This is a genomic window from Streptomyces sp. NPDC005955, from assembly GCF_042871255.1.
Lineage (GTDB): Bacteria > Actinomycetota > Actinomycetes > Streptomycetales > Streptomycetaceae > Streptomyces.
The window spans coordinates 1-115,343 of the sequence record NZ_JBIAIF010000015.1; the positions used below are offsets into that span (position 1 = coordinate 1).

Sequence of the window (115,343 nt, forward strand, 5' to 3'; positions counted from 1 at the left end):
ACCACCCGACACCACCACATCCCACAAACCCTCCGGCGACACCACCCCACCAGGAAAACGACAAGCCATCCCCACAATCACCACAGGATCATCGGAGTCGGATGTCCGTGACGTCCTTTCGCCGGACCGCACGGGAATCCCGTCGGTGGAATCCTCCGGCGGGGAACCCTCCTGGAGCGTGGCCAGGAAAGCGCTGAGGGCCAGGGGGGTCGGATGGTCGAACACCGCTGTCGACGGGACGTCCAGGCCGGTCGCCTCGGACAGCCGCTCCCGCAGTTCGGCCAGCATCAACGAATCGAAACCCACGTCCCTGAGCGCCGCCCCGCCGTCGAACTCTCCGCCGCCCAGCACCTCGCGGACCACCGAGAAGACGGTCTCCTCGGCGGAGGCCCCCGAGCGGGGCGCGGGCCCGGACCCCGGATCGTCGGCCGCTCCGGTGCCGGTCTCGGGCCACCAGTACGACTCCCGCTGGAAGGCGTACGTGGGCAGCTCGACGACCGTGGGCCGGGTGCCGGCGAACGCGGGGCTCCAGTCGACCGGCACGCCCCGCACGTACAACTGCCCGAGGGCCGCCGCGAAGTCCGGCTCGGACGGCGCACCGTCCGGGGTGCTCCAGGATCCCGTTTCCGGCGTACGCAGTCCGAGCCGTCCCGTGGCGTCCAGCCACAGGGCGTCGGCGGCGGCGGGGCCGGCGAACCCGGCGTACCGGGGCGTCGCTTCGCCGGTGGCGACGAGGCGCGCGCCCTCCTCCGGGGTCAGCAGGCCCCGCAGGACCGCTGCGGCAACGGTGCCAGGTCCCGCCGGGGCGCTGACCGCGTCCGGCCGGACCCCGTAGGCCTGCCAGAGCGCCGCGAGCGCGAGCGTGACGGCGAACACGCACGCCGCGGAGGTCTCCGACCCGGGAGCTTCGGCGCCAGCGGCGCGCAGTGCAGCGGTCGCGGACCGCAGGCCGTAGGGCGCGAACACCTCGTCGTGCGCGGCGAGGGCCGCCTCGAACGCGGCCGAGCGGGACAGCAGCGCCCGCCCGGCGTCAAGGCACCCGTCGGCCGTACCCGGGAACACGAGGGTCAGCGGCTCCCTCGGCTCCCTCACGCTGCCGGTGGTGACCGCGCCCGTCGTCGTGCCGTGCGCGAGGGCGTCGAGAGCCGCGACGAAGTCCTCACGGTCCGCCGCTACGACGACTGCGCGTCGAGCGAAGGCGGTTCGCGTGGTGGCCAGCGAGTAGCCGATGTCCTCGGTCCGGCAGTCGGGGTCCGCCCGCACCTGGTCCCGCAGCTTGACGGCCTGGTCCCGCAGGGCCTGGGCGTCGCGTCCCGAGAGCACCCACGGCAGGGGCACCGGGCGGCGCAGGACGGCGTCGTCGGCCGGTCGCACCGGCGCGGTCGACCCACCGGACGGGTCGGGCGCCGCCGACAGGACCACATGGCAGTTGGTGCCTCCCATGCTGAAGGAGGAGACCCCGGCCACCCGCTCGGTGCCCTCGGGCGCGGGCCACGCCTCGGCCCGCGTCTGTACGCGCAGGCCGAGCGCGTCGAGGTCGATCGCGGGGTTGGCCGACTCGAAGTTGAGGCTCGCGGGGACGACGCCGTGGGCCAGGGCCAGGGTGACCTTGAGCAGGCCGGCGATGCCCGCCGCCGCCTCCAGATGGCCGATGTTGGTCTTGACCGAACCCACCCGGAGGGGATCACTGCCGCTGCGTCGCCCGCCGAACACCGCGCCGAGGGCGTCCGCCTCGATCGGGTCGCCCACCTTCGTACCGGTGCCGTGGAGTTCGACGTACTGCACGTCCGCGGGGGCGACCCGGGCCTGGCGGTGGGCCGCGAGCAGGGCGGTGGCCTGCGCCCGGGCGCTGGGCACGGTCAGTCCCGCTCCGCCGCCGCCGTGGTTGACGGCGCTGCCCCTGATCACGGCGTGGATGCGGTCGCCGTCGGCCAGGGCCCGGGCCAGCGGCTTGAGCACGACGAGACCGGCGCCCTCGCCCCGGACGAACCCGTTGGCGCGCGCGTCGAAGGCACGGCTGCTGCCGTCCGGGGACAGCCCGCCGAACGCCTCCGCCAGTTCCGCGCCGTCCTCGGTGATGTTCAGCTGCACCCCGCCGGCCAGGGCCAGGGACGTCTCCTCGCCCCGCAGACTGGCGCAGGCCAGGTGCACGGCCACCAGCGACGAAGCCTGGCCGGCGTCGACGGTGAGGCTCGGACCGTGCAGATCGAGGGCGTACGAGACGCGGTTGGCGATGACGCTGCGGTGGGTCCCCGCCATGGCGTGGTGCGAGAGCGGCGCGGCTCCTTCGCGTCGGACGACACCGGCGTAGTCGCCCGCCGAGACACCGAGGAAGACGCCGGTGTCGCCACCGCGCAGTGCGGCGGGGAGCAGCCCCGTCGACTCCAGGGCCTCCCAGCTCAGTTCCAGCGCCAGCCGCTGCTGCGGGTCCATGGCGTTCGCCTCGCGCGGTGAAATGCCGAAGAAGGCGGCGTCGAACCGGTCCCGGTCGGGCAGCGTCCCCTCGTACCTGCCGGTCTCGGGCGAGCGGTTGATGGCCGAGCGGCCGTCGTGCAGCAGGTGCCAGTAGTCGCCCGGCGCGGGGGCATCGGGGAAGCGGCACGCCAGGCCGATGATCGCGATCGGCTCGTCCTGCGCCGTCTCCCGCTCCGCCATGCCGTCCGCCACGTGTGCAGCCACTGTCGGTTCCCTGCCCCTTCTCATCCCACTGGTTCTGCCGGTCCTTCTGGTTCCGTGTCCTACGGGTGCCGGCGGCGGCTCACCACGTCACCCGCAACGAGCTCAGGCCCCGGGTGATCAGTCCGTCCTTCCACACGACGGCGGGCGCCGCGGGCGCGTCCTCGGCCAGCCGTAGCGCGGGAAAGAACTCGAACAGTTCGAGGAGCGCCGTCCGCACCTGGAGCCGTGCCAGGGGTGCTCCGAGACAGCGGTGTATTCCGTGTCCGAAGGTGAGGTGGGCCGCCGACCTGTCGTCCCGCAGGACTTCCGGTTCGGCGAATGCCTTGTCGTCGCGATTTCCGTGCAGCAAGGAGACGACCACCGCCTCGCCCGCCCGTACACGGATATCACCGAGTTGGACGTCTTCAAGCGCCACCCGCGGGAAACTGATCGCCGTAGACGGGGTGACCCGGAGCAATTCTTCGACCAGTGCGTCCGCCCGTGCACCGTCCTTGACGAATTCCCGGGGAATCTCCTCCTGGAGCACGGCGAGTGCGGCGAGGCCGATCTGCCCGACCGTCGTCTCGTAGCCGGCGGTGAGCAGCGCGAGGCCGAGGCTCACGAGTTCGGCTTTGGAGAGGGCGTCGCCGTCGTGGGCCCGGATGAGGTCGGTGAGGAGGTCGTCGTCGTCCCGCAGTCGCTTGCGGTCGATCAGGGTGGACATGTAGTCGACCAGTTGGAGCCGCTGCCGGCCCTTCTCCAGATCGCTGCTGGCGGTGATGTCGAAGAGCACCTCCACCCAGGAGTCGAAGATCCCCCGGTCCTCGGCGGGCACCCCGAGCAGGGTGCCCAACACGGCCACCGGCAGTGGTTCGGCGAAGGAGGAGACCAGGTCGGCGGGGCTGTCGCGGCGGCTCATGCCGGTCAGCAGATCGGCTGCCGTCCGCTGCACCAGCGGGGCCATGCCGGTCATCTTGCCCGTGGTGAAGGCGGCCGCGACGATCCTGCGCAGCCGGGCGTGGTCGGTGCCGTCCAGGCTCATCATCGAGGTGGGGGACGGCGCCGCCGAGTTCAGCCGTGGGGCGCCCGGTGCCACTGCGGCGGCCCTGCTGAACCGCCGGTCGGACAGCACCCGGCGGCCCAGGGCGTAATCGCTCACCAACCACATCTCGTCACCGGGCGGCGTGCGTATGCGCTTTACCGGAACGGTGTTGGCACCGGTCATGAATTCCGGTAACGGACCCAGGTGATGTGGACGCAGTACGGCGGACAATCCTGACACCTCGCCTCTTCCTCTGAAACCAGCTCGGCGACCAACTCGCTCGTTCCGTACGATATTTGGTGGCCCCGGTCCGGACGTCAGCGTAGCCGCGCACACGAGATGTGACCACGAACGCTCGGAAAGCCCGATCGAGTACGACGAATACGAGAGGTGGCCCATGGATATCGCGACCAAGCAGGGCACATTCAGCACCGGCCTGCCCCATCTCGCCTTCGGTTCCGGAAAACCGCTGGTCTGCCTGTCCGGATTCACGATGACGCACACGGTGCCGACGCCGGGTGCGCAGCGGCGCCGAGCGGCCCGGTTGGTGGCGCCGTTCGTCGCCGCCGGGTACGAGGTCTTCTGGACCAACCGGCGCCCCGGCATGCCGGTCGGCACGACGATGGGCGAGGTGGCCGCCGAACACGCCGAGGCGCTGCGCGACCGCTTCCCCGGTCCCGTGCCCGTACTCGGCCACGGGACCGGTGGCTCGATCGCCCTGCAACTGGCGGTCGACCACCCCGACGTGGTCGACCGGCTGGTCCTGGCCGGCGCCGCGTACGCCCTGGGGCCGGTCGGCAGGCGTTTCCACCGGGATCTGATCGCGGCGGCCGAGCAGGGCCGCTCCGGCATGCATCGAGCGGCCCCCGCCCTCACCCGCAGTCCGGCGCTGCAACGCCTGCTGATGGTGCCGCTGTGGCTGGCGGGACGTCTGAATCCGCCGCCGCGTGACACCTCGGACATGAGGGCGACCCTGCTGGCCGAGGACGGCTTCGACGTCCGGGACCGGCTGGCCGAGGTGCGTGCGCCCGCCCTCGTGGTGTGCGGTGGCCGCGACCACTTGTGGCCGCAGGAGATGTTCGACGAGACCGCGGCGGGGATGGCGGGCGCCCGGCTGGTGCGGTACCCCCGCCGCGGTCACAACCTCCTGGGGACCCCGGAGTTCGCCCGCGACGTCCGCGCGTTCCTCGACGCGCCCTGAGCGCGGGGACCGCCTCCGGGTCGTAGGCGCGGGCCCGTGCGCACGACCCGGACCCGGGCCGGGACCCGACCGCGCGGCGCGGTCGGGTCCCGGCGCCGCTTCCCGGGTCCCGCCCGGCTCGCGGGCGACGGTCGGGGCAGCCGGTTCAGCCCGCCTCGGTCGAGGTGTCGGCCGTCCGTTCCGACAGCCGGTCCGCGAGGAACTCCCATGCGCCCGCGCACTCCCGGGCGAGGCGGGCCACCACCTCCTGGCGGTGGGGCGGCACCGCCTCCACGATGCGGGCCCAGCCGTCCGCGTCGACCGAGCAGACCCGCAGTGCGCGCAGCAGGATCTTGCCGGCCATGGTGAGCCGCAGCGAGGGGTCCTTGCTGAGGCTCACCAACAGGACGTCGCTGGCGGGGCCGTCGGGGCGGAAGGAGCGGCGGGCCATGGTCCCCGAAGGGCTCTCCCGCACCACGGCCTGCCGTTGTTGCGGCGTGACCAGCGGCTCACCCCGGTTGAGCCGGGCCCGGACATCGCTGGCGGTGGCCGCCGAGATCCCCGCGAGCCTGGCTATCTCGCGCAACGAGGCCTCCGGGTTGGCCCTCATCAGCTCCCCCGCGCGCAGCCGTCCCTCGGCTCCGTTGCGGGGGCGCACCCGTCCGTCCCGGCCGATGCTGGCGTTCGGCTGCTCATTTTGCGCAGTCGAACGCTGTCGTACGGCTCCCACCGTGTTCGCGGCCAGCCCCACGACTTCGGCGATCCTGCGGTCGGACCACTGGGGGTGCGAGGCGATGATCCGGGCCGCGGCGGACTTGCGGTCGGCGAGCGAAAGCGGCAGCCCGTGTTCGCTGTTGAGCTGGACGGCGAGGACGAAGGCGTCCGCCTCCGCGCCGTCGAAGTAGCGGACCATGATGTGGTCGTCGCCGCGCAGGAGCGCGGCGCGCAGTCGGTGCGCACCGTCGATGACCCGCATCGTGGGACGGTGCACCACGATGGGCGGGAGTGGTGTGTGCAGCGCCGCCAGCAGGTGGACGTGCTCCGCGTCCTCCCCACCGGTGCGCGGACCTCCCGACGTCTGTAGGGCTTCGAGGGGCACGCACTCGGCGGCCGGGCGCGGTGCGCCCCCGGCCGCCGAGGCCGTGCCCCTGCCGCCGGCCCGTCCCTGGACATCAACATCGGACACCTCCGTTGTCCGAACAGCATGGGCTCTCAACCTACCGATCATTGATCAATCACCTCGGGTGCGTGGTTGGGGGGCCGGAGGGCGATCGTGCGTCGGTGGACATGGGCAGCCTGGTGGGGCCGCTGCTGCTGTGACGGGGGCTTCCGGTGTGGCTCAGCGACACGTCAGGCCGAGCAGATGGAGGCGATAAGTCGACAGAACGGCCATGGCGCAGCGGCCTACCCGGGCACGACGAAGGCACACCACTTCACCTTCGTTTCGGCGTCATTACGCCGCGATAATTTCCCATAGCGGAAGAAGGCGAAGGTTATCGTCGTGACGGTTGAAATGAGATCGCAGTCCGCACGTCCTTCGCATACACACATCGCCCCCCGTTGCACAACATCCCCGTCCATCGGATTCCTTGCTCACCCCTCAGTTACGAAAGATCGCGGCACTGTGCAAATTTGATCGCTTTCGGTCGATGCCTGTCAAGACGAAGCAGGAGAAGGGCCCGTACGCGACATTCGACAGGACACGTGCCGACTGATGGTTTGAACCGGCACGGACGCTCGGAAGCCTGATACCGCACAGGTGGCACGGCGGCGACGGAGGTGCGAACCGGACGCATCGTCCGGATGGTCCGAGACGGAGAAACATACGGTCATCACGTACGGAGGGTGGCATTCCGATCCCGGCGGCGCACCTCGGCGATCAGATCCGGCCAGTTGAACTCGGCGCCGCCGTGGGACCGGTGGAGGCGACGCAGCAAACGCCGGCGCGCCAGCCGGAATGCCATTGCGCACACGACCAGCGTAATTCCGGGCACGACCGCCATGAAAGACAGCCCGAAAACGTAACCGGGGTGCGGTCTGTACGCGCCGAGGACGGCGCATCGGGCAATGTCTTCGATATCGTCGCGGCTGAGCAGTTCATAAGGTGCTCGTTCACCCATCGAGCGAGCATCCCAACCCGCGGGAAATCGGGCAAGGATTCTTCGAGGGCCTTTGGGCGGGAGGGTTCTCCGCGAGCCACGGAGACCAGTGACCGAAAAGTAAACATCCGATTTTCCGGCCGGTCCGGGGTCGCTCTGTCGACTTCACCCGGCCATCCGCACGCACCATCCGCACTCAGATGGTCTCAACATCGGGATGGTGGGTGTATCTTCTGTGGTGAGCGGAGACGCTTGACCAGCTGACTGGACGGCGCGCACGACGGCGGCGTGGGAGCGGAAGGAGCGGCGGATGGTCCGGTTGACCCGAGCCCAACAACAGGAGCGCACCCGCGCCGCCGTCCTGACCGCGGCGAAGGCCGAGTTCACCGAGCGCGGCTACACGGCGGCGAAGGTGGACAGCATCGCCGAGCGGGCCGAACTGACGCGTGGCGCGGTGTACTCGAACTTCCCGGGCAAACGCGCCCTCTACCTGGCCGTGCTGATCGACATGTTCGAGCGCGCCGCCCCGGAGCACGGCGCCGCCGGCAGGATCGCCGCGGGCAGGATCAGCGCCTCGGCGGCGCCCGCCCGGACCTCCAGCGCCGACGCCCTGGGGGCCTTCGCCCGGATCTGGCTCGAAAGGCTGCCGCTGTCCGAACACAGCCCCGCCACCGGCCGGGTGCACCCGGGCTCCCTGACCGAGGTGCTCGACGACGAACCGATCCGTGCCGCGTTCGGCCAAGTGACCCGCATGGAGGCGCTGTTGCTGGCGCTCGCGCTGGAGTCACTGGAATCGCGCGCCGGCACCGACACCCCGCCCGCACGACAGGTCAGACGGGCCCAGCTGGTCCTGCGGCTGCTGGACGGTCCCGGCACCTCGACGGATCCGGCCCTCGGCTTCGGCGACCCGTTCGACATCGCCCTGGCCTGCGCACACCTCGGCGGGCTCGCCCTCGCCGACACCTGGAACCCTCCGTACCTGCCCTACGTCCCGCCCGCGCGGGCCTGCCGCGACCCGTGGGACCCGCCGCGCGAGCTGCCGGACCTGCTCAGCCGGAGCCTGGTCGGATTCACCGGGGACGGCCTGATCACGGTCCTCGGAACCCACCGTCTCGAAGCCGCGGAAGAGGCCGTCCGCAGCGCGCGGGCCGGTGATCTGATCACCGTGGCCGTCACCACCTCCGACCCCGCAGAGATCGGACGCCTCGTCCGGCTGAGGATCGGCGAGTTCGCCCGCTGTCTGTGGCGCGCGTTCGCCCCCGACAGCCGGCCGCGCCTGCGCCTCGTCCTCGACGACCGCGGTCTGCTGGCCTCGGCCGTCGGCGTGCCGAACGCCGACGACACCACCGAGTACGCGGTCCGCGTACGGCACGACACGATCGTCACCCGAGCCCAAGGGCCGGGGGCCGCGCATGCCGCGGCCACCCTCGACCTCACCACCGCAGACGTTTCCCACACCACACCCAATGGGGCCGCGCCATGACCCAACCCGTTTCGTCTCACGCCACCAGCACCGACCTGCTGGTGCTCCACACCCTTCGCTGCATCGGCTTCTCGGGGCTGTCCGCAGTGGCCGGGGCGACCGGACTGCCCGAGTCAGACGTCGAATCGGGACTGATCGACCTCGCCGTCGCCGGACTCGTCACGCGTACCCCGGGCAGCTTCGGCGGCTGGGGCCTCACGGACGCGGGCCGCGCCGCGGACGCCGAGCGGATCGCCGACGAGGTGGCGAGGGCCGGTGTGCGCCCCGCCCTGACCGCGGCCTTCGACCGGTTCCTCGTCCTCAACCCCGAACTCCTCGACCTCTGCACCGCATGGCAGACCCGCACGACCGACGGCGCCATGACGATGAACGACCACAGCGACTCCTCCTACGACGCCCGTGTCCTCGACCGGTTCACGGAGTTCCACCAGCGTGCCGAGCCCCTGTGCGCGGAGCTGTCCGCGGCCCTGCTCCGGTTCCAGCGCTACCCCGTCCGGCTCTCCGACGCACTCGTCCGCGCGAGGTCCGGCGCCCTGGAGTACGTGACGGACAGCACCGCCTCCTACCACACCGTGTGGTTCCAGCTACACGAGGACCTGCTGGCCACGCTCGGCATCCCCCGCCACTGAGCCCACCGGGCCGCCACCCGCGGCAGCCCCCTCCCCCCACGGCCGACGCAACTGAGGCGACGCAGAGATGACCACGCGATGACCTGGATCCACCCGCTCTCGGCAGAGGTCGAGGAAACGGCGGACGACCTCGGCGGCAAGGCGCACGGGCTGATCGTGCTCCGACGTTTGGGGCTGCCCGTGCCACCGGGGTTCGTCATCAGCACCGAGGCATGCCGTGCCTACCTCCGCACCGGGCGACTACCCCACGGCCTCACCGCTGAACTCACCGCTGCGGTAGCCGAGTTGGAAGCGGCCACGCACCGCGAGCTCGGCGGCTCACAGCGTCCGCTGGCGGTGTCGGTCCGCTCCGGCGGCAAGGTGTCGATGCCCGGCATGATGAGCACCGTCCTCAACCTCGGGCTCACCTCCCGGGCAACGGCCGCGCTGGCCGAGGAGAGGGGCGAGCCGCGGTTCGCGCTGGACTCGCGGCTGCGGTTCCTCACCAGCTTCGCGTCCCAGGTCGTCGGCGTGGGCCAGGAGAGCCTGGCGGGCGTGGACCGGGCGATCGCCGGGCGCCACGACGACCCCAGCGCCTTCGAAACGGCGATCCGTCATGTCGAGCGACTCATCCTCGAACACAGCGGCGAACCCGTTCCCGAGGACGCGGCCCGACAGTTGGAGCTCGCCGTCGCCGCGGTGTTCTCCTCGTGGGACACCCCGCGCGCCAAGACCTACCGCGCCCTGCACGACATCCCCGGCGACCTCGGCACGGCCGTGACCGTCCAGGCGATGGTGTTCGGCAACCGCGACGGGCGCAGCGGAACGGGTGTCGCCTTCAGCCGCGACCCCAACACCGGTGAGCACGTCCCGTTCGGCGAGGTCCTGTTCGGCCGTCAGGGGGAGGACGTCGTCTCCGGCAGCTCGCTGACCGGCCCCCTGCACGAGCTGGCCGACCGGGAACCCGCCGTGTGGAGCGGCCTGTTGAGCGCCCTCGAACAGTTGGAGGAGCACTACCGCGACGCGTGCTACGTCGAGTTCACCTTCGAGGCGGGCGAGCTCTGGATCCTCCAGGTACGTCCCGGGCGGTTCGTCGGGCGTGCCGCGGTACGGGTCGCGGTCGACCTCGCCGGGGCGGGGACGATCCGGCGCGACGAGGCGCTGCTGCGGGTCTCGCCGCAGCACCTCGCCCAGGTGCGGACGCCGCGGATCGCGGCGATCGACCCCCGGGACGTCTTCACCCGGGGGCTCGGCGCCTCTCCCGGAGTCGCCGTCGGTCGGGTGGCGACCACCGCCGACAGCGCGGCGCGGCTGGCGGCGGGCGGCCCGGTCGTCCTGCTGCGACCGGAGACCTCCCCGCTCGACATGCACGGCCTGGCCGCCGCGACCGGGGTCGTCACCGCACGCGGCGGGCCGACCAGCCATGCGGCCGTGGTGGCCCGGGCGATGGGGAAACCCGCCGTCGTGGGGGCCACGGGCCTCTCCGTCGACGCCGTCGACGGCTGCGTCCGGGCGGGCGGGCGCACCCTGCCCGAGGGCACGCTCATCGCTGTCGACGGAACGGGCGGCGAGGTCGTCGTGGGTGAGCCCCGTATCGTCGCCGCCTCGACCGACCCCCATCTGCACCGGCTGCTCGCTTGGGCGGACGACGTCGCGGGCGGTGCCGACGGCGACCGTGACGAGCGGGAACGCCTGGCCGCGGCGCAGGCCGTCCTGCGTGCTGCCGACCAGGAGACGCCCCGCTGACCCCGCGGGGCTCCTGGTGGGGGGCGGTGTCCCGGTGGGGCGCCGGCCCGCTCCAGCGCTGTGGGGGCAGGCGGTTCGCGTGACGGCAGTGCGGGCGCACACGGCGAAGGGGCGGGAACGGGATAGGGGGGAGCCCCGGCGCGTCACGTACGACGCGCCGGGGCTCCCTCCGGTCCTGGCCCGCCTCCTGGCGGCGGGTGTCAGCGCTTCCAGACGGTCGCACGCCAGGTCGTCGCGTTACCGGCGCCGTCGGTGCCGACGGAGAATCCGGTGATCACTCCGGCGTCGTTGATCGCGAACGCCGCGGCGTAGGGGCCGAGGGACGACGGCGGCAGCGGGACGACCGTACCGTCGGGCTTCCACAACAGGGCCTTGTCCAGGGCGGGGTTGCCGGCCGGCGGCCAGGCGTATCCGACGGCCGCGCCGCGGTTGTTGATCGCCAGCACCTCGCCGGCCGCTTCCGCCGGGTTGGCGAGCACGGTCCTGGTGCCGTCCGCGTTCCAGCGGGCCGTGTCGCCGTTCGGGTTGTCCTCCAACGAAGCCCCCACGGCAGTACCCGCCCGGTTGACGTCGTATCCCCGCCCGCGCCCGGCGTCACGGACGGTGCCGTCGGCCGCCCACACCAGGACCCGGTCGTACGCCGTGCTCCCGGCGCGCCGCCCGTGACCGAAGACCACGCCGTTGTCGGTGATCTGGCTGGTCCGGGCCCCGACGATCCCCGCCGGGAGGGGCAGTGCGCTCACGGCACCCGCCGCGTTCCAGCGCACGGGGTGCGCGGGGCCGTCGGTGCCGTCGCGCTTCTCGGTCCATCCGACCGCGGTGCCCGCCCTGTTGATCGACGTCGCGGTGCCGCTGTCGTCGCCGGGCAGCACGGGCAGGTCGGTCCTGCTGCCGTCGGACTGCCAGCGCAGGGGTCGGGAGCGGTTGTTCTCCACGGACGCGTCGCCGACCGCGACCCCGGCGTTGTTGACGGCCGACGCATTGCCGTTGCCGGAACCGTCGGGAAGCGCCAACCGGGTCGGGACCCCGTCCGATCTCCAGCGCACCGGGTGCGAGTTGGGCTGGGTGTCGAAGGAGAGGCCGACCACCCAGCCGCGGTCGCTGAGCGCGGTCGTGCGGCTGAACTTCTCACCGGGCAGCGGCGCCAGCCGGGAGTATCCGGGGCGGCCGGCGTTCCACCGGATCCCGAGCGGGCCGTCGGAGCCCTCCACGTAGTAGTCGCCGACGACCGTGCCGCTGCTGTTCAGCCCCTTGACGAAACTGTGGATCCCGCCCGGCGGGATCGGCAGCAGCCGTGAGGTCAGTTGCCGATCGGAGGGTTCGGCCACCGCTGCGGGCGCCGAACCCAGGAGGAGCAGGGCGGTTGCCGCGGCGGCAAGGGATGCAGGTCGGCGAACGCGGAAGCGGGCCATCCGGACACTCCTGGTCTCTTCAATGACATGAACGTGTACATGCATGGGCATTGCGTCTGTTCCCAGCCAGCAAGGAACCCGCAAACAGATCAAGTTTCCGCCTCTGATGGCCCGTTGGCAGCTCGATCTACGAAACGGCTGGATTCGTACGCCCGTTCACTTTGGCTCGTATCGTCTGCTGTCCGACACGTCCGCCCCGCCCCGCGGGCGGGCGCGGACTCCAGGTGACGGCGCCCCAGCAGCACCTTCCGGCCCCATGGCCACGGTCACGGCCGAGGGGCGGTGACCACCCCCGTCCGCCCGGGCCCGACAGGGGGCCGCGGCGGCTTCCGGCCACCCGGGTGCGGGGGGCTGCGGGGACGAGCTGACTCCGTCAGGCGGCGGTTCTGACGACGCTGAGGCTGGGCATGCCCACGTTGCGCAGTCGCAGCACGCTCCCGTTCAGTCGCATCAGGGGCTGCACGAGGAGGTCCACCACGACCAGGAAGCAGACGGTGCCGATGCCCACCGGGCCGCCGAGCAGGTAACCGCTGACCAGGAGCAGCAGTTCGGTGCTGAACTTGGCGGCCCAGAACGGCCAGCGCCAGTGCTCGGTCATGCTGATCGCAAGGAGGTCCATGGCGCGGATGCCGATGCCGCTGATGATGATGAGCGAGGACCCGTACGCGCACAGCAGGCTGCCGAGCACCATCAAGGCCGCGTCGGGAACGGGCAGTCCGGCGAGGTCCCAGGCGCGCATGACGTCGATCATGCTGCCGCAGAAGAGGAAGGTGACGAACGGCGAGAACACCGGGCGCCGGCGGTTCCAGATCGACCAGACGGCGATGCACAGGGCGGCGAACAGCGCCTGGGCGATGCCGATGGTCAGGGGCAGGTGCTCCAGCAGGCCGAGCGCGAAGACGTCGAGCGGGTCGGTGCCGAGGTCCGATCTGATGAAACACGCGGCACCGTAGGAGAAGGACACGCATCCGGCCAGGTAGGCCGCGAACTGCGCGGGCTCGAAACCGCGTGACCGCTTCGGTCCGGGGATCACCGACTTCGCCATGAACATGCCTCCGAGGGGTCGAGCAACTGGCACGGGACAGTGCTGAACCACCTGCCGGGGCGGGAAGCGCCCCGGCAGGGTCGGGCAAGTGGTCGCGCGGTGCGTGCGGAACGTGGGTCAGGCGTTGATGTCGCGACGGGCGAACGCCCGCATGCCCACGGCCAGCGCCGCCGCCGTGGCGGCGAGGAGGATGATCACGCCCAGGACGTCGAACCCCTCGCGCAGCGGGTGGGTGCCCTGCGCCCAGTAGAAGGGCGTGATGCGCTGGAGGAAGTGCACGCCGTCGATCTGCGAGGCGATCGCGTTGAGCACGTAGGTCCCCACCGCGACCGCACTGGTGGCGCCGAGGGTGAACGGCCTGCTCCCGGTGTAGGCACCGATGGAGAGTGCCAAGGCGCCGAAGAACAGGGCCAGCAGGCCGAGTTGGACGGCACCCGCGATGATGTTGCCGGCGGGTACGCCCATGTCCTGGGAGGACGCCAGCGCCGTGACCTCCAGAGCGATCAGCACGGTCAGGGCGAGCACGGCGACGGACAGCGCGCCGAAGCGCTCAAGTGCCAGGCGTCGGCGGGTGATCGGATAGGCGAGATAGAGGTCCAGCACCCCGGACTGCTCCTGGGCCGCGACGGCCCTGGTCCCGGTGGAGATGGCGAAGATGAGGAGCAGCAGCGGTCCGAGCAGGCCGAAGACCGTGCCCTCCAGGAATCCGGCGCCGCTCGACAGGTCGTCGAAGTTCATGGCGCTGGACATGCCGGAGGGGAGCGAGTCCAGCGAATCGGCCTGGTCCTTCACCTGGGCGTACGACGAGGTGTAGATGGCCGTGACCACCGCGAGGCCGATCCCCCAGAGCAGCAGCCCGCGCCGCTGGTCGCGCACCGCCTTGCCGAACACGGGGAGTTCACTGGACAACGGAGGCGCCTTCCTTGACGTATTCGTCCATGAAGAGGGATTCCAGGTCCGGCTTCTGGCAGAACAGGGCCTCGACGCGGTAGCGCGCGGCCTGCTTGACCAGGGCGTCGACGCTGCCGTCGACGGTGCAGTGCAGCGTGTGGCCGTCGGTCCGGACGGCGCCCACGTGGTCGAGGCCGGTGAAGTCCGATGCGCTGAACGACTCGGCGAAGCGGATCTCCACCTGGCTCACGGCCTGTTGCTGGAGTGCGGCGACGGTGCTGGTGGTGACCAGTCGGCCGTCCTTGATGATGGCGACCCGGTCGGCGACCTCCTGCACCTCGCTGAGGATGTGGGAGGACATGAAGACCGTCTGTCCGTTGGACTTGGCCTCGGTGACCAGGGTGAGGAACACCTGTTGCATCAGGGGGTCCAGGCCGCTGGTGGGTTCGTCGAGCACCAGGAGCGCGGGCTGGTGCATGAACGCCTGGATGATGCCGACCTTCTGTTTGTTGCCCTTGGACAGGCTCTTCACCTTCCGCGAACGGTCGAGCTCCAACCGGTCGGCGAGTTCGGTGATCCGGTTCCGGTCCACGTCGCCCTGGAGCCGGGCGAAGAAGTCGAGCAGTTCTGCGACGTTCTCGGTGCCGTCCAGGACGAGCTCACCGGGTAGGTAGCCGAGTTGTGCCCGCAACTGGGCGCCCTGGGCGGCCGGGTCGAGCCCCAGGACCCGGATGCTGCCGGACGTGGGGCGGATGAGGTCCAGGATCATCTTCATGGTCGTGGTCTTCCCGGCCCCGTTGGGGCCGAGGAATCCGAAGACCTCCCCGCGCTGCACGGTGAGGTCGAGATCCGCGACGCCGCGACCGCCGGGGTACCGCTTGGTGAGACCGGATGTCTCGATGGCGGCTAAGGTCACTTCTTTCCTCCGTTGAGAAGCCGTTGCTCCCGGTGACGGGCGAGCAGCGGCGGGAGTTCGCGTTGCATCCAGCGGTACAGGTCCGCGACGTTCTCCAGGCGCGCCCGGCGCACCGGGGTGTCCTGCGCGAGGAGTTCGCTGCCCTTCTCCAGCACCTTGAGGATGTTGGTGACAGCGGCGAGCCGTTCGAAGACCGACTCGACCCAGCCGCTGTCATTGATCCGGTAGTACGTGCGCCGGTCGCCCGGCGCCGAGACCTTCTCCACCAGTCCGGCCTGTATCAACTGCCGGGTCGACGTGGAGATCGACGCTTTGCTCGCCTGTAGGGTCTCCGCCAGTTGACCCGCCGTCTGCTCCGGCGGATCGCAGATCAGCAGCCACCCGATGACGCGACCGGAGATCCTGGGAAGTCCGGCGTCCTGTTCGAAGTACAGGGCCACGTCCTCGGCGAAGCGCACTGCCTCGTCGTGTGTGATAGCCATGACGTTCAGCGTATTCCGAACGTACTGTATCTACAACGCAAGAAGAACCGATGTCACTCGGACGGGTGAACCCGGCGTGCACGGGCCCAGGTGACCGGTGCGGTCGTACCGGCCAGGCCGGAATTGGTCTGAGCAGGTCGGAGCAGGTCGGGACGGGACGGGCTAGGGCACCACCGTGCGGGCCAGGTCCTGGGTCAGCCGGTCGAGAAGGGACTCGCGGTGCTCCTGGAGGAAGAAGTGACCGCCGCGGTACGCGTGTTCGGCGAAGCCGCCCCTGCCGTGGTGCCGCCACCCCCGCATGCCCGCCGCACTCGCCTCCTGGTCCTCGGCTCCGCAGAGCGCGGTGATCGGGCAGCGCAACGGCGGCTCGGCACGGTGGCGGTAGGTCTCCAGCATGGTGATGTCACCGCGCAGCACCGGCAGGTAGAGGGCCCGCATCTCCGGGTCCCGGCGGATCTGTTCCGGCACGGCCCGGAAGCGACGGTCCAGGGCCTCCAAGAACGCGTCGTCGGAGAGGAGTCGGGACATCCGGCCCGGCTGGGGGACCTCGGGTGCGTTGCGTGCCGAAACCGTCAGATGGGAGGCGTCCAGCCCGTGCGTACGGCGCATTTCCCGCGCGATCTCGTAGGCGATGAGCGCCCCCAGACTGTGCCCGAACAGGGCGAAGGGGCGGTCGAGGGCGGGTGCCAGGGCCTGGGCCGCCTCCCCGGCCAGGGCCAGCAGGTCGGTCCGCGGCTCCTCCCTCAGCCGCACCTCGCGCCCCGGCAGCCGCAGCAGCCACACGTCGATCCAGTCGGGCAGTCCGGCCACCCAGCCGTGGAAGACGGTGGTGCCTCCCCCGGCGTACGGCACGCACAGCAGGCGCAGCGCGGCGCCGTCGCGGGGCTCCGGGCGGAGCACCCACCTGGGGTCGACCGCCTGCCGGGCGGCCGGAGCCGGTGTCTGCATCGAGGCACTCCCCCTTCAGAAGGGTGTCAGGCGAGGTCGGCGCTGGTCTTCTCGTAGCGGTGCCAGAGGGCCGGCATCTCGACGGCGAGGTAGCGGAAGAGCTTCTCCATGTTCCGCAGCCGGGCCAGCCGCCCCGGATCGGCGCCCTCGGCTTCGAGGGCTTCGAGGCCGTCCGCCATCGTCCGGTGGAAGTTCGGCCAGCTGAGGAAGGTGTGCTGGATGACCCGGGGCCAGGTGGCGTCCTGAAGGGTGAGGTAGTAGTCACCGTCCTCTGTGCTCTCGGCCTCGGCGTCCTCACGGATGAAGAAGCCGGCCGGAACCAGTTGGTCGGACATCTTGTCCACCGCGTCCCGGGAGATGCCCAGCCCGGCACTGATCTCTGATGCGCGCTGCCGCGGCGGGTCGGAGATCAGTAGGTAGCCGATCACCTCTCCGCGGTCGGCGGCCATGCCGTCCTTCTCGTAGTAGCGGCCGATCCGGGTGACGATCTCCCGTTCGGCCTGCGGGATGGCGGATGCTGCGGTCATCGGGCGTGCCCTTCGCTAGCGGTGGATGGAGGTGGTGGTCCGTCAGTTCGCGGGCGGGGTGACGCCGACCGAGCGCAGGTGGACGGCGTGGCGTGCGGGGGTCGAGTGGTCCAGGAAGGCCGCGAGGCCACTGCCGGCTCCCCAGTCCTCACGGATCCGTCCGACGATCTCAATGGCTGCCAGGGACTGGCCGCCGAGCTCGCTGAACTCGTCGTGGGCCCCGATGCCCGGACGGCCGAGGACTTCCTCCCAGACCCGGATCACCGCGGCCACCAGGGCGTCGCCCTGTTCGGCGACGGCCGGTCCGGGCTGTGCCGGCTCCTCGGGGAAGGGGAGCGCGGAGCGGTCCGCCTTGCCGTTCGGGAGCAGGGGGATGCCCGAGAGGAAGAAGAAGCGGGTGGGCAGGGAGTGCGCGGGTACGGTCCGGGCCAGGTGCTCGCGGCACTGCGCGGGGGTCAGCAGGCGGCCGACCTCCGGCACGACGTAGGCGACGAGGACACCCTCACCGACCCGGGGGTGACGGGCCACGACGACGGCCTCACGGACGTCCGCGTGCTGTTCCAACGCGGTCTCCAGCTCCCCCGTCTCCACCCGGACGCCCCGGATCTTCACCTGGCCGTCGAGGCGGCCGAAGAACTCGATGCCGCCGTCGGGCAGGACGGCCGCGAGGTCTCCCGTGCGGTACATGGTCGCGCCGGCCGTCGTGGCGAAGGGATCGGGCAGGAACCGTTCGCTGGTCAGCTCGGGGAGACGCCAGTAGCCCTGGCCCACCCCCACGCCGCCGATGTGGAGCTCGCCGCGTTCGCCGTCGGGCACCGTGCGCCCCTGGTCGTCGAGGACGTAGGCGGTGTGACCGGGCAGGGTACGGCCCCAGGGGATCGCGTCCCGCTCCGCGTCCTCCTTGCGCACCGCGAACACCGTGCTGCAGCAGGACACCTCGGTCATGCCGGCCACGTTGTACGCGCGGATGCCGGGGCCCAGTTCGGCCAGTGCGGTCACCGTGGAGGGCGGGAAGCGGTCACCCGCCAGCACCACGGTGCGCAGCGTCGCGGGCAGTCCGCTCCCCCGCCGCCGGGCGGTGTCGGTGACCGGGCGCAGCAGCGCCGGGGCCGAGGACCAGGTGGTGACCGACTCGGCGCCCAGCAGGTCCAGCAGCGCCCCCGGGTCGGTGCGTTCGGCCGCACTCGGGATGACCACGGTGCCGCCGACGGCGAAGGTCGCGAAGAGCTCGATCACCGACAGGTCGAAGTTGAGGGAGGACACCTGGAGCACGCGGTCGGTGTGGTCCAGACCGACCGCTTCGGCCAGCGACCGCATCGTGTGCGCCACGCCGCCGTGCCGGTTCATGGCGCCCTTGGGGCGGCCGGTCGAGCCCGAGGTGTAGATGAGGTACGGAAGCCGGGCCGGGTCGGGCTCCGGGAGCGGGAGCGTCCCCTCCGGGTCGACGGCCCGGTCCGCACGCAGGCCCTCCAGTCCGGCCAGGTCGGGAACCCGGGCCGCGGCCTCGTCCACCAGGACGGTCCGGGCGCCGCTGTCCGCGAGGATGAACCGGATCCGTTCCTCGGGGTACGCGGGGTCGACGGCGACGTACGCCGCACCGGCCCGCATCACGGCGAGCACCGCGACCACCATCTCCGCGGAGGGCGCCATGGACACCCCGACCAGCTCTCCGGGGGTCACTCCCCGCCGCAGCAGCAGACGGGCCAGGGCGGCACTGCGCGCGTCGAGCTCGCGGTAGGTCGTCCCCCGGCCCGCGTGCCGGATCGCCGTGGCTCGCGGGCGCTGCTCGACCTGTGCCAGAGCCAGCCCGTGCAGGGTCCACCCGGAGTGCCGGTCCACGTCGCCGTCAGTCCTGGTATCGGGCATGAGTCGATTCCTCCTACGGCGGTGACAATTCATTGATGAGTTTCCCGCGGATCCCGACAGCGGTCGATACTAGCGAGCCGAACGCGGCCGGCACAATGGCCCTCGAAGCAAATTTCGCACGAACCTACCGACGCCGTCCGGGCGCCCCACTGCCATTCTTCCGACGTCCGTCCGAGGATTCTTCCGGATGCTTGACCGACCCGGGTCCGCACTGCTCTATCATTTCGGCACATGACCGAGACTCAGCTGGATTCCGACCGCTGGTTTCTCCGTACCGGGTGCAGGCACGACCCCCGGCTGACCGTCCTGGCCGTGCCCTGGGCGGGCAGCGGAACCGCCGCCTACCACGGCATCGCCGATCTACTGCCGCCGGACGTCGCCCTGTGGATGCTCCGGCTGCCGGGCCGTGAGGTCCGACGCTCGGAACCACTCGCCACCTCGATGAGCGAGCTGACGATACCCGCGGCAGCCGCCTGCGCCGAGGCTCTGACCAGTGACTTCGTGCTCTTCGGGCATAGTTCGGGCGCCCTTGTCGCATTCGACATCGCTCGTCGACTACGCCGGGACCACGGACGGCTGCCCGCCCTGCTCGCCGTGTCGGCGCAACCCGCACCGCACCTTCCGCCGCGCTACGCCCCCATCCACTCACTGCCCGCCGACAGCTTCCTGGACGCCCTCGACGCACGCTGCCACAGCGTCCCGCAAGCACTGCGCGAGGACGCGGAAATGAAGGAGGTCTATGTTCCGGCCATGCGGGCGGACGTGACCGTGGAGGAAACCTACGAATACGTTCCGGAACCGCCACTGGAATGCGCGCTATCAGCCTTCGGAGGGAAATCCGATACCGAATGCAGGATTTCCGATCTGGAGGCATGGCAGGTTCACACGTCAGGGAATTTCACCCTCAACGCGCTACCGGGTGACCATTTCTTCTTCCAGACCTCCCGCGAATCGGTGGTGAAACTCATCGTCGATCAGGCCGGCTGACCCGCACCCGGTGTCCCGCCGCCCGGGCGGCGGGGCACCGGAGCGGTCACCGGTCCCGAACGCTCACTGGTCGTAGTAGCCGGCCAGGGTGCGCGGCCGGGGCCGGTCCTCGTCCGCGGCGGGCGGCAGGCAACTGCGGCGCAGTGCGTCGAGCCCGGGCAGGCCGGCCATCACCTCGTCGAAGGGCAGTCCGAAGTCGACCAGGCAGGCGATCTCGTCCACACCGATCGCGGACAGCCGCTCGACCACCCCGGCGCACTTCGCCGGGGTTCCCAGGAGCGAGCGGCGGTCGTAGAAGTCCCTGGCCACGAGGCCGGCGAGTTGGTCCTGCTCGGCGTCCGACATGGCGGTCGAGGTGTCGTCGCTGCGCTTCTGGCGCAGGAACGTGGACAGGTAGCGCTGCACCGGGTCGCGCACCAGCGCCCACACCTGTTCCTCGTCCTCACCGACGTAGGTGTGCATGCCGACGGTGACCACACCCGCGGCCGGGTCGAGCCCGGCGGCGGAACGCGCCTTGCGGTAGGCGGCGGCGTTGTCCGCCAGCCGGTCCCAGCTGTCCAGCAGCGTCAGCACGCCCAGATCGCGACGGCCGGCCTCGATCCAGGTCTGCGGGTTGGACGTGTGCACCATCCAGAGCGGCAGTTCCGGCTGGTGCGGGCGGGGATACGTGCGGACCGACAGCGTGCTGCCCTCGGGCCCGTCGAAGGAGGTCGGCTCCCCGCGCCACAGGGCGCGCAGGGTGTCGACGGTGCTGAGGGTGTACTCCCGCCGGTCGGTGAAGTGTTCGGGCTGGAACACGAAGTCGCCGCGGTGCCAACCGGTGGCCAGGCACAGGCCCACCCGCCCGCCGGACAGCTGGTCGACCAGGGCCCACTCCTCGACGATGCGCACCGGATGGTGGTGCGGCACGACCACGCTGCCCGCGCGCAGTTGGATCCGTTCGGTGACGGCTGCGATGGCCGCGGCCAGCACCGAGGGGTTGGGGAAGCTCCCGCCGAACTCCTGGAAGTGGCGCTCGGGCACCCAGATCGCCCGGAATCCGCGCGGGTCGATGAAGCGGGCCACGTCGAGGATGAACCGGTACCGTTCGCGCGGTGTCCGCCGGTCGTCCGCGGCGAAGAAGTACACACTGAAGTCCATCGCTCACTCCCGGTCCAGTGAGGGCCGCAGCAGGCCCGCGATCCGCTGGAGGTTCTCCTCCAGCACGATGGTGAAGTGGTCGGCGTCCATGGCGTGAACGGTCAAGCAGGGCCCGGGTACGAGGCCGGCGAGCCCGTTGCTGGTGTCTCCGTCCGTGCGCGGGATGGCCGGCATCCCGAAGGGGTTGCCCGGGGCCGAGAAGCCCCGCTCGGCGTGGAAGACGGTGACGTCCACCGCGCCGGGCAGCGGCACCGCCTGGTAGCCGTCCAGGAGCTTGCCGTTGAGCTGGAGCACGTCCCACTTGCTGCGCATCAGCTTCAGGACGTGGTCGTGGGCCAGGGTGGCCGGCGAGTTGCCGACGACGTGCCGGGCCATCGCGTCGAACCGCTCGTCGAGGGTGAGGCCGCGCAGGTCCCCGACGACGATCTGCTCGTCGACCCGCCACAGCTGGCATGCGGAGTTTCCGATGAGCATGAGGGCCAGGTTCTCGCCGTCGCTCTCCGCCACCCCGCTCGCGTCCACGCCGTCCCAGGCGCCGGTGCCGGGCATCAACGGGTCCACCAGGTAGAGGTGGGAGACCTCCTCCCCGGCGGCCAGCAGCTGCTGCGTCATCTCGTAGGCGATGACGCCGCCGAAGGAGCAGCCGCCGATCCGGTACGGGCCGTGCGGCTTGCGCCGGCGCAGCGCGGCCAGGTAGGCGGAGCCCATCTGCTGGATGTCGTCGAACGACCGGAAGGTCAGTTCGTAGTCGACCTGTTCCAGGGCGAACACCGGGTAGTCGGGCCCCAGGTGGCGCGAGAGGTAGACGCAGTAGCTGACGTCACCGAAGAGGTGGTGGGTCCAGAAGGTGGCGGGGCGCTCGCCGCCGCCGTTCACGGAGACCAGATGGGCGCCCTCGTCCTCGTCGACGCCCTCGGCCCCGTCCGCCGTGTTGGGCTCCGGCTGCCGCTCGACCTCCGTGGTCGTGTCGGCGGCGCGGAGCCGGCCGGCCGCCGAAGGGTCACTCAACAGCCTGAGGTCTGAGGGGAGTTCACGAACGATGGGCGGTGGAACGATCAGACGGTGCCAGTCGGCCGGTTCGGTCTCGGCGGCGGTGAGGATCACGGTGCGGGCCGCGCCGGCCAGGGGTCGGGGGGCGTAGTCCGCGGCGGCTCGTGCGAGCGTGCCGCGCCAGCCGCCGGCCGCCTCCAGCCAGGGGGTCAGTCGTCCCTCCGGCACGGGCGGTTCGGCGTGTGCCCGCAGCAGCCGGGCGGCGCCGGCCGCCACCGTGGGCACGTCGGAACCGGCGGGCAGCATCCCCTCGTCCAGCCGTTCGCGGGCGCCCCACGCCTCGGCGAGGTCGAGCGCGGCCCGCCGGACCTCGTCGGCCTCGTCGCCGCTCGTGGGCCGGCCGGGCGCGGCGGGGGCGACCAGGGTCAACCGTTCGACCTCGTGTCCCTGTTCGGCGAGGGCACGGGCGGCCTCGACGGCCACCAGGGCGCCGGTCGCGTAGCCGGCCAACCGGAAGGGCCCGGAGGCCCGTTCGCGCAGGACCGCCTCGGCGCACTGCTGGCCGAGTTCGGCCATCGTGGCGGTGGTGGGCGGTCGCGTTCCGAAGCCCGGGGCCTGGACGCCCAGGACCGCTCCCGCTCCGGTCAGGCCGTCCAGGAGGTTCACCAGCCAGCTGAGTTCCCCGGTGTCGCCGTACAGGGCGAAGACGGGTGGGCCCTCGGGGTCCGTGGGCGGGGCCAGCTCGAAGACCTTGGCCGCCGGCGGAACCGCGGGCGCGGCCTGCTCCGGGGCCGGTGCCGGTGCGGTCCGGTCCGCGGTGTCGGTGCCGGGTGCGGTGGGCGGTGCGTCCCGGGCGGGCTCCCGCTCGCTCGCGTGCCCGTCCGCCGTCAGGTGGGCCGCCAGGTCGCGGACCGTGGAGTACTCGAAGATGGCGGCCATCGGGACGTCCTCGCCGAACCGGGCCTGGACGCGTTGCATGATGCGCAGGGCGGCGATGGAATCGATGCCGTACGAGGCGAAGTCCCGGGCGGGGTCGAGGCTGTCCGCGGGCATGCCGACGCCTTCGGCGATGATGGCTCCCAGTTCCTCCGCCGCTGGGGCCGGGGGGCGCGCCACCTCAGCGGCGGGGGCCGGGTCGGGGGCAGGTACGGGGGCCGGCGCCAGGACGGGAGCCGGGGCGGGGGCCGGAGCGGGGGCCGGGGCCTGGGGGGCGGGAGCCTCCGTCCGAGCGGGAGCCGACCGCACAACGGCCGTGGGTTCGACGGCCCGGACCGCTCGCGGCTGCGGCTGCGGGCGGGGTGCCAGGGCCGGTTCGGCGGCGGGCGGCAGTGCCGCACCCGTGGGCGCCGTGGTCACCGCAGCACCGGGAAGCCAGTGCCGGTGCCGGGCGAACGGATAGGTCGGCAGGTGCAGTCGGACCGGTCGGCGCCCGCCATCGTGCAGCCCCGCCCAGTCCACCTTCGCTCCCCGTGCCCAGAGGGAGCCGATGCGGCGCAGGCCCTCCTCGGCTCCCGAGGCGAGCAGCCGCGCGGGGTCGGGTCCGACGAGGGCCGCGAGGTCGGCCCCGTCGTCGGCCCGGCCGAGGACGACGGTGCCGTCCGTGCCGTCAGCGGGGACGGCCCCATCGGCCACGGCGCGCAGCGCGGCGGTCAGTTCCTCCCGAGTGGACGCCACCAGGGCGAGCCGGTACGGCAGTTCGGGGCGCCCCGTCTGGAGCGTCCTGGCCAGGTCCGCAAGCCCGGCGTCCGCGTCGACGCCCCGGAACAGGGCCCGTTCGACGTGCGCCAGCAGGGCGGCGGCGTACCGGGTCAGTTGCTCCTGGTGGAGCGCGCTCAGCACGACGAGTTGCGGTCCCGGGGCGCCGGGGCCGACCGGACGACCGCGGTACTCCTCAAGCACCACATGGGCGTTGGCGCCGCCGAAGCCGAAGGAGCTGACCCCGGCCCGGCGCGGTTGTTGACGGCCGTCCACAACGCGGCTGTCCCAGGGGCGGGCGCTGTCCACCAGGTGGAACGGGCTGCGCTCCAGTTCCAGCAGCGGGTTGGGGCGGTCCAGGTGCAGCAGTGGCGGCAGCATGCGGTGCCGCATGGCCAGGACGGTCTTGATGACGCCGGCGATGCCCGCAGCGGTCTCCAGATGACCGACGTTGGTCTTCACCGTGCCGAGTGCGCAGTGGCGCTGCGCGCCGCCCCACCCGCTGTTGCGGAACGCCTCGGTGAGACCTTGCAGTTCGATGGGGTCACCGAGGACGGTGCCGGTGCCGTGCGCCTCGACGTAGCCGATCGTGTCCGCCCCGACCCCCGCCCGCCGGAGCGCACTGCTGATCACGGCTGCCTGGGCGTTCGGCGAGGGGGCCGTGAGGGACGTGGCCCGCCCGCCGTGGTTGACGGCACTGCCCAGGATCACCGCGTGGATCTCATGGCCCTCCGCCTCCGCGCGGCTCAGTGGCATGAGGAACAGCGTGCCGACGCCCTCACCCCGGGCGTAGCCGTCGGCCCGGTGGTCGAAGCTCTTGCAGCGTCCGTCCGCGGCGAGCATCCCCGCGCTGCCGAACGCCTGGAAGCCGTTGCTGTTCAGGATGAGGTTGACGCCGCCCGCGAGGGCCGCCGAGCAGTCGCCGTCCTGGATGGCCCGGACCGCGCGGTGCACGGCCACCAGGCTGCTGGAGCAGGCGGTGTCCACCGGTTCGCTCGGGCCGTGCAGGTCGAGCAGGAAGGAGAGGCGGTTGGCCAGCATGCTGTGCTCGTTGCCGGTCGCCATCTGCCCGTCCACCGGGACACCGCTGGCCAGCAGGAGTTGCGAGTACTCCGAGGAGGCGACGCCGACGAACACGCCCGTGTCGCTGCCGGCGAGCCCGAGCGGGTCGCGCCCCGCGTCCTCCACGGCCCGCCACGCCGTCTGGAGGAAGAGCCGGTGCTGGGGGTCCATGAGCCGGGCCTCGCGGGGCGAGATCCGGAAGAACTCGGCGTCGAAGTGGTCGATGTCGCTGAGGAAGCCGCCGATCCCGTCGGGGGCGGCCTCGTCCGGACGACCGGCCGGGACGGTACCGACCAGATCACGGCCCGCGATCAGGTTGGCCCAGAACGCCTCCAGGTCGGGGCTGCCCGGGAAGGCGCCGGCCATGCCCACGATGGCCACCGGCTCGGGGCCGGTACGCGGGACGGCCGCACGGGACGGCCGTTCGCGAAGTGCCGTGGTGGGCTCGGAGACCGAGGTCGGCGCCGGGGACGCGACAACGGTCTCCGGGGCCGGGGTCCGCGCCCCGGGCACCGGGACGGGCGCGGCCGGGGCGATGAGGTCCACCAGCCCGGCGAGATCCGGTGCGGCGTACAGGGCGGTGGGGCTGACCGGCACGGCGAGGTCGGCCTCCAGACGGGCGGCCAGGGCCAACACGCTGACGGAGTCGAAGCCGTAGTCGCTGAGGTGATCGGCGAAGTCCACGTCACGGGCCGGGACCCCGAGCACCTCACCGATCGCGGAGACCACCGCGGCGCGCACCCGCTCCGGTCCGGCCGTCGCCGCTCCGGGCACGGGCACAGGCACAGGCACGGGCTCGGCCTCAGCGTCGGGAGTGACCAGGGGCCCGGCGGGCGACGGGTCGGGCACGGCCGAGCCGGCGGGCTCGGCCGCCCGGTCGGCGGTCGCGCGTGTCGGGACGGTTTCCGGAAGGGAGGGGGGAGCCGGTGTGTCGGACATCCAGTAACGCTCCTCGGCGAAGGGGTAGTGCGGCAGCGGGACGACCCGGCGGTCCTGGTCGCGGTCCAGGTCGGTCCAGTCCACCGGGGCGCCCGAGACCCAGGCGGCAGCGAGCGCCGCCGGATCGTCGGTGGGCGGGGCGGTCGGCTGCGGGGTGCGCCGCGCCCGGCCGGTCAGTACTCCGTGCTCGGCGCCACGACCGTCCAGGTGCGCGGTGAGCGCGGCCACCGCTCCGGCCGTGTCCGCAGCGACGAAGGCCAGCCGGTACGCAAGTGCGGTGCGGCCCCGTTGGAGCGTGCGGGCCACGTCGGGGAGCGGCAGGCCGGCGCCTTCGGTCGCGAGGCGGTCGCGCAGCCGCTGCACGGCGCACCGCAGTCGTTCCTCCCGGTGGGCGGAGACCACGACGACCTGTGGTCGTGCCGGGCCGCGCCCCTGCTCCGGCCGGGTGGGCGGAGCCTCCTCGACGACGACGTGCGCATTGGCGCCACCCGCGCCGAAGGCGCTCACCGCCGCGCGCCGGCGGCCACCGGCCGGCCGTGGCCAGGGGGTTTCCGCGCGAACCGGGTGGAGACCGGAGCCCTCGATGTCCGGGTGCGGCGGGTCGCAGTCCGGCGTGGGCGCGAACCGTTCGTGTCTGAGCTGGAGCAGCACCTTCGTGAGCTGCGCCATTCCGGACGCCGCCTCCAGGTGGCCGATGGCGGGCTTCACGGAGCCGACGTACAGGCCGTCTCCGGCGCCGTACAGGTCACCGAGCGCCCCGGCCTCCAGCGGGTCGGCCAAAGGGGAACCGGCGGACGCGGCCTCCACGTACTGGACGTCCCCGGGGCGCAGCCCGGACCGGTCGAGCACGTCGCTCAGCAGGCGGTGCTGCGCGGCCCGGTCCGGTGTCGCGTAGGCACCGGTGGAGGCGTTGGCGTTGATGCCGGAGGCGAGGAGCACGCCGTGCACCCGGTCTCCGTCACGGAGCGCGGCCTCAAGCGGTTTGAGGACGACCGCGCCGACGCCCTCCCCGGTGACGATTCCGTCGGCGGCAGCGCTGAAGGCCCGGCCGTGGCCGTCGGGGGAGAGCATGGTCGCCGCGGACAGGGCCAGGTGGTGGGAAGGGTGGAGCACCAGGCTCACGCCGCCGGCCACCGCGACCGCGCACTCTCCGCTCCGCAGTGACGCACAGGCGAGGTGGAGCGCGGTCAGCGAGGAGGAGCAGACGGTGTCCACCGCGATGCTGGGCCCGCCGAACCGGAAGACGTGCGAGACGCGGTTGGCCACCGACCACGCGCCGGAGGGTGGGGCTTCCCGGTGGCCGCGGCCCCAGCGTTCCAGGGACAGGTGTTGGTACGGGGCTCCGCTGGCGCCGACGAACACGCCCACGCCTGCCGTGCCGGCCTGGTCACGGAGGCCTTCGGCCGTGCTGCCGGAGTCTTCCAGCGCCTCCCAGACGCAGTGCAGGAACAGCCGTTCCTGGGGGTCCATCCGTTCCGCCTCACGGGGCGAGATCCGGAAGAGACGCGGGTCGAACAGGTCGACGCCGTCCAGGAAGCCGCCCCAGCGGTGCGGGGGCCGGCCGGGGGCGTCGTGGTGCTGGGAGGGTGTCCAACGGTCCTTCGGCACCTCGCTGATGGAGCGCCGGCCGGTGCGCAGGTTCTCCCAGAACGCGTCCAGGTGGTCGGCTCCGGGATAGCGGCCGGCCAGCCCCACGACGGCGACGGGTCGGGGCGGGTGGGTGTTCCTGACGGCCGGACCAGCGGTTCCGACGAGCTGTTGTTCGGTGGCCGTGGAAACGCGTGCGCGGAGCGCGGTGGCTGCGGCGCCGACCGCCTGAGCGTGGTCGCCGTCCTCCCGCTGCCGGTCGACGGCGGCGGGGGCGGGGGCCGGCGTCGTGCCCGCACCGTCGTGGGCGAACCGCCCCGCTGCGGCCAGCGCCTCCGCGACGGAGTCGATGGTGCCGCCGAGGAACGGCAACGGGCCGATGTCCTCGCCCAGTTCACGCTCGACCCGGTCGGCCACCTCCATGGTGATCAGCGAGTCGACGCCGTAGACCTCCAGCGGGGCGGCCGTCTCCAACTCCTGTGCGGGCAGGTGCAGGGCTTCGGCGAACGCCCCGGTCAGCCAGCGCACCGCCCGGCTCCGTGCGTCGGCCGACGGCGCGGCGACGGCCACCGCGTCCGGCGCCTGCTGCGGCACGGGCCCAGACGGCGCCGCCGGCCCGGACGGCACGGGGCGGGACGGCACGGCGGCGGTCACCGGTGCTGCGGCCCCCGTCGGCTCCTCGGTCCAGCCGTCGTGCTCGGCGATCAGGACGTGCTGACCCGACTCCGCTTCGGGCACCCCGGGCACCCCCTGGGCGCGGACGTCGCGGAAACCGGACGTGGCGAGCACCGCCCGCCAGGCGGCGAGTCGCAGCAGGGGCGCGTGCGGCAGCCGCAGTTCGCCGTCCCGGTAGGCCCACCAACCGTCCGTGAGGCCGAAGACCACGTTCACCGAGTCGAGCACCCGGGTGGCCTCGTTGAGCACCAGGACGCCGCCCGGGCGCAGCAGCCGGCGGCAGTGGGCGAGGGTCTGCCGCAGGTCGGGCGTGGCGTGCAGGACGTTGGCGGCGAGCACCACGTCCCAGCCGCCCGCCGGGAACCCCTGTGCCTGCGGATCGGTGGACACGTCCAGCGTCCGGAAGCGGACGAAGGGGTGTGCGGCGCCGAGCCGTTGCTCGGCCCGCCGCACCAGACCGGTGGCGAGGTCGGTGTAGTCGTAGCTCAGCCGGGACCCGTACGGCGCCAGGGCGTCGAGGACCGGACGGCTGGTCCCGCCGGTTCCGGCGCCGATCTCCAGGACCGACACGGAGGCGTCCGGGTCCGCGTCCAGCACGCGGCTGACCGCCGCCCGCACGGCGCCGGCACAGACGTCGTTGAAGAAGGCCGACCGCGGGTCGTCGTGGTAGAGGGGGGCGACCCGCCGGTCGGAGCCGCCCGGGAAGAGGAGTTCGAGTCCCGCTCTGCGGCCCGCGAGCACATCGGGCAGTGCCGCGGCGCAGTCGGCGATGAGTTCCAGGGCGCCGACGCTGTGCGGATGGGTTTCGGCCAGGTCAGTGCGGAGTGCGGGGGCCTCGTGGTGCAGCGCGGTCACCGTGCCGTCGGCCGTGAGGTGTCCGCCGTGCACGAGGGCCGCGTACGCGGCGGCCAGCAGGCGTCGCCGGCCGGGCAGCACCGACAGGCGCTGAGCCAGCTGCTCCTGGTCGATCCGCTCCCCCGGTCGCAGGTCCCCCGGGCCGCGCAGCGCGTCCATGATCTGCTGCCTGGCGAGTCGTTCCACCCCGTCGAAGTAGTCGCGTCCGGGGAGCGCCGCCGGCCCGGCGCCCGGGCCTTCGGCCGCGCCCGCGGCGGCCGGGCCGGCCAGCCCCGGGGCGGCGCTCGACCGGAGCCGTCGGGCCGGGCCGTCCGGTGGTGCGGCGAGGCGGATGGGCGCCAGTTGGACGACCGGTGCGGCGAGCACCCGGCGGAAGGCGTCCAGTCCCTGCTCGTCGCTGAGCGGCTCCACCCCGGAGGCACTGATCCGGGCCCGGTACTCGTCCGTGGCGACGGAGCCGCTCTCGCCCCAGAAGCCCCAGTTGAAGAGCCGCACACGGCGATGCAGGCGGGCGCTCAGATAGCGTCCGAAGGCGTCCTGGAAGGTGGAGCCGGCCGCGTAGTTGGCCTGGCCGGGGTTGGCGGTGTGCGAGATCGCGGAGGAGAACAGCGCGACGAAGTCGAGGTCCTGGTCGGCCAGCACCTGTTCCAGCACGACCGTGCCGCGCACCTTGGGGTCCAGGGCGGCGCGGAAGGTGGCCTCGTCCATCCGCTCCAACGTGCGGTCCGCCAGGACGAAGGCGGAGTGCACGACCCCGTCGATCGCACCGAAGCGTCCGCGGACCGCCTTGACGACGCGGTGCATCGCCGCGGGGTCGGTCACGTCGGCCGACTCGTAGAGCACGTCGGCGCCCGCCGCGCGCAGCCCGTCGAGGTATCCGGCGGGCAGCGCCTCGCCGGGCCGCCGGCCGACGAGCGCCAGCCGCGCCCCGTACCGCACGGCGAGATGACGGGCGATCACCGAGCCGAGCCCGCCCGCTCCGCCCAGCACGAGGTAGCAGCCGCCCCGACGCAGCGGCAGCGCGTTCTCGTCCGTGGGCGGTAGCCGTACTTCGGTCAGCCCGCACTCCAGGAGCACGCCGCCGCGCAGCGCGCGTTCGACGACCGTCCCCGCGTCGGCGGCCGTGGTGACCGTGTCCAGCAGGGCTCGGGTGGTGTCGCCGGCGGCGAGTTCGACCGGATCGAGGTCGAGCAGCCCCACCTTCAGGAAGGGCAGCTCCCGGGCGAGCGAGCGGGTCAGACCGATCAACGAGGCGGCGAACGGGTGGGCGGCGGGCACGGCCGGGTCCGGTTGCTGGACGCCGCAGGTGACCACGGTCAGTCGGGCTCCGCGCGGACGTGCGGCGGCGAAGGCCCGGGCCAGGTGGAAGAGCGCGACCGCGCCGCGTTCCTGGCTCCGTTCCAGGTGGTCCAGGTCCTCGTGGCTGTAACGGATGCGGTCGACCCCGCCGAGGAAGTACACGTCGGGGGCGGGTCCCGCCTCCGCGAGCAACCGCGGCAGGTCGGTGGCGGCGTCGAGCCGGGCGAGGTCGGCCACCAGCGCGCCCGGGAACCGCTCGGCGAGTCGGGCGGCGAGCCCGAAGTCGTCCGGGGTGGAGAGCACCAGGGCCCGCCCGCGCCCGGTGTCCGCGAGGCGTGCGGGCTCGATCGCGGACCACTGGGGTCGCAGGTAGGTGACCGGTTCCCCGGTGGCGCGGGCCCGGCCCGCGACCGTGAAGTCGTCCAGGACGAGCACGGGTCGTCCGTGCGCGTCGGCGACCACCACCTCGCAGCGGGCGGTGGTGGCGTCCGAGCGCCGCAGCCGGGCGTACGCGTAGCGGGCCGCGGCGGGCTCGCCGAGCAGGCGCACCGTCGCGACGGCCGCCGGTACGGGGGTGCGGGCGGCGAGTTCCTCGGGCAGGACGCCCTGCACCGCGTGCAGTGCGCTGTCGATCAGGCCGGCGGGGAGGGCTCCGGGGGCGGTGGGCTCCGCGGTCGGCTCCAGTTCCACCAGGGACTCACCAGCGCCGTGCAGCAGTCGACGGACCCGGCGGTAGGCGGGTCCGTAGGCGAGTCCCGCGGCGGCGGCCCGCGCGTACAGTTCCTCGCCGTCGACGGTCTCCGGGCAGCGGGCCCGCAGCGCGTCCAACGGGAGCGGTGCGGCGGGGTCGTGGTCGCCGTCGCGGATCGTGCCGGTGCTGTGCACGGTCCGGGCGCCCTCCTCGCCCGTGCTGATCTCGTACGTCGTGCCGTCATCCGTCGGACGCAGCGTGACCCGCACGTCGCTCCCGTCGGCGGCGACCTCCAGCGGTACCCGCCAGCGGACGTCCGCCAGGGCCACGGGCCGGGCGCCCCGCGCCGCGGCGGCGGCTCGGGCGAGTTCCAGTTGCAGGACCCCCGCGGCGAGCGTGCGGCCGTCCACGACGTGGTCGGAGACCAGCGGGTCGGAGGGGTCCAGCCGGACGGTGACGGTGTCGGTCTCCGGCCGGGGGGCGGTCGTACGGATCCAGTGGCGGCCGCCTGCGAACGGATAGGTGGGCAGCGGCACCCGGCGCACTCCGGGGCGGTCGACGTGCTGCCAGGGGATGTCCGCGCCGGCCGTGAACGCACGGGCCAGTTCGTCGAGTTGCCCCTCCTCCACGAGGCGGAGCAGCTTTCCGGGGTCCCCGTCGGCGGGCCCCGTCGGGTCGGCCCGGCCGGTGAGCAGGCCGGGCACGGCACGGCCGGCGAGGTGGCCGCGCAGGGCGGGGGCGATCTCCGCGACGTCCTGGACGACGAGGGCGAGCCGGGCGTCGAGCGGGTCGCGTCCCTGTTGCAGGGTGACGGCCAGCGAGTCGAGCGGGAGCGGGGCCCCGGACCGTTCCAGGTGCTCGGCCAGCCGGGCGGCCACGGTCCGCAACCGCTCCTCGTCGAGCGCGGACAACACGATCAGCTCGGGCCGGGTCGACGGGCCGGACTGCCGTACGGGCGGCCGGTACTCCTCGACGATGACGTGGGCGTTGGCCCCGCCGGCCCCGAAGGAGCTGAGTGCCGCGAGTCGGGCCCGGTCGCCGTGCTGCTCCCAGGGCCGGGCGGTGCGGGGCAGGACGAAGGGGGTCCGGGCGAGGTCGAGGGTGTGGTTCTCGTCCTCGCAGTGGAGGGTGGGCACGATGGTGCGGTGCTCCATCTGGAGCAGGATCTTGGTGAGGCCGCCGATCCCCGCCGCCGACTCCGCGTGCCCGATGTTGGACTTCACCGACCCGAGGGCGCAGAAGCCGGTCGCGTCCGTGTACTCGCCGAAGGCGCGGCGCAGCCCCGCCACCTCGATCGGGTCCCCGAGCAGGGTGCCGGTGCCGTGCGCCTCGACGTAGCCGACGTCGCGGGCGTCGACCCCGGCGGCGCGCAGCGCGTCGGCGACCACCCAGCCCTGGGCCTGCGGGCTGGGCACGGTGTACCCGTTGGTGCGACCGCCGTGGTTGACGGCCGTGCCGCGGATGACGCCACGGATCGGGTCGCCGTCCGCGACCGCGGCCGACAGCGGCTTGAGGACGACGGCGCCGACGCCCTCCCCGGGCACGAAGCCGTCCCCGCCCTCGCCGAAGGCCCGGCACCGCCCGCCGGGGGCGAGCATCCGCAGCTCGGAGAGGACCACCCATTTGCTGGGGTGGACGTTGATGCAGACGCCCCCGGCGACGGCGATCCGGCTCTCCCCGGACCGCAGGCTCTCGCAGGCCAGGTGGAGCGCGGTCAGCGAGGCGGAACAGGCGGTGTCGACGACCATGCTCGGGCCGTGCGCGTCGAGCCAGTACGAGAGGCGGTTGGCCGCCGAGAAGTCCATGGCCGGTGCGATCACCCGATGGCCCCTGCCCCACTCCTCGGCGCCCAGCAGCCCGTAGGAGGAGCCGGTGACGCCGACGAAGACGCCGATCGCGTGGCGTCCGCGGGCGTCGCGGGTGCGCTCGTGGAGCAGGCGCCGCGAGTGGCCGGCGTCTTGCAGGGCGCTGGCGGCGACCTCCAGGAAGAGCCGTTCCTTGGGGTCGCTGCGCTCCGCCTCGCGGGGTGAGACGTGGAAGTAGGCGGCGTCGAAGCGGGCGACGTCGCGCAGGAAGCCGCCGGAGTCGCCGTACGACATGCCCGGTCGGCGGGCGCCGGGGGCGTGGTAGTCGGCGTGTTCCCAGCGGTCGGGTGGTATCCGGCCGACGCAGTCGCGGCCCTCGGCCAGGGAGCGCCAGAACTCCTCCAGGTCCTCGCCCCCGGGGTAGCGGCCGGCCAGGCCGATGACGGCGATCGGCTCCTGGGAGGACCCGCGTTCGGGCCGCGCCTCGACCACCGCCGGTCCCCGTTCGGTCACGGGTGCGGGCCGGGTGGACGGCAGCAGGCGGCTCAGTTGCTCGGCGTGCGTGCGGACCAGTCGGGCGGCGAGTTCCGCCACGTTGCGGTACTCGAAGAAGAGCGTCACGGGTTGCGGGCCGAGTTCGTCCTCCAGGACGGTGGTGAGCCTCCTGATGAGGATGGAGTCCACGCCGATGGTGGAGAACTCCTGGTCACGGCCGAGCCGTCCGACCGGGAGCCGGACGGTGTCCGAGACGAGTCGCAGCAGCCATCCCTCCACCGCGACGAGCAGTTCGGGAGCCGGACCGGTCGCCTGGTCCGGGTTCGAGGTCGGCGGGGCGCTGGGCTCGACGGCAGCAACCGGATGGGTGGTGGTCAGGTCGGCGGCGGAGTCGTCGGCACCTGGGTCGGTGGACGGAACGGGGGACGGGTGCTCCGGGGTCGGGTCGACGGACCGGTCCGCCATCCGTGAGGCGATGAAGTCCGCGGCCCGGGACGGGTTCCCGTAGACGGCGAGCCATTCGGCGCCCTCACCGCGGACGGCCGCCTCCAGCGCGGCGAGCCCCTCGGTCGGCGGCATCGGGACCATCCCCTGGAGCTGCTCCAGCACGCGCCGGTCGCTCGGCTCCAGGTCCATGCCGCCGCCGCTCCACAGCGGCCAGCACACGGAGACGGTCCGACCGCTGCGCCGCCCCTCCCGCACCAGGGCCTCGCGGGCTGCGGCGAACCCGCCCAGGCCCCGGTTGGCCGCGGCGTAGTCGCTCTGGCCGGCCATGCAGAGGTAGGCGGCGGTGGAGGAGAACAACGCGAAGAAGTCCAGCGGCAGTTCGGCGGTGGCGAGGTCGAGCTGTCGGGCACCGGCGAGTTTGGGCGTGGTCACCGCTTGCACGTCGCGCGGTTCCTTGTTGACCACGTAGGTGTCGTTGTTGATCCCCGCGGAGTGCAGGATTCCGTGCAGGGCCCCGAACTCCCGCAGGGCGAACCGCACGGCGGTGGCGACGTCGGCGGGCGTGCTGACGTCCCCGCGGACGTAGTGGGCCGCTCCGCCCAGCTCACCGATCCGAGCGCAGGCGGCGCGGATCCGCTCGCCGGGCTCCGACCGTCCCATCAGGACGAACCGGGCACCGTGGCGCGCGGCCAGCAGTTCGGCGAGGCGCAGCGCGATGCCGCCCGCGCCGCCGGTGATCAGATAGCCGCCGCCCTGCCGGAAGACCGGCCGGTTCGCCTCCGGTGCCGCGGTGGGCAGCACCGTGCGAACGGTGCGGCCGCTGCGGTCGTGGCGGACCTGTGCGGCGCCCGGCCGGGCCTGAGCGAGTTCGACGAGCCCCAGTCGGAGTGCCTCCGCGGCCCCGGCCGGTCCGGCGGGCAGTTCGGGGGCGTGGACGGCTACGGCGCGGATGCGGCGGTCCTCGAAGCCGGCGATCTGGCAGAAGCCGCCCAAGGACGAGGCCACCGCTTCCCGGCCGGGGCCGGTGACCACGCAGACGAGGTCCACCGGGCCGTTCTCCCGGTCGACGACCACCGCTCGGACGGCCGCGAAGACGGGGTCGAGGGCGTGTTCCGCGGCGTCGGCCGCGGTGTCGACCAGGAAGACGGCGCGGCGCGGTGGCCGCCCCGTCCGGCGCCGGTCCGCCCAGAGCGCGGACCAGGCGGCCGTGTCGGTCGGATCGGCGAGGTGCACCGTGCCGTCGGGCCGTGCGTCGGCTGCATCGGCTGCATCGGTGGCGGCTTCGGTGGCTCCGAGGGCGACGCGGAGCGCGCCGGCCGGAGCGGCGGCGAGTGAGCGGCTGTCGGTCGCCACGACCATCAGGCCCGGCGGTTCGGACCCGACCGGCGCGGCAGCCGGCCGCTGCTGCCACTGCGGGCGGAACAGGGCGAGGCTGTGCCCGCCGGGTTGGAGCAGCGACACGGCTTCGGCGGGTGTGAGCGCGCCGGCGTCGACCCGGGCCAGGATGCTCCGGCGGAGGGAAGCGGACTCAGCGGTCATGCGTGGGATCCGTTCTCGCTCGTGGCCATCAGCCGGTCGACCTCGTCGACCGACAGCTCACCGCGTTGCAGTGCCTCCAGCACGCCCTGGAGCCGACCGTCGGCCGGGGCGTCGGCGGGAGCGCGGACCGTCTCCGGCGCCTCGGCCTGCTGGGGCGTCGACTGGGGCGCCTCCTGCGCCGGGCCGTGGGCCCAGTGCCACTCCGGTGCGAACGGGTAGGTCGGCAGGGAGACCCGCCGGGCGTCGCCCCGGGGGCCGTGGAGCAGGGACCAGGGGAGGTCGGCGCCCGACGCCCAGGCCCGGCCCCGGTCCAGCAGGTCGTCCGGGACGGAGCCCTCGGGCGGCGCGGTGCGCGGCCCGGCGGTGCCGACCGCGTACCGGCCGGGCCGCCCTGCCAGGAAGGCGGTCAGTTGCTCCCGTACGCCCTCCTGGTCGGAGGCGACCACGGCGAGCCGCCGGGCCATCGCGTCCCGGCCTTCCCCGAGCGTGAACGCCAGGTCGGAGACGGGGATCTGATGGTGCGACAGGTGGTCGAGCAACCGTCGCGCGGCTGCCCGTAGCCGGTCCTCGTCGCGGGCGGAGAGCAGCACCAGCTGCGGGCCCCCGGCCGTCGGCGCGGGGGTCTCCCGGCCGGGCGGTTCCTCCAGCAGGACGTGGGCGTTGCCGCCGCCGAAGCCCATCGAGCTGATGCCGGCCCGGCGCGGAACCTCCCGCCCTGCGGCGTCCGTCAACCGACGCCACTGCCGGGTGGTGTCGACCACGTGGAACGGGCTGCCCTCCAGTTCCAGCAGCGGGTTGGGCCGGTGGTAGTGGATGCTGGCGGGCAGCGTGCCGTGCCGCATCGCCAGCACGACCTTCACCAGCCCCGCGATGCCGGCGGCCGCCTCCAGGTGGCCCATGTTGGACTTGATGGTGCCCAGGCCGCACCAGGGGGCCGTCACCTCGCCCCGTTCCCCGGTGAGTTCCGCGAAGGCGAGCCGCAGACCGCGTACCTCGATCGGGTCGCCGACCGCGGTGCCGGTGCCGTGCGCCTCGACGTAGGTGACCGTGCGCGGGTCGACGCCCGCCCTGCGGTACACCGAGGAGACGAGGTCCGCTTGGGCGGCCGGGCTGGGCACGGTCAGGGACTGCACGTGGCCGCCGTGTCCCGTGCCCGTTCCCCGGACGACGGCGTGCACGGTGTCGCCGTCCGCGAGGGCCCGGCTCAGGGGCTTGAGCAGCACGGCGGCGACTCCCTCGCCGCGGACGAAGCCGTCGGCGGACGCGTCGAAGGTGCGGCACCGTCCGGTGGGCGAGAGCATCCCGGTCTGGCCGAGCGCCACGTACAGCGGTTCGGTGAGCACCAGGTGGACGCCGCCCGCGACGGCCTGGTCGCAGTCACCGTCGCGGATGGCGCGGACGGCCGCGTGCAGGGCGAACAGCGAACTGGAGCAGGCGGTGTCGATGGACTGGCTCGGCCCCCGCAGATCCATCAGGTACGAGACCCGGTTGGCGATGATGCAGTGGGCGAGTCCACTGCTGGAGTGCGCCTCGCGGTCCCGGCCGATCGCCGTGAGGTGGCCGTCGTAGTCGTGCGAGGTGGCGCCCACGAACACTCCGGTGCGCGTGCCCCTGAGCTCCGAGGGCCGATGGCCCGCGTCCTCCACCGCGGCCCAAGCGGCCTGGAGGAAGAGCCGCTGCTGGGGGTCCATCAGATCGGCTTCCAGCGGGGAGATCCCGAAGAAGCCCGCGTCGAACTCGCCCACGCCGTCGATGAAGGCGCCCCACTTGCTGTTGGTCCGCCCGGGGGTGCGGACCGGGTCCCCGTGGATGCGCCGCCAGTCGAACCGCTCGGCGGGCACTTCGGTGACCAGGTCGGCGCCGTCGTGCAGGTTGCGCCAGAGCGCCTCCGCGTCGGGCGAGCCGGGGAACCTGACCGAGAGCCCGACGACGACGACCGGGTCGTCGACGGCCGCCCCGTCCGCTGCGGGCAGCGGCGCCGGTCCGGGCGCGGACACGGGGGCGGGCGCGGACGCAGGGGCGGGCGCGGACGCAGGGGCCGCGGCCGCGACCGCGGTGAAGCGGGCGCAGGCCTCCGGGGCGTGCTCGCGCAGGTAGTGGGCGACGGAGTCGAGTGCGGTGCGCTCGTAGAGCAGCACCTTGGGCAGCCGCCCGAAGTCCTTCTCCAGTGTGCGGACCAGTTGGATCGCCCCGAGCGAGTCGAGACCGTAGCGGTCGAAGGTCGCGGTGGGGTCGATGTCCGTGACGGGCAGTCGCAGGAACTCGGCGAAGATCCGGCCGAGGTGGGCGATCAGGGAGTCCTGCGATCCGGCGTCCGGTGCGGGCGGCGACACGACGGCGGTGCTCCCGGTGACGGACTCGGCGGAGGGCTCCGCGGCGGCCGGTGCGCGCACCGGACCCGCGGCGACGGCGAGCAGCACGCACTGGTCCCGTTCGGCCTCGTCGAGTCCGGCCGCACCGAGCGGGCCCACTCCCGTGAACCCGGCCGCCCCGAGCGCGTCCCGCCAGCGCGGTACGTCCAGCAGCGGTGCGCCGGGCAGGCGCTCGGCGGGCTCCTCGAACGCCCACCAGCCGGGGATCATGCCGAACATCAGGGCGAGGTAGTCGAGGTTGCCGGTGACCTCGTTGAGCACCAGCAGGCCGTCGTCGGCCAGCAGGGTCCGCATCCGGTCGAGGCTCCGCGAGACCCGCCGGGTGGCGTGCACCACGTTGGCCGCGATCAGCAGATCGGCCGAGCCGGGTGCGAAGCCCTGCTCCGCGGGGTCCCGCTCCAGGTCCAGCACGTCGAAGCGGAGCGGGACGCCGTGACTGCCGAACTCCTGTTCGGCGGCGCGGAAGAAGGACGCCGAGACGTCGGTGTAGCGGTAGTCGACCAGCCGGGCGTCCGGCCCGAGCGTCGCGAGCAGCCGTAGGACCCGGTCGCTGGTCCCGCCGGTGCCCGCCCCGATCTCGACGATCCGCACCGGCCGGCGCGGGTCGGCGGCCAGCCGTGCGGCGGCGAAGCCGTGCACGGCGCGGGCGACCAGTTCGTTGTAGTGGTCGGCGATGGCGTTGCCCCGGTAGATGTCGGCGAGCACGTTCGGGTGTTCGCCCGAGAAGTACAGCTCCAGTGGGTCGACCCGGCCGGTGAGCACGTCGGGCAGGGCGGGCAGGCACGCGCCGACCAGCCGCACATGGGCCGAGAGTTCGGGGTGTCGGGCGAGCAGCAGGTCCAGCTCGTCCGCTCGGTACGGGCTCGGGTCGGCCGCCCGGCCACGGCGCAGCACGCCCTCGATCACTGCGGTCAGCCGCTCGTACGACGGATCGGCGGCCAGCGACGCGAGCGCCCCGGGGGCCAGCGGGTCACCGCCCAGGCGGCTGCGCAGGTCCGCGTCGAGCATCCGTGCGGCGGTCGTGCCGAGGCTCCGCAGGGCGGTCGCGACGCGCCGGTCGTCGTACGTGCTGTCACGCAGGTAGGTGTCGACGGCCCGTTCGGCCGCTGCGGTGGGTCCGGCTCGGCCGGTGGTACCGGCGGCCGCCGCGAACGGCTCGCCCGGCGCCGGCGCGGGGACGAAGCCGGACGCAGGTACGTCCACAGGCACGGGCACGGGCACGGTGGCGGGGGGCGGCGGGCCGGGGGGCGCGGTCGGGAGCGCGGCGGCCCGCTCGGGTCCGGGCGCCGCCAACCAGTAGCGGTCACGGGCGAACGGGTACGCGGTCGTTGCCAGCCGGGGTGCGGACGCCTCGGGGCGGGACAACCAGTCCACGGCTTCGCCCTCGGTCCACCGGCGTGCCGTCCGGGCCGCTTCGGCTGACGGGTCGGTGCCCACCAGGCGCAGCGGATCACCGGTGAGCCCGGCCGCCAGGAGCTCGTCCAAGCCGCGCAGCAGCGCCCCGCGGTCGGACGCGACGACGGCGGCGCGGGCCTTCAGCGCGAACCGACCGCGTTGCAGGGTGCCGGCGAGGGAGTCGAGCGGGTCGTCCGATGCGACCAGGAAGGCCCGCTGACGGGAGATCACCTCAAGGAGTCGCCCGGGGTCCGCGGCCGAGTACGGGAACACCAGCGGCCCGTCGAAGGACGGGGTCCGCGCCGGGCGCGGCGGGGCCTGCTCGACCACGACGTGGGCGCACGCCCCGCCGAACCCGAACGAGCTGACTCCGGCGCGGCGCGGCCGGCCGTCGGCGGGCTCCCACCGTTCGGTCGTTCCGTTGACGCGGAGCGGTCCGCCGGCGAAGTCGCAGTACGGGTTGGCGCGGGCGTACCCGGGCATGGCCGGAACGAGGCCGTGGCGTACGGTCAGCGCGGCTTTGACCAGGCCGGTCAGGCCGGCCGCCGCCTCCGTGTGACCGAGGTGGGCCTTGGCCGTGCCGATGGTGCAGAAGCCGGTGGCGGACGTGTGCCGGCCGAAGGCCGCGACGATCCCGTCGGCCTCCACGGGATCGCCCAGCTTGGTGCCGGTGCCGTGGGCCTCCAGATAGCCGATGGTGTCCGGGCTGATGCCCGCATCGGCCCAGGCGGCTTCGAGGAGCGCGCTCTGTCGTTCGGGGTTGGGCGCGGTGACGGCGCCGGAGCGTCCTTGGTGGTTGGCCGCGGTGCCCCGGATCACCGCGTGCACCGGGTCGCCGTCGCGCAGCGCGGCAGCGAGCGGTTTGAGCAGGACGGCCGCGACCGCCTCGGCGGGCACGTAGCCGTCGGCCCGTTCGTCGAAGGCGTGGCAGGTACCGCTCGGCGACAGCGCGCCGATCGCGGAGAGCTGCGTGTAGTGCCGGGGGGTGAGGATGAGGTTGGTGCCCGCGGCGAAGGCCATGGCGCACTCGCCGCGGCGCAGCGCGGCCACGGCCAGGTGCACGGCGTAGAGCGAGCCCGAGCAGGCCGTGTCGACGGTGAGGCTCGGCCCGGTGAGGTCGAAGAAGTGGGAGGGCCGGTTCGCGGACATGGACACGGCGGTCCCGATCGGCTCGTAGGGCCCGACCGGGCGGTCGCCGCGGATCATCTCCTCCTCGTAGTCCCGGAAGGAGCGGCCCACGAACACCCCGGTGTCCGAGCCGGGCAGCCGGTCGGCCGCCGCACCGTCCTCGGCGGTCTCCCACAGCACTTCGAGCAGGAGCCGGGACTGCGGGTCCGTCGCCTCCGCCTCGTCGGGCGACATCCCGAAGAGGGCGGCGTCGAAGCGGTCGGCGTCCGCGAGGAAGCCGCCGCGCGGGCAGTCCGTACGGCCGTCGCCACCGTGCGGGTCGTAGACCGAGCGGTGGTCCCAGCGGTCCGCCGGCACCTCGGTGACCAGGTCGGTGCCGCTCAGCAGCCGTTGCCACAGTTCGGCGGTGTCGCGGGCTCCGGGGAAGCGGCCGGCCATGCCGATGACGGCGATCGCCCCGTCGGCGGGCGTCTCGTCAGCGGGCGCCCCGTCAGCGCGGGCCGCGGCCGGCTCGGGCACCGGGCGGGTCAGTCGGGAGCACTCTTCGGGGAACTCGGCGCACAGGTGTGCGGCCAGTCGTGCCACGTCGGGGTGGCGGAAGAAGACGGTGGGCACCAGGGGACGGCCGAGGGCGGTCTCGATGCGGTCGTTCAGGGTCATCAGGTCGGCCGAGGCGAGACCCAGGTCGAGGAAGCCGCCGGGGTCCGGGGCGACGGGTGTGCCCAGGACTTCGCGGACGAGTTCCTGGAGGTAGCCGGTGACGGCATCGAGGACGTCGTCGCCCGATGTCATGTCGTTCGCCTCCTCGGCGCTGGCGGTGGGGGCGGCCTGCGGCCCGCCCGGGTGAGGAGCGGTGGACGGCGGCAGGCCGCTGCCGGGGCTGCCGGCGCCCCCCGCGATCCACCTCCGGCTCCGTTCGAAGCCGGTGAGCGCGAGCGGGGCGCGGCGCGGTCGGTGGCCTTCGGGTGCCTGCTCCAGCACCACGTGGCAGTTGGTGCCGCCGAAACCGAAGGAGGACACCGCGGCGCGGCGCGGCAGCCCGGGCTCCGCCTGCCACGGGCGACCGGAGGTGACGGGACGGAACGGGGTGCGTTCGAAACCGAGCCTCGGATGGGGTTCCGTGCAGTGCAGGGTGGCGGGCAGATATCCGTGCTGCACCGCGAGCACCGTCTTGACCAGCGAGGCGATGCCGCCGGCGTGCAGCAGTGCGCCGAGGTTCGACTTCACCGAGCCGACCGCGCAGTGGGGGGTGTCACTGCCCATGCTGCGGTAGACCTCCGCCGCCGCATGGATCTCGATGGGGTCGCCGAAGCGGCTGGCGGAACCGTTGACCTCCAGGTAGCCGATGGTGGACGAGCCGACCCCCGCGGCCCGCATCGCGGTGCGCAGCAGGTCGGTCTGCGCCTCGTGGCTGGGGGCGGTGAGGCCGAGGGTCCGGCCGTCGTTGTTCACGGCGGAGGCGAGGAGGGTGGCGAGCACCTGGTCGCCGTCGCGCAGGGCCGCCTCCTCGGTCTTCAGCAGCACCATGCCGAGTCCCTCGCCCGGCACGGTGCCGGTGGAGGCCCGGTCGAAGACCCGGCTGTGGCCGTCCTGCGAGAGCACGCCCGCACGGCCGAGGCCGAGGTAGACGAACGGGTCGAGCAGCAGTTCGCACCCGCCCGCGATGGCGTGGTCGCACTCGCCGGCCAGGAGGCTCTGCGCCGCCTGGTGCACGGCGACCAGGGAGGAGGAGCAGGCGGTCTCCACGGCCAGGGACGGGCCCCGGAAGTCGAAGACGTGGCTGATCTGCGTGGCCACCATGTTGGGCAAGGCGCTGACCAGGAGTTGCGCAGTGGTCGGCGGGCCGCCGATGCAGTTGCGGCGCACGTAGTCGTTGGCGCCGACTCCGAGGAAGACGCCCACGCGTTCTCCGGCGACTTCCCGGCGGGAGTAGCCCGCCCGGTCGAGGAGTTCCTGCGCCAGTTCCAGGCTGAGCCGCTGCTGCGGGTCCATCCAGGCGGCGTCCTGCTCGCTGATGCCGAAGTACTCCGCGTCGAAGCGGTCGATGCCGTCGATGAACCCGCCCCAACGGGCCGCGGCGACCACCTCCGGGGCGGCGCCCGTGAACCAGGCGGGCGACCAGCGGTCGTCGGGGGTGCGGGACACCGAGTGGATGCCGTGCACCAGGTTCTGCCAGAACTCCTCGACGGAAGGTGCTCCCGGCACGCGGACCGCCGCCGCCACGACGGCGATCCGCCCGGTGGGCGCCGCCGGCCCGCGCACGGCCGTCGACACCGCCGGGTGCGTCGCCGGGGTCCGCTGCGACCCGCTGTCGGGGCCAAAGTGCGCGACCGGGACAGGGCCTCGCCCCGGCGCGGGGACCGTACCCGACGCAGCGGCGGGTACCCGTTCCGGGACGGAGGCGGAGGCGGAGGCGGAGGCGGAGACGGGCACGGGCGGGGGCACAGACCCCGACACGGGTACGGGGTGGGGGTCGGGGGCGGGGTCCGGTGCGGCCGCCGGGACCGGGGCGGCGGCCGGAAGTTCCTCGGCCAGGTGCTCCGCCAGGGCCCGCAAGGTGCGGCGGCGGGCGACCACGGACGGCGCGATGGCCGTGCGGTACCGCTGTTCGAGCACGTCGAGCGCGCGCATCGCGGCGATCGAATCCACCCCGTAGTCGGCGAGGTCCTCCTGTGGGTCCAGGTCCTGTGCGGGCAGCTTCAGGACCTCGGCGAAGACCTCGACCAGTTCGCGGCAGAGCGCGTCGGCGCTGACGGCGGTCCGTTCGGCCCCGTCCGGCTCGTCGCCGGTGGTGGCCTCCGTCCGGTGCAGGGTGAGCCGCTGCTCCAGCCGTGCCACGTCCCCCCGGAACACGGCGAGTTGGGGCGCGCGGTGCCGGAGGGCGAACTCCAGGGCCGCCAGTCCGTCGGGGGTCTTCAGGGGTTCGAGGCCGTTGACTTCCAGCACCGTGCGTTCCACCGCGGGGTTGATGCGCATGCCGCCGTCGGCCCAGAGCGGCCAGTTGACCGACCGGCTGCGTCCGTGCCGGGCGCCCCGGGCGCGCAGTGCTTCGCGGTGGTGGGCGTAGGCGTCGAGGTAACGGTTGCCCGTGGTGTAGTCGGTGGTGCCGACGGTGCCGAGCACCGATGTGGTGGAGGAGAACAGCAGGAAGTAGTCGAGCGCGGCCCCGCTCGTGGCCTCGTCCAGCAGACGGGTGCCGAGGATCTTGGGCGCGGTGACGCGGCGGATGCCCGCGCCGTCCTTGTTGAGCAGCAGCCCGTCCTCGACCACGCCGGCCGCGTGCAACACCCCCGTCAGCTCGCCGAGTTCGGCCACGACGGCGGAGACCGTCCGGGCGAGCGCGGACCGGTCGGTGATGTCACAGCTGTAGTACCGGGCGCGGGCGCCCAGCGCGACCAGTTCGGCGACCGCGGCCTCCTGCTCCGCGCCGCCTGCGGAACGGCCGAGGAGGGCGATCGCCACCCGGGCCCGCCCCGCGAGGTGACGGGCCACCAGCCGCCCGAGGCCACCTGCGCCACCGGTGATCAGATAGGTGCCGCCGTCCCTGGCCACCGGCACGGCCGGGCCTTCGGCCGAGAGGACCCGGCGGAAGCCCAGCACCTCCCGTCCCGCGGGGGTGACCCGCACTTCGACGTCCTGCCAGGCGGCGGCCTCGGCGAGCAGGGCACGGCACTGGTCCGTCCGGCCGAGCGCCGGGTCGATCCGCACCGTCTTCAGCGCCAGCTTGGGCTGTTCCCGCCGTACCCCGCGGGCCAGGCCCCCCACGGCGGCGTGTTCGGGGTCCTCCTGGGCCCCGGCGTGGGCGTACACCACGGGCAGGGTGGTCGCACAGCACGTCAGCCAGGCGCGGGCCAGCGCGAAGGCTCCGTCACGTGTGGAGGCGCCGTCCCGGTCCAGTGGCCACAGGTACAGGACGGCGGCGGGGACCGTGCCCTCGTCGCTCAGGGTCCGTGCCAGGGCCCGGTGGTCGCCCTCGTTCGACGGGTCGAGCGTGAAGTCGTCGGGGCCCGTACGGGCGAAGGCCGCGGCGGACCGCACGGCGATCACCCGGCCGGTCAGGCGGCGCAGTGCGGCCAGGCGTTCTTCGTCGTCGTCCAGCACCAGCAGCACGCCGTCCGGCCGGGCGTCGACCGCGGCCCCGGGCGCCCACACGGGTTCGTAGAGCAGCAGGTCCGCGGGTGCCTCCACGCCCGTGTCCGGGTCCGGTGCCGCAGCCGCGGCAGGGGTGCTCGCCGGCGCTTCCTCGGTACGAGGAGCGCGGTCGGCCACCGGTATCCAGCACCGGCGTCGGTCGAACGGATAGGTGGGCAGCGAGATCCGCCGCCCGGCGGCGGCCGACCAGCCGGCGTCCGAGCCGATGACCCAGGCCGCCGCGGTCTCGGCCGGACCGCTGCCCGCGGCCGGGCCGCCGGCCCCCCGCTTGACCCGGCCGGTGAACAGTCGGGTCGGGTCCGCCCCGCCCGCTCCGTACCGGGTGAGCAGGTCGATCAGTTCGTCGGTGTCCCGGGCGAGGGCCGCGAGCCGGTGTTCCATGGCGCGCCGTCCGACGCGCAGCGTGTGGGCGACGTCCTCGAAGTCCACTTCGGGGTGTTCGGCCAGGAAGCGGCCCAACTGCTCGGCCTGGGCCCGCAGTGCCTCGGGGGTGCGGGCGGACAACGGCACGACCTGGAGGTCGGAGGGTCCGGTCCGCGACCCGTCCCCGGCGGCGGGTTCCGCGGGCCCCTCGTACTCCTCCACCACCATGTGGACGTTGGCCCCGCCGAAGCCGAAGGCGCTGATCCCGGCGCGTCGCGGCGCGGGCAGGCCGGTGCGCGGCTCGGTCACCCGCGGCCAGTCCCGCAGTTCGCGCGCGACGTAGAAGGGGCTGTCGTCGAAGGGGATCTCCTCGTTGAGCCGCTCGGTGTGCAGCGTCGGCACGATGGTCCGGTGGTGCATGGACAGCAACACCTTGGTGAGGGCGGCGATGCCGGCGGCGGCCTCCAGATGGCCGACGTTGGACTTCAGCGAGCCCACCGCGCAGAATCCGCGGCGGTCGGTGGAACGGCGGTACGCCTTGGTGAGCGAGGCGATCTCGATCTGGTCGCCCAGCGTGGTGCCCGCGCCGTGCGCCTCGATGCTGGTGATCGTCTCCGCGTCGACGTCCGCCCGCCGCAGCGCCTCCAGCACCACCCGGCCCTGCGCGTCCGGGCTCGGCACGGCGAAGCCGCTGGTGCGGCCGGAGTGTTGGACGGCCGAACCCCGGATGACCCCGTAGATGTGGTCCCCCGCAGCCTCCGCCTCGGCCAGTGGCCGCAGCAGGACGGCGCCGACCCCCTCGCCCGGCACGTAGCCGTCGGCGCCCGCACCGAAGACCCGGCAACGGCCGTCGGTCGACAGCAGGTTGTTCTCGGCGAGCCGGAGGTACTTGAACGGGTGCAGGGACAGGTTCACCCCACCGGCGAGGGCCGCCCTGCACTCACCGCGCCGGATCGCCTCGCACGCGAGGTGGATGGTGGTCAGCGAGGAGGAGCAGGCGGTGTCGAGCGAGACGCTGGGGCCGCGGAAGTCGAAGGCGTACGAGACCCGGTTGGTGATCAGCGAGAACGTGGAGGCCACGATCTGCGGGTTGTCCCGGGCGAGTTCCTCGATGGCGTGGAGCTGGTAGTCGTTCCACATCACCCCCGCGAAGACCCCGACCGCGCCGTCGGTCTGCCGGCCGAGTTCCTCCGGGGTGTAGCCGGCGTCCTCGACGGTCTGCCAGGCGGTCTCCAGGAAGAGCCGCTCGTGCGGGTCCATCAGTTCGGCCTGGCGTGGCGAGATGTTGAAGAACAGCGGGTCGAAGTCTTCGATGCCGTCGACGAATCCGCCCCACTTGCCGTGGGTCTTCCCCGGTTCACGGCGTCCGGGAGCGAACCAGGGTGCGTGGTCCCAGCGCTCGGCGGGAACCTCGGTGACGCAGTCCCGGCCGTCCCGCAGCACCCGCCAGAACTCACGGATGTCCGCCGCGCCCGGATAACGCCCGGCGAGACCGACGATGGCGATGGGTCCGCCGTCGTCCGCGGACGGCGCGGCCGGGGGTCGGGTTTCGACGGCCGGCCGGGGGTGTGAGGGGGCGGACGGCCGGGGGTGCGGCGCGGCGGCCGGGACCTCCACCACGGCCGGTTCGGCCCGTTCCTGCGGCGCCGCCGTGCCCGGGCCGCCCAGCCGGTGGCCCTGGTCCTTGAGGTGGACGGCGAGACTGCTCACGGTCGGGTACTCGAACAACAGGGTCGGATAGAGCTCGGTGCCGAGCAGTTTCTCCAGCGAGACGGCGATGGTGAGCAGGTTGACCGAGTCCAGACCGAGGTCGTAGAAGCCCCGCTCCTGGTCGACCGGTGCGTCCCCGTCGTCCAGGGCCTTGGCCACCAGGTCGCTGATCGCCTCCTCCAGACTGCGGTGCTCCTCCCTCGTCTCCTCCCCGGCCTCCTCCCCCGGCGGTTCGACCGGGGGCAGTGCGCGCGGCGCGGGCGGAGCGGACGGGGCGCCGGCCTCGCTCTCGGCCAGTCGGGTGATCAGATCGGCGGTGCGGACCCGTTTGGCGCGGAAGCCGGTGATCCGGGCGACGACGCTGCCGTCCGGGTGGCAGATGTGGAGGTCGGCGGTGACCGTCTCGGCGTCCAGCTCCCGTTGTTCCACGCGCGGGACGTACACCTGGGCCGCCGCGCCCAGCCTGCCGTACGCACGGAAGCACTCGATGTAGATCGGGATGAACGGCCGCGCGGCCTGTTCCCGTTGCCCGGGCTCGAACTGGAGGAACGGCACCAGGGTGGAGAAGTCGAGGGTGACCGGGTGGATGTGGAAGTGGTCCAGGTACTCCTGCGCGTCGGGGCCGAGCCGGACGTCGCCGAGGGAGAAGCCGTCGCCGCGGTAGACGGTCCCGTCGACCTTCATGAAGTCGCGGTGCCGGATGTCCACTTGGCGGGCGAAGGCGTACAACGTGTCCGCGTCGTAGATCTGGTCGGCGGCCGACTTCAGCCGGTCCGTGTCGACGCGTCCGGGCTGTTCGGCCTCGGACAGTCGGATCTCGGCCTGGAAGTTGGTCTCCCACGCCTCGTCCAGGACGACGCCACCGCTGGTCGGGCGGCTGCGCACGGTCACGGGGAGGACGCCCTGCGGGGACGGGGGGTCCACCGAGATCTGCAACTGCCGGTCGCGGTCGCCCGCGGCGACCACCGGCGCGATGAACAGGCAGCGGCGCAGTTCGGCGGCGGCCGGGTCCACGCCGGCGTGGCGGAGCAGCCGCAGGACCAGGTCGAGGAAGAAGACGCCCGGCAGGACGGGGGTGCCGTGCACGAGGTGGCCGCGCACGATCTCGTCCTGGGCGGTCACGCTGGTGACCAGATGGCGGCCGGCCAGGCGGTGCTGGTCGGCCTCGAAGCGGGGATCAACCACGGGCGACATCGTCAGGTCAGCTCCTCGTGGAGTTCGAGCACGGGTCTGCGGGGCACGGCCGGGGGCCGGGGGCTTGGTGGGGGTACGGAGGGGCCGGGGTCGGGTGCGGTGGGCAGCGGCAGACCGGGTTCCGGCTCCAGTGCGAGCAGCGGTCTGGCGGTTCGCCGGGGGGCCGGCGGCTCCGGGCCGTCGATCCAGTGGCGGGCGCGGCGGTAAGCGGCCGGCGGGCGGGGCGTGCGGGTGGGCCGGTACGCCGTCCGTTCCTCGGGCAGCAGTTCACGGACCAGTACGTGGGCGTTGGTGCCGCCGAAGCCGAAGGCGCTCAGCCCGGCGCGCCGGACACCGCACTCCGGTTCCCAGGGCGCGGCGGCGAGCGCGGGGTGGAAGGGCGACGTGGCGAAGGAGAAGCGGGGGTTGGGCCGGTCGCAGTGCAGGGTCGGGGGGAGGGTGCGGTGGACCAGCGAGAGGATGACCTTGTGGAGTCCGGCCATGCCGGCCGCCATCAGCAGGTGTCCGATGTTGGACTTGACGCTGCCGACCGCGCAGTGGCCGACCGCGTCCGAGGTGCGGCGGAAGGCACGGGTGAGCGCCTGGAGTTCCATCGGGTCGCCGATCATCGTGCCCGTTCCATGGGCTTCGACGTAGGTCACGGTGTCCGCGGTGACGCCGGCGGCGGCCAGGGTGTCGGCCACCAGTTGTTCCTGGGCCCGGGGGCTGGGGGTGGTCAGTCCCATCGTCCGGCCGTCGTTGTTCAGCTGGCAGGACTCGATCACGGCGTGGATGCGGTCGCCGTCGGCGAGCGCCCGGTCCAGTGGTTTCAGCAGCACGGCTCCGGCGCCCTCACCGAGGACGATGCCGTTCGCCGCGGCGTCGAAGACGTGGCAGGCGCCGTCGGGGGAGAGCGCCCCGGAGGCGCTGAGCTTCAGGAAGGGGGTCTCGTCCAGGAGCAGGTCGGCGCCGCCGACGAGCGCGGCGTCACAGTCTCCGGCGTCCAGCGCCCGCAGCGCGAGGTACAGCGCGGACAGTGCGGAGGAGCAGGCGCTGTCGACCGTCAGATGGGGCCCGCGCAGGTCGTAGACGTGGGCGGCGTGGGCGGCGATGAAGTTCTGGTTGAGGCCGGTCACCGTGTTGCGGTGCGGGACGGGCACCCGGCTGCCGTAGGTGCTGGTGCCGGAGCCCATGAAGAAGCCGATCCGTCCGCCGGCCACGTCCTCGCGGCGATGGCCGGCGTCGCGCAGGGTCTGTTCCACGGTTTCCAACGACAGCCGGATCAGCGGATCGACGTGGGCGGCGTCGGCGGGTGCGATGTCGAAGAACTCCGGGTCGAACTCCTCGATGCCGTCGAGGAATCCGCCCCACTTGCTGATGCTGCGACCGGGTGCGGGCTGCGGCGACCACAGGTGGCGGTGGTCCCAGCGGGAGCGGGGGACTTCGGTGATCCCGCTGCGCCCTTCGCGCAGCAGTTCCCAGTAGCGGTCGAGATCGGGAGCTCCGGGATAACGACCGGCGGCACCGATCACGGCCACCGGTCCGGGGGCGGGCCGCGGGTCACCGTCGCCGCGGACGACCGGGTCGGATGCCGTCGGGCGGGCCTCCGTACGGAGGGTGGCGGCGGGCCGGGCGGGCTCGACCTCCCCGTCCGGCCGGGTCCAGCGGGCCGTTCCGACGGGGTGTTCCGCCACCAGGTGCGCGGCCAGCAGCGCCACCGTCGGGTACTCCAGGACCAGGGACGGCGACAGGGGCTCGCCGATGCGTTCCTCGAGGTCGGCGACGATGCCGGCGACCAGGATGGAATCGACGCCGAGTTGGCTGAAGTCCGTGCGGTGGTCGATCTTCTCGACCGGCATCAGCAGCACGCGGGCCAGCAGTGCGGCCACGGCCCCGGCGACGGCGGTGAGCGTCGGGCGGTCGTTCTCCACAGCGTCCCCGACCTCGTCGTCGTGTCCAGGCGCGTCCTCGTGCACCCGTCCCTCCTCGTCCTCGTGAGCGGGCGACGGCGCGGGCCACACCGCCGGGTCGACCGCGGCCGCCAGGAGGTGCGAGCGGCCGGACGCCAAGGCGGCTTCCAGAAGGTCCAGGCCCTGTTCGACGGTGTGCGGAGCGAACCCCAGCTCGGAGTAGCGCGGACTGCGCACGGCGCCCATGCCGGCGCCCGTCCAACTCCCCCAGCCCACCGAGACGTGGCGGGTACGGCCGGTGGCCCGCTCCGCCACGGCGTCCAGCACCGCATTGGCCGCCGCGTAGTCGGCCAGGCCGACGGCCAGCTTCGGCAGGGCGGCCGACAGCGAGGAGAAGAGGACGATCCAGTCGGGTTCGTCCGCGCGCAACTCGTCGAGGAGTACGAGCAGTCCCTCGCCCTTCGGTCGCCAGGTGTCCCGTATCGAACCGAGTTCCTTGCGGACGAATGCGGGGGTCTTCCGCTCGACCGACCCGGCGCAGTGCAGCACGCCCGCGATCGGCCCGAGGTCGTCACGGACCCGACCGAGGAAGGCGCGCAACTCCGCCGCATCCGTCAACTCACCGCCGTGCACGGCGATGTGGACGCCCAGGCGCTCCAGGTGCAGGAGTGCGGCGACCCGCTCGTCGGGCGTGTCCGGGCTCCAGGCGGAGCGCGGGGGCAGGGGGCGCAGGCCCATCAGCGCCAGCCGCCGGGCGCCGCGTTCGGCCAGCCGCCGCGCGCTCGCGAGACCGAGTCCGCCGGTGCCCCCCGTGATCACATACGTCCGGTGCGGGTCGACCCGTAGCGGCTGCTGCCCGTGCTGAGGCAGCCGCACCCACCGGGGCGCCAGCCGCCCGCCGCCGGTGAGTCGGATCTCCGATTCTTCCGGTCCTTCCGGTCCTTCCGGTCCTTCACCCGCGCCGAGCGCCAGTTCCCCGCACACCAGGCGCACCAGTGCTTCGCCGTCGGCGAGCGGCGCGTCGCACTCGACCGTGACGGCCGACACGTCGGAGTACTCGGCGCCGATCGACCGGACGAGACCCGCCATCCGGGCTGCCGCGGGCCAGGGCGCCTCACTCGTGGCCGGCGCGAGGTGCACCAGTGCCAGCGGTCGGCCACCGGACGTGGACACCAGCGCCTGGAGCAGCCCCAGGCGTCCGAACTGTCGCGCCAGCGTGGGCGGACCGGCCAGATCCACGAGGTCCACCACGGCGTCCACCCGGGGGTGGGCGGCGCGCAGTCGTTCCCCGAGTGCGCGGCCCGCCGCACCGTCGTCCAGATCCAGTTCGTACTCGTCCTTCCCGAGCCGGGGCAGGGTCGAACGTTCCCGCACGACGATCCAGTCGGCCTCCTGCGCGCCCGGCAGTGCGGCGGTCACCGGCAGGGTGGTTTCGCGCCCGAGGAGGACGACGTTCACCTGACGGCGGTCGCGCGGCGCGGCGGGCGGGGCCGGCACGGGGCGCCATTCACGGACCAGTAGTGCGGGCTCGTGGCGGGTGGGGCCGGGGACCGCCCGCCCTGCGCGCGGGGTGGTCCCCGGAGCGGGGGCGGATGCGTCGAGCTCCGGGGGTGCGCTCTCCCCGGCGCCCGGGGGTCCGTAGCGCAGTCGGGTGTCGAACGGGTACAGCGGGAAGCGCACCCGCCGCCCGCCCCGGGGGAACAGGGCCGCCCAGTCCACCCGGTCGCCGGCCGTCCAGGTGCGCACCGCCTCGGCCAGGGCCGGGGCGAGCGGGTCGCCAGCGGGTCCGGTGTGGTCCCGTCCGGCGAGGAAGTCGCCCAGTTTCGCGCGCAGTTCGGTGATGTCGCGGCACACCACGGCCAGCCGTCCCGGCAGGGCGGTCCGCCCGGTGCGGGAGGTGTGGGCGAGGTCGGCGAGCGTCACGTCATCGTCGAACGGGAAGGCCCGCAGCCGCTCCGCGTAGGCGCGCAACCGCTCGTCGTCCGTCGCGGAGAGGGTCACCACCTGGGGCCCGGGTCCGACGACGGGAGCGGCCGGGACCTCGGGAGCCTCCTCCAGGACGGCGTGCGCGTTGGTGCCTCCGAAGCCGAACGAGCTGACGCCTGCGCGCCGGGGTTCGTCCGGATGGCGCCGTTCCCAGGGTTCCGGGTCGGCGGCCAGCCGCAGGACGCCCCCGGTCAGGTCGATGTGCGGATTCAGCTCGGTCACATGGGGGGTGCCCGGCAGGGTGCGGTGGCGCATCGCCTGGATGACCGCGATCAGCCCGGCCATGCCGGAGGCCGACTCGGCATGGCCCGTGGACGCCTTCACCGCCCCGAGGAGGCAGCCGGGCGACGGGGACGCGCCCGGACCGCCGAGGGCCGTGCGCAGTCCCTCGATCTCGATCGGGTCACCCAGCTCGGTACCGGTGCCGTGCGTCTCGACGTACGCCAGCGAGGAGCCCGGCACACCGGCGTCCCGCAGCGCGGCAGTGATCACCTCGGCCTGGGCGGACGGCCGGGGCGCGGTGAGCGAGTGGGCCCGACCACCGTGGTTGACGGCGGTGCCGCGAATCACGGCGTGCACGGCATCGCCGTCGGCGAGCGCCCGGGCCAGGGGCTTCAGCAGGACGGCCGCCACGCCTTCGGCACGGACGTAACCGTCCGCCGTCCGGTCGAAGGAGTGGCACCGGCCGGTGGCGGACAGCATCCCGGCGCCCGCCAGCGAATCGAAGTACGTCGACGTCAGCAACACATTGACCCCGCCCGCCAGTGCGAGGTCGCAGCTGCCGGAACGCAGGGCGGTCACGGCGTGGTCCAGGGCGACCAGGGAGCTGGAGCAGGCGGTGTCGACCGCCTCGCTGGGGCCGCGCAGGTCCAGTTGGTGCGAGACGCGGTTGGCGATGACGCCGTGCACGTTGCCGGGGGCCAGCTGGGCGTGGGCGGCGTCCCCGCTGCGGGTGAGCCGTTCGGTGTAGTCGCTGAGCGTCGCACCGACGTAGACGCCCGTGCGCGAGCCGGCGAGGGCGCGCGGGTCCAGGCCGGCGTCCTCGACGGCGTGCCAGCACTCTTGGAGGAAGAGCCTCTGCTGGGGGTCCATCAGGGCCGCCTCGCGCGGCGAGATGCCGAAGAAGGGCGCGTCGAAGGCGTCCACACCGGTCAGGAAGCCGCCCTGCGGACCGGAGCCGTCCGCCCAGGACCGCACCGGCCCGCCCACCCGTTCGCCCGGGTCCGCGTCCGGTGCGCGTCCGACGCAGTCGCGCCCGGCGAGCAGGTTCGCCCAGAACGCGTCGACGTCGTCGGCACCGGGGAAGCGCCCGGCCATGCCGATGACGGCGATCGGCTCCGCCCCCGCAACGGCGGGTTCCGGGGGGACGGGGACGGTGTCCGGTGCGGTGCCGGGAAGAGGGCCAGGGACGGGTACGGGGACGGGGACGGTCCGCGAAGGGTGGGACGACGCGTCCGGCCCCGGGACGACCGCCTGACCCTGATGCGTCGTCAGATGTGCCGCCAGCGCGGCGACCGTGGGGTGCTCGTACAGGGTCACCGGTGTCAGATCGCGTCCGAACAACTCGTTGAGCCGGTTGACGAGCCGGATGGTCAGGACGGAGTCCATGCCGACGTCACCGAAGCGTTCGTCCGCCCCCAGGGCGTTGCGCCCCAGTTTCAGCAGGGCGGACACCTCCGCCGTCAGCCGTTCGCGCAGTGCCTCGGCGTCGACCGCCACGGGCCCGACCGCACCGGCGCCGGGGTCCGTGCCGAGCGCCGCGGCGATCCGGTCCTGGTCGCCGTGACCCACGAGGTAGGCACCCGGATCCGCCTCCAGCAACACGTCGAGTGCGCTCAGCGCCCGGGTCGTGGTGATGGGCCTGAGTCCGGTGGTGGTCTCGGTCAGCCGTACGACGTCCGCGGGCATCCGCATGCCGCCGTCCTGCCACAGGGGCCAGGCGGCGGAGACCGTGCGCCCGTGCCGCAGGCCCTGGAGCCGCTGTTCCTCGCGCTGCTCGACGAAGGCGTCGAGGAAGCGGTTGGCGGCCGCGTAGTCGCACTGGCCGGCGTTCCCGGTCCAACCGACGAAGGAGGAGGTGAGCAGGAGGAAGTCCAGGGGGTCGGCGGCGGTCAGGCGGTCGAGGAGCAGGGTGCCGTCCACCTTCGGGGCCAGGACCGAGCGCAGTGACCGGGGGGTCTTGGCCGCCAGCGGGGCGTCGTCGACGACACCCGCCGCGTGGATGACGCCCCGGAGGCCGCCGGTCAGTTCGCGGGCGCGGACCAGGGCGGCGTCGAGGGAGCCCTCGTCACTGACGTCGGCCCGCAGGTAGTGGGCGCGCGTCCCGTGCCGCCGCAGGCCGGTGAGGAACCGTTCGGTGTCCGGGGACGGGTCCGAGCGGCCGAGCAGGACGAGGTCGGGCACCCGGTGCCGCTCGGCCAGATGGGCCGCCATCAGCCGCCCCACTCCGCCGAGCCCACCGGTGATCAGCACCCCGCCGACGGCACCGCTGCTGCGCGCCGGCGTGGCGCTCCCGGACGGCGCTGCGGGGACCTGGGCCACCGCCGCGGACCGGGGCGTCCAGCGCTGCGCCCCGAGCCGTCGGACCTGGCGGTCCGGACCGCGGGCCTCGGTCAGCAGGTCGTGCACCGGCGGGAGTTGGGGGTCGGCCACTTCGATCCGGCCGAGTCGCAGCCGCACCCCTTCCAGGGCGAGGGACCGGCCGAGTGCGTCCAGCGCCGTCACGGCGGGGTCACCGGGACGGCACACCACCGTGCAGGCGACGGGGTGTCCGTGCGCGGAGGACCAGCGGGCGAGCGCCAACGGCAGGTCGGCGGCGGCCTGCAAGGAGAGCGGCGGCGCGAGGTAGGGGCGCAGGTCCAGGACGAGGGTCGGCTCCGCGCGGGCCTCCAGGAGACCGAGGACGGCTTCCGTGTCCACGGCGTGCGCCGTCGTCACGGCCGGCCGCGCTCCGGCACCGCGGGTCGGCGGCTCACCGCCGACCGTCACCACGAACGGCCCGTCGTGCGCGGGGGGTGGCGTGCCGGGCTCCGGCGAGGCTGCGGGCACCCATGCCGCGCGGTAGAGCACCGTTTCTGACACGTCCTGCGCGCCCCGGGGTTCCCCCGCGCTCGGCAGCACCGCGGCGGTCACCCCGGCCGGGAGCCAGTGTGTGACCGGCGCGAACCGGAACGGCGGCAGGCTCACCCGTCGGCACCCCGGCTCCGTCAGTTCCTCCCAGGGCAGGTTCGCGCCGTGCGTCCACAGTCGGGCGGCCACCGCCAGGTCCCCGGCACGCAGCCGCTCCCGCAGGAAGGCGACGCCTTCCGGGCCCGAACCGAACACGTCGCCGAGCGGGGAGCGGTCCCCGATCCGCCCGTGCACCAGTCCGGCCACCTCGGCGGACCGGCCGTCCGCGATCAGTTCGAGGGTGGCGAGCAGGTGCGGCAGGTCCGTCACCGGGTACGCCAGCCGTTCGTCCCGCGGCTGCCTCCCGACCTGGAGCGTGAACGCGAGGTCGGCGATCCGGTGTCCCGGCCCCGCCGACAGCGCGGACCGCAGCCGGCCCGCGTAGTCGCGCAGGTCGGCCGCGTCCCGGCCGGACAGCACGATCAGGTGGGGTCGGCCCGCGGCGTCCCCGGCGGTCCGGGGCGTGGCCGGTGCCTCCTCCACCACGAGGTGGACGTTGACACCGCCGGCGCCGAACGAGCTCAGCCCGGCGCGCAGCGGACCGTCCGGCGCCAGCCAGGGCTCCGCGGACCGCTGGAGGCGGAACGGTGTCCGCGAGAAGTCGATGTGCGGGTTGGCCGGATCGGCGTGCAGGGTCGGGGCCAGGGTGCGGTGCCGCAGTTGCAGCAACACCTTGGTGAGCCCGGCGACGGCGGCGGCCGATTCCAGGTGGCCGATGTTGCTCTTGACGCTGCCGATCCCGCACCGGCGCCCCTGCTCCCGCGGGCCCCCGAACGCCTCGGTGAGCCCCCGCACCTCGATCGGGTCGCCGAGCGAGGTGCCCGAACCGTGGGCCTCGACGTAGCCGATGGACTCGGGCTCGACTCCGGCGGCCCGGTGCGCCTCGCGCACCAGGGCTGCCTGGGCCGCGGGGCTGGGAACCGTGAACCCGTGGGTGCGGCCGTTGGAGTTGGCGACCGCGGAGCGGATGACTCCGTGGAGGTGGTCGCCGTCGGCCAACGCCCGGTCGAGCCGTTTGAGCACGACGGCTCCCACGCCCTCCCCGAGCACGAAGCCGTCCGCCCCGGCGCCGAAGGACCGGCAACGGCCGCCGTGCGCCAACATGCCCATCTGGGCGTACTGGACGTGCCGGGCGGGATGCAGCACCAGGTTGACCCCGCCCGCCACCGCGGCGGTGACCTCGCCCCGCAGCACCGCGCCGTAGGCCAGCTCCAGGGCCGTGCCCGAAGCCGAGCAGGCGGTGTCGACGGTCAGGCTGGGACCGGTGAAGTCGAAGAGGTGGCTGACCCGGTTGGCGATCTGGTAGCCCTCCGCCCAGGGGTAGGGCGCGGCTCCGGTGAGCGCGCCCCGGGCGCTGAACAGCGCGTAGTCGTTGGCCATCGCCCCGACGTACACGGCGGTGTTGCGGCCGATCCCCTCGGGGGTGTATCCGGCGTCCTGGAGGGCCTGGTGGGCGGTCTCCAGGAAGAGCCGCTGGCGGGGGTCCATCAGTTCGGCCTCGGCGGGAGAGATCCCGAAGAAGAGGGAGTCGAACTCGTCGACGCCGTCGATCAGCGCCGCCCACCGCGAGTAGGTGCGGCCCGGGCCGCCTTCGGCGTCGTACAGCGCCTCGTGGTTCCAGCGCTCCGCGGGGATCCCGCCGACGCAGTCCCGTCCGGCGAGGAGGTTGTTCCACAGTTCGTCGACGTCGCGGGCTCCGGGGTAGCGCCCGGCCAGTCCGATGACGGCGACGGCGCCGGCGACGGCCTCAGTGTCGGTGTCGGGGTCCGCGGTGACGGAACTCCTCCGGGGGCCGGTGTCGGCACGGGTGGCGACGGCGGGTCCGGGGGGCGGTGCGGGGGGAGCGACGGGTCCTCGGGGCGGCTCGGCCCGGTCGTCGGGAGCCAGTGCGTCGGCCAGTGCTCCGAGCGTGCGGTGTTCGAACAGCACGGTGGGGGGCAGTTCGCCGTACCACTCCTCCAGGGCCACCGTGGCGTCCACGACGGCGAGCGAGGAGGGCCGCAGTTCCTCCAGCGTGGTGTCGGCGTTCAGGGAGGCCGCGGGCAGCCCGAGGGTGCGGGCCACGACCTGCACGACGCGGTCGAGTGCGGTCCGTCGACCGGTCGCCAGTTGGTCGGGGTCGCGCGGGCCGACGGCGATCGGGGCCGTCTCGTCCACGGCGGGTTGCGACCGCTCCTCGGCCAGCTCGGCCAGTGCGCGGTGCCCCGGAACCGACGCCGGCCGGGCCGCGCCCTCGGTCGCGGGCTCGGTCGCGGGTTCTTCGCTGACGGCCTCCGGGCGGAACGCGATCGCAGCGGCGACCTCGACCGGCAGCTCGTACACCACCGATCCGTCGGGCCGCTCCCGGGCCCGGTCCCCGGCCACCGAGTCCAGGAACCGCCGGGCCGGCAGATTGCGTTCGGTGGGCCGGTAGGTCACCCGCAGCACCGTGCACGCGTCGGCCACCTCCGCCGCGAGCCGGGCCAGGAAGGCGTGTTCGACGCCCCTGCCGAGCACCCGGCAGCTCATCAGGAACATCTCCAGGTCGGCGGTCGGGCCGTCGATGCGCACCACGGCGGCGCCGACCACCCCGTAGTCGCCGAACCGGTCGGTGACCTGGACCGTACGGCAGCGCACCGCGGGGTCCGCGAGCAGCGCCGACAGTTCGGGCTCCTGGTACCGGACGGGGGCCGCGTTGAACTGGTTGGTCCGCTGGGTGAGTTGGGCGACGCGGGTGAGGGTCGCCCCCTGGGCGGGGCGGACGTCGACGCACAGGCCCAGGTCCCGGATGAAGTCCGCCAGGGTGGTGAAGGCCCCGCGCAGTTCCCTGCGCCGGCCGGCCGCCTCGTAGAAGGAGGCGCGGGCCCGGTCCTCGTCGGTGACCTCGAAGCGGTCGAAGGCCCAGATGCGGTCGACGAAGCCGGGGAGGTCCGCGGGGTCGGCCGGGCAGGTGAGCGACAGCACCTGCGGGCAGGCCGCCCGTAGCTCCGCGATCTCGACGGGGTTGTCGTCGATCACCACGAACGAGTCGAGACCGAGGTCGAGTTCGCGGGCCAGATCGGCGAGGTTCGCGGACTTCGGCTCCCAGTCGACGCGGCGTGCCGTCAGGTGTTCCTCGCCGAGCGGCATGTCGTCCCGCAGGCGCAGCACCTCGGACACGTCCCGGGCCTCGTTCTTGCTGGCGAGGCAGAGCAGGACGCCTCTGGAGCGCAGTTCCAGCGCCCATTCCTGTAGTCGGCGGTGCCCCGGTTCCACCACCACCGCGTGCGGGCCGTCCTCCCCGAGGACACCGCGCCACAGCGTGTGGTCGCAGTCGAGCACCAGCACCTTGGCCGGCGGGACGAGCGCCGCGCGGACGGCCCTCGCCGTCGCGGTGGCGAGCGCCGCGTAGCCGCCGTCCTGGTACGGGATGTGGGCGATGCGCAGGCGCCGGGCGTCATGGCAGTCGGCGATCGGGCGACCACCGCCCCGCCACTGCTCGGCGTCGAGCAGGTGTGCGCCGGGCGCTGCGGCCAAGGCGTCGACCAGCCGTCCGCGCAGCGTCGCGAGCCGGGCGGCGTCCGACCCTGGAGGGTCCGGGCAGAGCAGCACCAGCAGCGGTACCGGTGAGCGGCCGCGCAGTTGGGCGGCCGCTCCGGCGAAGTCGTCCACCGTGCGCTCGGCGTCGTCGCCGAGCCAGTCGTCGAGGCGCAGCAGGACGACGTTGCAGCCGCCCGGGTTGCGGCCGCTCTCGCTGGAGGGGTCGAGCAGCTGTTGGAAGACCTGGCCGTAGTCGGCGCACACGACGTCCAGTCCGAGGCCCAGGCGTTCCGTCCAGGCCCGCACTCCGTCCACCAGCGGGTCCGTGGTGAAGGTCGCGGAGATCACCAGGCGCCCGGCGGCGGGTGGGGCAGCGGTGTCGAAGCGGTCGAGGACCGTGACCCGTCCGGGGCGGGTTCCGGTGTGGAGGCCGTCCACGACGGCGGCGGCGACCTGTTCGGTGGCGAGCACGGTGTCCGCGCCGAGGACGGAGTCGGAGAACGCCGTACGCATCCGTCCCGGCCGTACGACGGTGCAGCGCAGTCGGGGCCGTTCCGCCGCGGCGGCGCGCACCAGAGCCTCCAGGGCCAGTTTGGCGGTGACGTAGTGGGACCAGCCGGGCGGTGGGGTGTCCACCCATGCGGTGGAGACGGCGACGAGGTGGCCGGCGTTCTCCGCGAGGTCCGGCAGGAGGGCCGCGAGCGGCACCCGGGCGAGTCGGAGGGCGTCGTGCAGGTAGTCGGCGGCGCGCCCGTCCGTCTCCGGTTCCAGGGTGAGCTGGGTGACCGGCGGGAAGGCGTTGAGCACCAGGAGGTCCAGGCGTCCCTGCTCGGCGGTGATCCGTTCCCGGGCGGACCGCGCCCAGGACCCGTCGGCGGCGTCGCCGGGCAGCAGGTGCACCCGTTCGGAGAGTGCACCGAGGGCGGCACGGACCCCCGCGGCGTCGTCCGCGCTGCGACGGTGGCCCAGGTAGACGGTGTAGCCGGCCAGGGCCAGGGCCTGGGTCAGGCTCGCGCCGAGGCCGCGGCTGCCGCCGACCACCAGTGCGGTGCGGCCGGTGCCGGGGGTGCCGGTGGGCATCAGTTCGCGCAGGCGGGCGACGTCGGGTGCGGGCACCGTGCGGCGGGCCAGCACCCGTACGTCGACGCGGCCGTGTCCGGGCAGTGCGCCCGTCAGATCGATCCGGCCGTAGCGGTCGTCGGCCGCACGGACCCGGAGTCGACCGGACGTTCCGTCCACGGAGTCGTCGAAGTGCAGCGAGAGTCCGGAGACCAGCGCGTCCCGGCCGGGTACCTCCATGCCCGCCAGATAGCTCGCCCAGCCCAGCAGCATCGCGTGCCGGACCGTGATGCCGGCGGCTTCGGCGCCCGTCGTCGCCAGCAGTTCCCGCCACTGGTCGACGGCGGCCGGGCAGCCGACCTCCCGCCGTTCTCCGACGCGGGTCCGCTCGACGGGCACGTGGTCGCAGTCCGCGCGCCGGGGTCCTGCGACGTCCGCCGGGGTGTCGCGGCGGGGCCGGCCCGGCAGGGTCCGCACCGTGAGGTCCAGCACCAGACGGCTTCCGTCGGTCACCCGGACGCCGAACCCGTCCTCGGTGCGCTCGACGGTGCGCCGGTGGGTCTGCCCCGGATGGACGGGTGCGTGGAACCGGGCGGTGATGCCCGTGATGCGCCGCGGGGTCCGTCGGCCGGGCAGGGCCGCCAGCGCGTGCAGGGTGACCAGCGCACCGTGGGCGATCGGTGCGCCGAAGGACGTCCTGGCTGCGTAACCCGCATCGGTGTGCAGGGGGTTGACGTCACCGCTGGCCGCTGCGAAGCGCTGTACGTCCTGCTCGGTGACGTGGAACTCGGTCGCGGTCACTCGGGTCACCTCTCCGCCCCGACGGGTGCGGCTTCACGGATCTTCCGGACCAGTCCGGTGAGCACCTGGCCGGGGCCGACCTCGCGCAGCACGGGTTCGGGCCGCTCCAGCAGGAAGCGCACGGTCTCGGTCCACCGCACCGGTGAGGTGAGTTGCCGCCGCAGTTCGTCGGCGAGCCGGTCGTCCGTGTGCGGGCGGGCGGTGGTGTTGGCCACGACCGGGATGCGCAGCGGTGCGAGGCGGTGACGGCGCAGGGTCTCTCCGAACTCCTCCGCCGCCGCGGTCATCCGCCGCGAGTGGAAGGCGCCGCTGACCTTGAGCGGGATGACGGCTTCCGCGCGTCCCTTCAGGGACCGGCTCGCCTCCCGTACGTCTTCTGCGGGGCCGGAGATGACGATCTGGGTGGGGGCGTTGAGGTTGGCGATGTCCACCTCGGAGTCCTCCCGGAGGGCTTCGCGCAGTGCCTCTTCGGTCAGGCCGATGACGGCCGCCATCGCACCGGGCCCCGCCTTGGCCATGGCTTCGGCGCGGTACCGCACCAGTTCGAGTCCGGTGAGGAAGTCGAAGGCGCCCGCGGCGAACAGGGCCACGTACTCGCCGAGGCTGTGTCCGGCGAGGTAGTCGGGCACCTCGCCGCTCTCCCGGACCAGGTCGAGATAGCCCAGGGCCCCGACCACGTACAGCGAGCACTGGGTGTAGCGGGTGTCGGAGAGCCGGTCGGCCGGTGCGTCGAGGCTCAGCTCCTCGATCGAGTAGCCGAGCAGGGCGTCCGCCCGCCGTACCAGGTGCGGATAGCGGGGGAAGAGGTCACGTCCCATGCCCTGCCGGTGGGCGCCCTGGCCGGGGAAGAGGTGGACGAGCGTCATGACGGTCACTCCGGGGGGGGTCGGTGGGGCGCCGGTGGACGGCCGGGCGGCGCGGGGCGGCCGTGTTCAGTGCGCGGCGAGTCGGGTCAGCCGGACGCGGAGCAGTTCCGCGGCCTCCGCCATCAGCAGGTCGGCGAGCGTGTCCGGGTGACGGGCGCGCCAGTTCTCCAGCGAGGTGCCGGCGACGTACCCGTTGAGCGCTCCCATGGCGGGTCCGCAGGCGACTTGGTAGTCCACCCGTCGCTCGCTCCTGCCGGCCATCGCCAGCCGGGTGGAGTGCACGAAGTACCACTTGAAGACCAGGGCCATCCGCTGTTTGGGGTCGGCTTCGGCGCGGGCCAGTTCCTGGGGGTCCCGGGTGGCGTAGTGCGCTGCGGTCTCCTGCCAGATCTCCTCGAAGCTGCGGCGGAAGAAGCGTTCTTGGAGTTGTCGGCGGGTGGGGGCGTCGATGGCTTCGAGGGAGTCGTGGCGCCGGTAGAGCTCGTAGAGCTTGTTGGCGCGGGCGGGGAAGAGGAGCCCCTTTCCGAGCACCTGCGCCCTGGCGCCGATCTCCAGCATGTCGCCGGCCGGGACCATGGCGGTGTCCTGCACGCCGGCGGCCTGGAGGAGGTCCTTGACGTCGTCGGCGGTGCCCGCTTCCACGGTGCACTGGTTGATGCTGCCGGTCAGCACGAAGTCGGCGCCCAGCAGGAAGGCCGCGGCGGTCGCTTCCGGGGTGCCGATGCCTCCGGCCGCGCCGATGCACACCGTCCGTCCCGCCGCGGTGCGGTCCCGCATGCGGACGATCTCGGGCAACAGGGTGATGAGCTGCCGTTGGTCGGTGTGGCCGCCCGAGTCCCCCTCCACGCAGAGGTCGTCGGCCATCGGTACGTACGGTGCCAGTGCCGCTTCGTGCGCACCGATGGCCGCCGAGGCCGCGAGCGAGGAGACCAGGTGGGCGGGGGCGGGGGCGAGGAACGACCGTGCGGCTTCGGGGCGGGAGACCTTGCCCAGCACGGAGTTGGGCACGACGACGGACCCGTCGGCGGCCCGGTGCACACCGCTGAGCCGGTAGCGGACCAGGGCCGCGCTCGGTTGGAGGAAGGCGGCGGCCTCCACCCGCCGTACCCGCCGTGCGAGGAAGAGGTCGACCGCCCCCTCCTCGCGGCGCGGGTCCTCGGGGTTGGCCAGCAGGTTCATGCCGAACGGGCCGTGCGGGCCGACGGCCTCGCGGATGCGCCCGATGGCCTCGTCGATGTGTTCCGGGCGCAGACCTCCGGTGCCGAAGTAGCCGAGGAGGCCGGCCCGGCCCATCCGGCCGACGAGCGCGGCGGAGGAGATGCCCTTGTACATCGAGCCGGTGACGTATGCGAGGCGCACGCCGTGGCGACGGCGGAACTCCGCGCTGCCGAGCGCCTCGGCGGGTGGCCGGACTCCGGCCGGTGCGACCCCGTCCAGGGTGGTCATGTCTCCCGTACTCCTCGGATAGGCACGGCGGTCGTGGGGTGCGCGGTGCGCACGCACAGGGCGGCGCGGAAGTCCGCTGGGGCGTCGAGGCAGTGGCACGTCCAGAGTTCCGGCGCGGGCACGGTGGCGCTGCGGCCCAGCACCGGCCGGCCGTTGCGCCGGGAGAAGTCCAGGTCGGCGAACGGCAGGCGCAGTCCGGCGCCCACGGCCTTGGCCAGGGCCTCCTTGAGCGTCCACAGTTGGATGAACTCGGACTCCCGCTGCTCGGCGGGCAGGGCGGCCAGTCTCGTCAGTTCGTCGGGGGAGAGGCTGTTGCGCAGGAGCGCCCGCGGTCCGTCCGCGGTCCGTCGTCGTTCGATGTCCACCCCGACCCGTCGCCCCGTGGAGACGGCGACCAGACAGGTGCCTGCCGCATGGGAGAGGCTGAACTGGCGGGCGTCGCCGAAGCGACGGGCGATCCGGGGTCTGCCGTGCTGTTCCTGGGTGAAGTCCCAGCTCTGCGGTGGTACGGACGTGCCGGTGGACAAGGTGAGCCGCAGCAGCCAGTGGGCGAGGACGTACTCGTCCCGGTCGGCCTGTCGGCGGAAGCGGGCGGCGCGCCGTCGTTCCGGGTCGGACAGGACACGGAACCGGTGCCGTCCGGCCGCCTCGTCCACCGTGCCGGGGAGCCGGGCGAGGCGCAGCACCACATCGGGTTCGGGTGAGGGCAGTTCCCGGATCGACGGTCGTGGGGGGCCGTCCCGGACCCCCGTCACGAGGGCTTCGCCGCGGCCTCCTCCTGGGCGGCGTAGCTGGCGAGCAGCTCCGGGACCTCCTTGGCGATGAATCCGAAGAGGTGCTGGGTGCGGTCCAGGCGCTGCGTCCGCTCCGGGTCCTCGTCCTTGAGGGTGTGTTGGGCGTCGCGCAGGATCCGGTCGAACTCCGGGATGTTGGCGAAGACTTCGAGCACGGCGTTGGGCCAGGACTCGTTGTTCATGAAGAGGGCGTACTCGTCGGTTCCGGGGAGGTCCCTGCGGAGCACGACATGGGCGGGGACGAGTTGGTCGGCGACCCGGTCGATGGCCTCGCGCGTGGTGCCGAGGCGGGCCGTCAGTTCGGCGGTCGTCTGCTCGGTCGGGTCACAGATGATCAGCCATCCGATGACGCGTCCGCGTTCGTGCGGCATCCCGTCGTTCTGCCAGTAGTACTCGGCGACTCCGTCGACGATGATGCGCTCGGCTTCGGTGAGGCCGGGCAGCTCTGCGGTTTCGCTTGCAGCGGTCGGATCGGTAACCATGAGTATCCGCCAATCTGTCGGCCGGTCGGCCCGTATCAGCCCTGTGATTACTTCTGATCGTTAGGCACATGCTGTCTGACGGATATTGAGCAAATCTGTCAGAGATCTGTAATGGCTGACGACATACCCTCGCTGCACCCCTGTGGCCATGGCCTCCTACCGGGAAGGCTGCGTCACGTGCTGAGATGAGGCACGTGGTTTCGACAAGCCCCCCACTACCGATGAAGGAACCGCTGTGTCTCATGCCATCGGCTTCAACCTGCTCGGAGCCATGACCGCGCATCACGGGGACCGGCAGATCAGGCTCGGTCCTGCGAAACAGCAGTGCGTACTGGCCGCCCTCCTGGTCGACGCGAACCGGGTCATCCCCTTGGACTCGCTCCTCGACCGCGTGTGGCACGAGGACCTTCCGCCCACCGGAAGAGCAGTTCTGTACAGCTACGTGGCCCGCATCCGTCGGCTGTTGTCCACAGCCGGGCAGGACGGTGAGGGAACCGACATGCCCGCCATCGTCCGCTCGTCGGGCGGCTACATGGCCCGGGTCTATCCCCCGCAGGTCGATCTGCACCGCTTCCGCAGCCTCGTCGTCTCCGCCCGCAACCGCGCCTCCGACCCCGCGGCCGCCGTCGAGCGCTACCGTGCCGCACTGGCGCTCTGGCGCGGTGAACCACTGCTCGGACTCACCGGCCGCTGGGTGGAGGCGGTCCGGGAATCCCTCGCCGCCGAACGGACGGCGGCGCTGATGGAATGCCATGCCGCGGAACTGCGCGCCGGACGACACGTCACCCTGCTGCCGGAGTTGGAGGCCGTGGCCAAGGGCCGCCCGTACGACGAGGTCTCGCTGCGGAACCTGATGACGGCCCTGCACCGCAGCGGCCGCAGCGCCGAGGCCGTGGCCCGCTACGACCGCACCCGCCGACTGCTCTCCGAAGAACTCGGCATCGACCCGAGCCCCGCCACCCAGGAGCTGTACCAAGAACTGCTCCGGGCGACCGACGCGCACGGCCAGGACGGGGCCGGCGGTGCGCCGCCGCGCGAGCCGGCGATCCAGCCGCAGCCGGTCACCCGGCCCGCCCAATTGCCCCCGCTCTGCCGCGGCTTCACCGGGCGCCACCAGGAACTAAGCTTCCTTGACGCGATCTTGACGCAGTCCCCGTACGAATCCGGCCAGTCCCGAACCGTTCTCCTGGAGGGCATGGCGGGGATCGGCAAGACCGCCCTCGCCCTCCAGTGGTCGCACCGCGCCCGCGAGGGGTTCCCCGACGGACAGCTGTACCTCGACCTGCACGGCAGCGACCCGCGCCGGCCCGCACTGACCCCCGCGGCCGCCCTCCAACGCTGTCTGCGGCAACTGGGCATCCCCGTCCCGCTCGCCCAGCACGACGTGGACGAGGTCTCCGCACTGTGGCGTTCGGTCGTCGCCGACCAGCGGCTGCTCCTGGTGCTCGACGACGCCGCCTCCGCCGACCAGGTCGAACCGCTGCTGCCCGGCGGCCGCGGCTGCGCCACCCTCATCACGACCCGAAGACGGCTCGACCGTCTGACGGTCCGCCACGAGGTCCACCCGCTGACCGTCTCGCACCTGCCTCCCGACAAGGCCACCGATCTGCTCGCCGCTCTCGTCGGCCCCTCCCGCACGGACGCGGAGCCCGAGGCCGCCGAACTGCTGGCGGATGCCTGCGGCGGCCTCCCCTACGCCTTCCACGTGCTCGCCGTCCGACTGCACCGCCGCCCCCGGGAGCCGCTGTCCGCCATGGTGGCGCAACTCGACCGCACCTCCCCGCTGGACCTGCTGCGGACCGGCGCCTTCGGCTCCGCCTCGGTCCGTGCGCTGCTGGACACCTCCGTCAAGGCCCTGCCGGGCCGGGCGCGGCGCGCCTTCCCCACCCTGGGCATGCTGTCGGCCGATCCCTTCCACGCCGAGGAGTTCGCGGCGCAGGCGAAGTGCACCCCGCGGGAAGCGCAGGACATCCTCAGCGCCCTCGCCGAAGAACACCTGCTGGACGACAGCGGTTCACACGAGTACACGGCCCACTCGCTGGTCCGTTGCTACGCGCTGGAACAGGGTGGCCGGTCGAACGCGGCCGTGGCCGCCACCCCGGGCCGAGGGGCCTGACACCGCAGCACCGGCCCACCGCAGCACCGGTCCACCGCAGCGACGCGGAGGGGCCTCGGCCGACCGGCCACCCACCGTCCACCAGACCCACGCCCCCGCCGCCCAGCACGAGGCTGCGCGCCGCCCTGAGCCCGTGCGCACGCCGAACTCCCCACCGGGGCGCGCGACCCGGACAGCCGCGCCCTGTCCGGGACAGCGCCGTTCCCTTGCACCGCGCCCTCGCCGGTCCCATCCTGGCGGGCGTCGGGCGGGACCGCCCGAACGCTTCCCGGACGACCCGCCCAGGACCCTGGAGGACCTGTGAATCCGTCTGCCGGCAGGGGCCGCGCCGCCCTCTTCCTCTCCGTCGCGGGGCTCCTGCCCGCGGTGCTCGCCACGGCGCCCGGAGCGCACGCCGCGTCCCGGGCCCCCGGGACGACGTACTACGTCGACGCCTCGTCCGGCAACGACGGCAACAGCGGTACGCGGGCCACCACCCCGTGGAAGTCCCTGGCCCGGGTCAACTCCGCCGCCCTCGCCCCGGGAGACACCGTCGCCTTCCGGCGCGGACGGACCTGGACCGGGTCACTGCTGCTCACGTCCAGCGGTACGCCGACCGCACCCCTCACCGTCACCGCGTACGGAGACCGCTCCGCCGCCCTCCCGGTCGTCGGCGGTCAGGTGTCCGAGTGCGTACGCGTCACCGGGGCCCACTGGCGCATCGGTTCGCTGCGCGCCTCCGGCTGCCTCTGGGCGGGTTTCGAGATCCGCGGCAGCCACACCACCCTGACCGCGGTGCAGGCCGACGACAACGTCGCCGGGATCTCCATCGCGGACACCGCCCATCACAACACCGTGCGCGACAGCACCCTCGTCGACAACAACAAGATGAGCGTGAACACCCCGGGCGGCTGGGACGATTCGGGGGCGTTCGGCGTCCTGCTGAACGGCGACGACAACCTCGTGACCCACAATCTGATCACGGGCTCCCGGGCCGTCAGTCACGACTTCGGGCACGACGGCGCCGCGGTCGAGGTCTTCAACGGCGACCGCAACCGCGTCGAGTACAACACCGCCCGTGACAACGAGACCTTCACCGAACTCGGCAGGGGACCGGGCAGGACGGCGGACGGCAACGTCTTCGCGTTCAACGCCGTCACCTCGGTGCACCCGGCCAGTGCCTTCCTGGTGACCCGGGGAGCGGGGACCGGCGAGGGGCCGGTCAACGGCACCCGGGCGCTGAACAACTCGGTCGACCTGCCGGGGCCCCAGGCGCAGGGCTGGGTCTGCTACGCGGGCTGCTCCCCGGACGTCCTCACCCTGCGGAACAACGCCATCAGGGCGGGCGGGAAGACCGGTTACGAGGACGGGCTCGGGGCGGACGAGGACGCGGGCGTGTACGCCGGAGCACAGACGCAGTTCCTGCTCGGCCCGCGCTCGGTGCAGGCCGATCCGGCGTTCGTCTCGGCCTCCGACCTCCGGCTGACCGGGGGGAGCCCGGCGATCGGCCGCGGGGTTCCGGTCGAGTACACGACCGACATCGTGGGCGACCCCGTGTCGAGCACGGCACCGGACGCGGGCGCGTACCAGTTCGCGCCCTGAACCCGCCCCGCCGTGCGTTCGGGAGGTCCCCGGACGCGCGGGGGCCACGCGCGCGGGACTTCAGTCCGTGGCCTCTATCCGGAAGAGCTGGCTGGCCTCCCCCGTGCAGGTCTCCTGGACGACCTCCGCGCCGGAGACGGTGCGTCCCGCCCTGATGCCCAGACACCGGTCGGTGCTGACGACGCGTACCCGGTGGCCGTCCGTCCCCGAGGTTGATGCCGGTTCGAAGCGGAACTGCTGGGACGTGCGGTCCTCCTGGCAACTCGGCCAGGGTTCGAGCATGCCTCGGACCACGTGCTTCTCCGCCGTCAGCACGGTCAGACAGCCCTTGCCGAGCACGGGGTGGTGCCACTGGATGTAGTGGCGGTCACCGGTGACCCGTTCCACGTACGTCTGTGGTGGTTCGGCTTCCGTGCACGGCCGTTGGACAGCGACAGCGCTGTGGTACCGACGCTCGTGGTCGCGTCCCTCCGTGACGCACAGGTCCGGTGAACGGGCCGGGCGGATGCGCACCCAACCGTCACGGAACACCGTCGTGTCCCGGACCTCCGCCCCTTCGCCCCGGGCGCCGAAGAACAGCCCTCCCGTTCCCGGAGACCACAGGGTGGCCACGGCGAAGAACACGAGGAACGCGGGCGGCACGAGGCGGCGCTGCCACGCGGCGGCGATGCGCAGCCGCCCCGCCGGCGAGGGGGCGCGCTCCGGGCTGCGCCCGCCGCTGCGCGGCTCGTCGGCCCGCGGTTCCTCGTCGCACGACCCGTCGGTGACGCGGTCGGCCAGCCGTTGCCTGGTCCGCAGCCATGACCCGACCTCCGCGCCCCGCCCGCAGGTGTGGAGGTAGGCCGCGAGCATCTCCGGTCGCGGTAGCGAGTCCCGCTTGAGCGCATCGGCGAGGGTGCTGCGGGCGAGCACGTGCCCGTGCTCCGCCGCCTTCTCCTCCAACTGCCGGTAGGTCAGACCCGAGTGTTCCTTGAGCTGTCGCAGCAGCGCCATGAACTCGGCCGAGCTGCGCACTTCGTGCGGCTGTCGGGGCGACGGGGCAGGCGGCATGGTCAGCATGCTGTACGGGACGCTCCCGCCGGCCAACACCAAATCCCGTCATCCTCCGGGTGTCCGAAGCCTCACCCGTCGCACGCGTGGCGAACCCGGTGACGACAGCCCGGTCCGACGTGGTCCTCCGGGAGCCTCGGTAACGTGACCACGTACCGCAGGGAACGCCCCTGCGGCCGGCCGTTCCGAACGAGGGCTGCCGGCGGAGAGCGACGAGGTGGCGATGAGCGGACCGACGAAGCCCGAGGTCGAGGTGCCCGAGGGGGCCGCTCCCACCGAGCTGACCCTCCGGGACCTGGTCGTCGGTGACGGGGCCGAGGCGAAGCCGGGCAGGGTGGTGCGGGTCCACTACGTCGGAGTCGCCTTCGCGTCCGGGAAGGAGTTCGACACCTCCTGGGACCGGGGCGAGCCGTTCAAGTTCGCCGTGGGTGGGGGCCGGGCCATCAAGGGCCTGGACCGGGGGGTGCGGGGGATGAAGGTCGGCGGCCGGCGCGAGATCGTCGTTCCCCCGCGCCTCGGCTACGGCAAGCAGTCGCCCTCGCCCTTGATCCCGGCGAACTCCACCCTGGTGTTCGTGGTCGACCTGCTTTCGGTCTGAGGCAGGCGCGTTGCCCTCGGCCGGGAAGCGGACAGGGCTGCGTACGGCCGGCCTCCCGGGCCGTCGGCGTGGTCCCGTCACCACCCGCGCATAGGGCCGGCGGCACGGGCGGCCCCGGACGCGGCGACCCGACCGGCCCGGCCCGACCCGGCCACCCGGAACGCCTCCCGCACCTGATTTCCCCCCGTTTCGAACCAGCGATCGAAAAATCGCGACGCCTACGCTTATGATCGTCCGCAGCAAGGCCGTAGCGCAGAGGTCGTCGCGCCCACGCATCGAGCTGGAGGACGTCGGTTCGAATCCGACCGGTCTTGCGCCTACTTGATGTCGACGCGGACGCCGGGCCCCGGCGAAAGACCGGTGGAGTGGTGATGGACCAGCCGACAACGCCCGTACGCTGCCCCGCGATCGAGCATCCCGATCTGCCGCTCGCCGACCCCGCGCTGCTCACACCGCTGATGGCCCGACTCGCCGACGCCCGGCCCGTCGCCGAGGACGAGGCGTTCCCGCTGGGCACCCTGCGCGCCGACGGCCGGGTGGACCTGTGCAAGCAGGGGCTCGGCCCCGAGGGCGCGGCGCGCCTGCTGCCCGTGGCCGCGGGCTCCCCGCACGCCACGCACCTGCTGCTCGGCACCAACTCGCTGGGAGACGAGGGCGCGCGGTCCGTCACCGGCGCCCTGGCCGCCGCACGGGACGCCGGGACCGCACACGGCATCCGGACCCTGTACCTCGGCTGCAACCGCATCGGCCCGGCCGGCGTCACCGCACTCGCGGACGGGCTCGCCGAGGACACCTCGGTGCGCGCCCTGTGGCTCAAGCGGAACCCGGTGACGGTGTCCGGCGCCCGCACCCTCGCCGCACTGCTGCGCCGCAACAGCACGCTGCGCACCCTGGACCTGGTCAACTCCGGGATCGGACCCGAGGGCGTACGGATCCTCCTCGACGCCCTCCTCGACCGTGGGGCGCCGCTCGAACGGCTCTTCCTCGGGGGCAACGGACTGACCGCCTCCGACGCCCCGCTGCTGGCCGCCCTGGTGCGCGACGCCGGTGTCCGCGAGCTCTACCTGACGGCCAACCACCTCGGCGACGAGGGCACCGCCACCCTGACCGCCGCCACTGACCCGGCCCGGCCCGTACGGCTCGGCCTGGGCGGCAACGGCATCGGCCCCGCCGGAGCCCGCGCCCTCGCCGACGCCCTCGACGGCATCGAGACCCTCGACCTGGGCCGGGCCATGTCGGAGCGCAGCCTCGGCTCACCCGGCAACACCACCGGCGACGACGGCGCCCGGACGCTGGCCGCCGCCCTGCCCGGAAGCCCGCTGCGCCGTCTCGAACTACGGCACACCGGCATCACCGGCCGGGGCGCCAAGAGCCTGCTCGCCGCGCTCCCCGACGGACACCGCCTCGAATACGTGGGCCTCGGCCCCGGCACCCCCCGCCGCCTCAAGCGGTCCCTCACCGAAAGGCTGCGGCCCGCCCTGCCGACCCACCCCGACCTGCGGGCGATCGGGAGCGTGTACCGGTGACCGCGCGTCCCGTCCCGCCCGGCGGCCTCTCCCCCGAGGACGCCTCCTCCTGGGCCCGCGTCCGCCGCTACGCCGTGCCCCGCTGGATGATCGAACAGGCCACCCGGGCGCGGGAGGCCGGCGACTGGCGGGCCGCCTGCGCCGTGGCGGCGGTGGACGTACCCGACGGCCTCGACCCCGAGCGGATCGCCGACCGGTACGGCACCGACGTGGCCGCCCGCGTCGCCGACGACCTGCGGCACCTGGCACCCGACCTGCTGCGCTGGCACCTCCCGCGCACGCTGGGCGGCCACACCACCCTCGCCTGCTGCCGCCGCGTCGTGCTCGCCGCGTACGGCGACGGCGGCTGCGTCCTGTCGCTGACGAACACCCCGATGCTGGCCGGGCCGCAGCGGCTCCGCCTGCACCTCGGCCCGGCCGTCGCGCCCGACGACGACGCACTCCACGGACTCCAGTACTACACGGAGGACTGGACCGTCGCCCGCCGCTTCTGGGACGCCCGCCGCACCGGCGAACTGCGCCGGAGCGCGGGCGCCCTCGACGCCTTCGATCCCGTTCCCCCGGGCCGGCTGCCGTTCCTCCACCTCGACGGCACGCCCCGCACCCCCGAGGAACTCCCGGACGAGCACCCCGGCAGCACCGACCCAGCCGCCCTCGCGGAGTGGATCGCGGTCCTCCAGGCACGCGGCGAGCACACCGAGGCGTACGCCGCCGCCGGACTCGCCCTCGACCTCACCCCGCCGCCGCAGGGCCCCCGCGCCCGCCGGCAACTCGACGTCGCCCAGCTCGCCTCGCTCATCGCCACCGACCTCACCCGCCTCGCCCCCGAGCTGCGCCTCCTCGCCCGCGCGGGCCGCGGGACGCGCTTCCGCCTCCCCGTGGAGTGGCGCGGCCACCTCCGGGTCGCACTCGACCCGGCCGACCCCGACCGCGCCCCGCTGCGCGTCACGGGCCACGAACGGGACGAGGGGGACGACAGTCCGCCCTTGCCCTCGTACGTCTGGCAGCGGCTGCCCGACATCGGTCTGCTCCGGGCCGGCCGGATACGGCCCGAGGAACTGCACCCGTTGGTCGCCGCCTCGCTGTTCCCGCACGCCGGCCCCGTGACCGGCCCGCCCGGCCCGCGGATGCCCGAACCCGTCAGGGTCCGCTGCGGCGGCGCCTGGCACGAGGTCGTGTCGCGCGACGGCGTGCTGGCGGGCCCGCACACCGAACAGGAACGGCAGCGCGAGCTGGCGCTGCGCGCCTTCGGCGGCACCATCAGCGGCTGCTTCGCCACGCAGGTCACGTGGACCAGCGGCGAGGGACGGCTGCCGAAGGCCCTGCGGGAGCAGCGCAACGCCCTGTTCCTGCACGCCCAGCACGGCGACACGCCCGCCGTGACGGCACTCCTCGACGCCGGCACGGACCCGCACGTCCGCGACCGCAAGGGCCGCGGGCTGCTGCACGCCCTCCGCCTCCTCGACCACCGCGCGTTGCTGCCGCGGCTGCTGGCCGCCGGGCTGGACCTGGAGGCGAAGGACGAGGCGCACCGCACCCCGCTCCAGAGCGCCGTCCACGAGGGCGGTTCCGCCGACCTGGTCAGGGACCTGCTCGCCGCCGGCGCCAAGATCGACGTCATCGACGAGATGGAGCTGTCCCTCGCCCAGGTCATCCGCCGCTACGAGCGGACCGACCTGGCGTTCCTGCGCCTGCGCGTGCTCCAGGAGCACCCGGGCATCGGATCCGACTGGTTCGACAGCCACTTGGACGAGCGGTACGCCGCCGACTCCGACGTGGAGGCCGACTGGGACGAGGAGGAGCCGGAGGAGGACGAGGCCACGGCTGCGGACTCCTCCGGGAGCCGGACCGAGGACCGCACCGCCGGCGACCCCGCGGCAGACGACGAGGACGTGCACCCGTGACCGCTCCCGCCCCCGTACCCGCAGCCCTCGCGGCCGCCGACGAGCTCAACGACCGCCTGGGTACCACGAGGACCGAACCGGCCACCAACCCCCAGCTGGAAGCCCTCGCCCTGGCGGTGACGGCGAACCAGCCCGTGCTGCTGTGGGGCGAGCCGGGCATCGGCAAGTCCGCCGGCATGGAACAGCTCGCCGACGCCCTCGGCGTCCACCTGGAGACCGTCGTCGCCAGCGTCCACGAACCGTCCGACTTCGCCGGACTCCCGATCGTCGGCGACGACCCGGCCGGCTCGGGCGTGCCGATGGCGCCGCCGGACTGGGCGGTCCGGCTCGCCCGCACCGGACACGGCCTGCTGTTCTTCGACGAACTGTCCTCGGCACCGCCGGCCGTGCAGGCCGCCCTGCTCCGCGTGGTCCTCGAACGCCGGGTGGGCAGCCTGACGCTCCCCACGTCGGTGCGCATCGTCGCCGCCGCCAACCCGCCCTCCAGCGCCGCCGACGGCTGGCACCTCAGCCCGCCGCTCGCCAACCGCTTCGTGCACCTCGACTGGACGCACGACCCGCGTACCGTGGCCCGCGGCATGGCCGGCACCTGGCCCGAAACCGCCCTGCCGACGGTGGAGCGGGGACGCGTGTCCGGTTCGGTCGCCCGCGCCCGGGGCGTCATCAGCGGCTTCCTGACCGCCCGTCCGGGCCTCGCGCACCACATGCCGAAGGAGGCCGAGGGCCGCGGCCGCGCCTGGCCCTCCCCCCGCACCTGGGAGATGGCCCTGCGGCTGCTGGCCGCCGGATACGCCTCGGGCGCCGGGCGCGAGGCACGGGCCACCGCGCTGATGGGCGCCGTCGGCGAGGCCGCCGGCATCGAGCTCCTCTCCTACCTGGAGAACCTGGACCTGCCCGACCCCGACCGGGTGCTCGCCGACCCGTCGGCCTTCGCCCTGCCCGAACGCGGCGACCGCCAGTTGGCGTTCCTCATCGCCGTGGTCGCCGCCGTGCAGAGCGAACCGACCCGCACCCGTTGGGAAGCGGGCTGGGAGGTCCTCGCCAAGGCGGTGGACGCCGGAGTGCCCGACGTGGCGGCCCGGGCGGCCGGCGACCTCGCCGCGATGCGCGAACCGCACTGGACCATCCCGCCCGGCATCGACGCCTTCCTCGAACTGCTCCAGCTCGCCGGCGCGCTGCCGGGCGCGCGCTGACCGGCAGCGCACCGTGCCCCCCGCACCCGGCGGCGGCCTCGACCGCGCCAAGCTGCTGGCCGCCCGCTACCAGGCGGCCGAGGCCCGCCCGTACCTCGCCTCCGCCCTGTACGCCCTCACCGTCGTTCCGTCGGAGCGGGTCAGCACGATGGCGGTGGACCGGTACTGGCGCTGCTACGTCGCGCCCGCCTTCGTCGACGCGACCCCCGTCGAGGAACTGGCCGGGGTGTGGATCCACGAGGCGGCCCACCTGTTGCGCGACCACCACGGCCGCGCCGACCGGCTGCCGGCCGCGGACCTGCGCGACCGCCTCCGGGTCAACATCGCGCAGGACTGCGAGATCAACGACGACCTCATCGCCGACGGCCTGCGGCTGCCCGCCGGACGCATGGAACCGCAGTTGTTCGGGCTGCCGGCAGGGCGGCTCTTCGAGGAGTACCTGCGGGACGTCCCGGCCTCGCCCCCGCACCCGTGGGACTGCGGGTCGGGGTCCCACGGCGTCCCCGCCCCGTGGGACCTGGGCGAGCACGCCGGCGCCGGCACGGCCGGTGTCGGCCCGGTGGAGTCCGAGGCCCTGCGCCGCCAGACCGCCCAGGCGGTCCGCGCCCACGCACGGTCCCGGGGAACGGTCCCGGCGGGCTGGCGGCGTTGGGCGGAAGAGCTCCTGGAACCCACCGTCGACTGGCGCAAGGCGCTCACCGGCGCCGTCCGGGAAGCCGCGACATGGGCGGGCGGCGCGGTCGACTACACCTACCGCCGCCCCTCGCGCCGCACCCCCGCCCTCGGCGGCCGGGTGGTGCTGCCGAGCCTGCGCCGGCCCCTGCCCCGCGTGGCCATCGTGGTCGACACCTCCGGCTCGATGGGCGAGGACGACCTCGCCGCCGCCCTCGCCGAGGTCTCGGGCGTCCTGCGCGAGGTGGGCGTGGGCGGCAACCGGGTCGCCGTCCTCGCCTGCGACGCGGACGTGCAGGCCGTCGCCCGGGTGACCGCCGTCGACCAGGTCGAACTCGCGGGCGGCGGCGGTACCGACATGACCGTCGGCATCCGTACGGCACTCGCCGCCCAGGACCCGCCGAACATCGTCGTCGTCCTCACCGACGGCTACACCCCCTGGCCTGCGGAACCCGTCTCCGCCCGCCTGATCGTCGCCCTCATCGGCGAGGACCCGCCCCAGCCCCCGCCCTGGGCGGAAACCGTACGCATCCCCAACCCCGCCTGACGTGCGCGCTGGTCCCGGGCAGTGGGGGGCAACGGCGCGACCGCTTTCGATCATTCAACATCTGACGTTGCGCTCGGGTTCATGCCGCGTGCACGAGGGGCCTCGACCGTGAGTCCCGGCCCGCTCCGCACCGTGAGCGGGCCGTGGACGCAGGTGGTTGACGGAGGTCACTGATGGTCAGGCGTCGTGAACTGCTCGGGATGGTCGGCGCGACCGTCGGAGCGGGAGTACTGGCAACGGGCGCGGCCGAGGCCGCCCCCCGGGGTGGGCGGAAGCACGGTGGGCCCTCACACCGCAAGCTCAAGGTCATGCAGTTCAACATCTGGCTCGGCGGCAGCCGGGTGCCGGGCGGCCCGGCCGGTATCGCCGACACGATCGCCGCGGTCGGACCGGACGTGGTGATGCTCAGCGAGTCGAACCCGGAGCGGGTGGCCCGTCTCCTGGCCGATCTCGCCGACCGGGGGCTGACCTACTTCGACAACGAGAACCCGGTCGATCCCGCGGTGATCTCGCGCTACCCGATCATCGAGCACGCCTCGTTCCCCTCCTGGTCGAAGGCGGTGCTCTCGGTCGACGGCACCGAGGTCGCGGCCTACTCCGGGCACTTGGAGTACCGCTACTACGTCACCTACCTGCCGCGTGGCTACGGGGGCGGCACCCCGTCGCCCCTGGAGACCTCCGAGTACGGCTGGGGCGAGATCCCGACCGGTCCGATCACCGACGTCGGTCTGATCACCCGGCTCAACACGGCCTCGGGACGCACGAAGGCGACGAGGACGGTGCTCGCGGATGCCGCGGAGGAACGGGCCAGGGGCCGGCTGACGCTGCTGGCCGGTGACTTCAACGAGCCCTCGCACCGGGACTGGAACCGTCGGACCCGCAACCTGTTCGACCACAACGGCGCCGTCGTCCCGTGGTCGACGACGAAGGCGATCGAGGACGCCGGTTTCCGCGACAGCTACCGCGTGATCCACCCGGACCCCGTCCGCAGGCCGGGCTTCACCTGGCCGAGTGACAACCCGGGCGTGGACGTCGGTCAACTCACCTGGGCGCCGAAGGCCGACGAGCGGGACCGGATCGACTTCGTCTTCTACCACCCGGACCGGCGGATCCGGCTGCTCGACAGCGTCATCGTCGGGCCGTCCAGCACCATCGTGCGCAACGAGCGGGTCGAGGAGTCGGGCAGGGACAGGTTCTGGGAGCCCACCTGGACCTGGCCGACCGACCACAAGGCCGTCCTCAGCACCTTCCGGCTCACCACGCGCTGAACGGGTTCCCGCCCCGGTCCGGCCCTGCGCCGTCGCGCCCCGGCGTTCGTCAGCGACGCGCAGGGGCAGCGGGCCCGTTGACCCACCGGTGCAGCGCGGCGACGGCCTCCGTGCGGTGGTCGGGGGCCAGGCCCGCGATGGTGACGTGGTGGTTGCCGCCCTCGACCCACCGCACGCACGCGTCGCGGGCACCGGGGCGGAACGGCTCGGCGACGGACGGGTCGTGGGTGCCGTTGACGAAGAGCATCCGACGGGCGCGCCGCCGCACCCAGCGGTCGACGTCGGGCATGGCCTCGGCGTCGAAGTGCATCGGGACGGTCCGCGGCACGAAGTTGCGGGGTTCGATGGCGTCCGGGTGCTTCAGCAGTCCGTCCAGATGATCGGTGGGCACGGTCAGGTAGCCCATCTGGGTGCCGAGTTGGTACCAGTAGGGAATGAAGTTCCGGGCCGTGGAGTCGGCGTAGACGGGCAGGGCCGCGGTCCTCGACAGCCAGGCGTAGAGCGCGTCGTCGGAGGCGTCCGGGCCGGGGACGGCGGCGTCGTCCGCGGGGGTGCGGCGCTGCCAGAACATGAACGGGGCCCGCAGGACGGCGGTCTCGAAGGCCTGGTCGGCGCTGCCGATGATGCGGAAGGTGTCGTGGGTGGCGGCGGCCCACGCCTCGTAGCGGGCGACCAGGTGCGTGCGGCGCAGCAGTACCTCCCGCTGCGCCGCCTTCAGGGCGTCGCGGGTGGCTGAGGGGCCCACGTGTTCCAGGAACCGCACATAGGCGGAGTCCTCGTGGTCGTCGACGTTGTTCGGGGCGGAGTAGGCGACGGTGCCGTCCACGTCGTGGGGGTGGAAGCGGCGGTGGTACACACTGGCCATGCCGCCCTTGCTGCCGCCGGTGGATATCCACGCGCCGGGGTAGATCCGGCGGAAGAGCCGGACCACTCGGTGGTGGTCATCGGCGGCTTGACGGATCGTCAGATGGGTGTAGTCGTCGACCGTCGGACGCGAGGTGCCGAAGAAGCGGTGTTCGACGCCGAGTTGGTTCCCGCTCAGGAGGACCGTCGGTTCGGTCCGCCGCGGGATGAGCGGCACTTCGTAGCCGGTGCTGAAGAGGATCGTGGGGCGGTCGGCGGCGGTGTGGAGCAGGGTGAGGCGCTGTTCGAAGGTCCCGGCCCCCGGGTCGCCGTGGTCGACCGGCTGGCGCAGACCGAGCACGAAGAAGCGGTACCCCGGCTCGGCGCCCGGCCGCTCTTCGATGACGCGCAGGCCCGGGAGCGCCCGCAGGGCGTCCATGACCTCATCGGTCTTCGCGCGGGGCCGGCCCGCCGCCCGGGCCGGCACGGCGGCCAGGCCCGCCGCTGAAGCCACTGAAGCCGCTGATGCGGCGGAGGCGAGGAGGCCCCGTCTCGTGAGGTGCATGTGTGTGTCCCCTCCGTTGCTGACCTCCTCATTCCATCGGCCGGCGGGCCCCGGAGGATCCCCCGGGCGAGGGAACGGCCTCCCTCTGCCGGGGGAGACTTCGCCGCCCCGGGCAAGGACGGGATCACCTGGCGCGAACCGCTCGCACACCGGGCCGGGGTGAGCGATCCGGCCCGCCACCGCCCAGGGCGGCATCGACTCCACCCCGCGGCAGTTCCCGGACGAAGGCGGTGGCGCCCGGCTCGCCGCTCGGGGTCAGGGTCACCGCCCCGGCTGCGCACAACCCAAGGCCGGCGGCCGACCGCAGCGCTTCCCGGCCCGGGTCGGCCGTACCGGTCGTCGCGCCGACGCCCGCGGTGTCATCCGTCCAGTCGGATCCGGATGCCCACCGAACGCTCGGAGCCGCCGCGCAGCCTGCTGCCGAGCAGTCCGATTCGGGCGACCAGCCCGTACTTCCGCTTCATCAGACCGGTGACGTGCGCGCTCTCGTCGGGCGCCAGCACCTCGGCGAAGCCGGGTGTCGAAGCGCCGAGCGGCCTACCCCGTACGTCGCAGGGGCCGACCGAGACCCGACCGCCGTTGCGGATCCGCTTCACCTTCCCGGAGTCCGCCGCGCTCCAGACCGCCAGCGTCTGACCGTCGAGCATGACCCAGACCGGGGTGGGCACTGCCCTGCCGTCCCTGCGGAAGGTGGTGAGGAGCAGGTACTTGCCGGCAGCCAACTCACGGAGGACCGCGTCGATATGCGTCATGGCCATAGGGTAACTGGTTAGTCAATTAGACTGCCGCCGGCACGGCCGACGGATGTGAACGACGCACCTGAAGGGAATCCCCATGGGCAGGTTCATCTGGAGCGTGCTGGCCGGCTTCGCGATCGGTACGCCCGCGGTCCCCTTCGGCCTCTCGCTCTCCCTGCCCGGACCGGTGGCGCTCCTCGCGGTGCTGTTGGGCTCCGCCTGCTGCGTGGTCTTCGCGGTGGTCGCCATGGGACGGGCCCGGTTGCACTGGCAGTCCTGGCGGGCTCGCCGGACGTCGTCGTCCGCGGTACGGGCGGGCTCGGCGCCGGGCACGCCCTCCGACGGTGCGCCGGTCCGGACGGCCGTGCGCGATCGACTCTCCGGCACCGCGGGGCGGCGTGCGCGCCGGATCTTCGAACGGTACGGCGTGGTGGGCTTCGGCATCGTCGGCCCCGCCCTCTTCGGCACCTGGGGCTCGTCCCTGCTCGGCGCCGCGCTGGGCATTCCCCGCTGGCGCCTGATCCGCTGGCTGATGGCCGGGGTCACCCTGTGGTGCACCGTCATGCTGTTCGCTTCGGATGCGGCTTTCGACGCCTTCGGAATCGGATGACCGGCCTGTGCACGGGGTCGTCCACGGCGCGGCGTCGACGGGTCGGCCCCCCACTACGATGACCCGTATGTCCCGAGCCGAAGCCACCAAGACGCGTATCCTGCGGGCCGCCACCGACGAGTTCGCCGCGCACGGCATCGCCGGAGCCCGGGTGGACCGGATCGCCAAGGCGGCGTCGGCCAACAAGAACCTCATCTACGTGTACTTCTGCAGCAAGGACCGGCTCTTCGACGCGGTCTACGACGCCCATGTCACCCACGGCCTGCACACGGTTGCCTTCACCGCCGACGACCTCCCCGGCTATGCGGGGCGCCTCTTCGACTACGGCCAAGAGCACCCCGAGGTCATCCGGCTCGCCGTCTGGCACCGCCTGGAGCGCGGCGACGGTCCGGACCCGGCAGCCGCGGCACCGACACGCGACGCCGAGTTGGCGGCGCTCGCCGCAGTACAGAAGGACGAAGGCATCGGCGCCGCCTTCTCGCCCACCGCGCTGCTCACCCTCGTCCAGGGCCTCGCCCTCGCATGGAACCCCAGCAACGCCACCGGCATGCCCGCCGCCGCGATGGCAGCGGAGGGCACCGACGAGCGCCGCCGCTCGATCGTCGAGGCCGTGCGCCGCCTCCTGTGAGCCGGTCCGCGAGACTCCTGGAGGCTGCGGGCACTCTCGATCCGGCGCCGTCCCACCAGGAGCCCCGTCCTGCTCAGACCCGTACGACGCGCTCCCCCACCGACCGGCTGGAGAAGCCCAGCGTGCTAGCTCACGACGTGGCGACGTCGCCCGGCAGGGCGTTCACCGCGTCCGTGATCTCGGCGAAGTAGATGTCGCAGCTGCCGGAGCCGCCGAGATGGGAGCCGCCGCTGATGACCCCCTTGGCCCACATGTGGCCGCTGGAATCCACGCTGTGGATCGGCCCTCCGGAGTCGCCGCGGGCAGTGCACGTGCCGTCCACCGTTCGGCATGCAGTGTCCGCCCGTCAGCATGCCGTGGTAGCCGCCGGGGATCCGCCAGGAGAACGCGGTGCTGCACTGCCATCTGGGGCCGGAGTAGTACGCCCCTCCGATGAAGGGCTGCGGTCATCGGCGCGGCCTCCGGGTACGCGAGCTGCGGCGCGTCGGCGTCGGCCGTCAGCTGGATCGCGATCCTTTCCGCCCCGTACTTCGCGCAGAAGCCGGAAGGATCCCCAACGTAAGAGCCATGACCGCAGTTGTCGCCCATAACGGCTTCCTGTACGACACGTCGGCCTCAACCGAGAGGAACCGATAGCAACCGGGCAAGTGGACGTCCCGAGTTCCCCGGGCGCGACCACCTCGTTGGCGCCGTCGCCGCCGTCCGCGCGAGCATCCCCGGTGTCGCCGACGGAGACCCGTTCCGCCCCGCCGCCGGTCAGGCCGCGACGAGCCCCTGGTCACGGTCCGGCCTCTTGGCCTTCGGCTTCCTGTTGGGCAGGGACAGCCGGACGACCTTGCACCACGCGGAGAACACCTGCTTGGGCAGCGGCCCGGTGACGTACTCCAGCTCGTACTTCTCGAACAGTGCGCGCACCTTCACCGCGACCTCGGCGTACCGGTTGCTCGGCAGGTCCGGGAACAGGTGGTGCTCGATCTGGTGCGACAGGTTGCCGGTCATGAAGTGCATGGCCCTGCTGCCGCTGATGTTCGCCGAGCCCATCATCTGGCGCAGGTACCACTGGCCGCGCGTCTCGTTCTTGATCGACCGGCGCTCGAAGACCTGGACGCCCTCGGGGAAGTGCCCGCACATGATCACCGAGTGGGACCAGATGTTGCGGACCAGGTTCGCGGTGAAGGTGGCGGCGAGCGTGGGGAGGAACGACGGACCCGACAGCAGCGGATGGATCACGTAGTCCTTGAGCACCTGCTTGCGGATCTTGCGGCCCACGGCCTTGGCCCGCGCGCGGAACGCCGGGTCCTTGCGGCGGCGCTTGCTCAGGTTCCTGCCGAGCTCCAGGTCGTACGCGGCGATGCCGTACTCGAAGAAGCAGGCGTTGATGAAGTTCCACAGCGGCTGGCCGAGGTGGAACGGGTGCCACCTCTGGTCCTCGTCGACGCGCATGATGCCGTAGCCGAGGTCGTTGTCCTTGCCGATCACGTTGGTGTACGTGTGGTGCAGTTCGTTGTGCGAGTGCTTCCACTGCTCGGCCGGCGAGACGTGGTCCCACTCCCAGGTGGTGGAGTGGATCTTCGGGTCCCGCATCCAGTCCCACTGCCCGTGCAGGACGTTGTGGCCGATCTCCATGTTGTCCATGATCTTCGCCACGGACAGGCCGATGGTGCCGACCACCCACGCGGGCGGGAAGAGGGAGAACAGCAGCACGCCCCGGCTGACCAGTTCGAGCCTGCGCTGCGCCGAGATGACCTTGCGGATGTAGGCGGCGTCCTTCTCGCCGCGGCTGGCGATCACCTCGTCGCGGATCGCGTCCAGCTCGCGGCCGAGCTCCTCTATCTGCTCTGCGGTCAGGTGGGCGGTGGGGTCGATGGCGGTCAAGGTGGGTTCCTACCGTTCGATGTCGCAGGGGCCCGCCGCGGCGGACACGCAGGTCTGGATGAGGACGCCCGGCTCGGACTCGGTGATCTCGCCGGTGCGCAGGTCACGGACGGCGCCCGCCTTGAGCGGCGTGACGCAGCCGAAGCAGATGCCCATGCGGCACCCGGAGGGCATGAGCACGCCGGCCTCCTCGCCGACGTCCAGCAACGGCGTGGCGCCGTCCGCGTCGACGGTCTTGCCGGTGGTGCTGAACGTGACCTCGCCACCGTCACCGACGACGGCGAGGGCGGTGCGGAAGCGTTCGGTGTGCAGGCGCTCGGGTACGCCGTGCTCGGCCCAGTGCCCTTCGGCGGCGTCGAGCAGGCCCGCGGGCCCGCAAGCCCAGGTCTCGCGCTCGGCCCAGTCGGGCACCAGGTCGTCGAGACGGGCGACGTCGAGCGTGCCGTCCGTGTCGGTGTGCACCTCGGTGAGACGCAGCTTCCCGTCCGCGACCAGATCGTGCAGGTCGTCGCGGAAGATCACGTCTTGCGGCCGTGGCGCGCAGTGGACCATGACGACGTCGTCGAACTCGGTGTCGCGCAGCATGCCCATCACCGGCGTGATGCCGCTGCCGGCCGTCAGATAGAGCACCTTGGCGGGCTTGGCCTCCGGCAGCACGAAGTCACCGGTCGCCTGGTCGAGCTGGATCAGCGTGCCTGCTTCCGTCCTGCGGACCAGATGGTTGCTGACCTTGCCGTCCGGGATCGCCTTCACGGTGATCGTGACGCGGCCGTCCCGACGGTCCGTCGGCGAGGTGATGGAGTAGGCACGCCACAGGCGCACCCCGTCGACGTCGATCCCGATCCGCACGTACTGACCGGCCGTGTGGCCGCGCCAGCCCCGTCCGGGCCTGATCACGATGGTCGCGGCGTCACCCGTCTCGGGATGCACGGCCTCGATGCGCCCCCGCAGGTCTGCGCCCGCACGCAGCGGGCTGACCAGGTCGAGGTAGTCCGACGGCAAAAGCGGCGTCGTCACCATCTCCAGCAGTTTCCACGCCCTACTGCGGAGGGCTGCACTCGTCATGGCTCCAGCTTGATGCGCCTCCGGGCGTAAAGTCTTACCCGTAGGACGTGAATCTAGCCGGCCGGATTGTTCGCAGGGAACAAAACATGGGGTATGTCATCAGGAGGGCCACCGAGCTGGCCCTCGATGAGACGACGGTCACCGCGCTGCGGGCCGCGCTGAAGGGCACTGCCGACGAGGTCGTCCAGGCGATCATCGACGAGGTCCCGCCGTACGCCAACGCGCTGTCGGGCCGCATGGGCGGCACCATCCGCCGAGCCGTCCGCACCGCCCTGGGGCACTACCTGGACCTCGCGAGCGGGAACGCCATGGCCGGCGACGCCGGTGACGCGGCCTACGAGCTGGGCCGCGGCGAGGTGCGCGACGGCCGGTCGATGGACGCCCTGCTCAGCGCCTACCGCGTCGGCGCCCGCGTGGCCTGGCGATGCCTGGCGGCGGGTGCCGTACCCGCGGGTCTGCCCGCCGCCGAGGTCGCCAAGTTCGCCGAGCTGACCTTCGCCTACATCGACGAGCTCTCCGCCGCGAGTGCTGCGGGCCACGCCGACGAACTGGCCGCCCGGGGTCGGGCCCACGAGCGCCACCTGGAACACCTGGCGCGTGACCTCCTCGCCGACGCGAGCCCGGACGTGCTGCTGGCCTCCGCCCAACGGGCGGCCTGGCAGCCTCCGGTTTCGCTGACCGCGGTCCTGCTGCCCGCCGCCCAGGCCCGGCCCGCCTACCGTGCGCTCGACCCGAACACCCTCGTCCTCGACGATCTGCCGGACGCCACCGGTGTGCTGCTCGTCCCCGACGCCGACCGGTCCCACCTCTTGAACCAGCTGACCGACCGCACCGCCGTGGTCGGCCCGGCCCGGCCGTGGATCCGGGCGTCCGCCTCGTACGCACGAGCCGCCCGCGCCCGCTCCCTCTCCTCCGACGTGCGCGACACCGAGGACCACCTGCCCGAGCTGGTGCTGAGCGCCGACGCGGACGCGTTCGCCGACCTGCGCGCCCGGGCCCTCGCACCGTTGCGGACCGTGCCGGCCATGACGGCACGGCGGCTGGAGGAGACGTTGCGGGCGTGGCTGCTGCACCAGGGCAGACGGGAGGAGGTGGCGGCGGCGTTGTTCGTCCACCCCCAGACGGTCCGGTACCGGATGGCGCAGCTGCGGGAGCTGTTCCCGGATCTCGCATCGCCGCACCGGGTGCTCGAACTGACGCTGGCGGTCGGACTGCAGGGCGACCGACTCACCGCGCTGGTGGCCCGGGGTGGTGTTCGAGGATGAGGGTGCGGTCGTCCCGGTGGTCGGACTGGCCGGTGACGGGGACGATGCGGTGCCGCAGGCCGGGGTGGGAGCCGTGCAGGGTCCTGAGCAGGTGGTCCAGGCCGGGGTACGGGGTGCCGTCGGTGCTGTTGAGGGGGTGGAGCCGGACCTGTCGGGCGACCCGCAGGAGTTCGGTGACGGCGGCGAGGTGGAAGGCCGTGTCGAAGTGCTCCGGGTAGGTGAAGAGGAGGAACCCGGATACGGCGAGGGCGAAGTGGTGGTCGGGGAAGGGCAGCGCCGGAAGGCCGGCGGCGAGGTAGCGGCCGGTGCCTTCCCGTCGGTCGGCCGTGTAGTCAGCGAGGAATCGCGCCGACGTCCGGCGCCACGACGGTGCCTGCTCCCAGACGCCGTCCGGTGTGAGGGGGAACCGGCCGGGCTGGGCGGAGGTCCAGGCGACGACGCGCCGGTGCTCGGCCTCCAGGACCAGGGCGAGTTCCGCGGGCCGCAGCCCGTAACAGGGATCCACCGCGGTGGCGGCGATTCCCCGTCCGCGCAGTGTCGCGGTGAAATCACTGGCACCACCGGGACAGTCCAGCACCGGCCCGATGCGCAGGTCGGTGTCGGTGAGGGCGAACTGGGCGAGGTACTGCGCGTGGGGCCGGGAGCTGATGAGGACGTCGCCCAACCGAGCTCCCCCACGCGGGCCTCGGCCTGCTCCGGTGGGGTTCATGCTCCCGTTCCCGTCGCCGTGCCGTCCTGACCGGCGGTGGGGCCCCCGGGGCCGCCGCCGGTCAGGACGGCGGCGATCCGCTCGGAGGCGGGATTGAGGTAGGCCGGGTCGATCCGTACGTCGATCAGGACGACACCGCTGCCGCTCCGCGCGGGGACGGCGTGCCGCAGCAGCGGGAGTTGGGCGGTGCCGGCGATCGTGTGCCCGACGGCGCCCAGGGACCGGGCGAGTGAGGCCAGGTCGGGTGCGGGATGGTCGGCGTGCGCGGTCGGCCGGCCGGAACGGGCCAGGTTGTGGCGCTCCTGCGCGAAGCCCTGGTCGTTGAGGACCACGACGGTCAGATCGAGTCCGTAGCGCACCGCGGTGTGCAGATCGGCCAGGCCCATCATCAGCTCTCCGTCCCCGGTGACGTGGAAGACCCGCTCCCCCGGGCGGGCGAAGCAGGCGCCGATCGCCACGGCCAGCGCCTGGCCGATCGCCCCGAAGTCGGCGCTGACCATGGCGAAGTCGTGGGGCCCGGTGGCGCCCAGGGTCTGGCACGCGCCCAGCGCCGCGTGCCCGCCACCGATCACCACCGGGCGTTCGGCGGGCAGGGCCGCGGCGAGTTCGGCGACCGCCCGCATCGGGTGAACGGGCCCGTCACGGCCGGCGACCGGCCAAGGCGATGTCGTGTCGCCCGCCCTGACCGGAGCGCGGGGCCTCGGAGTCCGCGGCGGTGGGGGCGGCGGGCCCAGAAGTACGGTGAGCGCCTCGACTCCGAGGGCGGCATCGCAGGCCGCGACGATTCCACCGGTACCGGGGCGGGGAGCGGTGTCGACACGGATCAGCCGCCCGGCCGCCGCCAAGGCGGCCGGGCGGCTGCCCGCCAGTGGGTGCAGGCTGGTGCCGACCGCGAGGAGCAGATCGGCCTCGGCCAGTGCCGCGTCCGCCCGCCCGTCGCCCAGTCCGCCCACCATCCCCGTGTCGAGGCCGTGGCCGGCGAACAGGCCCGCTGCGGGCAGGGTGGTCGCGAGCGACGCTCCGAGACGCTCGCCCAGCAGCTTCAGCGCCGTGCCGGCGCGCACGCCGCCCCGGCCGGCCAGGACCACCGGCCGGGCGGCACCGCGCAGCCGCCCGGCCGCCTCGCGGAGGGCGGCCTCCGCGTCGGCGCTCGGCGGCGCGCTCCCGTGCTGCTCCGGTGGCCACAGGCGCACCGGCGGGAGCCCTCCGGGGATCGGGGCCGGCTGGACGTCGACCGGGAGGTTCAGGGTGAACGGGCCGCCCCGGTGCAGCACTCGACGGGCCTCGGCCAGCGCACCGGCCAGGCCCTCGGGGGCGTCCACCCGGGCTGAGGCCCCGCCGCAGACGCGCGCGAACACGTCCTGCTCGAACCACTGCGGACTGCGGTCGTGGGCCGTCGCGGTGTCGCCGGCGAGGAGCAGCACCGCGGAGCCGCGCGCCCGGGCCACGGCCAGGGCCGTGGCGGCATTGGTGACCCCCGGGCCGGCCGTCACCGTCGCCACCCCGAGTCCGCCTCCGAAGCGGGCGTAGCCGTCGGCCATGGACACGACCCCGGCCTCGTGCCGCCCGTGCACCACCCGGACACCGTCCTGGTCGGCCAGAGCACAGATCAGCTCCTGGTTCGCACCGCCCATCAGGGCGAACACCGTCAGCGGCGCCCCCTGCCCGGCCAGTGCTCCGACCACCGCATCACGAACACACCCGGTCATCAGAGGATCCCTCGGTCGAAGCCGCCGTGGACAAGGGCACCGCACCCTCCGGCACCCGCTTCATGCATGCACCCGTCGCTGCCCAGAATCGCCATGCGGACTGACGCAGGGTTCCGGACGCACCGCCGAGGATGTCAGGAGTACGGTCTCCTGCGTCTCTGCCGGGCTTCCTCGGGGGTGTGGAGGTGCCGCTCCGGGTCGTCGCCGTCCGAGGAGGGAGGGAGCGAAAGACCTGTGGCGTCGACGGCCTTGAGGAGGTTGTTGCGGTCGGCGAGCCCCCACTCGTGCCGGCGGGCGAGCCGGGCGAGTCGGGCGTCGGGTTCGAAGGCGACCGGGTGGGTGGTGCGGTGGAAGACCTCGGCGTCGCTGATGAGCCGGCTTCCGTCCACACCTGGGGATCGGGTGCGCCAGCCAGGCATGTCAACCTCTCCTGCTTACCAAGGCCCCGTACTCGTCTCGGACGCCTCCAACAGCCTTGATCTCGCCCTCCAGCAGGATTTCGCTGATACGCCCAAAGCCCCACGCATAGGGTGGGAGGCACCTTCGAACTTCATCCCACAGTAAGGGTGTTGACCGTATGGATGAGCAACACCCAGACCCCGAGGACCAACACGATTCCGCCGGGTCACCCTCACAGTCAGCATCCGCCCCTCCCCCAGTACCACCTCGGCCCGCAGGACACCCGCCCGCCCCCACGCTCCCGCCCCTCCCGGTGGGCCACCCGCAGGCGATGGTTCTTCGTCGCAGAGCCGTAGGCCTGACCACCGGAATCCCGCATGCCGTGGGCTTGACATTCATGCTGCTTGTCGAGCGCGCCGAGAACACGGCCTCCGACAAGGAGATAGAAGGCATCGTGGACGTGCATCTCCGCCTCGGGGAGCACCGCTGGATGGATTTCGTCTCCGACCTCACCACCACCCTGACCTTCGACCACCACTGGCCCTTCCTCTGGGTATCCGTCCTGATCGCCATCCTCATTCGCCTCAACCCGGCAGGCCCTCCCAAGCTTCAGCTCGCGCTGTCCGCAGCAACCGCGTCCTACTGCGTACTGATCTCCATCGCCGGGCTGGCCTACCTGCTGCAACTGGGATGGTGGATCCTCCTCGCCGTAGGCGCGGCGGGCGCCTTCATCCGACTTGTCACCAGACACTGAAGCGAAACCTCTCGGGGCCGCCAGCTTGCTGAATAGCACCCGCGCCACCAGCGGGGACGACGCAGCCATGGTCCAGGCCCGGGACCGAGGTCGCCGTGTGGCGATGGTTGCCGGCCAGCCGCTGCGGTTGAGGCGGCAGGTGCCGTCCGCGCAGCGTCAGGGCTGGTCGATCTGCGCGGCGGCCTCCTCCAGGTCGGCGACGGCCCCCGACATGATCGTCCGTACATTTCTGGTGATGTGCTGCACGGGCCAGTCCCACCACGCCACGGCGAGGAGCCGGGCGATGTCCGCAGCGTCGTAGCGGGTACGGATGAGTTGGGCGGGGTTACCTCCGACGATGCCGTAGTCGGGGACGTCGCCGGTGACCACGGCGCCGGCGGCGATGATCGCGCCGTGACCGATGCGTACACCGGGCATGACCGTGGCTCCGTGGCCGAACCACACGTCGTTGCCGACGACCGTGTCGCCCCGGCCGGGTAGGTCGGTGATCAGGTCGAAGTGCTCAGCCCAGGAGCCCCCCATGGTGGGGAACGGGAAGGTGGAGGGACCGTCCATGCGGTGGTTGGCGCCGTTCATGATGAACCGGATGCCCGTCCCCAGCGCGCAGTACTTGCCGATGACGAGCCGCTCGGGACCGTAGTGGTACAGGACGTTGCGCGTCTCGAACACGGTCGGGTCGTCCGGATCGTCGTAGTAGGAGAAGGCGCCGACCTCGATCAGCGGCGACTGCACCAACGGCTTGAGCAGAACCACGCGCGGGTGCTCGGGCATCGGGTGGAGCACAGTGGGGTCGGCGGGAACGGGCGGCATCGCGAAGACGGTTCCTCTCTCACAGACCTAGAGCGACATCTGTCGCGTTAAAATGCTGGCACAGCCCCGCCGCCTTGAGCAACTGGATACTGACTGCTGATGACAGACCCGCATGGCACGACATCGGACCGCCGTCCAGGCGGTCGCACCGCCCGCATCCGCGCCCAGGTTCTCGACGCGGTGCGCGCCGAACTCGCTGAAGGCGGTCACCAAGGACTCACGGTGGAGGGTGTCGCGGCGCGGGCCGGAGTGCACCGTGCCACGGTCTACCGGCGTTGGCGCGATGTCGGCGGCCTGCTCGTCGACGTCATCGACGCTGCCGGCGCGATCGACTGGCAGCCGCCGGACACCGGCTCGCTGCGCGGCGATCTGACGGCCCTCAACCAGGAGATCCAGGAGTCTCTGGTCGTTCAGCCGTCGTTCGCCGTCGCCCTGATGGCCGCCTCGTTCCACTTCGAACAGGCCGCTCGCGCCCAGACACAGCTGTGGACGGACCGGTACGCCCAGTGCGAGATCCTCGTCGAGCGTGCCATCGAACGCGGTGAACTCCTCGAACAGCACACGGACGCACGGAGCCTGCTGATCGCCGCGACGGCGCCGCTCTACCACCAGTTGGTGCTCCTGCGCGCCAGTCCGGACCCGCAACTCCCGGAACGAGCCGCGGAGACGGCAGCCCTGGCGGCTGCCGCGGGCGCCTTCTCCGTCCGGCGGGAAGAGAGCGGGTGATTGAGGAGACAGGAAGCGAACGCTGGCGCAACCACGAGCGCGACAAGTCCTGGATCTCAACCCAGAAGTCCTAAGAGGGGAACAGGGCCTCTCCGTGTTCGGGGTGGACGGAAGTCATGAGGACGAGACCGAGGGTGGTGTCGAGGGAGTGGTCCGGGTGCGCGGCTAGGACGGCGCCCGGGACGGCGTGGCTGGATCCCGGGACCTGCCCGTCGAGTAGGGCGTCGAGGTCCTCGTCGTCGGCTTGGACGGCGGTCAACGGCACAGGCTCGTGTAGGACCATCGCCCACGGTCCCGGCAGTCTCAGGGCGGCCCGGTTGCCCTGGCTGAGGGCGGCCGTGGTGGCGACGTCCAGGGCGAGGTGTTCGGGGACGAAGTGGGTGTGTTCCACCGCCAGGTAGGCGGCGGTGGTCGTCACCGCGGTCGTCACCGTCGTCGCACAACGCGTGGCCTTCGATCAGGACGACACAGTCCTGCGGCGTGCCACGGTGGCACAAGGGCCGTCAGCGAAGATCCCGGTCAGCTCAGCGGCGCTTCCGGGGCTGACCGCGATGTGCAGGCGCCCCTTCACCACCTCAATCACGCAGTGCACTTCGGGCTTGTCGATCAGGGGGTGGTGTCCCTCAACGACCCGGTGCCTCCGCCGCGATGGCGGAGGCGTGCAGCATCCGCCATCCGTCGGCGAGCAGAAGCGCGGCGAAGAACACCCGGGCCAGCCAGTCGGCCCACCCCGTCCCCTTCGGCCGCCAGCAGCCGGGTGGTGCGGGCGCGGCTGTCGACCTCGATCCCGGCGGCGGGTGCGCCGGGCCGGTAGGGGGCCGTTAGTCGCAGCGCGCCGTCCATGGTGTCCCGGACGCGAGGCGGCGCCCTGAGTACGGCAGGCGCACGACGAGATCCCCGATGTTGTCGTACGGAGCTGCGGCCGGGCCCGGATGGATCTCCAGGGTCCAGGCCGGCTCCCCCAAGAGCGTGGGACACACATGGCGGGCACGGGCCGTGTCTCGCCCCGTGGTGCCGCGCCCGCCGGTGAACCAGCGACGGGAATGCGCCCAGGACTACCGGACGAAGGCGGATCTCAGCTTCACCTGCTTCCCGTCCGCAAAAAAAGAGTTGACAGTCACTCACCGGACGTTCCGATCGTCGAAACATTCCGGTAGCAGCCATGAGGCACGCGAAATCCCCACCCTTGGACGGGGAAGAGATCAGCCAACCTTCGTACCACGACACACAACTTTCCCTTCGGTCACGACGAGCGGAACCAAGGCGTCCGCGCTGAGGGGCCCTTTTCCGCTATGCCGGATCCCCTCGATGTCACCCCCTCTTCCGGCATCCGCTTCCGGCAACGATCCGTCGCGACCCGCGTCGGGATGGTGAGCATTGTCGGGAAATATGTGACCGTTACATGTCTATTGTGCGTCAGCTTCACGCCCGGAGACAACACACCTCCGGGACGCGCTAGGACGATCACGCGTGCGAGCCGTGAAAGCGGCGAGCGATCGACAGGTCCCCACGAGAAGCAAGAGGGAATGGTTCAGGCCACCCAAATAGACCCTGTTGTTCCGAGATGAACGGGCACTTATGTTCGGCCAGGACGCCGCCGGGAATGATCACGGAAGCGAGACCCCGGCGAGTCGACTACTCATTCCCGAAAGGTGGTTGCATATGCGAACGCCACCTTTCCCGTCGGAAGGATGTGTCATGCGTATCAGAAAGACAGTACTGGCGGGTGCCGTCGCCCTCGCGGGCCTGGGTACCGCATTGTCCACCACCGGTACGGCGCACGCCGGCAGCTCGGGGAGCGCCGCCGTGGAGTGCGCCTCGGGCTATGCGTGCCTGTACTACAACAGCAACTTCTCCGGCGCCATCTTCCGGCAGAACGCCGCCGTCGCCAACTACGCCGGTTACACCTTCGTTGTCAGCTCCAAGGGCAGCGCCGGCGCCGGTTCGTCGGTGAAGAACAACGCGGCGTCGGTGGACAACTGGGACTTCACCTATGACTTCACCGTCTTCTACAACAGCAACTACGGCGGTGTTTTCCAGACGATCGGCGCCGGAGGAACGGCCAACCTGAACTCCAGCCTGAAGAACCAGAACGCGTCGGGTCACTTCCACCTCTAGCCGACCCCGCTTCACCCGTGCGACCTGAACCAGATCCGCACGGATGAGACCTGAACCAGGTCTGTTCCACCTCGGAACGGGGTGTGCTGCCCAATGCAGCTGGGCAGCACACCCCTCCGCGCAGTCTAGCCAGTGGCTGTTCCGCCAGAGAGACCCCACGGCACCTCAAGGATGAACATCACCATGCGCAGGCGTCACCTTTCCCTGTCCCTGATCGCCTCCGGTTGCGTCGCCACGGTGCTGGCCGTGACCGGCTGCGACTCCTCCTCCGGCGCGAACGGGTCCGACGACTCCGGGAGCGAGTCCGTGCCCAGCGCCGCCGCCGCGCCCGAACTGACCTCCTCGACGGACCAGTCGCTGCCCGTCGAGGCGTACATGTACACCAAGGACCAGTCCGACCGGCTGTCCAGCGCACGGACGGCACTCCGCATCCAGTGCATGCGGCGCTTCGGATTCACCTACGAGGCCCCGAAGGCCGCGGAGTCGTTCCAGCCCAAGAGCATCGCGCAGTTCCGGTACGGCGTGACCGACGCGGGCGACGCCGCCGTGCACGGCTACAAGCCGGCCGGATCCGAACGCAAGGCCGTCAAGCCCAGTCCGGTACCGCTGGCGCCCGCCGCGAACACCGCGCTCACCGGCACCACCGACACGAACACCAAGCCGGGCTCGGCCGAGGCCAAGGGCGGTCAGGACATCAACGGCCAGAAGGTCCCGGCCGGAGGGTGCATCGGTGAGGCCGATCGCAAGCTCGGGGCCGCCTCCGGGCAGGACTTCGCGGACGCGCCGAGCGTGGTGAAGGTCAACAGCGACAGTTGGGCCAAGTCGTACGACGACGAGCGGGTCCGGGCGGTGTTCACCGAGTGGTCGGCCTGCATGAAGGAGAAGGGCTACACCTACGCCGACCCGATGAAGGCCAACGACGACCCCCAGTGGCAGCAGTCCGCCACCGCCACGCGGAGGGAGCAGCAGGTCGCCGCCGCCGACGTCGCCTGCAAGCACAAGTACAACGTCCTCGGTGTCTGGTACTCCGTCGACGTCGCCTACCAGAAGCAGATGATCGAGCAGAACGCCGAGGCGCTGACCGAGGTGAAGAAGCAGATCGACAAGCGTCTGAAACTGGCGGCCGATCTCGCGTGACGCGACGGTCGCTCCGCGGCGTCGAGCGAGAGTGACGAACCGGAGCGCACCCGACCGGCAGACGGACGTCACCGGCAGGCGGCGACGGCCGAACAGAGCCTATGTGTAAGGGATGTGGCTGTACGGACCCTCGCCGTACAGACACGTGGGCGACAGCAGTCCGGGGATCGGGTCGGCCGCACGGGCCCGCTCGGCCGACCGGCGACCGCCCGGTCACGCGGATCCGCCCCGCCCCACCCCAGCCAGTGCAACCGTTCCACCGCTCCACCGCCCTGAGACGACAAGTGCCGGGCGTCACCGACCTGGAGAGACCTGATGATCGAATCCGATGCCCTCGGCAGGCGCGGCGACCCCGAGGAGTACGCCGGTGCCGAGGGGGCCGGCGAGGGCGAGGGGGCCGGCGATCGGACCCCTCGCGGGAGACGCGGCGGGCGACGGCGGGGCGGGACCGGGGGCGGCAACCGGCGGGACGGGGGCCCCGGGTTGGGGCGGCGGCGCCGGGTCGTGGCCCTGGTCGCGGGCGGTGCGCTGGTGCTGACCGGGGCCGGCGTCGCCGCCTCCGTGGTGGTCAAGTCCCCCGCCCAGGTGGCGGCCGAGGCCGACGCACCCGAGCAGGGTGTGCTGACCGCGCCGGTGGAGAAGCGGGTGCTGAAGGAATCGGTCGTACTGCGCGGCACGGTGGTCGCCGGGCAGTCCGTGGACGTCACGGTGTCGGCTGCGGGCACCACGGGCGTGAGCCGTGCCGTCGTCACCAAGGCGCCCGAGCCGGTCGGCGCCAAGGTCACGGCGGGGCAGGTGATCGCCGAGGTGTCCGGGCGTCCGGTGTTCGCACTCAAAGGACGGGTGCCGGTGTACCGCGACCTGAAGTCCGGGACGAGCGGCGACGACGTGAAGCAACTCCAGGACGCCTTGGACAGGTTGGGGCACGCCTCCAGCCCCGACACGCGCGGCGTGTTCGGCGCCGGTACCCGCCGCGCCCTGGCCGCCTTCTACGCCTCCATCGGCTACGACCCGGTCTCCTCGCAGCCCGACGGAGCCACCGCCGTGCAGGACGCACAGGACGCCGTGACCGCCGCGGAGCGGGCGGTGCAGGACGCCAAGGACGCCGTCGACGCTCGTGCGACGCCGGAGACCCGGCGGGCCGCGGAGCGCGCGGATCAGGACCTGGAGCGGGCCCGCACCCGGCTGAGCGAGGCGCAGGCGGAGGCAGGCCCGATGCTCCCGGCCTCGGAGGTGGTGTACCTGTCGGCGTTCCCTGCGCGGGTGGACAGCGTGTCCGCGGTGCTGGGCTCGACCGTCACGGGCACGGTGATGACGGTTTCCGCGGGGCGCCTCGCCGTGGACGGCTACCTCCAGGAGGGCCAGAAGGGCCTGGTGAGGGCGGAGCAGCGGGCGGAGATCCTCCAGGAGCAGACCGGCAAGGTGACCCGGGCGCGGGTGCGGTCGGTGGCGAGCGCTCCCGCGGCCGGGCAGCCCGCCGACGCCGCGTCGGGCGGCGCCGAGGGCGACGCCCCGGCCTCCGGGCAGCAGCCCGCGGCGCAGGGCTACCGGATGGTCGTGGTGCCCGACACCCCGCTCGCCTCGGGCACGGTGGGCCAGGACGTACGGCTCACCGTCGAGGCGGCGTCCACCGACGGCAAGGCACTCGTCGTCCCGGTCGCCGCCGTCTCCGCCGCATCGGACGGCGGCACGGTCGTCACCGTCGTCGGTGCCGGGGGCAAGCAGCGCAGGGTCGCGGTCCGCACCGGTACCACGGGCGACGGCCATGTGGAGGTCACGGCGGTGGGCGGCGCGGCCCTCGCCGAGGGCGACCAGGTCGTCACCGGTGTCCGGGCCGGTGCGGGGGACGCCGCGTGAGCGGCGGCGAAGGTGTGGCACGGCCACCCGTCATCGAGTTCCGGCAGGTCGCCCTCACCTATCCGGGGCCGCCGCCGGTACCCGCCCTGCTTCCCTGCGAACTTCGCATCGAACAAGGAGAGTTCGTGACCGTGGTCGGCCCGTCGGGGTCCGGCAAGTCGACGTTCCTGAACATTGCGGGACTGCTCGACGCGCCGACCGGGGGACGGTACCTGCTCGACGGCATCGACACCGCGGCACTGCGCGACGGCGACCGCACCGCGCTGCGCGGACGCCGCATCGGCTTCGTCTTCCAGTCCTTCCATCTGCTGCCGCACCGCAGCGCACGGGAGAACGTCGAACTGGCCATGGTCTACAACGACACCCCGCGCGCCGTACGCGCGGACCGTGCCCGCCAGGCACTGGAGCAGGTGGGGCTCGGCCACCGCCTGGACGCGGTGCCGACCCGGTTGTCCGGTGGCGAACGCCAGCGGGTGGCCATCGCCCGTGCCCTGGTGTCACGGCCCTCGCTGCTGCTGTGCGACGAACCGACCGGAAACCTCGACAGCAGGAACGCGGAGTCGGTGCTCGTCCTCCTGGAGGAGCTGCACCGCTCGGGGATGACGGTCCTCGTCATCACCCACGACCCGGCGGTGGCCGCGCGCGGCGCCCGTACGGTGACCATCCGCGACGGCGTCCTCGACGAACGGCGGGACGAGCCGGTGCACGAGCGGGACGAGCGGGACGAGCAGGTGACGGTATGAGCCGGCATCGCGACACCGGTACCGGCGGACGCCCGGCCAGGCTGCGCCGGGTCCTGCGGCGTGCCGTTCCTCGGTGGCCAGGTCGGGGCCGCCGAGGAACGGCCGTCGAGCCTTCCGTGCTCACCGCCCGTGATCTGCTCGGCGAGTCCCTGGCCGGCGTGCTCCAGCGCCCGGCCCGCTCCGTCCTCACCGCGCTCGGCACCGTTCTCGGAGTCGGTACGTTCGTGGCGATCCTCGGCCTCACGGCAACGACGTCCTCGCAGATCGACTCCCGGTTCAACGCGCTGACCGCGACCGAGGTCAACATCGAGGACGTGGCCCTTGAACAGAACGAGTTCGTCCGCCTCGCCTTCCCCGATGACGCCGACGCGCGGGTGGAACGGCTCGCCGGAGTCGAACACGCGGGCGTGTACTGGACGGTGGACACCCGCGGCACCGACGCCACCGTCCGCTCCTCGCCCGTCGGCGACGCGGCGGACGGGGAACGGGCGGGCATCACCGCCGCCTCACCGGGGGCCGTCGAGGCGGCGGTGCCGCACATGGCCGAGGGCCGGATCTACGACGCGTACGCGGAGCGCACCGCCCAGCCCGTCGTCCTGATCGGCGCCGGGATGGCCCGACGGCTCGGCATCACCACCCTGGAGACCAGGCCCGCGCTGTTCATCGGCGACCAGCCGTTCACCGTCGTCGGCATCATCGACGACGTCGAGCGCAAAGCGGACCTGCTGCTCTCGGTCGTCGTCCCGCTCTCCACCGCGCTCAAGACCTGGGGCGAGCCGAAGTCCGGCGGCGCCAGGATGCTCGTCGCCACGGAGATGGGCGCGGCCCGCCAGGTCGCCCGCCTCGCCGCGACGGCCCTGCGCCCCGACCACCCCGAGTACTTCAAGTCGGTCCCACCGCCCGATCCGCGTACCCTACGCGGGAACGTGACCGACGACCTCCAACAACTGTTCCTGCTGCTCGCCGCGATCTGCCTGGTCATCGGCGCCGTGGGCATCGCCAACACCACCCTGGTGGCGGTGTTGGAGCGCACCGGGGAGATCGGGCTGCGCCGTGCGCTCGGCGCCCGCGGCGGGCACATCACGGCGCAGTTCCTCGCCGAGTCCGGGGCGATGGGGGCGCTGGGCGGGCTCATCGGAACGAGTCTCGGCACCCTGACCGTAGTAGGGGTCGCCATCGCCCGGGACTGGACGCCCGTACTGCACACCTCGACCGTGGCGGCGGCGCCGCTCATCGGTCTGGCGACCGGAGTGGTGGCGGGCCTGTACCCGGCGTGGCGGGCAGCTCGTATCCAGCCCGCGGAGGCGCTGCGCCGCTGAACCCGCACCGGGCGGCAACCCTCGCACTCGGGGCCTTCGGACCAGCCGCGGTCCGAAGGCCCCGAGTGCGTCCGTGTACAGAACGTGGAGGTGTTTCCAGACATGACGGGCAGACCACCCGTGTGGGTGCGGCCCGCATCTCGGGCTGCGGTGGGGGAACGCGGCTGGGGCATCGCCTTACGTGGAGGCCCTGGGCCTTGGGCTGCTCCTTCACGGGCGGGCCGCCGCGTTTCGCGGCTTCCCGGCTGGCTCTTGGAGGGTTTCGCGGATGGGGGCAGGGCGATGTCGAGGAGTGCGTCGACTGTCTCCACGACCAGCTCAGTCTGGAGACGGAGCGACCGGTGGATGACGTTGCCGACGGTCTCCGGGGAGAGGTCCAGCCTGGTCCGGGCAACCAGGCAGATCTCGCTCAGGAGGCCTGCGGTGCGGTCCGGCTTCCGCTGGATGTACCAGACGAACACCTTGACCACGTCGGGGCGCAGAGGGGAGCGCCATACTCCGCTCCTGCCCTTCTCTACGTCTTGAGCAAGGTGGGAGAGACAGCGTCGATCAGCGTCGTGCATAGTGCCGACATGGGGAAGAGGCTTTGGGGCCCACCGTGAGGGCGGCTGCGGGCCACCAGGCGAAGCTTTCGGCTGTTTCCTCGCTCTGTTCTCCGTCCACGTGGATGACCTTGGTGAGGCGGTTGTGGTCGGCGACGAGCCCTTGGGGCTGCGGGGTGCCGTAGGAGGTGGTGGCGGAGAGGAGGGTGCCTGGGCTGTGGGCGCGGTGATGCTCTTCGGCCCAGTCCTGTGCCACGGGCTGTGACCACAGGGGTCCGTTGGCGCCATGTGCCTGTGGTGCGGGCAGTTTGTCGCTCGCGTACCGCGGGTCGGGGAGGTCGTCCTCGGCGATGTTCGCGGTCTTGGCTGGTCTGGCGCGGTCCACCAGTCGGCCCGGCTGTAGCTCGGGAGCGCTCAGGTCGACGCCCGTCCCCGGAAGACGCCGCCAGACCGCGTGGTCCTCAACGTCCCCAAGACATACGAAAAGGCGGCACCGGATTTCTCCGATACCGCCTACGACCTGCACAGATGCAAGTCGGGACGACAGGATTTGAACCTGCGACCCCTTGACCCCCAGTCAAGTGCGCTACCAAGCTGCGCCACGTCCCGTTGCCCGTTGTGACCTGGGGTTTGCCCCTGGCTGAACGCGCATCGAAACAATACCGCACCGGAAGCCGTGGTCGCGCACCCTTTGCGGGTTGACCTCAAGGGTGCTTGAGGTTGCACAGTTGATCCATGACCAAGGTGACCGGCGCCGCACGGCGCGAGAGGCCCGGGGAGCAGGCCGGGCGGGCCCTCCGGAACGGGGAAGAGTACGGGTACGGGGACCTGGAGCGGCTGATGGGGCTGCTCACCGGGGACGAGAAGCACGGGCCGGCGGCGACGTCGACCCTCGACGCGCTGTGGGTGCTCTACGACCGGGTACTCCGGGTCTCCCCGGCCACCGCCGGAGCCCCCGACCGGGACCGGTTCCTGCTTTCCAAGGGACACGGACCGATGGCCTACTACGCGGTGCTCGCGGCCAAGGGCTTCGTGCCGGTGGAGTGGCTGAGCAGCTTCGGGGCCTACGACTCGCCGCTCGGGCACCATCCGGACCGCCTGCTCGTGCCGGGAGCGGAGATCGGCAGCGGTTCCCTGGGGCACGGTCTGCCGCTCGCCGTGGGGACGGCGCTCGGACTGCGGGCCCAGGGACTGACCGGGCCGGCCGTGTGGGTGCTGATCGGCGACGGGGAACTGGACGAGGGCAGCAATCACGAGGCGATCGCCTTCGCCGGCCCGGCGGGGCTGGACCGGCTGCACACCGTGGTGATCGACAACGCCTCCGCCAGCCAGTCGCGGCCCGGCGGGATCGCCGCCCGCTTCGCAGCGGGCGGCTGGTCCACGGTGACCGTCGACGGACGCGACCACGCGGCCCTGTACGACGCCTTCACCGCCCCGCACCCCGGGCGCCCGCACGCCGTCGTCGCCCGGGTCGACGCCCGGAACCCCACCGTCTGAGACCGGAGAGATGACCGATGGACACGATGCGTGACCGTTTCGCCCCCGTCCTGTCCGAGCTGCTGGACGAGGACCCCCGGGTCGCCGTGGTGCTCGCCGTGATCGGCTCCGACGGCTTCGCAGAGGCCGCCCGTCGACACCCGGACCGGGTGATCGACGTGGGCATCCGCGAGCAGCTGCTCGTGGGGACGGGCGCCGGGCTGGCGCTGACCGGCCTCAGGCCGGTGGTGCACACCTTCGCGAGCTTCCTGGTGGAGCGCCCCTTCGAACAGATCAAGTTGGACTTCGGCCACCAGGGGGTGGGCGGGGTGCTGGTGAGTGCCGCGGCGTCGTTCGACTGGCCGTCCGGCGGGTTCACCCACATGTCACCGGGTGACGTGGCCCTGCTCGACACCCTGGACGGCTGGACCGTGCACGTGCCCGGGCACCCCGACGAGGCCGAGACGCTCCTGCGGCACGCCGTCGCCGCGGGGGACGACAAGGTGTACGTGCGCTTGTCGGCGCAGTCCAACCCGGCGGCGCTCCCCGTCGACGGGAAGGGGTTCCTTACCGTGCGGGAGGGGGGCCGGGGCGTGGTGGTGGCCGTGGGGACGACACTCGGCAACGTGCTGACCGCCACCGAGGGCCTGGACGTCACGGTCCTCTACGCCACCACGGTGCGCCCCTTCGACGCGGACGGGCTGCGCCGGGCGGCGCGGCTCGTCGCCGGTCCGGGCGGGACACCGGACATCGTGTTGGTCGAGCCCTATCTCGCCGGGACGTCGACCGCCGTGGCGAACGACGCACTGGTCGACGTCCCGCACCGGGTGCTCGGACTGGGCGTCGGTCGCCGGGAGTTGCGCCGGTACGGGACGGTGGAGGAGCACGTGGCCGCGCACGGATTGGACCCGCGCTCGCTGCGGGAGCGCATCTCCGGCTTCCTCGGCGGCGGGCCGGTGGTCACTACCTGAGGTCCGGGCCGGAAACCGGGGCGGGCCCGCCCTGCGGGGTGGGCCCGGTTCTCCGCCGCGAAAACGGTTCCGGGAAATATGGAGGGAATCCCCACCCGAGAAATCGGACACCCTGCATCAATCGGGCTCCGAAAGGCCGTTCGGAGGACGCTGGCGCGAGTACGGGCAGGGTAGTGGATCTCGCCAAACATTGAGTGAAAGAAAGGCATTCGGAACCGATGGCAGCCCGCTGACATCGCTCATAGCGCTTCCGCACCTCCTTTCGGGCGCTTCGCCTAAATCAAAGGCCGCGCAGCTCAACAATCGGCCATGAAAAAGAGGTTTCACCATGCATGGTTGACGGGATCTCGGAGCCTCACATAACTTCTCGGCGCAGGATTCATCCATGAACTAGCCCGGGGCTCCGTGCATGCAGGAATCCCGGGAAGGAGTTGGCCATGAGGCTTGCCCGACCCTTGATGACCGCATCCGCAGCGATCTGCGGGCTGGTGCTGTTGGCACCGCCCGCCGCCGCCGAGGTCGAGCCCGGGGGCTGGAACCCGATCGTCCCCGTGCCCACCCCGAGCCTCCAGGAACGCGGCTGCGGTGTGATCACCGGCAATGTGTTCGAGCTGACCTGTTCCACGGCCAGCGGCGACCAGCGCGCCGAGTACCGGTACCCGACCTACGAGAACGGAACGCACCAGTTCGAGGGGCGCTTCCGCGTGGAGTCCATGGGGGGCACCCGGATCAGCCTCAAGCAGACGTTCCGGGACGGCACGGATGGCGGCGCGTACTACATGCTCGCCGTCGAGAACGGCGGCCGTCTCTACTCGGTGCACGGAGGGATCGAGCTCGGCAACCAAGCCACCGTGGGCGCTACGGTCCGGGTCAACACCGTGCACCAAGTGGGCGTCTCGCACCGGACGTACATCAACGGCTCCAGGGTGCTGGACGCCGACGTCTCCAGCCTTCCCGGAAAGTACTACGACAAGCTGGGCGCCTATCGCACGAACAGCGGGAACGGCCCGGTGAAGGTCACCTGGGGCGGCGTCAAGATGTGGCAGAAGTAGGGACGCGCAGGAAGGAATGACGACTGTGCCTCCCCTGCGCCGACCGGGCCGGGCCCTCCTGGGAACCGCCTTGGTCACCGCCCTGCTCTCCGGCTGCACCGACGGAGCGTCGCCTTCGGACGGAAGGCCGGCCGCGCCGCGGGGCGTGACGCTGTCGGCGAAGCTCGACACGCCGACCGACGTCACCCTGCGGTGGAGCGGCGACGCCCGTGACGCCGCGGGACAGGTCGTCGAGTTCGCCACCGAGCCCGAGGGGGCGTACACGACCTTGCGGTTCGCCCCCGAGGGCCAGCGCGTCCACGAGCATCCCGATCTGATGCCCGAGACCCCCTTCTACTACCGGCTGCGCGCCTACGGCGGGCCGGTGTCGGCGGCGGTGGAACTGGACCTGCCGAAGGGGGCGTTCAGCAAGAAGGACCAGCGCAGTGGGCACGAGTGGGCCGCGCCCCGGAAGCTGTCGAAGCCGGGGTCGGCGGCGGAACGTCATCCCGTCCGGGGCGAAGGAGCGGTACGGGCGACACCGGACGACTTCGAGGCGACCGTCAAGCACGCCAACGGGGTCCTGCTCACCTGGCGCGATCGGGCCCGCGACGAAGCCGGATACCTGGTCGAGATCCGACCGGCGGGTGCCCCGGACTTCCATGTCGCCGCGGTGCTCGACCCGGACATCGAGTCCACGGGGCTGATCACCCTGCCCCGGGAGAAGCGGGCGACCGTCCGGGTGCGGGCGTTCTTCTACGGCGAGCGGTCGAACGTGGTCCTCCGCACCACGGGGAAGTCCGCCGCCCGCTGAGCGCGTCCCGTCGGGCGTCCCTTCCGAGCACGCGCATCAGTCCGTCGGCCGGGTCCCCTCGCACGGGGTCCCGGTCGACGGTCCGCGTCGGTACGCTCCCGCGCGCGCTGCTGTCGCGGCGGCCTCCGCGGCCCGGTCGGCAGCGGCCTCGTCGAGGCTCCGGTCGCTGGTCAGCAGGCGGTAGTAGAGCGGTGCGGAGACGGCCCGGATCACTTCGTGGACGTCGGTGTCCTCCGGCACCTCCCCCCGGTCGACGGCCTGCTGCACGCAGGGCGCCCACTCGTCGACCCGGACGTCATAGAAACGGTGCAGGGCCTCGGCCGTCCTGGCCTCGCAGACGGCGGCTGCGATCACCGCTCTGAAGAGGGCCCCCTGCCGCGGGTCGGCCAGGGTGCGTTGCACGAGCCGTGCGTTGGCCCGGAGGTCGCCGAGCAGCGAGCCGGTCTCGGTGCGCGGCAGAGACTGTTCGGCCATGTCCGTCAGCAGGTCGGCCACCAGGGCGGTGGGCGTCCCCCAGCGGCGGTAGACGGTCGTCCTGCCGACCTCTGCGCGGCGGGCGACGTCAGCGAGGTCGAGGTGCGCGAAACCCCGCTCGGCCAGGGCGTCTCCGGCCGCCTGCAACACCGCGGCCCGTACCCGTGCCGTGCGTCCACCGGGGCGGACGGTTCCCGGGTCGGCATCCTCAGAACCCATAACGGGACTCCTGTTCCATTAACCGGCTTCGACTGCTACGTTGGGTCCCACATTAACGGAACGGCAGTACCGTTAGCCATCTTCGGCTCCCGGGAGAGGACCCACCATGGAGCACAGGCAACTGGGCGCATCCGGACTCAAGGTCCCCGTACTGAGCTTCGGCGCGGGCACCTTCGGAGGACGAGGGCCGTTGTTCGGCGCCTGGGGCAGCACCGATGCGCGGGAGGCGCGGCGCCTCGTGGACATCTGCCTCGACGCCGGGATCACGATGTTCGACACCGCCGACGTCTACTCGGACGGTGCCTCCGAGGAGATCCTCGGTGCAGCGATCAAGGGCCGCCGGGACCAGGTGATCGTGTCCACCAAGACCGGTCTGCCGACGGGCGACGGTCCCCACGACGCGGGCGCCTCCCGCTCACGTCTGATCAAGGCGTGCGAGGACGCGCTACGACGCCTCGGCACCGACTACGTCGACCTGTTCCAACTGCACGCCTTCGACGCCGGCACACCGGTCGAGGAGACCGTGTCCACGCTCGACGACCTCGTTCGCGCGGGGAAGGTCCGCTACACCGGCGCCTCCAACTTCTCCGGTTGGCAGGCGATGAAGTCCCTGGCGGTCGCCGAGAAGCACGGTCACCAGCGCTACGTCGCCCATCAGGTCTACTACTCCCTCCTCGGCCGGGACTACGAGTGGGAGTTGATGCCCCTCGGGCTCGACCAGGGCCTCGGCGCGCTCGCCTGGAGCCCGCTGGGCTGGGGGCGACTCACCGGCAAGGTCCGTCGCGGGCAGCCACTGCCGGCCGGCAGCCGCCTCCACCAGACCGCCGACTTCGGCCCTCCGGTCGAGGACGAACACCTGTACCGCGTGGTCGACGCGCTGGACGAGGTCGCCCGGGAGACCGGTCGGAGCGTTCCGCAGATCGCCATCAACTGGCTCCTCCAGCGCCCGAGCGTCTCCTCCGTGATCATCGGCGCCCGCAACGAGGAGCAGTTGCGCCAGAACCTCGGCGCCGTCGGCTGGACCCTGACGGCCGAGCAGATCGGGAGGCTCGACGCGGCGAGCAGCACCACGCCGCCCTACCCGTACTTCCCGTACCACCGTCAGGAGGGCTTCGCCCGTCTGAACCCGCCGGTGGGCGGTGCCGGGCCCCTCGGGGCGCACGGCACCGGGGCCCCGCCCGCGGACCTGCCCGACCCCGGTACGGGAGCCTAGGGGGTGTCTGACAATTCCCCGTGGAGTGAGGAGCGGTGTCCGGTGCGTGCGATCGCAAGGCGCCGGAGAGTCCTCGTAGCGGAGCTACTAGGACTTTTCGGCAACGCGGCGAGCGTGCGTGCCGGGCGCCGTGACGCCGCGGGGAATTGTCAGACACCCCCTAGGGGGCTCCCCCGCCCCGTGGTCCGGGTCCGCCTCTCCCGCTCCCGCCGCGGCACTCCGCGTGCGGGGCGGGCCGTTCCTCCTTCAGCAGGTTCACCGGACCGCCCGACGTCACGGGGCCGTTGCGCGAGAGGTCGGCGCGGACCAGCCCGCGGATCGCCGGGACGAGCAGCAGGGTGACCGGGACGAGCAGGGCCATGGCTCCCCCGAACAGCAGGACGGAGTCACCGGTCGTGGCGGTCGAGGCGGGGCCGGCGAGGGCCTGGCCGACCGGCACCATCGCCAGGGACCCGGCCACGTCGTAGGCGTGGATGCGGTTGAGCACATCGGGCTGCACCTGGGTCTGCACGCTGGTCGCCCACATCACGCCCCAGAACGACAGCCCGGCCCCGGCGACCACTCCGCCCAGGGTCATCGCCCAGACGGGGAGGTTGGCCCCGACGGTCGCGGGGTGCGCGGCGAACGCGAACAGGGCGATCGACCCGGCGCGGAGCATGTACCGCGGACGCAGCCGCAGGGCGACCAGTCCGCCGATGACCGTGCCCGCGCCGAGCCCCGAGTTGACCAGGCCGTACGCGCGGGGGCCGTGGTCCTGGATGACCTCCGTGGCGACCAGCGGAATGGCCGGGCCGGCAACCGTGATCATGTAGACGCACCAGACGGCGATGACGCCCCACAACCAGGTGCGGCCGCGGAACTCCCGCCAGCCCTCGACCAGGTCGGCGCGGAACCCGCTGGTGTGCACGCGTTCCGCCCGGGTGGGCTCCGGCAGCCGCATCAGGAGCAGGCACAGCGCACTCACCGCGTAGGTGGCGGCGTGGGCCACGAAGACCCCGCCGGCCGACGAGAAGGCGACGAGCACGCCGGCGAGGGCTGGACCGGCGAGGTGGGCGGTGGACTCGGCCACGCGGATCGCGCCGTTGGCCGCCTGGACGTCGGAGGCGAGGCGGGGCACCGTACTCGCCACACCGGGCTGGAAGATCGCGGAGGCGGCGCCGTTGACCGCGCCGATCACACAGATCTGCCACAGCACGACGTGTCCGGCGAAGAACAGTCCGGCGGTGAGCGCCTGGGTGACCAGTCGGACGAGATCGGAGCCGATCATCAGCAGTCTGGTGCTGAAGCGGTCCGCGAAGACCCCGCCGAAGATGACGAGGCCCGCGAAGCAGGCGACCGATGCGGCCATCGCGAGCCCGACCGCGCCGGCCCCGTAGCCGTGTTGGATGAGCCCCGCCGCGAGTGCGACGGGCAGCATGGTGTCGCCGAGTTTCGCCACGGCCCGGGCGGTGAAGAAGAGGTTGAAGTCCCGGGACCACATGCGGGTGCCCGAACCACCGGCCCCGGGCGAGCGTCCACGACCCCGCCCCGGCCCGCCGGTCGCTGCGCCGACGGCGTCCCCGGGGACGGCCGGTACCGGAACGGCTCCCGCCGCCGGCACCCCGCTCGGTTCGCGGAGCGGAGCGTCGCCCGCGTCCGGGACGTCACCGGGCGCTCCCCCGCCCCCGTCCCCGCCGGAACGGTTCAGCCGTCCCCAGAAGGACCGCCTGAGCGGTCGGACGGAACCACGGACCGGCGTCCGGGAACTGCCGAGCCCCCGTCCACGCGGCCCCGGCACACCTCCCCGGAAGCCACTGACAGATATACCGGACATCGCTGTCCGCCCTCCCCAACATCCCCCGGGTCCGTCGGTCTTCGATTCCCCGCGGGGTCCCCCGACCCCTCGCCGGATCATGCCAGCCGCGCCCGGCCCACGGAAAGGGGTTTCAGTCCGTCGATGGGACCCCGAGCCGGGGGTGGGCCTCCAGGAGCCGGTGGGGCGCGGCCTGGCGCCAGGAGTCGGCGAGGATGTCCGTCAGTTCGCCGTCGCCCTCCAGGGCGGCCAGCCGTACCCGGACCCAGGCGAAGGACGCCTCGTGGTCCGCGATCCAGAACTTCTCCGGCTCGGCCAGGACCAGTTCGGCGCGCTCCTCCTTGGGGCAGCGCACCGCCAGGGAGGTCCCCTCTTCCGGGAGGGTGGCGAACATCTTGCCCGCGACCCGGAAGGTGGGCATGTCCCAGGCGGTCTTCTCCGTGGTGTCCGGGAAGGACAGGGCCACACGGCGTGCATCGTCAGCGTCCGACATGACACGAACCGTAACCAACGGCACTGACAACCGCTCTCCGTCCCTCCCCGTCCGGGGGGAGCCGGGGCCCTACCGACGGGTGGGCGCGCGCTCCGGCTCCGCCGGGGCGACTGCGCGGGCGCCCGGGCGTCCGTCGACGGTCTGCTTGTAGAACAGGGTCGTGGACCGCACCGTGCCGTACGGATCGGTCGCGTAGTCGGGGATCACACCCGCGCGCTCCCAGCCGGCCGCCCGGTAGAAGCCCTCGGCGGGGCTGCCGGTCTCGGTGTCGAGGTGCAGCAGCCGGATCCCCGCGCCGGTGGCACCGCGCTCGGCCTCGGCGAGGAGCACCCGGCCCAGTCCCCGGCCCCGCGCGCGGCGGTGCACCATCAGTTTGACGACCTCGGCGCGGTGCGTCCCGTTGGGCAGGTCGGTGAACCGGACGCCGATGGTGCCGGTGACCCCTTCGGCGTCCCGGGTCACCCACAGGGCGTGGAGGCCGGCGTCGACGGCGGGCGCGAGGCCGCACCACCAGGCGGCGGCGCTCGCGTGGTCCAGCGGCACGAGGAAGCCCAGGGAGGCACCGGCGTGCACGGCGTCCACCAGGAGTGCGGCCAGCGGATCGGCGGTGGCGATGAGTTCGCCCCCGGTACGCAGCCGGATCACCTCGTCGGTCATGTCGACACCAGCTTCCGGGCGTCCGACGCCCCTCGTACGGCCGTGCTCACGTTCGGCACCAGTGTTCGACGGGCTCGTTTCCGCTCCGTTACGGCGTGACGTCCGTGGGGTTATCGGACGCCGGTCGTCCCGGGGGCCGCGGCGGCGCCCCCGAGCGCGGCCAGCACGGGGCTGATGAGCGGGTGTTCCTCCGCCCCGCAGCGCACCGCGGCGAAGACCCGCCGGGTGGGTGCCGCCCCGCCGACCGGCCGGACGACGACCCCGCTCAGGTCGGTGCCGCGCAGCGCCGAGCGGGGCACGAGGGCCACCCCGGCGCCCGCCGAAGCCAGGGCGACCACGGCCCGGAAGTCGTCCGACTGGTGCTCCAGCCGCGGGGGGAAGCCGGCGTGTTCGCAGGCGAGGACCACCACGTCGTGGCAGGGGTTGCCGGGGTAGGGGCCGATCCAAGGGTCGTCCGCCAGCGCGGACAGTTCGGCGAGCGGCGGCAGGTCCGGGTCGGCGAGCGGATGGCCGAGCGGGAGGACGGCGTCGAACGGTTCGGCGTACAGCGGCACCCGGGTCAGTCGCGGGTCGTCGGCGCCGGGTGCGCCCCGGTACTCGACGGCCACGGCGACGTCGACGTGCCGGTCCAGGACCATCGGCAGGCTCGCGTCCCCCTCGGCGTCCTGGACGCGGACCCGGATGCCGGGCGCTTCGGCGGCGAGGAGGGCGAGGGCGGGCGCCACCACCAGGGCGATGCCGGTGGCGAAGGCGGCGACGGTGACCGTGCCGGCGGCACCGGAGCGGTAGGCGGCGAGTTCCGCGTCGGCCCGTTCGAGCTGGGCCAGCACGGCGTGCGTGTGACGGAGCAGGATCTCGCCCGCCGGGGTGAGCCGCACGCCCCGGGCGCCCCGGTCGACGAGTCGGTGCCCCGTCTCCTGCTCCAGGGCCGTGAGCTGCTGGGACACCGCGGACGGGGTGAGGTACAGGGCGGCGGCGGCAGCGGTGACCGTGCGGTGGTCGGCCACCGCACGCAGGATGTGCAGCCGTCGTGCTTCGATCACCCGCGCGCCCCGGTCATGCTCTCGTCTCGGTCATGTGGCCGATTCTCGCAGGTCCCGGCGACGCCCCGGTCCGGCCCGCCGCCCCGGCGCCGTGCTCGCTCAGTGCGGGGCGCCCCCGGCCTGGTCGGTCAGTGCGCGGCCCGCTCGGCCGCCAGGTCCGCCCGGGCGGCCACGAACGCGTCGACGGCGCGGTCCACGTCCTCGGTGGAGTGGGCCGCCGAGAGCTGGACCCTGATGCGGGCCTGGCCCCGGGGGACCACCGGGAACGAGAAGCCGATCACGTAGACGCCCCGTTCGAGCAGCAGTTCCGCGGTGCGGGCGGCCTCGGTGGCGTCCCCGATCATGACCGGGACGATCGGGTGGTCGCCCGGCAGGATGTCGAAGCCCTCGGCGGTCATCCGGGAGCGGAACCGTGCGGTGTTGTCGGCGAGCTGTCGTCGCAGGTCGCCGGCGGACTCCAGGAGGTCGAGCACGGTGAGCGAGGCGGCGGCGATGACCGGGGCGAGGGTGTTCGAGAACAGGTAGGGGCGCGAGCGCTGGCGCAGCAGGGCGACGATCTCGGCGCGGGCCGCGACGTAACCGCCGGAGGCGCCGCCGAGGGCCTTGCCGAGGGTGCCGGTGATGATGTCGACGCGGTCCTCGACGCCGTGCAGCGCGGGGGTGCCGCGGCCGCCGGGACCGGTGAAGCCGACGGCGTGCGAGTCGTCGACCATCACCATCGCGTCGTAGCGGTCGGCGAGGTCGCAGATCTCGGCCAGCGGGGCGACGTACCCGTCCATGGAGAACACGCCGTCGGTGACGACGAGTCGACGGCGCGCGCCGGACGCCTCCTTGAGCGCCCGCTCCAGGTCGGCGAGGTCACGGTTGGCGTAGCGCAGGCGGCGGGCCTTGGACAGTCGGATGCCGTCGATGATGGAGGCGTGGTTGAGGGCGTCGGAGATGACGGCGTCCTCCTCGCCGAGCAGCGTTTCGAAGACGCCGCCGTTGGCGTCGAAGCAGGAGGAGTACAGGATCGTGTCCTCCTGCCCGAGGAACGTCGAGAGCCGGGACTCCAGTTCCTTGTGGACCTCCTGGGTGCCGCAGATGAAGCGCACCGAGGCCATGCCGTAGCCCCAGCGGTCGAGGGCGCCGTGGGCGGCGGCGATGACCTCGGGGTGGTCCGCCAGGCCCAGGTAGTTGTTGGCGCAGAAGTTCAGCACCTCGGACAGGTGGGGGGTTGTGCCGTCCGCGCCGGGGGCGGTGACGCCGACCGTCGCGGACTGCGGGGTGCCGATGACGCGTTCGGGCTTGTGCAGTCCGGCGGCGCGGATCTCGTCGAGGGTGGCACGCAGGTCGTCACGCACGGAGTCGAACATCGTCAGGTCCAGTCCTTCGTTGGGGTGCGCAGGGGTCGCGCGGGCGGGCGGGGAGACGGGCGGACCGGGTCAGGTGGTCCAGTCCAGGATGACCTTGCCGCCGCGTCCGCTGGCCGCGTCGGCGAAGGCTTCCTCGTGGTCGCGGTGGTCGTAGCGGCCGGTGATCACCGGGGCGAGGTCGAGTCCGCCCTCCAGGAGGACGGACATGGCGTACCAGGTCTCGAACATCTCACGGCCGTAGATGCCCTTGATCGTGATCATGGAGGTGACGATCCGGGCCCAGTCGACGGGGAACTCCTCGGTCGGCAGGCCCAGCACGGCGATGCGCCCGCCGTGGGTCATGTTGCCGATCATGTCGCGCAGCGCCTCGGGGCGGCCGGACATCTCCAGTCCGATGTCGAAGCCCTCGCGCAGCCCGAGGTGGCGCTGGCCGTCGGCGATGGAGGAGCGGGAGACGTCCAGGGCGAGGCTGACGCCGATCTTGCGTGCGAGGTCGAGGCGTTCGGGGCTGACGTCGGTGATGACGACGTTGCGGGCGCCCGCGTGCCGGGCGACGGCCGCGGCCATCAGGCCGATCGGTCCGGCCCCGGTGATCAGGACGTCCTCGCCGACCAGCGGGAACGACAGTGCGGTGTGCACGGCGTTCCCGAACGGGTCGAAGATGGCGGCGACGTCGAGGTCCACCGGGGCCCGGTGCACCCAGACGTTCGAGGCGGGCAGCGCCACGTACTCGGCGAAGGCCCCGTCCCGGCCGACGCCGAGGCCGACGGTGGCGCGGCACAGGTGGCGGCGGCCGGCGAGGCAGTTGCGGCAGGTGCCGCAGACGAGGTGGCCCTCGCCGCTGACCCGGTCCCCGACGGTGACGTCCCGGACGTCGCGGCCGGTGTCGACGACCTCGCCGACGAACTCGTGACCGATGACGAGCGGGGTGTTGATGGTGCGGCGTGCCCAGCCGTCCCAGGCGCGGATGTGCAGGTCGGTGCCGCAGATCCCGGTGCGCTGGACCTTGATGAGGACGTCGCCGGGCCCGATCTCCGGGTCGGGGACGTCGGTGAGTCGCAGTCCCGGTTCCGCTCGTTCCTTGACCAGTGCCTTCATCGCCGCGGCTCCCTGTCGTCGTCGCACACCGCGGCACGACGGGGCAGGGCTCCGCCGTCCGTGGAGGGGTGGATGTGCGGCAGGGCGGGGCGGATGCGGGCCGCCGTTGCCGGTGAAACGAATCTGCCGTACGGCGGGGGCCTGGTCCATCGAGGATTTCTTAAGCGGCTCCGCAGGTTTCCTTCAGACGTCGGGAGTCCTCCCGACGCGGGCTTCCTACGGGCGTCGGACCCGGGTGTCCGTCCCGGGTGTGCGTCCCGTGGTCCCGTGGGCGGTGCCGGGTCACAGTAAGTCGTCCTCCCGGTGCCGGATCTCGGCCGCCAGTTCCGCGGCCCTGGCCTTGATGGTCGCCAGCCCGGCCCGCCCCCAGGGCCGCGGCTCGGTGTCGACGACACACACCGTGCCGAGGGCGATCCCGGTGCGGTCGAGCAGGGGTGCGCCCAGGTAGGTCCGTACGCCCGTCTCGTCCACGAGGGGGTTGCCGGCGAACCTGGGGTAGTCGCGGACGTCCTCCAGCACCAGGGCGCGGCGGCGGACGACCACGTAGGGGCAGTAGCCGCGTTCCCGTCCCATCCGGCGACCGGTCGCGCCGCCGTCGGGTCCGGCCCCGAGCGCGGCGGCCGAGCGGCCTGCGGGGGTACGGAGTCCGGCGAGGAACTGTCGGTGCTCGTCCACGAAGTTGACCATCGCGAACGGGGCGCCGGTGGTGTCGGCGAGCAGGTCGGCGAACGCGTCGAACACCGGGTCGGGCATGCCGCCGAGCCCCAGTGCCCGCAGGCGCCGGGCCCGTTCGGGTGCCTCCCGGTCCACCGGGGTGAGCAGGAACGGTACGGGGCGGGCGGCCGGCAGGTGCCTCATGCGCGGGCCTCGTGGCCCGTCGGGTACGCGGGTGCGTAGGCGATGAGGTGGCGCACCAGGGTCAACAGCGTCTGGATGCCGGAGCTGGAGATGCGGGCGTCGCAGCGGACGACCGGCACGCCGGGGTCCAGGTCGATGGCGGCGCGCACCTCGTCGGGGTCGTAGCGGTGCGAGCCGTCGAACTCGTTGACGGCCAGGATGAAGTCGAGGCCGCGCTGCTCGAAGAAGTCGACGGCGGGGAAGCACTCCTCCAGGCGTCTGGTGTCGGCGAGGACGACGGCCCCGAGGGCACCCTCGGACAGTTCGTCCCACATGAACCAGAACCGCTCCTGGCCCGGGGTGCCGAACAGGTACAGCACGTGCTGGGGGTCGAGGGTGATCCGGCCGAAGTCCATGGCGACGGTCGTCTCGGTCTTGTTCTCGACCCCCTCCAGGCTGTCGGTGGTCGTGCTGACCGTGGTGAGCAGTTCCTCGGTGCTCAGCGGCGAGATCTCGCTCACGGCGCCGACGAAGGTGGTCTTGCCGACTCCGAAGCCCCCGGCGACGAGGATCTTGAGCGCCGTGGGGAAGGGGTCAGAGGTGCCGTCGTAGTCCATCGAGCACTGCCTCCAGAAGGGACCGGTCCGTGGGGTTGTGGAAGAAGGCGGGCGGTTTCGTCGTCAGGGCCCCGCAGTCGACGAGGTCGGACAGCAGCACCTTGGTCACGGCCGCCGGCAGCCGCAGTTGGGCGGCCAACTCCGCGACGGAGACGGGGGCGTCGCACAGTGCCAGGACCTGGGCGTGCTCGGGTCCGAGGTAGCCGAAGGGCTTGGCGCCGGTGCTCATCACCTGCGACATCAGGTCGAACGGGGTGGTGGGCCGGGTGCGGCCGTTGCTGACCGTGTAGGGGCGCACCAGTCGGCCCGCCGCCGCGTCGAGCCAGGGTCCGTCCTTGGGCACGACCGCGTTCAATGCCGCATCCCGGTGGGTTCGGGTGCCAGGGCCTGCCGGGGCGGGGTCACGAGGTAGGGCCGGACGCTCTTGACGAGCATCGCCATCTCGTAGCCGAGGACGGCGGCGTCGGCGTCCCGGCCCGCGAGCACGGCCAGGCAGGTGCCCGATCCGGCGGTGGACACGAACAGGAGGGTGTCGTCGAGTTCGACGACGACCTGCCGGACGTGGCCCCCGTCGCCGAAGCGGATGCCGGCGCCACGGCCGAGGGAGTACAGGCCCGACGCGAGGGCGGCCATGTGGTCGGCCCCGTCCGGGTCGAGTCCGTGCACCGACTTGACCAGGCCGTCGCAGGACAGCAGGACCGCGCTACGGGTGTGCGGCACGCGCTGGACCAGACCGGTCATCAGCCAGTCGAGGTCGGTTGCCTGGCCGGTCTGTACGTCGCTCGCCATGGTGGATCGACTCCTTGGAGGTGCGGAGGGGGTCGGACGCGGAGGGGTTCTGGGGCGGCGCCTGCCCGGGCACGGCGCGGCCCACCGGCCGGACGTCAGCCCCTGGAGGGTCTGGACGTCGGGCCGGCGACGGGGCCCTGGATCGGCCGGTCGGGAGGTGCGGGCTGCCCGGTGGGGGTGGGGGGTGTCGTGGTGTGGTTCGCGGTGAAGGCGCTGAGCGCCAGGTCGTGGATCGGGGTGCGGGTGAGGGTGGGCAGTTCGTGCGCCGGAACGTCCAGGGCGGTGAGGACGGTCGGGCCGTCGGCGCGGGCGGCGCGGTGGGTCGGCTCGGCGGGCAGGAGGACCGCAGGGGGCCCGCCGGGAGCCGCTGCGGGAGCCGATGCGGGGGCCTGTGCGGGGGCCGATACGGGGGCCTGTGCGGAGGCCGCCCTGAAGGCAGCGGGCCGGGGGGCCGCGCCGAAGGCGGCAGGTCGGCCGGCCGGACCGAAGGCGGCAGGTGGGGGCGCGGTCTCGTCGAGCACCTGTTGGGCGTGCTGGTCCTCGGCCAGGCTCACTCCCCGTTGGAAGGCTGCCATCAGTCCCGGATCGGCGCCGGTGGAGGGCCCGTCGGTGTCCCGGGGGCCGGGTGGCTCGCGCAGTTGCGGCACCAGATGGTGTTGCGCATGGCGCTTGGGGAGCCGGGGGCGGTCCTCGGCGCCGCGCAGTGCCCGCCGGGGCGTGAGCTGGGTGGTCGGTCGCTCCTCCACGAAGCCCCCGCCCTCGACCGTGCCCGTCGGGGTGACCGGCACCGCCCAGCCCGGCAGGGCCGCCCCCCGCCCGTCCGTGGTCGTGCGGGGGCCGGGCACGGGGGCCTGGCGGTCGGTCGGCGCACCGCGGTCGGAGGGCGCCGGCTGGGGGCTCGAGGGGCGGCGACGGGTCGCACGGGAGTCCCGCACCGGCAGCGGGGCGCCGTCGCCCTGCGCGGGCGAGGGTGCCCGGCTGCCGGACGGACGGGAGGGGGACGGGCCGACCCTGCGGGGCGCCGGCGGCACGGTGCCGGTGCGCGGTCCGGGGTGGGGGTGCACCCGGGTGGCCACGGCCTCGACTTCGGTCGTCGCCGCGGCAGCAGCGGGGTCAGCGGTCGGTTCCGCGGAGCCGACCGGCAGGCCGGCTTGGGGCCTGCTGCCGGGGCGGGCCCCGGTCGACGTCCCGCCGTCGCCGGGTCCCAGGAGGTCCAGCGGGAGCACCAGCACCGCCTGCGTGCCGCCGTAGATGTTGGTCTGGAGACGGACGACGATGCCGTGCCGGTGGGCGAGTTGCGAGACGACCAGCAGACCGATCCGCCCGTCCTGGAGGAGGCCGGCGACCTTGAGCTGGTCGGGTGCCGCGAGGAGGGCGTTCATCCGGGCCTGTTCCTCGACCGGCATGCCGAGTCCGCGGTCCTCGACCTCCACGGCGATGCCGGAGGTCACCGGCGCGACCCGCAGCAGCACTTGGGTGTGCGGGGCCGAGAAGACGGTGGCGTTCTCGACGAGTTCGGCCATGAGGTGGACGACGTCGGCCACCGAGTGCCCGCGCACGGCACCGTCGATCGGCGGTACCAGCCGGACCCGCGAGTACTGCTCCACTTCCGCGATCGCGGAGCGCAGCACCTCGTGCAGCGGTACGGGGCTGCTCCACTGCCGCCGGGAGACGGCACCGCCGAGGACGGCCAGGTTCTCCGCGTGCCGTCGGATCCTGGTGGCCAGGTGGTCGACGTGGAAGAGGCCCTTCAGCAGTTCGGGGTCCTCGACCTCGTTCTCCAACTCGTCCAGGATCGAGATCTCCCGGTGCACGAGGGACTGAAGACGGCGCGCGAGATTGACGAAGACCTCGACCTTCTGCTCGCTGCCGGCCCGTCCGGACAGTTGGGCGGCCCGGTGCACGGCGCGTACGGAGGTCTCCCGGGCGTAGGTCATCTCCTGTGCGAGGCGGGCGAACTCGTCGTCCGGGGCGGGCGGCGCCGACTCGTCGACGGTGCTGGGCCGGCGTTCCGGCGGGGCGTCGCCCCGGTGGAACGCCGCCACCAGGTCCCGGAGTTCTTCACGGCCCCGGACGCTGGTGCGGCGCAGCGCCGACAGCCGGTCACCGAGGTCCCGTGCGGCGCGGCGGGCGGCGACGGCGGCGACGGCGATCCCGGCCAGGGCGACCGCGAGCGCGCCGGCGAGCACGATCCGCAGGACCGGCCCGGGGGGCACGGCGGACGCCCGCACGGTGAACAGCACGGCAGCGGTGGCGCTGAGGGTGACGGCCACGGCGGGGAGCACCGTGATCCGCAGCAACTGTGCGCGCAGGTGCGGCACGGGCGGGGGCGGCGGGGTGCGGTCCGGCCCGCCGTGCCGTGCGCCGTCACGGCGGTCGGCACGGACGGCCGGTGCGCGAAGGTGTGACATCGGTGTCCTTCTGGGGTCCAGCTGGGACGCCGGGCGTGCAACGGTGCGCGATCCTCGGTCCGGACGGGCCGGTGCTCCGGTTCGTCACCCAGCGACCACACACCGTAGTCGTGATGTGCGGTTCCGCGTCCCGCAGTTGGGGAACTCCAGCAGGTTCCGTCCCGCTCTGGTATGAGGTGCCGCACGGGAGTCCGATATTCTCCGCGCCCCGTCTGGGAGCATCCGTTCGAGTCGTGGCGCGGCGCCGGGAACCGGCGGTCGGACAACGGCGCTGCGGGAGCCGCGGTTCGCCCCGCCCGGTGTCAGGGGGCGGTATCGCGGAGGAAGGACCCGATGTGTTCCGCGAGTGCCTGCGGCTGGTCCTCGGGGACGAGGGTGTAGCTGTCGGGGATCTCCACGTGGCGGGAGTCGGGCAGGATCTCAGCGAGTCGCCGTCCGTGTGCAGGCGGCATCACCTTGTCCTCGGCGGCCCAGGCGACCAGGGCGGGACCGGTGAACCCCGCCAGCGCGTCCGTCCAGCGCAGCAGTTCGTCCTCGGGCGGTACGCCGAGCACGTACTTGCGCAGGTCCCGGCGGACCTCCGGCACGGTCCACAGGGGACGGAACCATGCGTTCATCACCTCGTGCGGCACCGGCCGCTTGGACATCCACCCCCAGGTCACGGGCAGCCGCCGCAGGGGCTTGAGCTTCAGCAGGCCGAAGGCGAGGCCCAGGCCACCGGGCATCCTGGCGGAGGCGACCAGGTTGGAGCCGGGCAAACCGGGCGGGTAGTTGTCGAACGCCTCGCAGGAGGTGATCACGAGTCGGCCGATCCGCTCGTGCCGCCCGAGGGCGACGAGCGCGAGCGCGCCGCCCCAGTCGTTCAGCACCAGCACGACGTCGCGGAGGTCCAACGCCTCCAGGAACTCCGCGACGAGCCCGGCGACACCGGCCACCGACAGGTCGGCGTCCGCCCGCATGGGGATCCGGTGCCCCCCGAGCGGCAGGGTGGGCACCACGACGCGGTGACCCGGCGCCAGCCGGGGAACGACGTTGCGCCAGAGGGTGCCGTCCATCGCCACCCCGTGGAGCAGGACGACCACGGGGCCCCGCCCACCGCTGTCCACGTACTCCAACGTCCCTGCTGAGAGCTGGACTTGCGCCATGAGTCGATCTCCCGGGGTGCTGGAAAGTCCTGGGGCCCACCGACACTAGCCCGCCCGGGGAACGCCCGGCGAAGGGGAACCACGGCCTCCGAAGGTGTCGGGCGCAAAGCCGCCAGTCGGCGGGCCGGGCGGGCCGCATACCCAGGCGCAGGACTGAGTACGTGTACGGATGACACCGTGGACGGGCCGCAGGAGGGTGGGGGCGTGGCAGGGGTGCACGCGCCCGCCGCGGACGATCCGCATCCAACTCATCCGGAGGCAAGTCATGCGCACGTTAGGCAAAGCGGCCGCAGCACTCGTGCTGGCGGGGGCCACGCTCGTGGGAACGGCCGGGGCGGCGGGGGCCGCCGGCGGTCAGGCGGACCGGGCCGGCTCGACGGCGGCGTGTTCCACCGCCTGGGGCAGCGGCACCAAGTCCCAGACCAACTCGGTCATCGAACCGCTGAAGAACATCAGAACCGGTCAGCACACGTGCTACGACCGCATCGTCTTCGACATCACCGGTGCGCCCAGCACCGCTGGTTACCACGTCGGTTACGTCGACTCCTTCCACCAGGACGGCACCGGCACCCCGATCCCCGTCACGGGCGGCGCCATCCTCCAGATCTTCGTGAACGCCCCGAGCTACAA

General features: G+C 72.9%; 73 protein-coding genes, 1 tRNA gene and 1 pseudogene (1 of these 75 running past the window's edge). 30 read left to right on the plus strand and 45 right to left on the minus strand.

Annotated elements, in window-relative coordinates:
• A partial coding sequence (locus ACFYOU_RS28270; protein ID WP_391309467.1) for a beta-ketoacyl synthase N-terminal-like domain-containing protein occupies positions 1-2,679 on the minus strand: 2,679 nt, incomplete at its 3' end.
• 79 nt (positions 2,680-2,758) lie between these two features.
• A complete protein-coding gene (locus ACFYOU_RS28275) occupies positions 2,759-3,826 on the minus strand; it encodes a cytochrome P450 (RefSeq protein ID WP_391309703.1) in 1,068 nt (355 codons plus the stop codon).
• Positions 3,827-4,097: 271 nt separating this feature from the next.
• On the opposite strand from ACFYOU_RS28275, the gene ACFYOU_RS28280 reads away from it, so the two are divergent.
• Positions 4,098-4,901: an alpha/beta fold hydrolase gene (locus ACFYOU_RS28280; RefSeq protein WP_391309468.1), complete on the plus strand. Its 804-nt coding sequence runs from the start codon at positions 4,098-4,100 to the stop codon at positions 4,899-4,901.
• 145 nt (positions 4,902-5,046) lie between these two features.
• Here the strand turns inward: ACFYOU_RS28280 and ACFYOU_RS28285 are convergent, their stop codons facing one another.
• Together ACFYOU_RS28285 and ACFYOU_RS28290 are read right to left on the minus strand one after the other, a co-directional pair.
• Positions 5,047-6,066, minus strand: a complete 1,020-nt coding sequence (locus ACFYOU_RS28285) for a streptomycin biosynthesis protein (RefSeq protein WP_391309469.1) — start codon at positions 6,064-6,066, stop codon at positions 5,047-5,049.
• Positions 6,067-6,712: 646 nt separating this feature from the next.
• Complete coding sequence (locus ACFYOU_RS28290; protein WP_391309471.1) at positions 6,713-7,000, minus strand: hypothetical protein; 288 nt, start codon at positions 6,998-7,000, stop codon at positions 6,713-6,715.
• Positions 7,001-7,289: 289 nt separating this feature from the next.
• Here ACFYOU_RS28290 and ACFYOU_RS28295 point away from each other — a divergent pair, with 289 nt between their 5' ends.
• The 3 genes from ACFYOU_RS28295 to ACFYOU_RS28305 all read left to right on the plus strand — a co-directional run bounded on the left by ACFYOU_RS28295 (position 7,290) and on the right by ACFYOU_RS28305 (position 10,816).
• The gene (locus ACFYOU_RS28295) at positions 7,290-8,462 is read left to right on the plus strand and encodes a TetR family transcriptional regulator (protein WP_391309473.1); all 1,173 of its coding nucleotides are present in this window, start codon (positions 7,290-7,292) and stop codon (positions 8,460-8,462) included.
• Positions 8,459-9,091 carry a transcriptional regulator gene (locus ACFYOU_RS28300; protein ID WP_391309474.1) on the plus strand — a complete coding sequence of 211 codons (633 nt, stop codon included), beginning with the start codon at positions 8,459-8,461 and terminating at the stop codon, positions 9,089-9,091. The genes ACFYOU_RS28295 and ACFYOU_RS28300 overlap by 4 nt, the downstream gene beginning before the upstream one ends.
• A gap of 78 nt (positions 9,092-9,169) precedes the next feature.
• Positions 9,170-10,816, plus strand: coding sequence for a pyruvate, phosphate dikinase (locus ACFYOU_RS28305; RefSeq protein ID WP_391309476.1), 1,647 nt, complete (start codon positions 9,170-9,172; stop codon positions 10,814-10,816).
• Positions 10,817-11,016: 200 nt separating this feature from the next.
• On the opposite strand, the gene ACFYOU_RS28310 is transcribed toward ACFYOU_RS28305, so the two are convergent.
• The 8 genes from ACFYOU_RS28310 to ACFYOU_RS28345 all read right to left on the minus strand — a co-directional run bounded on the left by ACFYOU_RS28310 (position 11,017) and on the right by ACFYOU_RS28345 (position 18,903).
• Positions 11,017-12,228, minus strand: a complete 1,212-nt coding sequence (locus ACFYOU_RS28310; RefSeq protein WP_391309477.1) for a hypothetical protein — start codon at positions 12,226-12,228, stop codon at positions 11,017-11,019.
• A 373-nt stretch (positions 12,229-12,601) separates the two neighbouring features.
• The gene (locus ACFYOU_RS28315; RefSeq protein WP_391309478.1) at positions 12,602-13,273 is read right to left on the minus strand and encodes a YitT family protein; all 672 of its coding nucleotides are present in this window, start codon (positions 13,271-13,273) and stop codon (positions 12,602-12,604) included.
• A 117-nt stretch (positions 13,274-13,390) separates the two neighbouring features.
• On the minus strand, positions 13,391-14,182 hold the full coding sequence (locus tag ACFYOU_RS28320) for an ABC transporter permease subunit (protein WP_391309480.1): 792 nt from the start codon (positions 14,180-14,182) through the stop codon (positions 13,391-13,393).
• The gene (locus ACFYOU_RS28325) at positions 14,172-15,080 is read right to left on the minus strand and encodes an ABC transporter ATP-binding protein (RefSeq protein WP_389768139.1); all 909 of its coding nucleotides are present in this window, start codon (positions 15,078-15,080) and stop codon (positions 14,172-14,174) included. Before ACFYOU_RS28325 ends, ACFYOU_RS28320 begins: the two co-directional genes overlap by 11 nt.
• Positions 15,077-15,562, minus strand: a complete 486-nt coding sequence (locus ACFYOU_RS28330; protein WP_389768137.1) for a GbsR/MarR family transcriptional regulator — start codon at positions 15,560-15,562, stop codon at positions 15,077-15,079. Before ACFYOU_RS28330 ends, ACFYOU_RS28325 begins: the two co-directional genes overlap by 4 nt.
• A gap of 162 nt (positions 15,563-15,724) precedes the next feature.
• Positions 15,725-16,510, minus strand: coding sequence for an alpha/beta fold hydrolase (locus ACFYOU_RS28335; protein ID WP_391309483.1), 786 nt, complete (start codon positions 16,508-16,510; stop codon positions 15,725-15,727).
• Between the two features lie 26 nt (positions 16,511-16,536).
• Positions 16,537-17,037: a hypothetical protein gene (locus ACFYOU_RS28340; RefSeq protein WP_391309485.1), complete on the minus strand. Its 501-nt coding sequence runs from the start codon at positions 17,035-17,037 to the stop codon at positions 16,537-16,539.
• A gap of 42 nt (positions 17,038-17,079) precedes the next feature.
• Positions 17,080-18,903 (minus strand): amino acid adenylation domain-containing protein, encoded by a 1,824-nt coding sequence (locus tag ACFYOU_RS28345; RefSeq protein ID WP_391309486.1) that lies wholly within the window; start codon positions 18,901-18,903, stop codon positions 17,080-17,082.
• Positions 18,904-19,134: 231 nt separating this feature from the next.
• On the opposite strand from ACFYOU_RS28345, the gene ACFYOU_RS28350 reads away from it, so the two are divergent.
• Positions 19,135-19,890, plus strand: a complete 756-nt coding sequence (locus ACFYOU_RS28350) for an alpha/beta fold hydrolase (protein ID WP_391309488.1) — start codon at positions 19,135-19,137, stop codon at positions 19,888-19,890.
• Positions 19,891-19,953: 63 nt separating this feature from the next.
• Here the strand turns inward: ACFYOU_RS28350 and ACFYOU_RS28355 are convergent, their stop codons facing one another.
• The 8 genes from ACFYOU_RS28355 to ACFYOU_RS28390 all read right to left on the minus strand — a co-directional run bounded on the left by ACFYOU_RS28355 (position 19,954) and on the right by ACFYOU_RS28390 (position 63,412).
• On the minus strand, positions 19,954-21,030 hold the full coding sequence (locus ACFYOU_RS28355; RefSeq protein ID WP_391309490.1) for a MupA/Atu3671 family FMN-dependent luciferase-like monooxygenase: 1,077 nt from the start codon (positions 21,028-21,030) through the stop codon (positions 19,954-19,956).
• Between the two features lie 3 nt (positions 21,031-21,033).
• Positions 21,034-35,109 carry an SDR family NAD(P)-dependent oxidoreductase gene (locus tag ACFYOU_RS28360; protein ID WP_391309491.1) on the minus strand — a complete coding sequence of 4,692 codons (14,076 nt, stop codon included), beginning with the start codon at positions 35,107-35,109 and terminating at the stop codon, positions 21,034-21,036.
• Positions 35,106-47,414, minus strand: coding sequence for an SDR family NAD(P)-dependent oxidoreductase (locus ACFYOU_RS28365; RefSeq protein WP_391309493.1), 12,309 nt, complete (start codon positions 47,412-47,414; stop codon positions 35,106-35,108). Before ACFYOU_RS28365 ends, ACFYOU_RS28360 begins: the two co-directional genes overlap by 4 nt.
• An 11-nt stretch (positions 47,415-47,425) precedes the next feature.
• Positions 47,426-59,824 carry an SDR family NAD(P)-dependent oxidoreductase gene (locus ACFYOU_RS28370; protein WP_391309494.1) on the minus strand — a complete coding sequence of 4,133 codons (12,399 nt, stop codon included), beginning with the start codon at positions 59,822-59,824 and terminating at the stop codon, positions 47,426-47,428.
• Positions 59,825-59,829: 5 nt separating this feature from the next.
• Positions 59,830-60,690 (minus strand): ACP S-malonyltransferase, encoded by an 861-nt coding sequence (gene fabD / locus ACFYOU_RS28375; RefSeq protein WP_391309496.1) that lies wholly within the window; start codon positions 60,688-60,690, stop codon positions 59,830-59,832.
• Positions 60,691-60,756: 66 nt separating this feature from the next.
• Positions 60,757-62,136, minus strand: a complete 1,380-nt coding sequence (locus tag ACFYOU_RS28380) for a PfaD family polyunsaturated fatty acid/polyketide biosynthesis protein (protein WP_391309497.1) — start codon at positions 62,134-62,136, stop codon at positions 60,757-60,759.
• On the minus strand, positions 62,133-62,891 hold the full coding sequence (locus ACFYOU_RS28385; RefSeq protein WP_391309499.1) for a 4'-phosphopantetheinyl transferase superfamily protein: 759 nt from the start codon (positions 62,889-62,891) through the stop codon (positions 62,133-62,135). The genes ACFYOU_RS28380 and ACFYOU_RS28385 overlap by 4 nt, the downstream gene beginning before the upstream one ends.
• On the minus strand, positions 62,888-63,412 hold the full coding sequence (locus ACFYOU_RS28390; protein ID WP_389768113.1) for a hypothetical protein: 525 nt from the start codon (positions 63,410-63,412) through the stop codon (positions 62,888-62,890). The genes ACFYOU_RS28385 and ACFYOU_RS28390 overlap by 4 nt, the downstream gene beginning before the upstream one ends.
• Positions 63,413-63,647: 235 nt before the next feature.
• Here ACFYOU_RS28390 and ACFYOU_RS28395 point away from each other — a divergent pair, with 235 nt between their 5' ends.
• Together ACFYOU_RS28395 and ACFYOU_RS28400 are read left to right on the plus strand one after the other, a co-directional pair.
• Positions 63,648-65,528 carry a BTAD domain-containing putative transcriptional regulator gene (locus ACFYOU_RS28395; RefSeq protein ID WP_391309501.1) on the plus strand — a complete coding sequence of 627 codons (1,881 nt, stop codon included), beginning with the start codon at positions 63,648-63,650 and terminating at the stop codon, positions 65,526-65,528.
• 300 nt (positions 65,529-65,828) lie between these two features.
• The gene (locus tag ACFYOU_RS28400) at positions 65,829-67,109 is read left to right on the plus strand and encodes a hypothetical protein (protein WP_391309503.1); all 1,281 of its coding nucleotides are present in this window, start codon (positions 65,829-65,831) and stop codon (positions 67,107-67,109) included.
• A gap of 60 nt (positions 67,110-67,169) precedes the next feature.
• On the opposite strand, the gene ACFYOU_RS28405 is transcribed toward ACFYOU_RS28400, so the two are convergent.
• Positions 67,170-68,159 (minus strand): RICIN domain-containing protein, encoded by a 990-nt coding sequence (locus tag ACFYOU_RS28405; RefSeq protein ID WP_391309506.1) that lies wholly within the window; start codon positions 68,157-68,159, stop codon positions 67,170-67,172.
• Positions 68,160-68,382: 223 nt separating this feature from the next.
• On the opposite strand from ACFYOU_RS28405, the gene ACFYOU_RS28410 reads away from it, so the two are divergent.
• The 7 genes and pseudogenes from ACFYOU_RS28410 to ACFYOU_RS28440 all read left to right on the plus strand — a co-directional run bounded on the left by ACFYOU_RS28410 (position 68,383) and on the right by ACFYOU_RS28440 (position 75,867).
• Positions 68,383-68,757: an FKBP-type peptidyl-prolyl cis-trans isomerase gene (locus tag ACFYOU_RS28410; protein WP_391309508.1), complete on the plus strand. Its 375-nt coding sequence runs from the start codon at positions 68,383-68,385 to the stop codon at positions 68,755-68,757.
• Between the two features lie 241 nt (positions 68,758-68,998).
• Positions 68,999-69,071, plus strand: a pseudogene (locus tag ACFYOU_RS28415).
• A 57-nt stretch (positions 69,072-69,128) separates the two neighbouring features.
• Positions 69,129-70,283, plus strand: a complete 1,155-nt coding sequence (locus ACFYOU_RS28420; RefSeq protein ID WP_391309509.1) for a gala protein — start codon at positions 69,129-69,131, stop codon at positions 70,281-70,283.
• The gene (locus ACFYOU_RS28425) at positions 70,280-72,187 is read left to right on the plus strand and encodes an ankyrin repeat domain-containing protein (RefSeq protein WP_391309511.1); all 1,908 of its coding nucleotides are present in this window, start codon (positions 70,280-70,282) and stop codon (positions 72,185-72,187) included. Before ACFYOU_RS28420 ends, ACFYOU_RS28425 begins: the two co-directional genes overlap by 4 nt.
• A complete protein-coding gene (locus ACFYOU_RS28430; protein ID WP_391309513.1) occupies positions 72,184-73,380 on the plus strand; it encodes an AAA family ATPase in 1,197 nt (398 codons plus the stop codon). The genes ACFYOU_RS28425 and ACFYOU_RS28430 overlap by 4 nt, the downstream gene beginning before the upstream one ends.
• A 13-nt stretch (positions 73,381-73,393) precedes the next feature.
• Positions 73,394-74,599 (plus strand): VWA-like domain-containing protein, encoded by a 1,206-nt coding sequence (locus tag ACFYOU_RS28435; RefSeq protein WP_391309515.1) that lies wholly within the window; start codon positions 73,394-73,396, stop codon positions 74,597-74,599.
• 173 nt (positions 74,600-74,772) lie between these two features.
• Positions 74,773-75,867, plus strand: a complete 1,095-nt coding sequence (locus ACFYOU_RS28440; protein WP_391309516.1) for an endonuclease/exonuclease/phosphatase family protein — start codon at positions 74,773-74,775, stop codon at positions 75,865-75,867.
• Between the two features lie 49 nt (positions 75,868-75,916).
• On the opposite strand, the gene ACFYOU_RS28445 is transcribed toward ACFYOU_RS28440, so the two are convergent.
• Positions 75,917-77,275: a S28 family serine protease gene (locus ACFYOU_RS28445; RefSeq protein WP_391309518.1), complete on the minus strand. Its 1,359-nt coding sequence runs from the start codon at positions 77,273-77,275 to the stop codon at positions 75,917-75,919.
• A 359-nt stretch (positions 77,276-77,634) separates the two neighbouring features.
• Positions 77,635-78,027 (minus strand): PPOX class F420-dependent oxidoreductase, encoded by a 393-nt coding sequence (locus ACFYOU_RS28450; protein ID WP_391309520.1) that lies wholly within the window; start codon positions 78,025-78,027, stop codon positions 77,635-77,637.
• Between the two features lie 82 nt (positions 78,028-78,109).
• On the opposite strand from ACFYOU_RS28450, the gene ACFYOU_RS28455 reads away from it, so the two are divergent.
• Positions 78,110-78,622 (plus strand): hypothetical protein, encoded by a 513-nt coding sequence (locus ACFYOU_RS28455; protein WP_391309521.1) that lies wholly within the window; start codon positions 78,110-78,112, stop codon positions 78,620-78,622.
• Positions 78,623-78,689: 67 nt separating this feature from the next.
• Positions 78,690-79,250, plus strand: coding sequence for a TetR family transcriptional regulator (locus tag ACFYOU_RS28460; protein ID WP_391309523.1), 561 nt, complete (start codon positions 78,690-78,692; stop codon positions 79,248-79,250).
• 130 nt (positions 79,251-79,380) lie between these two features.
• Here ACFYOU_RS28460 and ACFYOU_RS28465 read toward each other — a convergent pair whose 3' ends face one another.
• From ACFYOU_RS28465 to ACFYOU_RS28475, 3 genes are all read right to left on the minus strand, one after another.
• A complete protein-coding gene (locus ACFYOU_RS28465) occupies positions 79,381-79,521 on the minus strand; it encodes a hypothetical protein (RefSeq protein WP_391309525.1) in 141 nt (46 codons plus the stop codon).
• 485 nt (positions 79,522-80,006) lie between these two features.
• A complete protein-coding gene (locus ACFYOU_RS28470) occupies positions 80,007-81,125 on the minus strand; it encodes a fatty acid desaturase family protein (protein ID WP_389768084.1) in 1,119 nt (372 codons plus the stop codon).
• Between the two features lie 9 nt (positions 81,126-81,134).
• Positions 81,135-82,190 (minus strand): FAD-binding oxidoreductase, encoded by a 1,056-nt coding sequence (locus ACFYOU_RS28475; RefSeq protein WP_391309527.1) that lies wholly within the window; start codon positions 82,188-82,190, stop codon positions 81,135-81,137.
• Positions 82,191-82,276: 86 nt separating this feature from the next.
• Between ACFYOU_RS28475 and ACFYOU_RS28480 the strand changes: the two genes are divergently transcribed.
• Positions 82,277-83,455: a helix-turn-helix domain-containing protein gene (locus ACFYOU_RS28480; RefSeq protein WP_391309528.1), complete on the plus strand. Its 1,179-nt coding sequence runs from the start codon at positions 82,277-82,279 to the stop codon at positions 83,453-83,455.
• On the opposite strand, the gene ACFYOU_RS28485 is transcribed toward ACFYOU_RS28480, so the two are convergent.
• The 3 genes from ACFYOU_RS28485 to ACFYOU_RS28495 all read right to left on the minus strand — a co-directional run bounded on the left by ACFYOU_RS28485 (position 83,418) and on the right by ACFYOU_RS28495 (position 86,262).
• Complete coding sequence (locus ACFYOU_RS28485) at positions 83,418-84,119, minus strand: hypothetical protein (RefSeq protein ID WP_391309529.1); 702 nt, start codon at positions 84,117-84,119, stop codon at positions 83,418-83,420. The two genes, ACFYOU_RS28480 and ACFYOU_RS28485, sit on opposite strands and share 38 nt — an antisense overlap.
• A 41-nt stretch (positions 84,120-84,160) precedes the next feature.
• Positions 84,161-85,873, minus strand: coding sequence for a thiamine pyrophosphate-dependent enzyme (locus tag ACFYOU_RS28490; RefSeq protein WP_391309531.1), 1,713 nt, complete (start codon positions 85,871-85,873; stop codon positions 84,161-84,163).
• A 134-nt stretch (positions 85,874-86,007) separates the two neighbouring features.
• Positions 86,008-86,262 carry a hypothetical protein gene (locus ACFYOU_RS28495; protein WP_391309533.1) on the minus strand — a complete coding sequence of 85 codons (255 nt, stop codon included), beginning with the start codon at positions 86,260-86,262 and terminating at the stop codon, positions 86,008-86,010.
• Positions 86,263-86,669: 407 nt separating this feature from the next.
• Between ACFYOU_RS28495 and ACFYOU_RS28500 the strand changes: the two genes are divergently transcribed.
• Positions 86,670-87,026 carry a hypothetical protein gene (locus tag ACFYOU_RS28500; RefSeq protein ID WP_391309535.1) on the plus strand — a complete coding sequence of 119 codons (357 nt, stop codon included), beginning with the start codon at positions 86,670-86,672 and terminating at the stop codon, positions 87,024-87,026.
• Between the two features lie 156 nt (positions 87,027-87,182).
• On the opposite strand, the gene ACFYOU_RS28505 is transcribed toward ACFYOU_RS28500, so the two are convergent.
• A complete protein-coding gene (locus ACFYOU_RS28505) occupies positions 87,183-87,836 on the minus strand; it encodes a CatB-related O-acetyltransferase (RefSeq protein ID WP_391309537.1) in 654 nt (217 codons plus the stop codon).
• A 99-nt stretch (positions 87,837-87,935) separates the two neighbouring features.
• Between ACFYOU_RS28505 and ACFYOU_RS28510 the strand changes: the two genes are divergently transcribed.
• Entirely contained in the window at positions 87,936-88,562 is a 627-nt protein-coding gene (locus ACFYOU_RS28510) for a TetR/AcrR family transcriptional regulator C-terminal ligand-binding domain-containing protein (protein ID WP_391309539.1), read from the plus strand.
• A gap of 70 nt (positions 88,563-88,632) precedes the next feature.
• Here ACFYOU_RS28510 and ACFYOU_RS28515 read toward each other — a convergent pair whose 3' ends face one another.
• Positions 88,633-88,980, minus strand: a complete 348-nt coding sequence (locus tag ACFYOU_RS28515; RefSeq protein ID WP_391309540.1) for a hypothetical protein — start codon at positions 88,978-88,980, stop codon at positions 88,633-88,635.
• Between the two features lie 1,280 nt (positions 88,981-90,260).
• On the opposite strand from ACFYOU_RS28515, the gene ACFYOU_RS28520 reads away from it, so the two are divergent.
• The 5 genes from ACFYOU_RS28520 to ACFYOU_RS28540 all read left to right on the plus strand — a co-directional run bounded on the left by ACFYOU_RS28520 (position 90,261) and on the right by ACFYOU_RS28540 (position 95,736).
• Complete coding sequence (locus ACFYOU_RS28520; protein ID WP_391309542.1) at positions 90,261-90,680, plus strand: peptidase inhibitor family I36 protein; 420 nt, start codon at positions 90,261-90,263, stop codon at positions 90,678-90,680.
• Positions 90,681-90,863: 183 nt separating this feature from the next.
• Positions 90,864-91,817 (plus strand): hypothetical protein, encoded by a 954-nt coding sequence (locus ACFYOU_RS28525; protein ID WP_391309543.1) that lies wholly within the window; start codon positions 90,864-90,866, stop codon positions 91,815-91,817.
• Positions 91,818-92,132: 315 nt separating this feature from the next.
• Positions 92,133-93,674 carry a peptidoglycan-binding protein gene (locus tag ACFYOU_RS28530; protein ID WP_391309545.1) on the plus strand — a complete coding sequence of 514 codons (1,542 nt, stop codon included), beginning with the start codon at positions 92,133-92,135 and terminating at the stop codon, positions 93,672-93,674.
• The gene (locus ACFYOU_RS28535) at positions 93,671-94,417 is read left to right on the plus strand and encodes an ATP-binding cassette domain-containing protein (protein WP_391309547.1); all 747 of its coding nucleotides are present in this window, start codon (positions 93,671-93,673) and stop codon (positions 94,415-94,417) included. Before ACFYOU_RS28530 ends, ACFYOU_RS28535 begins: the two co-directional genes overlap by 4 nt.
• Complete coding sequence (locus ACFYOU_RS28540; protein ID WP_385490430.1) at positions 94,414-95,736, plus strand: ABC transporter permease; 1,323 nt, start codon at positions 94,414-94,416, stop codon at positions 95,734-95,736. The genes ACFYOU_RS28535 and ACFYOU_RS28540 overlap by 4 nt, the downstream gene beginning before the upstream one ends.
• Before the next feature lie 1,077 nt (positions 95,737-96,813).
• Here ACFYOU_RS28540 and ACFYOU_RS28545 read toward each other — a convergent pair.
• Positions 96,814-96,887: transfer RNA gene (locus ACFYOU_RS28545), tRNA-Pro, on the minus strand.
• Between the two features lie 231 nt (positions 96,888-97,118).
• On the opposite strand from ACFYOU_RS28545, the gene ACFYOU_RS28550 reads away from it, so the two are divergent.
• From ACFYOU_RS28550 to ACFYOU_RS28565, 4 genes are all read left to right on the plus strand, one after another.
• A complete protein-coding gene (locus tag ACFYOU_RS28550) occupies positions 97,119-97,775 on the plus strand; it encodes a transketolase (protein ID WP_389773003.1) in 657 nt (218 codons plus the stop codon).
• A gap of 17 nt (positions 97,776-97,792) precedes the next feature.
• Positions 97,793-98,725 carry a transketolase family protein gene (locus ACFYOU_RS28555; RefSeq protein ID WP_391309550.1) on the plus strand — a complete coding sequence of 311 codons (933 nt, stop codon included), beginning with the start codon at positions 97,793-97,795 and terminating at the stop codon, positions 98,723-98,725.
• A 437-nt stretch (positions 98,726-99,162) separates the two neighbouring features.
• Positions 99,163-99,777 (plus strand): hypothetical protein, encoded by a 615-nt coding sequence (locus ACFYOU_RS28560; RefSeq protein WP_391309551.1) that lies wholly within the window; start codon positions 99,163-99,165, stop codon positions 99,775-99,777.
• A 16-nt stretch (positions 99,778-99,793) separates the two neighbouring features.
• The gene (locus tag ACFYOU_RS28565; RefSeq protein ID WP_391309553.1) at positions 99,794-100,570 is read left to right on the plus strand and encodes a fibronectin type III domain-containing protein; all 777 of its coding nucleotides are present in this window, start codon (positions 99,794-99,796) and stop codon (positions 100,568-100,570) included.
• A gap of 36 nt (positions 100,571-100,606) precedes the next feature.
• Here ACFYOU_RS28565 and ACFYOU_RS28570 read toward each other — a convergent pair whose 3' ends face one another.
• Entirely contained in the window at positions 100,607-101,263 is a 657-nt protein-coding gene (locus ACFYOU_RS28570) for a TetR/AcrR family transcriptional regulator C-terminal ligand-binding domain-containing protein (RefSeq protein ID WP_391309555.1), read from the minus strand.
• A 106-nt stretch (positions 101,264-101,369) separates the two neighbouring features.
• Between ACFYOU_RS28570 and ACFYOU_RS28575 the strand changes: the two genes are divergently transcribed.
• Positions 101,370-102,476 carry an aldo/keto reductase gene (locus ACFYOU_RS28575; protein ID WP_391309557.1) on the plus strand — a complete coding sequence of 369 codons (1,107 nt, stop codon included), beginning with the start codon at positions 101,370-101,372 and terminating at the stop codon, positions 102,474-102,476.
• A gap of 160 nt (positions 102,477-102,636) precedes the next feature.
• On the opposite strand, the gene ACFYOU_RS28580 is transcribed toward ACFYOU_RS28575, so the two are convergent.
• The 12 genes from ACFYOU_RS28580 to ACFYOU_RS28635 form a co-directional block, all read right to left on the minus strand.
• Positions 102,637-103,956, minus strand: a complete 1,320-nt coding sequence (locus ACFYOU_RS28580) for an MFS transporter (RefSeq protein WP_391309559.1) — start codon at positions 103,954-103,956, stop codon at positions 102,637-102,639.
• 445 nt (positions 103,957-104,401) lie between these two features.
• Positions 104,402-104,761 carry an MmcQ/YjbR family DNA-binding protein gene (locus ACFYOU_RS28585; protein WP_389772888.1) on the minus strand — a complete coding sequence of 120 codons (360 nt, stop codon included), beginning with the start codon at positions 104,759-104,761 and terminating at the stop codon, positions 104,402-104,404.
• Between the two features lie 69 nt (positions 104,762-104,830).
• A complete protein-coding gene (locus ACFYOU_RS28590; RefSeq protein WP_391309561.1) occupies positions 104,831-105,418 on the minus strand; it encodes a GNAT family N-acetyltransferase in 588 nt (195 codons plus the stop codon).
• Positions 105,419-105,528: 110 nt separating this feature from the next.
• Positions 105,529-106,461: a LysR substrate-binding domain-containing protein gene (locus ACFYOU_RS28595; protein WP_391309562.1), complete on the minus strand. Its 933-nt coding sequence runs from the start codon at positions 106,459-106,461 to the stop codon at positions 105,529-105,531.
• Positions 106,462-106,589: 128 nt separating this feature from the next.
• Positions 106,590-107,816: a glycine C-acetyltransferase gene (locus ACFYOU_RS28600; RefSeq protein WP_391309564.1), complete on the minus strand. Its 1,227-nt coding sequence runs from the start codon at positions 107,814-107,816 to the stop codon at positions 106,590-106,592.
• 69 nt (positions 107,817-107,885) lie between these two features.
• Entirely contained in the window at positions 107,886-108,914 is a 1,029-nt protein-coding gene (gene tdh / locus ACFYOU_RS28605) for an L-threonine 3-dehydrogenase (RefSeq protein WP_389772876.1), read from the minus strand.
• A 282-nt stretch (positions 108,915-109,196) separates the two neighbouring features.
• A complete protein-coding gene (locus ACFYOU_RS28610) occupies positions 109,197-109,772 on the minus strand; it encodes a GAF domain-containing protein (protein WP_391309567.1) in 576 nt (191 codons plus the stop codon).
• Positions 109,769-110,368, minus strand: a complete 600-nt coding sequence (locus tag ACFYOU_RS28615) for an ATP/GTP-binding protein (protein ID WP_389772870.1) — start codon at positions 110,366-110,368, stop codon at positions 109,769-109,771. Before ACFYOU_RS28615 ends, ACFYOU_RS28610 begins: the two co-directional genes overlap by 4 nt.
• A complete protein-coding gene (locus ACFYOU_RS28620; protein WP_391309570.1) occupies positions 110,346-110,711 on the minus strand; it encodes a DUF742 domain-containing protein in 366 nt (121 codons plus the stop codon). Before ACFYOU_RS28620 ends, ACFYOU_RS28615 begins: the two co-directional genes overlap by 23 nt.
• An 8-nt stretch (positions 110,712-110,719) precedes the next feature.
• Positions 110,720-111,157: a roadblock/LC7 domain-containing protein gene (locus tag ACFYOU_RS28625; RefSeq protein ID WP_389772866.1), complete on the minus strand. Its 438-nt coding sequence runs from the start codon at positions 111,155-111,157 to the stop codon at positions 110,720-110,722.
• 95 nt (positions 111,158-111,252) lie between these two features.
• Entirely contained in the window at positions 111,253-113,568 is a 2,316-nt protein-coding gene (locus tag ACFYOU_RS28630; RefSeq protein ID WP_391309573.1) for an ATP-binding protein, read from the minus strand.
• Positions 113,569-113,870: 302 nt separating this feature from the next.
• Positions 113,871-114,713, minus strand: a complete 843-nt coding sequence (locus ACFYOU_RS28635; protein WP_391309575.1) for an alpha/beta fold hydrolase — start codon at positions 114,711-114,713, stop codon at positions 113,871-113,873.
• 265 nt (positions 114,714-114,978) lie between these two features.
• Here ACFYOU_RS28635 and ACFYOU_RS28640 point away from each other — a divergent pair, with 265 nt between their 5' ends.
• Positions 114,979-115,343 carry the 5' portion of a hypothetical protein gene (locus ACFYOU_RS28640; protein WP_391309578.1) on the plus strand. The gene runs 211 nt beyond the window's last position, so the window shows 365 of its 576 coding nt (coding positions 1-365); it begins with the start codon at positions 114,979-114,981; its stop codon lies off the right edge, out of view.

What these genes read in the sequence shown, in the direction of transcription:
- ACFYOU_RS28275 (WP_391309703.1), bottom strand. Translation starts at nt 3,826, where the DNA reads ATGTGGTTGGTGAGCGATTACGCCCTGGGCCGCCGGGTGCTGTCCGAC.
- ACFYOU_RS28280 (WP_391309468.1), top strand. Translation starts at nt 4,098, where the DNA reads ATGGATATCGCGACCAAGCAGGGCACATTCAGCACCGGCCTGCCCCAT.
- ACFYOU_RS28290 (WP_391309471.1), bottom strand. Translation starts at nt 7,000, where the DNA reads ATGGGTGAACGAGCACCTTATGAACTGCTCAGCCGCGACGATATCGAA.
- ACFYOU_RS28295 (WP_391309473.1), top strand. Translation starts at nt 7,290, where the DNA reads ATGGTCCGGTTGACCCGAGCCCAACAACAGGAGCGCACCCGCGCCGCC.
- ACFYOU_RS28300 (WP_391309474.1), top strand. Translation starts at nt 8,459, where the DNA reads ATGACCCAACCCGTTTCGTCTCACGCCACCAGCACCGACCTGCTGGTG.
- ACFYOU_RS28305 (WP_391309476.1), top strand. Translation starts at nt 9,170, where the DNA reads ATGACCTGGATCCACCCGCTCTCGGCAGAGGTCGAGGAAACGGCGGAC.
- ACFYOU_RS28310 (WP_391309477.1), bottom strand. Translation starts at nt 12,228, where the DNA reads ATGGCCCGCTTCCGCGTTCGCCGACCTGCATCCCTTGCCGCCGCGGCA.
- ACFYOU_RS28315 (WP_391309478.1), bottom strand. Translation starts at nt 13,273, where the DNA reads ATGGCGAAGTCGGTGATCCCCGGACCGAAGCGGTCACGCGGTTTCGAG.
- ACFYOU_RS28330 (WP_389768137.1), bottom strand. Translation starts at nt 15,562, where the DNA reads ATGGCTATCACACACGACGAGGCAGTGCGCTTCGCCGAGGACGTGGCC.
- ACFYOU_RS28335 (WP_391309483.1), bottom strand. Translation starts at nt 16,510, where the DNA reads ATGCAGACACCGGCTCCGGCCGCCCGGCAGGCGGTCGACCCCAGGTGG.
- ACFYOU_RS28340 (WP_391309485.1), bottom strand. Translation starts at nt 17,037, where the DNA reads ATGACCGCAGCATCCGCCATCCCGCAGGCCGAACGGGAGATCGTCACC.
- ACFYOU_RS28345 (WP_391309486.1), bottom strand. Translation starts at nt 18,903, where the DNA reads ATGCCCGATACCAGGACTGACGGCGACGTGGACCGGCACTCCGGGTGG.
- ACFYOU_RS28350 (WP_391309488.1), top strand. Translation starts at nt 19,135, where the DNA reads ATGACCGAGACTCAGCTGGATTCCGACCGCTGGTTTCTCCGTACCGGG.
- ACFYOU_RS28355 (WP_391309490.1), bottom strand. Translation starts at nt 21,030, where the DNA reads ATGGACTTCAGTGTGTACTTCTTCGCCGCGGACGACCGGCGGACACCG.
- ACFYOU_RS28360 (WP_391309491.1), bottom strand. Translation starts at nt 35,109, where the DNA reads ATGACCGCTGAGTCCGCTTCCCTCCGCCGGAGCATCCTGGCCCGGGTC.
- fabD (WP_391309496.1), bottom strand. Translation starts at nt 60,690, where the DNA reads ATGACGCTCGTCCACCTCTTCCCCGGCCAGGGCGCCCACCGGCAGGGC.
- ACFYOU_RS28380 (WP_391309497.1), bottom strand. Translation starts at nt 62,136, where the DNA reads ATGACCACCCTGGACGGGGTCGCACCGGCCGGAGTCCGGCCACCCGCC.
- ACFYOU_RS28390 (WP_389768113.1), bottom strand. Translation starts at nt 63,412, where the DNA reads ATGGTTACCGATCCGACCGCTGCAAGCGAAACCGCAGAGCTGCCCGGC.
- ACFYOU_RS28405 (WP_391309506.1), bottom strand. Translation starts at nt 68,159, where the DNA reads ATGCCGCCTGCCCCGTCGCCCCGACAGCCGCACGAAGTGCGCAGCTCG.
- ACFYOU_RS28410 (WP_391309508.1), top strand. Translation starts at nt 68,383, where the DNA reads ATGAGCGGACCGACGAAGCCCGAGGTCGAGGTGCCCGAGGGGGCCGCT.
- ACFYOU_RS28420 (WP_391309509.1), top strand. Translation starts at nt 69,129, where the DNA reads ATGGACCAGCCGACAACGCCCGTACGCTGCCCCGCGATCGAGCATCCC.
- ACFYOU_RS28440 (WP_391309516.1), top strand. Translation starts at nt 74,773, where the DNA reads ATGGTCAGGCGTCGTGAACTGCTCGGGATGGTCGGCGCGACCGTCGGA.
- ACFYOU_RS28445 (WP_391309518.1), bottom strand. Translation starts at nt 77,275, where the DNA reads ATGCACCTCACGAGACGGGGCCTCCTCGCCTCCGCCGCATCAGCGGCT.
- ACFYOU_RS28450 (WP_391309520.1), bottom strand. Translation starts at nt 78,027, where the DNA reads ATGACGCATATCGACGCGGTCCTCCGTGAGTTGGCTGCCGGCAAGTAC.
- ACFYOU_RS28455 (WP_391309521.1), top strand. Translation starts at nt 78,110, where the DNA reads ATGGGCAGGTTCATCTGGAGCGTGCTGGCCGGCTTCGCGATCGGTACG.
- ACFYOU_RS28460 (WP_391309523.1), top strand. Translation starts at nt 78,690, where the DNA reads ATGTCCCGAGCCGAAGCCACCAAGACGCGTATCCTGCGGGCCGCCACC.
- ACFYOU_RS28475 (WP_391309527.1), bottom strand. Translation starts at nt 82,190, where the DNA reads ATGACGAGTGCAGCCCTCCGCAGTAGGGCGTGGAAACTGCTGGAGATG.
- ACFYOU_RS28480 (WP_391309528.1), top strand. Translation starts at nt 82,277, where the DNA reads ATGGGGTATGTCATCAGGAGGGCCACCGAGCTGGCCCTCGATGAGACG.
- ACFYOU_RS28490 (WP_391309531.1), bottom strand. Translation starts at nt 85,873, where the DNA reads ATGACCGGGTGTGTTCGTGATGCGGTGGTCGGAGCACTGGCCGGGCAG.
- ACFYOU_RS28500 (WP_391309535.1), top strand. Translation starts at nt 86,670, where the DNA reads ATGCTGCTTGTCGAGCGCGCCGAGAACACGGCCTCCGACAAGGAGATA.
- ACFYOU_RS28505 (WP_391309537.1), bottom strand. Translation starts at nt 87,836, where the DNA reads ATGCCGCCCGTTCCCGCCGACCCCACTGTGCTCCACCCGATGCCCGAG.
- ACFYOU_RS28510 (WP_391309539.1), top strand. Translation starts at nt 87,936, where the DNA reads ATGACAGACCCGCATGGCACGACATCGGACCGCCGTCCAGGCGGTCGC.
- ACFYOU_RS28520 (WP_391309542.1), top strand. Translation starts at nt 90,261, where the DNA reads ATGCGTATCAGAAAGACAGTACTGGCGGGTGCCGTCGCCCTCGCGGGC.
- ACFYOU_RS28525 (WP_391309543.1), top strand. Translation starts at nt 90,864, where the DNA reads ATGCGCAGGCGTCACCTTTCCCTGTCCCTGATCGCCTCCGGTTGCGTC.
- ACFYOU_RS28530 (WP_391309545.1), top strand. Translation starts at nt 92,133, where the DNA reads ATGATCGAATCCGATGCCCTCGGCAGGCGCGGCGACCCCGAGGAGTAC.
- ACFYOU_RS28540 (WP_385490430.1), top strand. Translation starts at nt 94,414, where the DNA reads ATGAGCCGGCATCGCGACACCGGTACCGGCGGACGCCCGGCCAGGCTG.
- ACFYOU_RS28550 (WP_389773003.1), top strand. Translation starts at nt 97,119, where the DNA reads ATGGGGCTGCTCACCGGGGACGAGAAGCACGGGCCGGCGGCGACGTCG.
- ACFYOU_RS28555 (WP_391309550.1), top strand. Translation starts at nt 97,793, where the DNA reads ATGGACACGATGCGTGACCGTTTCGCCCCCGTCCTGTCCGAGCTGCTG.
- ACFYOU_RS28560 (WP_391309551.1), top strand. Translation starts at nt 99,163, where the DNA reads ATGAGGCTTGCCCGACCCTTGATGACCGCATCCGCAGCGATCTGCGGG.
- ACFYOU_RS28565 (WP_391309553.1), top strand. Translation starts at nt 99,794, where the DNA reads ATGACGACTGTGCCTCCCCTGCGCCGACCGGGCCGGGCCCTCCTGGGA.
- ACFYOU_RS28570 (WP_391309555.1), bottom strand. Translation starts at nt 101,263, where the DNA reads ATGGGTTCTGAGGATGCCGACCCGGGAACCGTCCGCCCCGGTGGACGC.
- ACFYOU_RS28575 (WP_391309557.1), top strand. Translation starts at nt 101,370, where the DNA reads ATGGAGCACAGGCAACTGGGCGCATCCGGACTCAAGGTCCCCGTACTG.
- ACFYOU_RS28580 (WP_391309559.1), bottom strand. Translation starts at nt 103,956, where the DNA reads ATGTGGTCCCGGGACTTCAACCTCTTCTTCACCGCCCGGGCCGTGGCG.
- ACFYOU_RS28585 (WP_389772888.1), bottom strand. Translation starts at nt 104,761, where the DNA reads ATGTCGGACGCTGACGATGCACGCCGTGTGGCCCTGTCCTTCCCGGAC.
- ACFYOU_RS28590 (WP_391309561.1), bottom strand. Translation starts at nt 105,418, where the DNA reads ATGACCGACGAGGTGATCCGGCTGCGTACCGGGGGCGAACTCATCGCC.
- ACFYOU_RS28600 (WP_391309564.1), bottom strand. Translation starts at nt 107,816, where the DNA reads ATGTTCGACTCCGTGCGTGACGACCTGCGTGCCACCCTCGACGAGATC.
- tdh (WP_389772876.1), bottom strand. Translation starts at nt 108,914, where the DNA reads ATGAAGGCACTGGTCAAGGAACGAGCGGAACCGGGACTGCGACTCACC.
- ACFYOU_RS28610 (WP_391309567.1), bottom strand. Translation starts at nt 109,772, where the DNA reads ATGAGGCACCTGCCGGCCGCCCGCCCCGTACCGTTCCTGCTCACCCCG.
- ACFYOU_RS28615 (WP_389772870.1), bottom strand. Translation starts at nt 110,368, where the DNA reads ATGGACTACGACGGCACCTCTGACCCCTTCCCCACGGCGCTCAAGATC.
- ACFYOU_RS28625 (WP_389772866.1), bottom strand. Translation starts at nt 111,157, where the DNA reads ATGGCGAGCGACGTACAGACCGGCCAGGCAACCGACCTCGACTGGCTG.
- ACFYOU_RS28630 (WP_391309573.1), bottom strand. Translation starts at nt 113,568, where the DNA reads ATGTCACACCTTCGCGCACCGGCCGTCCGTGCCGACCGCCGTGACGGC.
- ACFYOU_RS28635 (WP_391309575.1), bottom strand. Translation starts at nt 114,713, where the DNA reads ATGGCGCAAGTCCAGCTCTCAGCAGGGACGTTGGAGTACGTGGACAGC.